This window comes from Haloferax sp. ATCC BAA-644, assembly GCF_000336975.1.
In the GTDB taxonomy this organism is placed as follows: Archaea; Halobacteriota; Halobacteria; order Halobacteriales; family Haloferacaceae; genus Haloferax; species Haloferax volcanii.
In genome coordinates, this window is sequence record NZ_AOLF01000021.1 from 1 (window position 1) to 115343 (window position 115343).

General features: G+C 61.3%; 100 protein-coding genes, 1 tRNA gene and 2 pseudogenes (1 of these 103 running past the window's edge). 54 read left to right on the forward strand and 49 right to left on the reverse strand.

Going from position 1 to position 115343, the window contains the following annotated elements; genetic code table 11:
- Positions 1-261 precede the first annotated feature (261 nt).
- Genes aceB through C458_RS08840 form a run of 3 tightly spaced genes read right to left on the reverse strand, consistent with a single transcriptional unit; the run spans position 262 to position 2844 of the window.
- Entirely contained in the window at positions 262-1563 is a 1302-nt protein-coding gene (aceB, locus tag C458_RS08830) for a malate synthase AceB (RefSeq protein WP_008575032.1), read from the reverse strand.
- The gene (gene aceA / locus C458_RS08835) at positions 1556-2593 is read right to left on the reverse strand and encodes an isocitrate lyase (protein ID WP_008575034.1); all 1038 of its coding nucleotides are present in this window, start codon (positions 2591-2593) and stop codon (positions 1556-1558) included. Before aceA ends, aceB begins: the two co-directional genes overlap by 8 nt.
- Complete coding sequence (locus C458_RS08840; RefSeq protein ID WP_008575035.1) at positions 2590-2844, reverse strand: hypothetical protein; 255 nt, start codon at positions 2842-2844, stop codon at positions 2590-2592. The genes aceA and C458_RS08840 overlap by 4 nt, the downstream gene beginning before the upstream one ends.
- Positions 2845-3190: 346 nt before the next feature.
- Here C458_RS08840 and C458_RS08845 point away from each other — a divergent pair, with 346 nt between their 5' ends.
- From C458_RS08845 to C458_RS08880, 8 genes are all read left to right on the forward strand, one after another.
- A complete protein-coding gene (locus C458_RS08845) occupies positions 3191-4144 on the forward strand; it encodes an ABC transporter ATP-binding protein (protein WP_008575036.1) in 954 nt (317 codons plus the stop codon).
- Positions 4141-4917, forward strand: a complete 777-nt coding sequence (locus C458_RS08850; RefSeq protein WP_008575037.1) for an ABC transporter permease — start codon at positions 4141-4143, stop codon at positions 4915-4917. The genes C458_RS08845 and C458_RS08850 overlap by 4 nt, the downstream gene beginning before the upstream one ends.
- A gap of 132 nt (positions 4918-5049) precedes the next feature.
- Positions 5050-5949: a S49 family peptidase gene (locus C458_RS08855; protein WP_004062915.1), complete on the forward strand. Its 900-nt coding sequence runs from the start codon at positions 5050-5052 to the stop codon at positions 5947-5949.
- A complete protein-coding gene (locus C458_RS08860; RefSeq protein ID WP_008575038.1) occupies positions 5936-6967 on the forward strand; it encodes a DUF4350 domain-containing protein in 1032 nt (343 codons plus the stop codon). The genes C458_RS08855 and C458_RS08860 overlap by 14 nt, the downstream gene beginning before the upstream one ends.
- A gap of 214 nt (positions 6968-7181) precedes the next feature.
- A complete protein-coding gene (trmY, locus tag C458_RS08865; protein ID WP_008575039.1) occupies positions 7182-7778 on the forward strand; it encodes a tRNA (pseudouridine(54)-N(1))-methyltransferase TrmY in 597 nt (198 codons plus the stop codon).
- An 84-nt stretch (positions 7779-7862) separates the two neighbouring features.
- Positions 7863-7935: transfer RNA gene (locus tag C458_RS08870), tRNA-Pro, on the forward strand.
- A 515-nt stretch (positions 7936-8450) separates the two neighbouring features.
- Complete coding sequence (locus tag C458_RS08875; protein WP_008575041.1) at positions 8451-9692, forward strand: ABC transporter substrate-binding protein; 1242 nt, start codon at positions 8451-8453, stop codon at positions 9690-9692.
- A 106-nt stretch (positions 9693-9798) separates the two neighbouring features.
- Positions 9799-12129 carry a hypothetical protein gene (locus C458_RS08880; protein WP_008575042.1) on the forward strand — a complete coding sequence of 777 codons (2331 nt, stop codon included), beginning with the start codon at positions 9799-9801 and terminating at the stop codon, positions 12127-12129.
- A 107-nt stretch (positions 12130-12236) separates the two neighbouring features.
- Here C458_RS08880 and C458_RS08885 read toward each other — a convergent pair whose 3' ends face one another.
- Entirely contained in the window at positions 12237-12431 is a 195-nt protein-coding gene (locus C458_RS08885) for a cold-shock protein (protein ID WP_004041873.1), read from the reverse strand.
- Between the two features lie 252 nt (positions 12432-12683).
- On the opposite strand from C458_RS08885, the gene C458_RS08890 reads away from it, so the two are divergent.
- The gene (locus C458_RS08890; RefSeq protein ID WP_008575043.1) at positions 12684-13301 is read left to right on the forward strand and encodes a bifunctional 2-polyprenyl-6-hydroxyphenol methylase/3-demethylubiquinol 3-O-methyltransferase UbiG; all 618 of its coding nucleotides are present in this window, start codon (positions 12684-12686) and stop codon (positions 13299-13301) included.
- 30 nt (positions 13302-13331) lie between these two features.
- On the opposite strand, the gene C458_RS08895 is transcribed toward C458_RS08890, so the two are convergent.
- Positions 13332-14048 (reverse strand): hypothetical protein, encoded by a 717-nt coding sequence (locus C458_RS08895; RefSeq protein WP_008575044.1) that lies wholly within the window; start codon positions 14046-14048, stop codon positions 13332-13334.
- A gap of 119 nt (positions 14049-14167) precedes the next feature.
- Between C458_RS08895 and C458_RS08900 the strand changes: the two genes are divergently transcribed.
- From C458_RS08900 to C458_RS08910, 3 genes are all read left to right on the forward strand, one after another.
- On the forward strand, positions 14168-14899 hold the full coding sequence (locus C458_RS08900; protein ID WP_008575046.1) for a hypothetical protein: 732 nt from the start codon (positions 14168-14170) through the stop codon (positions 14897-14899).
- A gap of 45 nt (positions 14900-14944) precedes the next feature.
- Complete coding sequence (locus C458_RS08905; RefSeq protein ID WP_008575048.1) at positions 14945-15493, forward strand: NUDIX domain-containing protein; 549 nt, start codon at positions 14945-14947, stop codon at positions 15491-15493.
- A 91-nt stretch (positions 15494-15584) separates the two neighbouring features.
- The gene (locus C458_RS08910) at positions 15585-16358 is read left to right on the forward strand and encodes a CPBP family intramembrane glutamic endopeptidase (protein ID WP_008575049.1); all 774 of its coding nucleotides are present in this window, start codon (positions 15585-15587) and stop codon (positions 16356-16358) included.
- A gap of 119 nt (positions 16359-16477) precedes the next feature.
- Here C458_RS08910 and C458_RS08915 read toward each other — a convergent pair whose 3' ends face one another.
- A complete protein-coding gene (locus tag C458_RS08915; RefSeq protein ID WP_008575051.1) occupies positions 16478-17986 on the reverse strand; it encodes a methyl-accepting chemotaxis protein in 1509 nt (502 codons plus the stop codon).
- Positions 17983-18264, reverse strand: a complete 282-nt coding sequence (locus C458_RS08920) for a hypothetical protein (protein ID WP_008575053.1) — start codon at positions 18262-18264, stop codon at positions 17983-17985. Before C458_RS08920 ends, C458_RS08915 begins: the two co-directional genes overlap by 4 nt.
- 188 nt (positions 18265-18452) lie before the next feature.
- Here C458_RS08920 and tgtA point away from each other — a divergent pair, with 188 nt between their 5' ends.
- The 3 genes from tgtA to C458_RS08935 all read left to right on the forward strand — a co-directional run bounded on the left by tgtA (position 18453) and on the right by C458_RS08935 (position 20804).
- Positions 18453-20021, forward strand: coding sequence for a tRNA guanosine(15) transglycosylase TgtA (gene tgtA, locus C458_RS08925; RefSeq protein ID WP_008575055.1), 1569 nt, complete (start codon positions 18453-18455; stop codon positions 20019-20021).
- Positions 20022-20143: 122 nt separating this feature from the next.
- Positions 20144-20419 (forward strand): winged helix-turn-helix domain-containing protein, encoded by a 276-nt coding sequence (locus C458_RS08930; RefSeq protein ID WP_004041883.1) that lies wholly within the window; start codon positions 20144-20146, stop codon positions 20417-20419.
- A gap of 79 nt (positions 20420-20498) precedes the next feature.
- Positions 20499-20804: a hypothetical protein gene (locus C458_RS08935; protein ID WP_008577910.1), complete on the forward strand. Its 306-nt coding sequence runs from the start codon at positions 20499-20501 to the stop codon at positions 20802-20804.
- A gap of 51 nt (positions 20805-20855) precedes the next feature.
- On the opposite strand, the gene epsC is transcribed toward C458_RS08935, so the two are convergent.
- Positions 20856-21719: a serine O-acetyltransferase EpsC gene (gene epsC, locus C458_RS08940; RefSeq protein ID WP_008575060.1), complete on the reverse strand. Its 864-nt coding sequence runs from the start codon at positions 21717-21719 to the stop codon at positions 20856-20858.
- A gap of 276 nt (positions 21720-21995) precedes the next feature.
- On the opposite strand from epsC, the gene C458_RS08945 reads away from it, so the two are divergent.
- A complete protein-coding gene (locus tag C458_RS08945; protein ID WP_008575062.1) occupies positions 21996-23999 on the forward strand; it encodes a PGF-CTERM sorting domain-containing protein in 2004 nt (667 codons plus the stop codon).
- Positions 24000-24270: 271 nt separating this feature from the next.
- Complete coding sequence (locus tag C458_RS08950) at positions 24271-24771, forward strand: hypothetical protein (protein ID WP_008575063.1); 501 nt, start codon at positions 24271-24273, stop codon at positions 24769-24771.
- 151 nt (positions 24772-24922) lie between these two features.
- Here the strand turns inward: C458_RS08950 and C458_RS08955 are convergent, their stop codons facing one another.
- Entirely contained in the window at positions 24923-25384 is a 462-nt protein-coding gene (locus C458_RS08955; RefSeq protein ID WP_008575066.1) for a hypothetical protein, read from the reverse strand.
- A 131-nt stretch (positions 25385-25515) separates the two neighbouring features.
- On the opposite strand from C458_RS08955, the gene C458_RS08960 reads away from it, so the two are divergent.
- The 5 genes from C458_RS08960 to C458_RS08980 all read left to right on the forward strand — a co-directional run bounded on the left by C458_RS08960 (position 25516) and on the right by C458_RS08980 (position 29244).
- A complete protein-coding gene (locus tag C458_RS08960) occupies positions 25516-25869 on the forward strand; it encodes a hypothetical protein (protein WP_008575067.1) in 354 nt (117 codons plus the stop codon).
- Between the two features lie 120 nt (positions 25870-25989).
- Positions 25990-27747 (forward strand): archaeosine synthase, encoded by a 1758-nt coding sequence (arcS, locus tag C458_RS08965; protein ID WP_008575068.1) that lies wholly within the window; start codon positions 25990-25992, stop codon positions 27745-27747.
- A gap of 241 nt (positions 27748-27988) precedes the next feature.
- Complete coding sequence (locus C458_RS08970) at positions 27989-28258, forward strand: hypothetical protein (protein ID WP_008575069.1); 270 nt, start codon at positions 27989-27991, stop codon at positions 28256-28258.
- 102 nt (positions 28259-28360) lie between these two features.
- Complete coding sequence (locus tag C458_RS08975) at positions 28361-28669, forward strand: hypothetical protein (protein WP_004041894.1); 309 nt, start codon at positions 28361-28363, stop codon at positions 28667-28669.
- Positions 28670-28854: 185 nt separating this feature from the next.
- A complete protein-coding gene (locus C458_RS08980) occupies positions 28855-29244 on the forward strand; it encodes a hypothetical protein (protein WP_008575070.1) in 390 nt (129 codons plus the stop codon).
- A 988-nt stretch (positions 29245-30232) separates the two neighbouring features.
- Here the strand turns inward: C458_RS08980 and C458_RS08985 are convergent.
- Together C458_RS08985 and C458_RS08990 are read right to left on the reverse strand one after the other, a co-directional pair.
- Positions 30233-30628, reverse strand: a complete 396-nt coding sequence (locus C458_RS08985; RefSeq protein ID WP_004041896.1) for a response regulator — start codon at positions 30626-30628, stop codon at positions 30233-30235.
- A gap of 127 nt (positions 30629-30755) precedes the next feature.
- Complete coding sequence (locus C458_RS08990; protein WP_049896240.1) at positions 30756-31940, reverse strand: tubulin/FtsZ family protein; 1185 nt, start codon at positions 31938-31940, stop codon at positions 30756-30758.
- A 123-nt stretch (positions 31941-32063) separates the two neighbouring features.
- Here C458_RS08990 and C458_RS08995 point away from each other — a divergent pair, with 123 nt between their 5' ends.
- Positions 32064-32561: a zinc finger domain-containing protein gene (locus C458_RS08995; protein WP_008575074.1), complete on the forward strand. Its 498-nt coding sequence runs from the start codon at positions 32064-32066 to the stop codon at positions 32559-32561.
- Between the two features lie 81 nt (positions 32562-32642).
- Here C458_RS08995 and C458_RS09000 read toward each other — a convergent pair whose 3' ends face one another.
- The 8 genes from C458_RS09000 to C458_RS09040 all read right to left on the reverse strand — a co-directional run bounded on the left by C458_RS09000 (position 32643) and on the right by C458_RS09040 (position 39926).
- A complete protein-coding gene (locus C458_RS09000) occupies positions 32643-33653 on the reverse strand; it encodes a cell division protein FtsA (protein ID WP_004062891.1) in 1011 nt (336 codons plus the stop codon).
- Positions 33654-33818: 165 nt separating this feature from the next.
- Positions 33819-34718: a hypothetical protein gene (locus C458_RS09005; RefSeq protein ID WP_008575076.1), complete on the reverse strand. Its 900-nt coding sequence runs from the start codon at positions 34716-34718 to the stop codon at positions 33819-33821.
- 97 nt (positions 34719-34815) lie between these two features.
- The gene (locus C458_RS09010; RefSeq protein WP_008575077.1) at positions 34816-36195 is read right to left on the reverse strand and encodes a pentapeptide repeat-containing protein; all 1380 of its coding nucleotides are present in this window, start codon (positions 36193-36195) and stop codon (positions 34816-34818) included.
- Positions 36196-36294: 99 nt separating this feature from the next.
- On the reverse strand, positions 36295-36654 hold the full coding sequence (locus tag C458_RS09015) for a hypothetical protein (protein WP_008575078.1): 360 nt from the start codon (positions 36652-36654) through the stop codon (positions 36295-36297).
- Positions 36655-36927: 273 nt separating this feature from the next.
- Positions 36928-37200, reverse strand: coding sequence for a PRC-barrel domain-containing protein (locus C458_RS09020; RefSeq protein ID WP_004041903.1), 273 nt, complete (start codon positions 37198-37200; stop codon positions 36928-36930).
- Positions 37201-37782: 582 nt separating this feature from the next.
- Positions 37783-38586: a DUF502 domain-containing protein gene (locus C458_RS09030; RefSeq protein ID WP_008575079.1), complete on the reverse strand. Its 804-nt coding sequence runs from the start codon at positions 38584-38586 to the stop codon at positions 37783-37785.
- Between the two features lie 262 nt (positions 38587-38848).
- Positions 38849-39049 carry a hypothetical protein gene (locus tag C458_RS09035; protein WP_008575080.1) on the reverse strand — a complete coding sequence of 67 codons (201 nt, stop codon included), beginning with the start codon at positions 39047-39049 and terminating at the stop codon, positions 38849-38851.
- A gap of 271 nt (positions 39050-39320) precedes the next feature.
- A complete protein-coding gene (locus tag C458_RS09040) occupies positions 39321-39926 on the reverse strand; it encodes a hypothetical protein (protein ID WP_008575081.1) in 606 nt (201 codons plus the stop codon).
- A 145-nt stretch (positions 39927-40071) separates the two neighbouring features.
- Here C458_RS09040 and C458_RS18445 point away from each other — a divergent pair, with 145 nt between their 5' ends.
- Entirely contained in the window at positions 40072-40233 is a 162-nt protein-coding gene (locus C458_RS18445; protein ID WP_192815243.1) for a hypothetical protein, read from the forward strand.
- 659 nt (positions 40234-40892) lie between these two features.
- Here the strand turns inward: C458_RS18445 and C458_RS09045 are convergent.
- Positions 40893-42131 carry a hypothetical protein gene (locus C458_RS09045; RefSeq protein WP_008575082.1) on the reverse strand — a complete coding sequence of 413 codons (1239 nt, stop codon included), beginning with the start codon at positions 42129-42131 and terminating at the stop codon, positions 40893-40895.
- Positions 42132-42317: 186 nt separating this feature from the next.
- On the opposite strand from C458_RS09045, the gene C458_RS09050 reads away from it, so the two are divergent.
- Together C458_RS09050 and C458_RS09055 are read left to right on the forward strand one after the other, a co-directional pair.
- Positions 42318-43511, forward strand: coding sequence for a PAS domain-containing protein (locus tag C458_RS09050; RefSeq protein WP_008575083.1), 1194 nt, complete (start codon positions 42318-42320; stop codon positions 43509-43511).
- A gap of 102 nt (positions 43512-43613) precedes the next feature.
- A complete protein-coding gene (locus C458_RS09055) occupies positions 43614-43793 on the forward strand; it encodes a hypothetical protein (RefSeq protein WP_008575085.1) in 180 nt (59 codons plus the stop codon).
- 30 nt (positions 43794-43823) lie between these two features.
- On the opposite strand, the gene C458_RS09060 is transcribed toward C458_RS09055, so the two are convergent.
- Positions 43824-44216, reverse strand: coding sequence for a DoxX family membrane protein (locus tag C458_RS09060; RefSeq protein WP_004041912.1), 393 nt, complete (start codon positions 44214-44216; stop codon positions 43824-43826).
- A gap of 189 nt (positions 44217-44405) precedes the next feature.
- Here C458_RS09060 and C458_RS09065 point away from each other — a divergent pair.
- A pseudogene (locus tag C458_RS09065) lies at positions 44406-46690 on the forward strand (PAS domain S-box protein).
- A 9-nt stretch (positions 46691-46699) separates the two neighbouring features.
- On the opposite strand, the gene lrp reads toward C458_RS09065, so the two are convergent.
- On the reverse strand, positions 46700-47161 hold the full coding sequence (gene lrp, locus C458_RS09070) for an HTH-type transcriptional regulator Lrp (RefSeq protein ID WP_004041915.1): 462 nt from the start codon (positions 47159-47161) through the stop codon (positions 46700-46702).
- Positions 47162-47427: 266 nt separating this feature from the next.
- Here lrp and C458_RS09075 point away from each other — a divergent pair, with 266 nt between their 5' ends.
- The 4 genes from C458_RS09075 to C458_RS09090 are packed head-to-tail and all read left to right on the forward strand — an operon-like array spanning position 47428 to position 52444.
- On the forward strand, positions 47428-48639 hold the full coding sequence (locus C458_RS09075; RefSeq protein ID WP_006601174.1) for a BMP family protein: 1212 nt from the start codon (positions 47428-47430) through the stop codon (positions 48637-48639).
- A 57-nt stretch (positions 48640-48696) separates the two neighbouring features.
- On the forward strand, positions 48697-50265 hold the full coding sequence (locus C458_RS09080) for an ABC transporter ATP-binding protein (RefSeq protein WP_008575086.1): 1569 nt from the start codon (positions 48697-48699) through the stop codon (positions 50263-50265).
- The gene (locus tag C458_RS09085; protein ID WP_008575087.1) at positions 50262-51392 is read left to right on the forward strand and encodes an ABC transporter permease; all 1131 of its coding nucleotides are present in this window, start codon (positions 50262-50264) and stop codon (positions 51390-51392) included. The genes C458_RS09080 and C458_RS09085 overlap by 4 nt, the downstream gene beginning before the upstream one ends.
- Complete coding sequence (locus tag C458_RS09090; protein WP_008575088.1) at positions 51389-52444, forward strand: ABC transporter permease; 1056 nt, start codon at positions 51389-51391, stop codon at positions 52442-52444. Before C458_RS09085 ends, C458_RS09090 begins: the two co-directional genes overlap by 4 nt.
- A 49-nt stretch (positions 52445-52493) precedes the next feature.
- On the opposite strand, the gene C458_RS09095 is transcribed toward C458_RS09090, so the two are convergent.
- Entirely contained in the window at positions 52494-53825 is a 1332-nt protein-coding gene (locus C458_RS09095; protein WP_008575091.1) for an IS200/IS605 family transposase, read from the reverse strand.
- Between the two features lie 53 nt (positions 53826-53878).
- On the opposite strand from C458_RS09095, the gene C458_RS18800 reads away from it, so the two are divergent.
- The 3 genes from C458_RS18800 to C458_RS09105 all read left to right on the forward strand — a co-directional run bounded on the left by C458_RS18800 (position 53879) and on the right by C458_RS09105 (position 55577).
- On the forward strand, positions 53879-54013 hold the full coding sequence (locus C458_RS18800; protein ID WP_007276028.1) for a hypothetical protein: 135 nt from the start codon (positions 53879-53881) through the stop codon (positions 54011-54013).
- Between the two features lie 187 nt (positions 54014-54200).
- Positions 54201-55319 (forward strand): TrmB family transcriptional regulator sugar-binding domain-containing protein, encoded by a 1119-nt coding sequence (locus C458_RS09100; RefSeq protein WP_008575095.1) that lies wholly within the window; start codon positions 54201-54203, stop codon positions 55317-55319.
- Positions 55320-55385: 66 nt separating this feature from the next.
- Positions 55386-55577, forward strand: coding sequence for a hypothetical protein (locus tag C458_RS09105; RefSeq protein WP_008575097.1), 192 nt, complete (start codon positions 55386-55388; stop codon positions 55575-55577).
- Between the two features lie 339 nt (positions 55578-55916).
- Here C458_RS09105 and C458_RS09110 read toward each other — a convergent pair whose 3' ends face one another.
- The 4 genes from C458_RS09110 to C458_RS09120 all read right to left on the reverse strand — a co-directional run bounded on the left by C458_RS09110 (position 55917) and on the right by C458_RS09120 (position 59148).
- The gene (locus C458_RS09110; protein WP_239638740.1) at positions 55917-56243 is read right to left on the reverse strand and encodes an SHOCT domain-containing protein; all 327 of its coding nucleotides are present in this window, start codon (positions 56241-56243) and stop codon (positions 55917-55919) included.
- A 147-nt stretch (positions 56244-56390) separates the two neighbouring features.
- Positions 56391-56567, reverse strand: a complete 177-nt coding sequence (locus C458_RS18450) for a hypothetical protein (protein WP_008575099.1) — start codon at positions 56565-56567, stop codon at positions 56391-56393.
- A 593-nt stretch (positions 56568-57160) separates the two neighbouring features.
- Positions 57161-58339 carry an ABC transporter substrate-binding protein gene (locus tag C458_RS09115; RefSeq protein WP_008575100.1) on the reverse strand — a complete coding sequence of 393 codons (1179 nt, stop codon included), beginning with the start codon at positions 58337-58339 and terminating at the stop codon, positions 57161-57163.
- A gap of 308 nt (positions 58340-58647) precedes the next feature.
- On the reverse strand, positions 58648-59148 hold the full coding sequence (locus C458_RS09120) for a hypothetical protein (RefSeq protein WP_239638741.1): 501 nt from the start codon (positions 59146-59148) through the stop codon (positions 58648-58650).
- A gap of 317 nt (positions 59149-59465) precedes the next feature.
- Between C458_RS09120 and C458_RS09125 the strand changes: the two genes are divergently transcribed.
- The 3 genes from C458_RS09125 (at position 59466) to C458_RS09130 (ending at position 64382) form a co-directional block, all read left to right on the forward strand.
- Complete coding sequence (locus C458_RS09125) at positions 59466-60473, forward strand: NAD-dependent epimerase/dehydratase family protein (protein ID WP_008575102.1); 1008 nt, start codon at positions 59466-59468, stop codon at positions 60471-60473.
- Between the two features lie 1535 nt (positions 60474-62008).
- Complete coding sequence (locus C458_RS17845) at positions 62009-62197, forward strand: hypothetical protein (protein ID WP_081603245.1); 189 nt, start codon at positions 62009-62011, stop codon at positions 62195-62197.
- A gap of 955 nt (positions 62198-63152) precedes the next feature.
- Positions 63153-64382, forward strand: coding sequence for an orc1/cdc6 family replication initiation protein (locus C458_RS09130; RefSeq protein WP_008575103.1), 1230 nt, complete (start codon positions 63153-63155; stop codon positions 64380-64382).
- Positions 64383-64927: 545 nt separating this feature from the next.
- Here C458_RS09130 and C458_RS09135 read toward each other — a convergent pair.
- Entirely contained in the window at positions 64928-65620 is a 693-nt protein-coding gene (locus C458_RS09135) for a glycosyltransferase (protein ID WP_333782712.1), read from the reverse strand.
- A 33-nt stretch (positions 65621-65653) separates the two neighbouring features.
- The gene (locus C458_RS09140; RefSeq protein ID WP_008575105.1) at positions 65654-66616 is read right to left on the reverse strand and encodes an endonuclease I-EndH; all 963 of its coding nucleotides are present in this window, start codon (positions 66614-66616) and stop codon (positions 65654-65656) included.
- 353 nt (positions 66617-66969) lie between these two features.
- On the opposite strand from C458_RS09140, the gene C458_RS18935 reads away from it, so the two are divergent.
- Positions 66970-67206, forward strand: a complete 237-nt coding sequence (locus C458_RS18935; RefSeq protein WP_049896691.1) for a hypothetical protein — start codon at positions 66970-66972, stop codon at positions 67204-67206.
- Positions 67207-67272: 66 nt separating this feature from the next.
- Entirely contained in the window at positions 67273-68409 is a 1137-nt protein-coding gene (locus C458_RS17855; RefSeq protein ID WP_081603246.1) for a glycosyltransferase family 4 protein, read from the forward strand.
- A 37-nt stretch (positions 68410-68446) separates the two neighbouring features.
- Here C458_RS17855 and C458_RS09145 read toward each other — a convergent pair whose 3' ends face one another.
- Positions 68447-69448 (reverse strand): UDP binding domain-containing protein, encoded by a 1002-nt coding sequence (locus tag C458_RS09145; RefSeq protein WP_008575108.1) that lies wholly within the window; start codon positions 69446-69448, stop codon positions 68447-68449.
- A gap of 87 nt (positions 69449-69535) precedes the next feature.
- A complete protein-coding gene (gene aglF, locus C458_RS09150) occupies positions 69536-70264 on the reverse strand; it encodes a UTP--glucose-1-phosphate uridylyltransferase AglF (RefSeq protein WP_049896693.1) in 729 nt (242 codons plus the stop codon).
- Positions 70265-70461: 197 nt separating this feature from the next.
- On the opposite strand from aglF, the gene C458_RS09155 reads away from it, so the two are divergent.
- Positions 70462-72072, forward strand: coding sequence for a lipopolysaccharide biosynthesis protein (locus tag C458_RS09155; RefSeq protein WP_239638742.1), 1611 nt, complete (start codon positions 70462-70464; stop codon positions 72070-72072).
- 158 nt (positions 72073-72230) lie between these two features.
- A complete protein-coding gene (locus C458_RS18110; protein ID WP_152418128.1) occupies positions 72231-73205 on the forward strand; it encodes a nitroreductase family protein in 975 nt (324 codons plus the stop codon).
- Here the strand turns inward: C458_RS18110 and C458_RS09160 are convergent.
- The 3 genes from C458_RS09160 to C458_RS18115 form a co-directional block, all read right to left on the reverse strand.
- A complete protein-coding gene (locus tag C458_RS09160) occupies positions 73200-74321 on the reverse strand; it encodes a polysaccharide pyruvyl transferase family protein (RefSeq protein ID WP_160162993.1) in 1122 nt (373 codons plus the stop codon). The two genes, C458_RS18110 and C458_RS09160, sit on opposite strands and share 6 nt — an antisense overlap.
- 359 nt (positions 74322-74680) lie before the next feature.
- Positions 74681-75862 (reverse strand): glycosyltransferase, encoded by a 1182-nt coding sequence (locus C458_RS09165; protein ID WP_239638743.1) that lies wholly within the window; start codon positions 75860-75862, stop codon positions 74681-74683.
- 243 nt (positions 75863-76105) lie between these two features.
- Positions 76106-77722, reverse strand: coding sequence for a hypothetical protein (locus tag C458_RS18115; RefSeq protein WP_152418130.1), 1617 nt, complete (start codon positions 77720-77722; stop codon positions 76106-76108).
- Positions 77723-77937: 215 nt separating this feature from the next.
- Between C458_RS18115 and C458_RS09170 the strand changes: the two genes are divergently transcribed.
- Positions 77938-78837 carry a glycosyltransferase family 2 protein gene (locus C458_RS09170; protein ID WP_008575116.1) on the forward strand — a complete coding sequence of 300 codons (900 nt, stop codon included), beginning with the start codon at positions 77938-77940 and terminating at the stop codon, positions 78835-78837.
- A gap of 41 nt (positions 78838-78878) precedes the next feature.
- A complete protein-coding gene (locus C458_RS17865; RefSeq protein ID WP_081603248.1) occupies positions 78879-80015 on the forward strand; it encodes a glycosyltransferase family 4 protein in 1137 nt (378 codons plus the stop codon).
- A 7-nt stretch (positions 80016-80022) separates the two neighbouring features.
- Here C458_RS17865 and C458_RS17870 read toward each other — a convergent pair whose 3' ends face one another.
- The 5 genes from C458_RS17870 to C458_RS09190 all read right to left on the reverse strand — a co-directional run bounded on the left by C458_RS17870 (position 80023) and on the right by C458_RS09190 (position 85420).
- Complete coding sequence (locus C458_RS17870) at positions 80023-81483, reverse strand: sulfatase (protein ID WP_008575118.1); 1461 nt, start codon at positions 81481-81483, stop codon at positions 80023-80025.
- Positions 81484-81659: 176 nt separating this feature from the next.
- Positions 81660-82901, reverse strand: coding sequence for a low-salt glycan biosynthesis hexosyltransferase Agl6 (gene agl6, locus C458_RS09180; RefSeq protein WP_008575119.1), 1242 nt, complete (start codon positions 82899-82901; stop codon positions 81660-81662).
- Between the two features lie 486 nt (positions 82902-83387).
- Complete coding sequence (locus C458_RS09185) at positions 83388-83825, reverse strand: type IV pilin (RefSeq protein ID WP_008575122.1); 438 nt, start codon at positions 83823-83825, stop codon at positions 83388-83390.
- Positions 83826-84481: 656 nt separating this feature from the next.
- Positions 84482-84643, reverse strand: a complete 162-nt coding sequence (locus C458_RS18455) for a hypothetical protein (protein ID WP_008575124.1) — start codon at positions 84641-84643, stop codon at positions 84482-84484.
- Between the two features lie 282 nt (positions 84644-84925).
- A complete protein-coding gene (locus C458_RS09190; RefSeq protein WP_239638744.1) occupies positions 84926-85420 on the reverse strand; it encodes a hypothetical protein in 495 nt (164 codons plus the stop codon).
- Between the two features lie 126 nt (positions 85421-85546).
- On the opposite strand from C458_RS09190, the gene C458_RS09195 reads away from it, so the two are divergent.
- Together C458_RS09195 and C458_RS09200 are read left to right on the forward strand one after the other, a co-directional pair.
- Complete coding sequence (locus tag C458_RS09195) at positions 85547-85831, forward strand: hypothetical protein (protein WP_008575127.1); 285 nt, start codon at positions 85547-85549, stop codon at positions 85829-85831.
- 394 nt (positions 85832-86225) lie between these two features.
- A complete protein-coding gene (locus tag C458_RS09200; RefSeq protein WP_008575129.1) occupies positions 86226-87200 on the forward strand; it encodes a CARDB domain-containing protein in 975 nt (324 codons plus the stop codon).
- Positions 87201-87345: 145 nt separating this feature from the next.
- Here C458_RS09200 and C458_RS18720 read toward each other — a convergent pair whose 3' ends face one another.
- From C458_RS18720 to C458_RS09225, 6 genes and pseudogenes are all read right to left on the reverse strand, one after another.
- Complete coding sequence (locus C458_RS18720; protein WP_239638756.1) at positions 87346-87663, reverse strand: TetR family transcriptional regulator C-terminal domain-containing protein; 318 nt, start codon at positions 87661-87663, stop codon at positions 87346-87348.
- Positions 87664-87783: 120 nt separating this feature from the next.
- A pseudogene (locus C458_RS18725) lies at positions 87784-87966 on the reverse strand (TetR/AcrR family transcriptional regulator); the annotation flags it as partial.
- 109 nt (positions 87967-88075) lie between these two features.
- Positions 88076-89188, reverse strand: coding sequence for a tubulin-like protein CetZ6 (gene cetZ6 / locus C458_RS09210; RefSeq protein WP_008575132.1), 1113 nt, complete (start codon positions 89186-89188; stop codon positions 88076-88078).
- A gap of 121 nt (positions 89189-89309) precedes the next feature.
- Positions 89310-91829, reverse strand: a complete 2520-nt coding sequence (locus tag C458_RS09215) for an RND family transporter (RefSeq protein ID WP_008575134.1) — start codon at positions 91827-91829, stop codon at positions 89310-89312.
- A 3-nt stretch (positions 91830-91832) separates the two neighbouring features.
- Positions 91833-93401 carry a COG1361 S-layer family protein gene (locus tag C458_RS09220; protein ID WP_239638745.1) on the reverse strand — a complete coding sequence of 523 codons (1569 nt, stop codon included), beginning with the start codon at positions 93399-93401 and terminating at the stop codon, positions 91833-91835.
- A gap of 265 nt (positions 93402-93666) precedes the next feature.
- Positions 93667-94941: an RNA-guided endonuclease TnpB family protein gene (locus C458_RS09225; protein WP_008575138.1), complete on the reverse strand. Its 1275-nt coding sequence runs from the start codon at positions 94939-94941 to the stop codon at positions 93667-93669.
- A gap of 446 nt (positions 94942-95387) precedes the next feature.
- On the opposite strand from C458_RS09225, the gene C458_RS09230 reads away from it, so the two are divergent.
- Both C458_RS09230 and csg read left to right on the forward strand, forming a co-directional pair.
- Positions 95388-96920 carry a hypothetical protein gene (locus tag C458_RS09230; protein ID WP_008575140.1) on the forward strand — a complete coding sequence of 511 codons (1533 nt, stop codon included), beginning with the start codon at positions 95388-95390 and terminating at the stop codon, positions 96918-96920.
- Between the two features lie 457 nt (positions 96921-97377).
- Complete coding sequence (gene csg / locus C458_RS09235) at positions 97378-99861, forward strand: HVO_2072 family ArtA-dependent S-layer glycoprotein (RefSeq protein WP_081603249.1); 2484 nt, start codon at positions 97378-97380, stop codon at positions 99859-99861.
- Positions 99862-100776: 915 nt separating this feature from the next.
- On the opposite strand, the gene C458_RS18730 is transcribed toward csg, so the two are convergent.
- The gene (locus C458_RS18730; RefSeq protein WP_239640279.1) at positions 100777-100983 is read right to left on the reverse strand and encodes a TrmB family transcriptional regulator; all 207 of its coding nucleotides are present in this window, start codon (positions 100981-100983) and stop codon (positions 100777-100779) included.
- 674 nt (positions 100984-101657) lie between these two features.
- On the opposite strand from C458_RS18730, the gene C458_RS09245 reads away from it, so the two are divergent.
- A complete protein-coding gene (locus tag C458_RS09245; RefSeq protein ID WP_049896696.1) occupies positions 101658-103235 on the forward strand; it encodes a hypothetical protein in 1578 nt (525 codons plus the stop codon).
- 307 nt (positions 103236-103542) lie between these two features.
- On the opposite strand, the gene C458_RS18250 is transcribed toward C458_RS09245, so the two are convergent.
- Positions 103543-103716, reverse strand: a complete 174-nt coding sequence (locus C458_RS18250) for a hypothetical protein (protein ID WP_160162994.1) — start codon at positions 103714-103716, stop codon at positions 103543-103545.
- A gap of 103 nt (positions 103717-103819) precedes the next feature.
- Between C458_RS18250 and C458_RS09250 the strand changes: the two genes are divergently transcribed.
- Both C458_RS09250 and C458_RS09255 read left to right on the forward strand, forming a co-directional pair.
- Positions 103820-104923 carry a PH domain-containing protein gene (locus C458_RS09250; protein WP_008575148.1) on the forward strand — a complete coding sequence of 368 codons (1104 nt, stop codon included), beginning with the start codon at positions 103820-103822 and terminating at the stop codon, positions 104921-104923.
- A gap of 3 nt (positions 104924-104926) precedes the next feature.
- Complete coding sequence (locus tag C458_RS09255; protein WP_008575150.1) at positions 104927-105787, forward strand: PH domain-containing protein; 861 nt, start codon at positions 104927-104929, stop codon at positions 105785-105787.
- Between the two features lie 72 nt (positions 105788-105859).
- Here the strand turns inward: C458_RS09255 and C458_RS09260 are convergent, their stop codons facing one another.
- Together C458_RS09260 and C458_RS09265 are read right to left on the reverse strand one after the other, a co-directional pair.
- Positions 105860-108118 (reverse strand): RND family transporter, encoded by a 2259-nt coding sequence (locus tag C458_RS09260; protein WP_008575152.1) that lies wholly within the window; start codon positions 108116-108118, stop codon positions 105860-105862.
- A 28-nt stretch (positions 108119-108146) separates the two neighbouring features.
- Complete coding sequence (locus C458_RS09265; protein WP_008575153.1) at positions 108147-109703, reverse strand: COG1361 S-layer family protein; 1557 nt, start codon at positions 109701-109703, stop codon at positions 108147-108149.
- A gap of 390 nt (positions 109704-110093) precedes the next feature.
- On the opposite strand from C458_RS09265, the gene C458_RS09270 reads away from it, so the two are divergent.
- The 4 genes from C458_RS09270 to C458_RS09285 all read left to right on the forward strand — a co-directional run.
- Complete coding sequence (locus tag C458_RS09270) at positions 110094-113156, forward strand: right-handed parallel beta-helix repeat-containing protein (RefSeq protein ID WP_008575155.1); 3063 nt, start codon at positions 110094-110096, stop codon at positions 113154-113156.
- Between the two features lie 290 nt (positions 113157-113446).
- Positions 113447-114604, forward strand: a complete 1158-nt coding sequence (locus C458_RS09275; protein ID WP_008575156.1) for a hypothetical protein — start codon at positions 113447-113449, stop codon at positions 114602-114604.
- 1 nt (position 114605) lies between these two features.
- Positions 114606-115283 carry an ABC transporter ATP-binding protein gene (locus C458_RS09280; protein ID WP_008575157.1) on the forward strand — a complete coding sequence of 226 codons (678 nt, stop codon included), beginning with the start codon at positions 114606-114608 and terminating at the stop codon, positions 115281-115283.
- Positions 115280-115343 carry the 5' portion of an ABC transporter permease gene (locus C458_RS09285; RefSeq protein WP_008575158.1) on the forward strand. The gene runs 1079 nt beyond the window's last position, so the window shows 64 of its 1143 coding nt (coding positions 1-64); it begins with the start codon at positions 115280-115282; its stop codon lies off the right edge, out of view. Before C458_RS09280 ends, C458_RS09285 begins: the two co-directional genes overlap by 4 nt.

Below are 115343 nucleotides of genomic sequence, written 5' to 3' on the forward strand. Positions count from 1 at the left end.
GTCGCTCTCCGACGCGGGCGTCGCCGGGGTGTTCGAGGAATCGTTCACACGCGTCGAGTCGCGCGCGCGGACCTTGAGGCTAGCGTCGATAGGAGGCCTGTCGAGTCGAAGCGGACCGCGCGAGACTGCCGAAAAAAGCGCGACGCGCCGCCCCCACGGTTCGGGCGAGCGCGTCGCAGAGCTACGAAGCCGGACGCCGTCGTGTGACCAAGCCGGACGCGGGGGCGACGGCGGACCCCTGTGGCGGACCGCCTTCCGCGCTTACAGCCCCACCTCCATCGCGCGCTCGACGACGCCCGCGCCGTAGCGCTCTTCCAACTCCTCGTGTTGGTCCGGACGGTGTTCGTACACGTCTTGGAACAGGCTGATGGGCGTCATCGCGGCCTGATAGGTCGCCTCGTCCCACATGCGGTCCTTGGCGATGTCGATTTCGGTGCCGCCGATACGGAGCGTCGCGGACTGCGTCATGGCGATAGCGCCGCGGCCGGCCTCCTTGGCCGCCTCGAACTCCTCCATGGAGTCGACGATGTCGTCCATGCTCGGGACGTACGAGGTCAGGCCCAGCAGTTCCTCGCGGAGTTCGTCCGCGGTGAGTTCCCGCGTGTCGCCGCCGACCCGGAGTTCGTAGCCGCCGTCGGCGGGTTCGAGCGAGAGGCGGTCGCCGTCGTACGCCTCGGCCCCGTCCTCGGACGCGAGTTCGATTTCCTCGCCGTCCACGTCGAGGAGCCAACTGCCGGTCTTCGGGGGAAGTGGCGAGGTGTTCGCTTCGACGACCTGTCCGGGCGTGAGCGACCAGATGCCGAGCATCCCCTTCGCCTGATTGTCGGTCATGCGCTCGCGGTAGCCCTCCACGTCGCGGATGTCGTCGTAGGGGCCGTCGACGGCGATACAACCGGCGGCGCTCGCCCCGCGGGAGGTGTTGTGTCGAAGCTCCGGCCACGCCGGGAGTTCGCCCGTCGGCGTCATGGCGCGCATGTCCTTCGTGTAGTCGACCTCGCCGTCGACGAGGAGGAACAGCCGTTCGAGGTTGTTCGTCGGCTTGCCCATCTCGTCGCGGAGGTCGCCCATGGCGAGTTCGGCCTCGCCGCTCTCGATGATAACCGACATGGCGAGGCTCCCCTCGTCGAGTCCGTGCTCGTTCTCGACGATGGTGAAGAACTCGTCGGCCTTCTTCCAGTCGTCGATGCCGCCGACCTCGGGGATGACGAAGCCGTCGATGTGCTCGACCGCCCCCCGCTCGGGGTCGGTGATGTCGAGCATGTGCTGGAAGCCCTGATACCGGGTCTCGGGGCTGTCGCGGTGCCAGACCATCCGGGGGTGAATCTCGCCGGGGAAGTCGGCCCCGTGTTCGGAGATGACTTCGATGATGTTCTCGGCCCCCTCGTCGCGCATCGACGGCGCGGTGGCGTCCTCGTTGTCGGGGACCCACACGTCGGGCGCTTGCATCCCGCGGAGGCCGGCCGCCCGGCGGAGCATCTTCGCGGAGTCGTCCTCGCCCTCGACGGCCGTCGGCGAGGTGAAGAACGTCCGCACGAACTCCCGGTCGTGTCGGCGCTCAGTCATCGTCGTTGCTCGTGATGGGGTCGGCCTGCTCCTCGCTGAACCCTTCGGACTCCTCGATGCGGCGGCGCGCCTCGGGGTCGAACTGCGTCTCGATGTCCTGGTACCGCGAGACGAACGACAGTTCGTGGTGGCTCTCGGTCGGGTGGTCGAGGTAGCGCTGTTCGAGGTCGAACTGGCCTTCCTCGTCCCGTTCGGCGAGCTTCTTGAAGTCCTCGTAGACGGCGTGCGCGCCCGAGTGGAGGCCGAACAGGGGGATGAAGATGTACTTGTAGCCGAGGTCGCCCAACTCCTGGAACGTCAGCGGGTCCTCCTCTTCGGACCACGCGAACGACGAGGAGTAGTTGAACGCGAGCTTCAGGTCCGGGTGCGTCTCGTGAATCTCCTCGGCGTAGGCGACGGCGTCCTCGCGCGAGGGGTTCGGCATCTCGGGCCAGACGATGTCGACGCCGGCGTCGGCGTAGATGCGGCCGCGCTCGACGTGCTCGTCCCAGTCGCCGTTCGAGGAGCCGTAGGCGTCGGTGCGGGCGATGACGACCGTGTCCTCCGACTGCTTGGCGTCGACGGCGGCCTCGAAGCGAGCCTTGGCCTTCTCGCGGGAGACGATCTGCTTGCCCGCGATGTGGCCGCAGCGCTTGGGCGTCGTCTGGTCTTCGATGTGGACGGCGGCGACGCCGGCCTTCTCGTACTCGCGGACGGCGCGGCGGACGTTGTGGATGCCGCCGTAGCCCGTGTCACAGTCAGCGATGACCGGCAGGTTCGTCGCCTCGACCATGCGCTTTGCGTTCTCGACCATCTCGGTCATCGTGACCATCTCCAAGTCCGGGAAGCCGAACTGCCCGAGGACCGTCGAGTAGCCGGACATGTAGGCGGCGTCGTGGCCCGTCATCTCGGCGAGGCGGGCGTCGAGCGCGTGGTACATGCCGGGGGCGAACACGAAGTCCTGCGTGTTCAGCATCTCCCGCAGTTCGCGGGCCTTCTGGTTGTCAACATCCTGTGCGAAGACGTCGCTGTCGAGTTCGGTCGGGTTCATTGGGTGTCGGTGGGCTGCATCGTTCGCTCGATGCGGTTCAGTTGGGCGCGGAGCGCGGCGAGTTCGCGCCGAATCGTCGTCATCTCGTCGTCCTCGCCCGGTTGTCGGATGAAGGGGACGAGCGGCGCGTCCATGTTCTCCTCGTTGTTGGGGTAGCGCCGCGCGGCGCGAGGGCGAGTCGTCGTCGAGCGAGCGGTGGTCGGCGTGCGGGTCGTCGTGTCGGTTCGGGTCGTGTTGTCGCGGTTTGTCATCGGTTACGTCGGTGGGGTCGGCGGTCGGTAGCGGTCGGTTCGAGTCGCGGTCGTCGAGCGGTCGGACGCGTGGTGTGCTGCGGATACTACCATCGGATGTCTCCTCACCCGGTTCGACTGCCGAGGAGTACTAATAGTTAATGATTGATAATGATAATATTAGTTAATGACTTAGTTCTGTACGGATGGATATTAGGCCCTAATTTGACACATGGTGACACACCCTCGCCCTCGCAGAGGATTCGAGCGTCGTCGGCTTCCCACGGCGACCGTCGTGCCACGGCGTGACGGGGCGTTCCGCGGACACTACGCTTAATCGCGTCCACGCCCGACGACGCACCAGCGAATGGCATCCGCGATTGAGATACGCGACTTGACGAAGTCCTACGGCGACGTCCGCGCCCTCGACGGCGTCGACCTCGACGTTCCGGAGGGGTCGTTCTTCGGGCTGTTGGGGCCGAACGGGGCGGGGAAGACGACGTTCATCAACATCCTCGTCGGCCTCGTCCGCAAGACCGGCGGCGAGGCGAGCGTCTTCGGCTACGACGTCGAAGACGACTACCGCGAGGCCCGCGACCGAATCGGCCTCGCGCCACAGGAGTTCAACGTGGACCGCTTTTTCCCCATCCGGGAGGTGCTCGAACACAAGGCGGGCTACCACGGGGTTCCGCACGACGAGGCCGCGGCGCGCGCCGACGAGGTGCTCAAGCGCGTCGGCATCTACGACAAGCGCGACACCCGGTTCGACTGGCTCTCCGGCGGGATGAAACGCCGCTTCATGCTCGCGCGGGCGCTCATCACCGACCCCGACCTGCTCATCCTCGACGAGCCGACCGCCGGGGTCGACGTGCAACTGCGCCACGAACTCTGGGAGACCATCGTCGACCTCAACGACAGCGGGACGACCATCCTCCTTACGACCCACTACATCGAGGAGGCCGAACGCCTCTGCGACGAGGTCGCCATCCTCGACTCCGGCTCCGTCATCGAGGTCGCAAGCCCCGAGGAACTGATGGACCGCGGCACCGACGACATCGTCGTCCAACTCCGCGATCCGCCGACGGCGGTCCCCGACTTCGCGGCCGACGACGACCGCGTCGAGGCCGTCGAACTGGACGGAACTCGCCTCGTCGTGACGGCCCAGCAGGGCGGCCTCGTCGCCCCCGACGTGGTGCAGGCGCTCGACAGGCAGGGCCACGAAATCGTCGACCTCGAAATCTCGCGCACGTCGCTCGAAGAGGTGTTCGTCGAGATGACGAGACAGGGCGAGGGCCGCGCCACCGCGGAGGTCGAGCAGTGAGCCTCACGAGCCTCGACGTGACCGGCTTTTACGCCCTGCTCCGCCGCGAGGTCCTCCGGTTCGTCCGCCGCCCGCGCAACACGTTCGTCCCGCCGTTTATCACGAACGTGCTGTACTTCTCCGTGTTCGGCGTCATCCTCGGCGAGCGCATCAACGAAATCGCGGGCGTCCCGTACATCCTGTTTATCCTCCCCGGTCTCATCGTCCTCGGGGCCGTCTCGAACGCCTTCGAGAATGCCTCGTTTTCCATCTTCCACGGCCGCTGGAATCGCTACATCGAGGAGGCGCTGACCTCGCCGCTGTCGTACACCTCGATGGTCGGCGCGTACGTCCTCTCCAGCGCGACCCGCGGGGTGCTCGTCGGCGCGCTCGTCGCGGTCATCGGCGCGTTCTTCACGTCCGTCGGCGTCGCCAAACCGTTCTATCTGGTCGCCTTTATGCTCATCATCACTCTGCTGTTCGCGGGTCTCGGCGTGGTCGGCGGCCTCTGGGCCGACGACTTCGACGACCTGACGATGATGAACCAGTTCATCCTCCGCCCACTGGTGTTCTTCGGCGGCGTCTTCTACTCGCTCAACGAGATTCCGGCGACCTTCCAGCAGGCGTCGCTGCTCAATCCGATGATATACATGGTCAACGGCGTCCGCTACGGCTTCCTCGGCGTCACCGAGGTGGACCCGAACCTGTCTCTCGGCGTGCTGACGGCGCTCACGCTCGCCGTCGTCGGCCTCAACGTCGTGCTGTTCCGGCGCGGCTACGGGCTGACCGACTGAGACTAACCGGCCGACGCTCGGGCGACGGCGAGCCCTCGGGCGATGCAGTTCCCCGCCGCCGTTATTGTCTGGTTGACTGTATTTTCTAATGACAAGTATTTTGAAACCGGCTCGAAAACTCACGGTCGACGTATGGTATCAAAACCCTCCTCCGCGGCGTCGACGCGGACCGTCTCGGTCCTCGCCATCGTCGCGGCCGTCCTGGTTGGAGCATTCCTCGCCCCCGTCGTCTACGACGCGGCCGCGCCCACCCCTGACAGGGTCGCGGTCATCTCGGTCGACGGGACCATCACCTCCCACACAGCTGACCAGCTGGAAGAGGACCTACAAGAAGCGCGAGAGAACGAATCGATAAAGGCGGTCGTCCTGCAGGTCGACAGCCCCGGCGGCTCCGCGGCCGCGTCCGAGCAGATGTATCTGGCGGTCAACCGGACCGCCCAAGAGATGCCCGTCGTTTCGAGCGTCGAAGGAACGGGCGCGTCGGGCGCGTACTACACGATGCTTCCCTCCGAGAGCATCTACGTGACGCCCTCCTCGGTCATCGGGAGCGTCGGCGTTCGCGGGTCGGCCCCCATCGGCGGCACGTCCAACGAAATCCGCACCGGACCGGACAAGGCGTCGATGACCGTCGACCAGCGCGAAGCCCAGATTGAGACGCTGAAACACGCCTTCGTCGGTAGCGTCATGGAGCACCGCGGCGACGAGCTCTCGCTGTCGCGCGAAGAGGTCGCCTACGCGAAGGTCTACACCGGCGCTCGCGCCACGCAGAACGGCTACGCCGACGACATCGGCACGCTCCAGACGGCCATCGACCGCGCCGCCTCCGAGGCCGGCCTCGAAAACTACGAGGTCGTCGAGAAGGAGCCGCCGACCCAGTCCGGCATCATCCTTCTCAGCTCGCAGGACGGCAACTCGACGGTCGTCGTCGAAGAGAGTCCCATGGGCTACGACGGCGTTCGCGCGCCGCAGTTCCTGATGGTGTACGGACAAGTGCAGTACGAAGACGAGGTGATCGGCAATGTCTCAGCGTAACCTACTCCGCGCGACGGCCGTCTTCGCGGTCGCGCTCGGCCTCATCTTGGTCGGGGCCGCGGTGGCACCCTACGCCGTCCAACTCGGCGGCAACGACTCGACAGACACCCAGAACGCCGCGAAACAGGCGTTCAACGCGGACGAACTCGTCGCCACGCCCGGCCCCGAATCGGGCGAGGTGACGATGGACTCCAACGCCGCGTCGAAGACCGTCCTCATCGACGTCGGCCACGGCAACGACGTGAGCGAGTCCGACGTGCAACCGCTCGTCGACGCCCTCGTCGCCAACGGCCACGAAGTTGAGTACCTCACCCGCGAGGACGCCCAGCGGAACTTCAACGCCTCGCTCCGCCGGGCCGACGCCTTCGTCGTCGTCAACCCCGAACAGCCGTACACCGGCGGCCAACTCGACGGCCTCCGGTCGTTCGAAGACGCCGGCGGCCGCGTCGCTCTCGTCGGGGACCCGCAGTCCGCGGGCACGACGAGCATCCTCGGCCTCGTCAGCGTCTCGGTGTCGTCCGGCCCCACCGGCGGCGACGCCGGACTGACCTCCGACTACGGGGTCTCGTTCGGCTCCACGTCGCTGTACAACATGCACGACTACTATCTCAACTACGAGAACGTCTACGCCACGCCGGAGGGCGACACCGCCCTGACCGAGGGCGTCGACGAAGTCGTGTTCCGCGACGCCGCGCCGCTTTCGATTTCGGCCGACAGCGTCTCGCCGGCGCTCGTCTCCGGCGGCGAGACCCGCGTCGAGTCGATTCGTAAGTCCGGTCCGTACACGGTCGCCGCCCAGAGCGAGACGGTCGTCGCCATCGGCGACGCCGACTTCCTCACGCCCGAGTCGGCCTACGAGGCCGACAACGAGGTGCTCGTCGGCAACCTCGCGGACTTCCTCGTCTCCGGCGACAAGGAGTCCGGTGCGCCCGCTCCGGCCACGCCCGAATCCGGCGGCGCACCCGGTCCGGCACCGGGCTCAGCACCCACCCAAGGAACCACGCCGACGCCGGCGTAACCGAGTCGCACCGACGCGACTGACACCACCCATCGACGACGCGACCGAAGCCGGACCCCCGGTTTCGACGCGTCCCGTTCGTTTCTTTCGAGGCTCAGTCCCCGCGCCTCCGAGCGGCGGCTCCCGGTCTCGTCAGGCGTCTTCGCCGCCGTCGCCTCTTGTCGCTCGCCCGCGAGTGGACACCGATAAGGCCCCCACGCGCCGAGTCGGACACATGCGCCAATTCATCGTCATCGGCCACGACGCGCCGACGACGCCCGGCTTCTCGCTCGACGACATCGCGGGCGGGGCCGGCCGACTCGACGTGCTCTGTCGCTGTGTCAACTCCGCGTTCTTCCTCTCGCACGACATCCGCGAGGACGTTCGGGTCCACCTCGTCCTCGGAAACGAGTACACCGTCCGATTCGAGGGGTCGGAACTCCGCCGACTCAACCCCGACGAGCGCTCCACCGCCGCCCTGATTCGCAAGGCGCTCGAAAAGCGCGAGGAGGCCATCGGCCACATGCCCGCCGAGTCGTCGCCGGGCGTCTCCATCCGCCGGATGGGTTTCGAGACGACGCTGGAGGAGGCCGCCAGCGACGCGACCGTGGTCGAACTCCACGAGGACGGCGACCCCGTGGTTCAGGTGGAACCGCCCGCAAACCCGCTTTTCGTCCTCTCGGACCACCACGACTTCACCGACGAGGAAGCCGAGTCGCTGGCGGCCGCCGCCGACGAGCGGGTCCGACTCGGCCCCGAAATCCTCCACGCCGACCACTCGATTACGGTGGCGCACAACTACCTCGACACGGCCGGGTATTCGCGGTACTGAGCCGGGGTCGACGGTGTGTCACGCCGTCTGACGGTGGCCCGCAATCACAACTGTTAAACGCGACGGTGGCTTGCCTCAAAATGCGGGCCGGTGGGGTAGCTTGGTATCCTTCGGCCTTCGGGTGGCCGTAACCTCAGTTCGAATCTGAGCCGGCCCATATTCTCCCCACCTTTCACGACCCACGAGCGACAGCGAGTGGTCTGAAAGGTGTGGGAGATTTCACTCGGTGAAGATTCGAATCAGGGAACGAACGAAGTGAGTGACCGTGGTTCACGCGAGCGCAGCGAGCGTGAAGAGGCGAGACGTAGTCTCGCTGGATTCGAATCTGGGCCGTTCCCGCGAACGAAGTGAGCGGGTGCTTGTGACGAGCGAAGCGAGTCACAGTGGCCCATTTCTACCCCTTTCAACGCCAACGAGCACCGCGTAGCGTGTGCGAGTCCCCCCGAAACGATTGTCTGGGCGACTGAAGATTCGAACGCCCGAGCGACAGCGAGGGAAGTTCGAATCGGAGTCGGGACACCGAAACACTTCGATGAGTTAGTCAGGGCTAACTCATTTGATGGGTACCGACGCGCCGCTGGGGCGACGAACGAGACGGCCAGTCACGCTCGTGAGGTCCCGCCGTCGTCCGAGAACCGAAGCAATTATCTATTTTAGGCAGGCCTAAAAACTATGGAGCACGACGAGACGCCACGGACGGGACTGACGCGGCGCGATTACGTGAAGTACGGCGGCGCGGCGGTCGGCGGCGGGCTGCTCGCCGGCTGTACCGGGGGAAGCGGTTCGGAATCGACGGCGGACGGCGTGACCGACGCCCCGACGCAGACCGCGACCGAAGCGGCCACCGAAACGAGGACCGAATCGCCCGCGGACGCGTCGTACTCGGTGACGATGTCGCCGGTCGGCACCGTCGAGTTCGACGAGCCGCCGCAGAGCATCTTCACGCGGCTTTCCCACCACGCGGGGATGGCGTTCGCGCTCGGCCGCGGCGACGATGTCAACGCGGTCAACGGGCCGGCGTACTACGACGCGACGTGGAAGCAGTTCACGGCGCGGCTCCCCGGCGTCGAAGTCGACTGGGCCGACCTGTACCCCTCGTGGGAGACGAGCAAGGAGAAGCTCTACGAACTCGACAGCGACGTGCATCTGGCCGACCCCGCGTCGGTCGTCCAACTCGAACAGTGGGACATGGGCGATATCGAGGAGGTCGCCGAGAACATCTCGCCGTGGTTCGGGAACTCGCTGAGCGCCCGTCACGCGTCGCCGACGGACGAGTGGACCGGCGACTACGAGTACTACACGCTGTGGGAGCAGTTCGAGAAGGTCGCGCAGGTGCTCAGAGAGGAGGAGCGCTACGAGGCGCTTGCGGCCGTCCACGACGACGTGCTCGCCACCGTCGAGGCGGGGCTGCCGCCGGAAGACGAGCGCCCGAGCGTCGTGTTGCTCACCGCGTCCGACATCGAGAATCAGGTCTGGGCGTACACGGTCGGCAACCCCGGCTTTATGACCTCGCACATCCGGCCGCTCGCACCGCACGACGCGTTCGAGGGCTCCATCGAGTCGGGGTCGACCGTCGACTTCGAGGCGCTGTTGGAGGCCGACCCCGACGTTCTGCTCTTCCTGAGCGGGATGCAGCCGAGCGTCAGCATGAACGACCTCCGGGCGACGCTCGAAGCCGACCCCGTCGCCGCGGAGATTTCGGCGGTCCAGAACGGTCGGGTCTACCCGCAGGGCGCGCGCTATCAGGGGCCGATTCTCAACCTCTTCCAGCTTGAGATGAGCGCCAAGCAGTTCTATCCCGAGGCGTTCGGGGAGTGGCCGACCTCGGACGGCGGCCCGTACCCCGCAATCCCGGAAGACGAACAGCTGTTCGACCGCCAGCACGTCGCCGACATCATCAACGGCGAGTTCTGAGCGGTCTCGCCGCCGCTTTTTCGGCCAGCGACCGGCCCCGACCCCGCCGGCACCCCCCGCCCGGCACAAGAGATTTGGTCCGTCCTCGACTCCACCGGCTAGACAGATGACGGACCGACCCACGGTCGATAGACGGGCGTTCCTCGCCGCGCTCGGGAGCGCCGGCGTCGGGTCGCTCGCCGGCTGTTCGGCCCTCGGCGGCGACGCGACCGAAACCACCAGCACCGCCGCTCCGACCGCGAGCGTCGATGACGACATCGCTCGCGACCTCGCCGCGCGGTTCGCGCCGACGCTCTATTTCGACGCCGCCGAGACGTGGTTCCCGACGGACCCGCGGTCGTACGCGAGCGACCGGGACGGCGAGACGGTCGTCGACGGCTTCGACGCGCTCGACGGCTACCACGCGACGCGGCGGGAGACCGGCGAGCGAGCGCCGGAGCCGACGGTGTTCTACAACGTGGTCGGCTACGAGGACTCGTCGCTGACGGCGGTGCAGTACTGGTTCTACTCGGTGTTCGACCAGTTCACGACGAACTTCCATTGGCACGACTGGGAGGTGTTGCACGTCTTCGTCGATACGGCGGACGACGAGCCGGTCCCCCAGCTGTACGTCGCGAGTTCGCACTCGCGGTCGGTGCCGAACAACGAGTTCCTCGACCCGGACCCGGCGCGCCCGCCGCGGGTGCTGTCGGAACTCGGGTCGCACTCCAGCGCGCTGTCGCTCAACGACCGCGCCGACCGGTTCCAGCGACTCCCGACCGGCGGGACGTTCGCGGACATCACGAACCGGGCGCTCGACCGCATCGAGGACGCCGCGGAGATACCCATCGCCTACGGGCTTCCGCGAGACGAGGGCGCGCGCCTGCCCTACGTCGTTCCGGAACTCGACGGTGCACCGGTGTACGAAGACGAGCGACTCCCGTCGGTCACTCGCGAGTCTCTGGTCAGCGAGGCGCTCACGGTGCGGTCGTTCGACGCGCTGTCGTCGCCGCCGACGGACCTCCCGGCGCGGGCGACGGGGCTGGTGTTCGCCCCCGAGACGGCGGACGCCGGTAGCGACGCGGGCGCGGACACGACCGCCGACGCGGACGCCGCCACCGACGCAGACATCGAGTACGCGCTCGTCCCCGCGGGCGAGGTCGAGCACATTACCGAGTTCACCGGGCCGCAACTGAGCTTCGAGTTCGCGGTCCCGGGCTTCGTCGAGGACGCGATTGCGAGCCACCTCACGACGACGAGCGCGCCGTGGAGTCAGCCGCGCTACGCCGACCCCGCGGCCGACATCACCGACCCGACCCACCGGAGCGAACTCGCGGACCGATACGACGCCGTCGACGACCCCTCGACGCTCAACACGCTGTTCGTCCGGGTGACGGAGGCCGTCACCGACGCGGACGCGCCGAACGGCGAGGGCGTGACGACCCGCGGGTCCGGCGTCGAGTCCGTCCTCCTCTTAGAGAGCGACCCGGAGGCCGCGCCGACGTTCGGCGGTCTCGGCGTCCTTCGGGACGTGCCCGCGGGCGAGCACCGACTCACGGTCAACGGCGCGGGGTCGGCACCACACAGCGAGACGGTTCGGGTCGGTGACGCGGGTTCCGGTTCTGCGTCCGCGTCGGAGCCCGAATCGTCATCCGGCGGCGGTAAGAGCGAAACAGTCGTCACGGCCGGCGTGGACGGCGAAATCCCGCTCGTCGCACGGGAGTCCGCGACGAAAGTCGAGGTCGACACCGACGGGACGGACCGCGACCTGACGGCGCTCGCGCTCGAAGACGATTTCGGCGGCCGACTGTACGACGCGCCGCTGTCCGGGCCGGACGCCGTCTACGTCCACCGCGGCGGCGCGTACACCGTTGAGGTCCGCGACAGCGACGACGAACTCGGCGCGTTCCGGGTGACTCCCGACCCCGACCCCGACCCCGGCCCTGACTCGGATGGGCCGGATGCGGATTCGAACAGCGACCCCGCGCCCGCGTCGATTCCGAGCGTCCGCATCGACGAACCCCGAACCGGGAAAGCGTCGCTTGCGACATTCCTCGCGGACATCTCCGCGGAGACGGCCGCGGCGGTGGCGGCGGCCGACGGTGGGGGCGACGACAGCGACAGCGACGATTCGGACGACTCGGCGGACACGACCACCTCGGACGGGGCGACCCGAACGCCGACGGGCGGCGGGCAGGCGAACGCGGTTCGTGGGCTGGCGCAGGCGCTCGAATCGGTCGCGGAGGCCGCGCGCCGGGCCGCCGAACGCGCCGAGTCGGGCGACCGCGGGCGGGCGGACGAGAGTCTCGACACCGTCGCCGCGCGACTCGAACGCGTGGCCGAGCGGTTGGCCGAGGCTCGCGGGGAGCTTCCGGGGTCGCTCTCGCGGGCGACGGACCGCCGGCTCGAACAGGCGCGCCGTCGCTCCGAGCAGGCCCGCGCGGCCGACACGCTCTGAGTGGCTCGGGTCCGTGGTTACCTGACCGCGAACGCGTCGCTCGCCGGTCGAATATACGCAAAATGTGAGTTATCGTTCTGCCGCGAAACGCGGCGTACTAAATTAGTTTAAAGGCGCGTGAGGTTCGTCGCGCGGGGGCCCTTGGGGGCCTGCTCGATGTCGAACTCCACATCCGTGCCTTCTTCGAGGTCCGGGCCGCCGATGTCTTCCATGTGGAAGAACACGTCGTCGTCAGCATCGTCCGTCGAAATGAAACCGTAGCCGCCAGTGTCGTTGAAGAAATCAACGTTTCCTTTCGCCATTGCTTTTGAACACACACGCCCTTTACGGATAAGACTTGTGAGGGTCGTGTTGTCACGGGGTTATTTTATTGAATACTTTTCTGAATCATCGAAGTTTGTAGACGAATGTTCTGATACGTCGATTCTGGACGCGCTCGCCTAGTGGTTCGACGGCGATTCCGCGGTAAGCTGTGGTATCGGCAGTTCCGCTCGTCGAATCCGGCGGGTCGCGGCCGACGAGGCTTTACGCGTGGCCGGACGGTCTCCGACACCGTGGATGCTAACGACGTTCGTCGGAAGTGGGCAGACCGGTCGGGAGAGTTCTCGCCGGAGTACTACGCGTACTACGGGCCGAACGAGACGAGCGAGGCGATTCGGCGGGTGTTCGACGAGCGACTCGACGCCTCGGCGTCGATTCTCGAACTCGGTTGCGGACCCGGCCGACACCTCTCGCACCTCCGCGAACACGGCTTCGAGAACCTCCACGGCGTCGACATCAACCCCGACTGTTTCGAGGTGATGGCCGACGCCTACCCCGACCTCGACGACTGCGGGACGTTCCACGCCGCCGCCATCGAGGCGGTCGTCGAGGAGTTCTCTCCGGGGCAGTTCGACGCCGTCTACTCCGTCGAGACGCTCCAGCACGTCCACCCCGACGACGCGTGGGTGTTCGAGGCGGTCGCTCGGAGCGCGAGCGACTACGTCGTCACCGTCGAAAACGAGGGCGACCGGTCGGTGCCGCCCGAGGACCGCGGCGTCAACGACGAGGAGTACGACTTCCCGCTGTACTACCGCGACTGGGCGGCCGTGTTCGAGCCGTTCGGGTTCGAACAGGTCGCCTGCGAACACGGCGACCGCGACACCCGCCGCGTGTTCCGCCGGGTCGACTGAGCCCGCGAGCGCGGCCGCCCCGCGTTCACCTCAGAAGCCCCCGTAGCGGAGGTACACCATGTCAGCGATGAGGACGAGTTGGAACACACCCTGCACGCCGCCGAGCATGGCGTTCTGTTTTCCGATGGCGGAGATGACGCCCGGGTCCGGGTCCTCGGAGGTCATCTCGAAGTACATCCGTATCTCGCCGGGCATCAGGAAGCCGAAGCCCTGCACCGAGAGAATCGTGACGACCACGAGCGCGACGACGATGGCCGGGGTCGTCATCTGAAAGTCGCCGATGGTGGTCGCGACCCACGCGAGCGACCCGACGGTGGCGACGGCGAAGACGACCTGCCAGCGCCGGTCGCGCCACGCGTTCAGGCGGCGACCGAGCAGGAGGCAAATCGGAATCAGGTTCGCGGCGGTGAACAGCGCGAGCCACGGTTCGGCGTGGGGAAACACGCCGAGTCGCTGGGCGAGCGTGATGCCGCCCGCGATGGTGACGAGCGCCATCGACGGGAGGAAAAACGAGGTCTTCGGCGTGAGGCGCTCGAACACCGCGGCGCTCTGTTCGTCGCTCAGGCCGCCGATGACCGGTCCGAGAATCGCCCCCATGAACAGGTCGGTGCCCGTCCACAGCAGGCCCGCCATGACGTGGACGAACGTGTGTTGCTGGAGCGATCCGAGCGTGACCGCGTACGCGAGCGCGACCACCGAGACGGCGACGATGCCGCCCGCAAAGGCCGGGTTCGCCCGTCGTGCCATGCCCCCGATTGTCCCACCAATCGTTGTCGTCTGCTGACTCATCACATTCGAGACGTGAACTATCGGGGATAAAACCGGCGACGGACGCACTTATCCCCTCCAATCACCACCTTCCGACCATGACTGACGCCCTCTCGTTCGATATCGCGAGCGTCGACGATGTCGCGGCCAACCGCGACGAGGTCGTCGCCGCGGTCGAGGCCCACGCGGGCACCATCGCGCGCGAACTCGCCATCCTCCAGGGCGGCGACTACGGCCAAGAGACGTTTAAGACGCGCCGCGGGACGTGGACGCTCAAGTACGAGGCGGGCGCGCTCCAGTACCTCCGGTTCAAGGGGAAGTCGGGCGGCGAGACGTACGTCGTCTCGACCAAACAGCCGCCGGAGCCGAAGGCGCTGGCGACGGCGATGGAGGACTACCCCGCGTTCGTGGAGGCGTACAACGACCACGTCGAGTCGCTCGACGGCGTCCTCGACGACGTGCCGACGGCGTTCCCCGCGGTGACGACGACCGAGGAAATCGTCGCACAGCGGGACCAACTCGTCTCGACCATCCGCGAGGTGGCCGACACCATGGCGGGCGAACTCAACCGCTTCGACGGCGAGTACGGCACCTTCACCCAGCGGATCGGCGGCACGCGCTGGGAGCTGAAGTGGGACGGCCCGCGGGCGTCGTACCTCCGCGTCGGCGGCGAGGGCGGCATCTACCTGCTGTCGCAGTACGAACCGCCCGCCGCGCCCGACGTGCGCGAACTCGCCGGCGACTTCGCCGCGTTCGTGGAGGCGTACAACGACTACGTCGACGACCTCGAAGCCGACCTCGCGACCGTCTCGCTCGACGACGCGGGGTAGCGGGGCACCGCGACGCTTTTGGAAACGCCGCCGGCACGTGAAGCCATGAGCGACGACGACCTCGCGTGGGAGACCACCGACACGCGCATCGACTACTCGTGTCCCGGCTTCGACGTCCGCATGGACGACGTTCGGCTCCCCGACGGGACCGAGACGGACTTCCACTACGTCGACGAGCCGGCGGCGGTCGTCGTCGTCCCCTTCACGCCCGACGGCGACGTGGTCGTCATCGACGAGTGGCGACAGGCCGTCGGCCGGACGAACCGCGGCCTCCCCGCCGGCGGCACCGAACCGGACGACGACGACTACGCCGCGGCCGCCCGGCGCGAACTCGCGGAAGAGACCGGCCACGAGGCCGAGACGGTCGAACCGCTCGTGACCGTCGAGCCGGCCAACGGCATCGCCAACTCCGTCCACCACTACTTCGTCGCGCGCGGATGCGAGCCGAGCGCCGACCAGAACCTCGACTTCAACGAGAGCATTCGCCCGACGACGGTCGAGTACGACGACCTCAAGCGGGCCGCCCTCGCGGGCGAGGTGCGCGACGCGCGGACGGTCCTCGGCGTGCTCTACTACGAACTCGCCGGCGAGTAGCGCACCCGGTCACTCGCGCGCCCGCGTTCACCCCTCGAACCCCGTTCCGAGGCGAGAAGGATTTTGACGCCGGCGCTCCAACCGGTCGCCTGTGTCTACTACGACGCGTTTCCCCGACCTCGCTCGGTCCTTCCTCGCAGCTATCGCCCTCGGCGGCGGCGGTCTCGTCGTCGGCACGATACTCGTCTTTATCACGCAGTTCGCGGCGGCGAGCGCGGGCGTCGAACTGACGCCCCTCGCGCTCGTCGTCACGTCGCTCATCCTCTTGCAGGGCATCGCCTTCGGCGGGGTCGCCCTCGTCTACACCAGATACCGCGGCCTCGACCGCTCGTACTTCGGCGTCTCGATGCCGTCGCTCCGCGACCTCGTCGCGGTCGTCCTCGGCTACGTGACCGCGCTCGTCGCGGCGTTCGTCGGCGCGTTCCTCGTCTCGACGTTCGGCGTCCAAGCGGGGTCGAACCAGGTGACCGAAATCGCCGCGCAGGACCCCGAAGTGCTGTTGCTCCTCGTCCCGGCGTCGTTCCTCCTCATCGGCCCCGGCGAGGAACTGCTGTTCCGCGGGGTCGTCCAGAACCGCATCCGCGAGTCGTTCGGGCCGGTTCCGGGCATCGCCCTCGCCAGCGCCATCTTCGCCGCGATTCACTACGTCGCGCTCACCGGCGGCGCGGGCGGCCGCCTCGTCACCATCGGCATCCTGTTCCTCCCGAGCGTCGTCTTCGGCACGGCGTACGAACTGACCGACAACATCGCCGTCCCGGCGCTCATCCACGGCGCGTACAACGCGACGCTGTTCTCGCTCGCGTACCTCGTGTTCAAGCTCACCGAGATGAGCCCCGGCGGGGTTCCGACCGAACTGCTGCTCTGAGCGTTAGGACTCGTCGGTCGGACTCGTCGGCGGGTCCCACCTCGGGCGTTCAATGGCTCGAAAAAAGTCGGTGGCGCTCGCCCGTGCGCCGGTCGTCGGTCTCGTCGGTCAGCTCGAGCTCAGTCGTCGCCGCCGTCGGCCCGCATCGCTCGGTTCGGGGCCGAAGCCGCGGGCGTCGCCGTCTCGCCGCCCGGTGCGCCGCCCGTCGCGTGCCCGGACTCGAACTGCGAGACGAGCGATTTGAGCTGTTGTGCGCGCTCCGAGAGCGACGAGGACGACGCCGCAATCTGCTGGGTCGCGGCGGTCTGTTCCTCGGCGGCGGCCGAGACGTTCTGCGCCTCGGACGCCGTCCGGTCGCTGAGGTTCGTTATCTCGTCCATCATCGTGACGACCTCTTGGGTCGACTGCGCCTGCTCGTCGGTGGCGCTGCTGATGGACTGGATGGAGTCGTTGCTGTCTTCGATTTTGTGGACGATTTCCTCGAGCACCTCGACCGTCTCGCCGACGGTCTCGCGGCTGGCTTCGACCTCGTCTTGCGTCTCGAAGGTGTCTTCGGCGACGTTCTCGGTCGACTGCTCGATGTCGCGGATGAGCGAATCGACCTCTTGGGTCGCCTCGGCGGTCTCCTCCGCGAGCGTCTTCACCTCGCTGGCGACGACGGCGAAGCCCTCGCCCGCGTCGCCCGCGCCCGCCGCCTCGATAGAGGCGTTGAGCGCGAGGATACTCGTCTTCTCCGCGATGTCGTCGATGAGGTCGACGACCTCGCTGATCTGCGTGACCGACTGCTGGAGTTCCTCGACCTCGGAGACGGTCTCGGTCGACCGCGACTCCAACTGCTCCATCTTCTCGATGGTCGAACTGGCGGCCTTCTGGCTCTCTTTGGCGCGCCCGACGGTCTGTTGGGACTGTCGCGCGATTTCCTCGGACGAGGAGGCGATTTCCTCGATGGTCGCAGAGAGGTTGCTCAGTTCGGACTCCGCGGCGTTGAGGTTCCGGTGTTGCGTCTCGTTGCCCGCCGAAATCTCCTCGATGCTGTTGGCCACGTCCGTGCTCGTGGTCTTCACGGCGTCCGCGCTCGCGGTGACTTCGGAGCTCTTGTCGTCGACCTGCTCTGCGAACGTCTGGATTCGGACGATGACCGAGTCGATGGCGTCTAACATCTCGTTGAAGCCCAGTCCGATGCGGCGCATCGCGTCGTTCTGACTCTCGGCGTCGACGCGGACGGTGAGGTCGCCGTCGGCGGCCTTCTGCATCGCGTCGCCGTACGTCTCAGCTTGTTGTTCGAGGTCCGTCGTGAGCGCGTCGAGTTCGCGCCGCCGTTCGTCGGCGTCGTCGACGAGTTCCTTCATGTCCGCGACGATGGCGAGCGTCGCGGTGCCGCCGATGGCGAAGACGGCGACCGTGGCGGTCATGAGCGGCGAGGTCACGAGGTTGAATACCTCGGTGTAGATGCCGAGCTTTTCCATCGTGAGGCTAATCATCCACAGAATCGCCAGCACGGAAGCGAACGCGTACGTCAGCCAGAACGACGACTCGGCGTCGGTGTCGCGGTAGTTGAGCCACGCCAGCCCCGCCGCGCCGATGAACCCGAGGGTCCCGATAGCGTCGAACAACGCGTCGATTATCACGAGGCGTCACCGCCCTTGATGACGTTTTTCCGACGGAGGTACGCCGCCGCGAAGAAGGTGACTCCCGCGAGGCCGATGCCGAACGCGTGCTCGACGAAGTTGAGCACCGACCCGAGGAACAGCGCCTCGAGGTTCGTCGCGACCATCCCGACCACGAGCAGGACGTACCCCGCGGCGAACAGTTTGGTCTCCTCTCTGTACTGCGTGATAACCGGTATCAGCCCGACGAGGGCGACGGCGAGCGCGGTTACTTCGAGTGGTGATAAATCGGCTAACATCTATCTTCTCGGTTGAATCAATCTCTTTGTAAACTGTTCGCCCAAAAAATCACGTTTGATATCTCTCCTGTCTATTTTTCTAGAATATTTCGATGAATAAACCGTTATGTCGTCGTGCGTCTATTTTTCTCCCCGGCGACCGGCCTGCGAACGCAACTCTTACCGCCGCCCTCGGGAAACGACAGTCCATGCGCGACCATTTCGAACTCCGCGACGGGGACCTCGCCGGGCGCATCGGCCGGCTTTCGGTCCCGCGTGCGGGGGTCACCGTCGAGACGCCGGCGCTCCTGCCGGTCGTCAACCCCAACATCGACACGATTTCGCCCGCGCGACTGGAGTCCGAGTTCGGCGCGGACATTCTCATCACCAACTCCTACATCATCAAGACGAACGAGCACCTCCGCGAGGAGGCGCTGGACGTGGGGCTCCACGAGATGCTGGACTTCCACGGAGCCATCATGACCGACTCGGGGTCGTTCCAGCTCGCCGAGTACGGCGAAATCGACACGACGACCGAGGAGATTCTCCAGTTCCAACGCGACATCGGCACCGACATCGCCACCCCGGTCGACATCCCGACGCCGCCGGACGTGGCCCGCGAGCAGGCCGAAACGGACCTCGAAATCACCAGACAGGCCCTCGCTGACGCCGAGGCGGCCGACACGGGCGAGATGCTCGTCAACGCCCCCGTTCAGGGGTCGACCTATCCGGACCTCCGCGAGGCGGCCGGCCGCCACGCCGACGCGACCGACCTCGACGTGTTCCCCGTGGGCGCGGTCGTGCCGATGATGAACGCCTACCGCTACGACGACATGGTCGACGCCGTCGCGGCCGCCAAGCGCGGCCTCGGCGTCGACGCCCCGGTCCACCTGTTCGGCGCGGGCCACCCGATGATGCTCGCGCTCGCCGTCGCGCTCGGCTGCGACCTGTTCGACTCCGCCGCCTACGCCCTCTACGCCCGCGACGGGCGGTATCTTACGGTTCGCGGGACCGAACACCTCGAAGACCTCGACTACCTCCCGTGTACCTGTCCCGTCTGCACGGAGTACTCGCCGGACGACCTCCGCGAGAAAGGGTCGAAACGACAGGAACAGCTGCTCGCCGAGCACAACCTCCACGTCACGTTCGCGGAACTCCGCCGCATCAAGCAGGCCATCCGCGACGGCGACCTGATGGAACTCGTCGAGGAGCGCGCCCGCTCGCACCCGGCGATGCTCGACGGCTATCGCGCGCTTCTCGACCACGTCGACCAACTCGAACGCGAGGACCCCGCCTCGAAGGGCGCGTTCTTCTACGCCTCCAACGAGAGCGCCCACCGCCCCGAAGTCGCTCGCCACCACGACCGCATGGACCGCCTGACCGCCGAGGGCCACGTCCTCCTCACCGAGGGCGGCGTCCCCTCCGGCGACGACTTCGACGCGACGTGGCGGGTCGTCCCGCCGTTCGGCCCGTTCCCGCGGTCGCTCTCCGAGACGTACCCGCTCACCGCCGAGGTCCCCGAGCGCCTCGACCGCGACGCCTACGAGCAGGCCGCCCGCGGCGTCTCGCGACTGGTCGAGGAGAACCCCGACGCGGCGTTCACGCTGGCGCACGACGACTGGCCCGAGTCGGCGCTCGCCCGCGTGCCCGAGCCGGTCGAGTTGGAGTCGCTGTCGGCGGTTTCGGAGCGATTGGGCGACGAGGCATCAGCCGAGCGCGACGACGAGCGCCTCGAGGACGACGAGGGCGACGACGCTTCGGCGTCGACTGACGAGTAGCCGCGTCGGTCGCGCCGGCCGCATCGGTTGCCTGTGGTCGCGTCGGTTTCGTCGGCTCGGTCGGTCGCGTCCGTGTCTGTCGGTCGATGCTCTTAGGTTCACCCGACGTATCAACGAACACGATGGAGGCTGTCCTCTGGTACGTGCTCACGGGAACCCGCGGGGGCGAAAACCGTGTGCGTATTCTCAAGACCGTAGAGGAGCAGCCGCGAAACGCCAACCAACTGGCCGAGACGCTCGACCTCGACTACAAGACCGTCCGACACCACCTCGACGTGCTCATGGACAACGACGTGGTCCAGCGAAGCGGCGACGACTACGGCGCGGTCTACCTCCCGTCGCCGCGGTGTCGCGCCAACTGGGAGACCGTCGAGACCATCGTCGAGCGGATGGACTGAGCATGCGGGCCACGGACGCGGTGATTATGGAAAGATTTGGGAAAGCGTATATCAGGATGACGGGGAAAGGAGAGAACGAATGAGTATCTGGGTGGACGTCGCGACGGTCTCCTCGGGCGTCAACGTCGTCGTGCTTCTCGCACTGTCGGCGGTGTGGGCCCGAAACTACCTGACCTTCAGGTCCAAACACGCCGTCGGTCTCCTCGTGTTCGGCGTGTTCCTCCTCGCCGAGAACGCGCTGGCGTTCTACATGTACATCCTCGACCCGACGCTCTCGGGGTGGTTCAGCACCGACGTGCCCGTCATCGCCTGGCGACTGATGATGCTGTTGCACGTCTTCGAGACGGTCGGGCTCGCGTTCCTCGCGTGGATCACGTTCGACTGAGGCCTCGCACTCCCGGTTGCTTTCCTTCTCGCCGCCGCCTGCTCCGCCCGCTCAGTCGCGGTGTTTCCGCTCGTGAGTCGGGTGTTCCGAGATGTAGACGCTCGTGTGGTCCGGCACGTCTTCTGTGACCCACGAGTTCGCGCCGATGCTCACGTGGTCGCCGACGGAGACCGCGCCGAGCACTTTGGTCCCCGCGCCGATGACGACGCTGTCACCGATGTCCGGGTGGCGTTTGTACCCCTTCTTGAGCGAGTGTTCGTCGTCTTCGTCCTCCTCGAAGTGGAGCGCACCGAGCGTCACGTCCTGATAGATGCGCGCCCACTCGCCGATGGTCGTCGTCTCGCCGATGACGACGCCGGTGCCGTGGTCGATGAAGAAGTAGTCGCCGATGGTCGCGCCGGGGTGGATGTCGATGCCCGACTCCATCTTCGCGTACTCGGTGAGTTCGCGGGCGTACGCGGGCGCGCCGGCCTCGTAGAAGGCGTGTGCGACGCGGTGGACGACAATCGCCTGTACGCCCGGATACGACCGGATGAGTTCGACGTAGCTGCGCGCGGCGGGGTCGCCTTTGTACGCCGCCTCCACGTCTTTCTTCAGCCGCTCGCGGATATCGGGGAGTCGCCTGACGACTTCGTCCACGATGGGCGCGGGGTCCTCGTCTATGTAGGGGTCGATACCGGAGTAACAGAGCGCGCCGAAGTTGGCGACGCCGTCGCGGAGGAGTTCCTCGTCTGCGACCCACGGCCCCGCGTTCCAACACCGGGGAAACAGGAGGCGCTTGATGAGGTCGACGTCCGCTCGCAGGTGGTTCCGGCGCGGGAACGAAAGCGACGTGTCCGTGGGGAAGGGGTCGTCGTCGGCGCGGTAGGACGCCGCGAGCCCGAGATGCGCGTCGCCCGTGTAGCTGTAAGACATCCGATAGCGATAGTTGGTGGACGAGCGGTATTTAACCCCGTCTCATCGGGCCCGATTCGCCGCCTTCGAGTCGCGGATCGTGTGTTCGAACCGGCGCTCGACAGCTGGCGCGTTCGCTCTGCCGACCCGGCGTGAGCCAACCGCCTCAAAAGGCTTCTGGCCGCCGAAATCGGGCGACTGGGGACACATCGGGGAGAGATTTGGGTGACAGTTCGGAAAACCTTCTTTTAAATATTCGTCCCCCTCTGAGACATGCGACGCACACTCGCAGTGTTGATGACACTCGTCGTGGTCGTCGGGGGCATCCCGGCGGCCGCAGCGGCACAACAGGAGACCACGGCCGTCTCCTTCGAGAACCAAGCGACAGGCGGCACGACGGTGACGGTCGACTCCGTCACGCTCCCCGAGGGCGGCTTCGTGACGATTCACGACGCCTCCGTCACGGACGGCAACGTCCTCGGGAGCGTTGTCGGGTCGTCGGCGTACCTCGACGCCGGCACCCACGAGGACGTGACCGTCCGCCTCGACGACCCCGTCGACGAATCCGGCACGTTCGTCGCCATGCCCCACATGGACACCGACGGCGACCGCGTCTACTCGTTCGTCGCGGCCAACGGCGAGGTCGACGGCCCGTACACGGCCGACGGGAGCGCCGTCGTCGACACCGCGACGGTCAACGCGAGCGCGACCGTCTCGATGTCCGACCAGCCCACGACCGGCGACTCGGTCGTGGTCGACCGGGTCGAACTCTCGCAGGGCGGCTTCGTGACGATTCACGACGCGACCGTCACCGAGGGCGCGGTGTTCGAGAGCATCCGCGGCACCTCCGCGTACCTGCCCGCCGGCGTCCACGAGAACGTCCGCGTCGAACTGGACGCGCCCGTGACCGAGAACACGACGCTCGTCCCGATGGCGCACATGGACACCGACGGCGACGAGACCTACACCTTCCCCGAGTCGGAGGGCGAGACCGACGGCCCGTACACCGCTGACGGCAGCCCCGTCGTCGACACCGCGATGGCGATGCCGTCGGACACCGCGAGCGTGAACTACACCGCACAGGCCACCGGCGGCTACTCCGTCGTCGTCGACTCGGCGTACCTGCCCGACGGCGGCTTCGTGACGGTCCACGACGGCACCGTCACCGAAGGCGCGGTGTTCGAGAGCGTCCGCGGCACCTCCGGGTATCTCGGCCCCGGCCTGCACCGCGACGTGCGGGTCACGCTCGATTCGCCGCTGAACGAGACGACGACCGTCGTCCCGATGGCGCACATGGACACCGACGGCAACGAGACGTACACCTTCCCCGAGTCGGAGGGCGAGGCCGACGGCCCGTACACCGCTGACGGGAGCGCCGTCGTCGACAGCGGCGAGGCGACCGTCTCAGCCAGCGTCGACTACACGATGAAATCGTCTGACGGCGCGACCGTCGTGGTCGACCGGGTCGAACTCTCCGAGGGCGGCTTCGTGACGATTCACGACCCGTCGCTGTCGGGCGGCGCGGTGTTCGACAGCGTGGTCGGCACGTCGATGTACCTGCCCGCCGGCGTCCACGAGGACGTGGCTGTCACCCTCGACGAGCCGATTCGCTCCTCGCAGGCGCTCACCCCCATGGCGCACATGGACAGTAACGGCAACGAGGTCTACGACTTCGTGACCAGCGAGGGCGACGCTGACGGCCCGTACACGGCTGACGGCGGCGCGGTCGTCGCCAGCGCCCACACCTCGGTCAACGCGGTCGTGACCGCGATGGACCAGTCCGGCGACGGCGCGACCGTCACCGTCGAGTCCGTCACGCTCCACGACGGCGGCTTCGTGACGGTCCACGACGCGACGGTCACGGAAGGACAGGTCTTCGAGAGCGTCCGCGGCACTTCGATGTACCTCGAACCCGGCACCCACGAGAACGTCGAAATCAGCCTCGACGCGCCGCTCGAGGAGTCCGGCACCGTCGTCCCGATGGCGCACATGGACACCAACGGCAACGAGGCCTACGACTTCGTGACCGGTGAGGGCGAAAACGACGGGCCCTACGTGGCCGCCGGCGGCGCGGTCCTCACGACGGCCGACTACACGGTCGAAGGCACGATGACGGAGACGACGACCGACGAACCGACCGAGACGATGACCGAGGAGATGACCGACGACCCCGCGACCGAGATGGCCGACGAGTCGATGGAGACGACGACCGAGTCCTCGACCGACGCGCCCGGCTTCGGCCTCGTCGTGGCCCTCGTCGCGCTCGTCGCGGCGGCGCTCGTCGCCGCCCGGCGTCGGTAACCCCGCTGACGACGCACCGGCCCACCACCACACAGAGGCACCCTTTTTCGTACGCCGCGCGGGTCACAAGCCACCCCCGCGCGGCACGCGCCCCGCTTCGGGGTTATTTTGCGCTGTCACACGTCAGAGAGCGTCCGCGTTCTGTCTAGCTAACAGACAGCTCTCCCCTTGTCTGCAAGACAGCCGCTGTGTTCTGGTGAGCCTCATTCAACTACGTCGGTTCGTCGTTGCACCCCAAAACGCATACGAGACGAAGAGCGAAATTACGTCGATGCGACTGCCCTCCCGCAGAGTCGTTCTCGCCGGTCTCTTGACCGGTCTCGTGCTGGCCGCCGGTTGTACGTCACCGCTCTCCGACGATGAGTCACAGATTCTCATCGAGAACGAACGAGAATCAAGCTACTCGGTCACGGTCTTCCAAAGGGCCCACGAGACTCCCGAGAACCTTCGCTTCGACGTTACCACGGGGGACGGTCGCCAGAAACTCGTTCGGGGAGCGGAACTACGGACCGAGGCGAACTACACCAACGTCACTCTCCACGACCCGGTCCGTTCGGACCGTGTGCCGACCGTTCCGAATGGCAACAGTACGGTGTTTGTCGACGATTGGAACGAAAGCCAGACGACTGTTTACGTGGTCGAAACACACCAAAACGAACTGTTGGTGGTTCACGTCATGCAGTGTGGTCTCGACATGGCACTCACGTTCACGGCCACGCCGGACGGGGAGTTTAGAACCACTTCGCGCTGCGTTCAGGATGTCCACGGGTGATTACCACGCGCAAGTCCCGATTGCTTGACTGGCCCCGACTGCATACACACTGTATTGGCCGCACAGCGTCCGGTCACGTTATCTTCTGAGGTTTCAACAGATCCTCCGATTTCGCTACGCAATCAGTAACCGGTGAGTTCACTAGCACCGACTACTCCGACGAACGCATCCGCGCCGCGTAGTCCCACGTATGTACTCGCGCGGGACGAATCCGAATCACGACCTCGTCGCGGTCGGGCGAGAGCAACCGCTCGGCCAATTCCGAGTCGGTGTCGCCGAGGTAGCGCGTGATGAGTCGCCGCAGGACCGCCTTTTCGGCGTCGGGTTCGACGGTCGCGGTTCCCCGGCCGCGGACGCCCCGGTACGGCGGGTCGTTCGTCGAGATTTCGAACGCCACGTCGTCGCGGGCGCGGAGGAATCGCACCACGTCGGCGTCGGCCGAAGTGGCACACCGGAGTTCGGTCGCCTCGGGGTCCCACTCGTACCACAGCGAGAGCATCCAGAGGTCGTCCGCCGGGGTGTGACACGAGAGCCGGACCGGGACGGTCGCGTCGGCGAGGAAATCGTCGACGCGGTCCCGCGACCACGGGCCGGTTGGGTCGGAGGCGTTCATAGTGGCTGTTCGGGCGGGACGGGCTAAACTCGGTAGGCTCGGTGGAAGTAGAGCGGCCGAACGATGGGCTCGGTCGCCGGCGGGTTCGCCGTGCCACCAGACATACCAGTGTCTGGATACAAGGGCCCGTGATGACGGACACAGACCTCGGCACGGCGGTAATCGTCTACGACGACCCCGACGAGGGAACCGTCGAGAAACGCGTCGAAAACGAGAACATCGCCTACTTTCAGGACCACTGGATCGTCAAACTCGACGAGGACGCCGGCGGCAACGACGTCGTCCGCCGGATTCCGATTCAGCGAGTCCACTACGTCGAGCGCTCCGTCGAGGAGTTCGAGGCGGAGGTCAAGACGCTCCGAAACCAGGTCGAGTCGTTCGCGAAGAACCTGCAGTCGTCCCTCTTAGGCGGCGGTGACGACGCCGACACGCGAACGGAAGACCCCCAGCGCATCGAAGTCGAAGACGGTCGGTCGAGCGAATAACTCCCTTCCCCTCCGCTGTTTTTCGCGTGACTCGCCGTGTACGAAGACGCCCGGCGTCCCGTCCGACTCGGCGCGCCCGCAGAAGACAAGTTAATTGCCTGTCGGGGGCCGAAAGCGGGTATGACCGACTACTTCGAGGTTCACGCCCGCGACGGCGCCGCCCGAATCGGGGAGTTGCGGCTCTCCGACTCGGTGACGACGCCGGCGGTCGTGGACGACGTGCTCGCGGACGCCGGCAGTCTCTGGGCGGCCGAGCGCGAACTCCCCGACGGCTCCGACGACGCGCTGACCGTGCTCCCCCACCGCTCGCTCCCCGCCGGGAGCGCCGACGAGGTGCGCGAGTCGTTTTCGGTGGCCTACCCCGACGTGGACTTCCCCTCGGCCGCCGTCGTCACCGCCGACACGGCCGACGATTTCGGCGCTGACGCCTACATCCTCTCCGACGCGCAGGGCTTCGACGGCCACGCGCGCGCCTTCCGCGACAACGTCATCGAGGCGAAGGAGAACCTCCCCGCCGACACGGCCCTCATGCTCTCGGGCGTCGCCACGCCCCGGAACGTCTCGCTTCTCGTCTACGTCGGCGTCGACCTCGTCGACGAGACACTCGCCCGCGCCCGCGGACTGGAGGGCTTCTACCTCACGAGCGACGGCGAGTACTTCCTCGAAGACCTCGACGAACTCCCCTGCGCCTGCGAGGCCTGCCGCAAACCGGCCTCCGAGTTCACCCGCGCCGACGCGGCCGACCACAACGCCAACGCCCTGCGCGCCGAGCTCGCGCGGGTCCGCCGCCGCGTTCGCGACGGTCGGCTCCGGGACTACGTGGAGGGACAGGCGCGCCACGACCAGTGGCTGACCGCCCTGTTCCGCCGGTTCGACCAGCAGTACAGCTTCATGGAACAGCGGGTTCCCGTCATCCGCGACTCGGAACTCACCGCGGCGTCCGAGGAGTCAATCGACCGCGTGGAGATTCAGCGGTTCGCTGACCGCGTGACCAAGCGCTACCGCAACCGCTTCGACAACCCGCTCGTGCTCCTGCCGTGTTCGGCCAAAAAGCCCTACAGCGAGTCACAGAGCCACCGACAGTTCCAGGAGGCCGTCCAGTACCGCGCGCACATGGTGTCGATGACCTCGCCCATCGGCGTCGTCCCGCAGGAACTCGAACTCACCTACCCCGCCCAGCACTACGACTCGGTCGTCACGGGCGACTGGTCGGAAGACGAGAAGTCGTTCGTCGCCGAGGTGCTCCGGCGCTATCTGGAGCGCAACGACTACCCGCGAATCATCGCGCACGTCCCGCCGGGCGCGTACACGGACATCGTCGAGCGCGTCGCCGGCGACTTAGACCTCGACGTGGAGTTCACCGTTTCCGAACACCCGACGACGACGGAGTCCATCGGCAACCTGATGCGGACGCTCGACGGCGAACCCAAGTTCACCCGCGAGGAGCGCGAGCACAACGTCGTGAAGGCCCTCGCGGACTACCAACTCGGTCCGGACGCGGGCGACGCGCTCTTTTCGGACGTGGCGTTGGAGATGACGAGTCGGTACCCTAAACTTCAGGTGTGGAACGACGCGGGCGTGCAGTTGGCGACGATGGTCCCGCAGTACGGCGTGCTCTCCTTTACGCTCGAAGGTGCGAGGGTGTGGCGCGACAGCGACGCGCCGACGAAGACGGTCGAAATCGACGGGTTCGTCCCGCACGGGTCGGTCCTCGCGCCGGGCGTCGTGGACGCCGACGCGGACATCCGCCCGGGCGACGAGGTCGTCGTCGAGGGGCCGAAGGCGTTCGCCATCGGTCGCGCGGAGATGGGCGGCCGCGAACTGGTCGAGTCCACGCGCGGCATCGGCGTCGAAATCCGCCACGTCGAAGAGCGGTAATTCGGCCCCGGTTTGGGCGAGCGGTCTCCGACTCGACCGAACTCGACCCGACCGGACCCAAAACCGTCTGACACGCCGAGGCGATTCTCAAAAACCACACTTTCCTGATATTTTTATTCTGATGGTTAATCAGCCTTTGAACGCCGCTAAATGGGCCGTTACTCGGTTTTCTATGCACCGGTCTATGGCGGAAATATCATGCCACTACAACTTTAAGTAGCATCACGGCACAAGGTGGGCAATGATGGCAGAACGACAGGAGGGAGAACGACCGGAGTTCGACGAGCTCCCCGATGAGGGGGCGGTAGACTGGATGATTACCCATGCGCTGTTGGCGGCGAGCGATTCGACCTCGCGGGCCTTAGAATCGCATCTGTTGCAGTCGCAGTACCACGGTGACGCCGGTTTCGACGCGGAGGTGACGGCGCGTCACATCGACGACGCAATCGACCGACACACGCGAATTCTCGAGGATTTACGCCTCGCGCGCGACGCGCTCGACCACCGGTAACTCGACCCGAGACCGCCGCGTTGTTGTTCCTCGCCGCGCGAACCTGACCGGACGCCCTCCCACATAAGTTGTTTATTTAACAGCGGCTACGAACAACCGTGTATGAAGTTGGCCGTCCCAACTGACTTCGACATCCTCGAAGCGCTTTCAGATCGGAGGCGAAACACCGCCGTGAACCTCTCGTATATCCTCGATAAGAACCGCTCGTACATCAACACGCGACTGCCGATTCTCGCGGACTACGGCCTGTTGGCGCGAGTCGGGCCCGCGCCGAACTCCGGGCTGTACGAAATCACCGACAAGGGGCTGGTCGTCCTCGACAACCGCGACCAGTACCGAGCCGACGGCGTCGACTTCGACGCGCTCGTCGAGTCCGAACTCAGGGCGCGGACCGACGAGGCGAACGCCTAACAGGGAGCGACGCGCCGCAACCGAAGGTCGGGACGGCCTTCGGAGGCACCCCGGCGCGCTGTTCCTCGCGCGGAGTGGCAACGCCGCTCAGCCCCGCGTTGCCGACGGGGCCGTGGCGTCGGGAGTCACCGCGCTGTGCTGCGACCGTCGCCGCCTTTTTGCCGCTTTGCCGCCCAGTTCGAGGTATGGCTATCGAACCACTCTCGCTCGGCGTTCCGAAGCCCATCATCGACTCGCTGCCGGAGGCGGACGGCACGGCGGCACAGGACATGCAGCGCGCCGTCGAGGGACTCGAAACGCGACTGAACCGCGCAATCGAGGGCGCCGACACGGAATCCGAGGCCGCCGGCTACGTCGTCGACGCGCTCGAACGGCTGGAAGGCCACTATGAGCGCTACGACGAGTTCATCCCCGAACTCCGCGCGTGGGGGCAGTCGCCCATCTACGCCATCGCGTGGCGGAACCTCCAAGCGGACCTCATTCTCCAAATCGAGGAGTACGACTGGCTGAAACCCCACATCGACCGCGAACGGAACCTCAGACTGGTCGAAGACGGCATCAGGTACGGCAAGTAGGTACGTCGCCCGCGGCGTCGACTGGGATGCCGTGTCCGGAGCGAACGCTTGTTCAGTCCCATCAGATATGTGAGAAAAATACACTAACGTGGTTAATCCCACAACACATGGAGTTTATTTACTTAATCTAAATACTTGTATTCTAATTAGAATGGTAGATTACATTCTATTATGGCCATACGAATCGAATAGTGTCGTGAATATCGGAAGATAAAAACTTCATCTCGATATTCTTGACTTGACTCCAGTTCTTCGATAGTATTGTCTATTTAAAACACTACTATACTCCGCAATTCGCCCTCTCACCCGTGTTCTCCCGTTCGGCGGCGGTTCGGATATCTCGCACGACCACCGCGAGTCGGCACCCCCTCTCGTCTCTGCTTACTCTGTGGCAAACCGGCCGGTTTGGTGTCGACCGACGCCGGCGGTGGCGGCGGGCTCGACCCGACCCGTCCGAGTGATTCATATGACAGCTATCCGGGACGGCTTCCGTGGATTCGAAGCACCTCGTTCGCGCCCGTCCGTTCGACGTCACCGACGCTCTCTGGAGAGACACAACAGCACAGTCGCTGGAGAGAGTCAGTAGTCGCGCCCCGTAAAGGGGTGACCGAACCTAATGGGGAAGGGGGGAAGGGGGGATGAGTTCGGTCATGTGGATGCGTCCGAGGGGTTACTCTGTACGGTGTTGCATCCAATTGAGTACAACCACTTCGGATATATAAATCATTCTGATTGTCAGCCCAGAGGACAGTATTGGGATTGGTGTAATAGATGTAATAGTGTTATACACGATGAAACGGCCATGGCACTCGGTGGCGTAGCCCCCGATACGGCGGAATCTTCTTCCACCCATCGTATTAACGACACCTTCGACCGGGCCACCGCTCACGTCGACCGCGTCGAAGAGCTCCTGTGGGAGTGCGTTCGCGGCGTCCCTTCGAGTTCCCGACGACCGACGACTGACCGCGGTTCGCCGGACTGGGGTTCGCTACGCTGCCTGCTTCTCTAACCACTCGCTCGCGTCGACGACGAGGTCGGACAGCGCCTCCTCGACGGACTCGTCGCCCGCGAGGCCGACGCTCCAGGTGACCTGCGACTGTATCGCTTGCAGGCTGAGCATCGTGTTTTGGACCCGCGACGCCAGCACCACCGGCACTGTCGCGTCGAACCGACGGATACCTTTGACCGCTTCGATGCCCTCGAACGCCGGCGGGGCGTGGAGGCAGATAACCAGATGCACCGGTCTCTCGGTCAATCGCTCGAACAACTCCCGACTCGACCCTACGAACTCGACGTTCACGTCGCGCTCTCTCGCCCCCAACCCCTCGGGCTGTGGGCCGTAGGCGAGAATGCGCGGCGTCGCCGCTATGCTAGTCTCGGACACGCATTCGACTGTTCGTCGAGAGGGTATTTGACAGTTTCTCCGACCCGAGTCCACGCCGGACGCCGACGGCGGTCGCACTCGGCGTCGGACCGCGGGACCGGCGGGGGCTATCGTCGAGGCGGTCGGGTCAGAACAGCGAGTCGAGGCGGTCGTCGACGACGGCCTCCGTTCCGTCCTCGCGGTCGGCGGCGTCGCTCGCGCTCCGTTCGCGGCGGTTCTGCTCGGCCTCGACGGCGGTCGACCGAATCTCGGCCACGCGGTCGCTCCGCGACACGTCGCCGAGGAGGACGAGCACGCCGACGTGGTTCGACTCCGACAGCGGGTAGTCGCCCCCGCGGACCTCCATGCTCCCGGTCTGTTCTTCGACCCACGTCCGACTCCGCTCGACGGCCTTCCGGTTGAGCCACTCGGGCGGGCCGCTGACGACGACCAGCCCGCGGGAGGCGGAGTCGACGTCGCACGGGAGGGTGAGCTGTCCGAGCACCGCCTTCCGCGTCTGGGTCGTGATGCGGTTGATGGAGTCGAGTTCGTCCGTCGACGACGAATCCCCGCCCAAGAGCCCCTTGATGCTGAACCCGCCGCCGCCGTCGCTCTCGGGGAGTTCGCTCGCCGCGTAGCCGATCGTCGAGATGCCGCCGCCGCGGAGGGTGTTGATGACCTCCGAAGAGTCGACGACGCTCTCGGCGACCGTCCCCGACTCGGCCACTTCGCCCGAGGCGAAGAGGATGCCGAGGCGTCGCACGAGCTCCTCGTTCATCGTGTCGTGGGCCTGTGCGACGTCCTCGCCGCTTTCGGCCCACGCCCCGTTGTCGAACGCGAAGACGTGGTCGGTCACGTCTACGAACGCCCTGAGCGACCGCGCGGCGTTGCGCGAGTACAGCGCGCCCTCGTCGGCGGCGGGGAGGATGCCGACGCCGTAGATGGGCTGTTCGTAGATGCGGTTGAGATGCTTTGCGAGCACGGGGGCCGCGCCGCTGCCCGTCCCGCCGCCGAGACCCGCGAAGATGAGAAACGCGTCGGCCGTGGAGGTCGGCGCGCCGTCGGTGCCCCGCAGAAGCTGTCGGCTGTCGCGCTCGGCGAGTTCGGCGGCGAGTTCGTTGTCCGCGCCGACGCCGTGACCGCTCACCTCGTCCGCGCCGAAGAGAATGCGGTTTTCCTCGGGAACGAGGTCGAGGCCGCGGAGGTCCGCCGACGCGGTGTTGTACGCGACCGCGTCGACGACGTAATCGGCGTTCGTGCGCTGTTCGTACCGGAGGAGGGCGTCGAGGACGTTCCCACCCGCTTGTCCCATTCCGAAGCAAAGGACCTTCATCGTCTCTCTTTGACACGTCATCAGTGGTGAATCTTCTGTTAGTTACCTGCCACACCGAGTCGAACGCGCCGCCGGGGACGGGGTAGTTCTATACGACCCGGGCGAGAATCGTCGGCAAACTGCATGACTTGTCCGCGGTGTTCACAGCCACTCTCGACGCTCTCGTTCGACGGTCGCGCGGCGCGCTACTGCGAGCGCTGCGGCTTCGTCGGCGTCGAGACCGTCCACGAGCGCGACGCGCCGAGCCGAGAGTCGTGGGACGACGCCATCGCTCGCTTCCACGAGCGGGCGCTCCGCGAGGCGCGCGAGCGGGACGACGGCGCGGGCGGTACCGGCGGAGCCGACAGCGGCGAGGCAACCGACGGCGACACCGCGGTCGAAGCCGAGCGCAACGGGGCCGGCGCGGAGGACGATGAGACGCCCCCGGCGGACGATGCGACCGACACGGCGGACGACGCCGAAGCCGAACACGGGTGCGGCGACACGACTGAAGACGTGGCTGCTGCCGGTGACGACGAGGGCGACGACGAAGCCACCGACCGCGAGCCCAGTGACTCGCAACTGAAAAACGGGGAGGACGGCGACCGCGGGGACCGCGCTGACCGCGCGGGCGACGAGTGACGCGCGCTTGCGCGTCGCCGGCGGCGCGTCGACCTCGGTCGTGACGTACTGTCCGGCCGGTGTGTCAGCTCGGGCCGGCGCTCAGTTCGATTCCGGCGCGGCTTCAGCTTCCGGTTCGGGGTCGGAGGCGCTCCCGTCGGATTCCTCTTCGGAGCGGGCGGCGACGAGCGACCCGCGGGCGACGCTGTACAGGGGGCGGTCGATGCTCCGGACCTCGTTGACCGAGAACGGAATCGTCGAGTCTTCGAGGTGGTGTTCGAACAGCTCCTCGAAGCCCTCGGGGCTGGAGGTGCCGCCGGTGACGACGACGGGCACGTCGAGGCCCTCCTCGATGTCTTCCTCGTCGACCTCGCGCTCGATGTTCTCGATGACGTAGTCGAGGAGGTTCTCGTAGTAAATCGACAGCGCGCCCTCGACGCCGCCGACGTCCGTGCGGAAGTCGAGCTGGAAGTCGTCTTCCTTGATGGACGTGACCTTGTCGACGGCCGTCCCGGTGGCCTGGGCGGTCTGCTGGTCGATCCAGTCGCCGCCGCGGGCGATGGAGAACTGCATGACCGGCACCGCGTAGTACGCCAGGCAGATGTTCGTCATGCCCGCGCCGAACGAGACGCCGAGGCCGGTGAAGTTGTTGTCGGCGAGTTCGCTGTAAATGACCGCCATCCCCTCGTTGATGGGTTCGGGGTCGTAGCCCATGTCGCCGAGCATCGATTCGAGCGTCTTGTCGTGATACAGCGTCGAGAGGTCCGAGTCGATGGGGTCCGCCGGACTCGAATAGAACAGGCGCTCGTTCGGCCGGGAGGGCGAGCCGACGACCTGCTCGATGATGAGCTTGATCATCGGAATCGCGGAGGACTCCTCGCTGGAGAGGATGCCGTGTTGCATCGGCCGTCGCGTCTCCTTGCCGAAGATGTTCGCGAAGTTGAGCGCGTCGTCGCCGACGACGTACACCTTGTCGTCCTTGCGGATGTGGAGCACGTCGCTGCGCGAGAGCATCTGCTCCGCCATGTCGCTGTAGTCGATTTCGACGAACGAGTTGCGCTGCTGGACAAATACGGTCTCACTCCCATCCTGACTCGCGGACAGGATGTTCATGGTTCCTACGTCAAGGCCTTTCGCCATACCTCACGCGTCGTAGGGCTGTCGCATAAATCTGTATGCGCGTTTGCGATTCGGTTCGGCCGGGACCGACGCCGAACCACCGTCGCGTCACTCCCTGACCGACGCCGCGTCAGTCCCCGCCCGCCGGCCCGCGACGGCTCAGGAGAACAGCCCGCGAATCCGGTCGACCAGCCCCTCGGCGTCCTCGCGTTCGGCCTCCGCCTGCTGTTGTTTCCGTAACTCGGCCAGCGCGGCGGTCTGGTCGTCCGTGCTGTCACCGACCGCCGTGTCCTTCTTCCCGCCGCGAAGCCCTTGAAGCCCCGCGACCGCGTCGTCGACGCCGCCACCGCGCGTCTCGGTCGCCTTCGCGTTCTCGAAGCTCGCGCGGTCCGCGTCGTCGACGGCGGAGGTGTCGAGCTTCAGGCGGGTGGTCTCGGTCTTGCGGACGCCGCCCCACGACAGTTCGGTGTTCGACAGCGCCTCGTCCATGTCGCGGCGAACCTGCGCGGAGACGGCCTCCTCGTCTTCCTCGTCGGTCGCGTCGGCTTCCGCGTCGCTCCCGGCCGCGGCGGGGGCGCTCGTCCTCGCGCGGGCGAGTTGGAAGCCGACGAGCGACGTGCCGCTCGCGGCGACGACCGCCACCGCGCCGAGCGAGTAGATACCGACGATGCGGCCGCTCCGGTCGGCGTTCGCGGCGACGTTCCAGTTGTGGGGATACGCGCCGACGAACTGGACGACGGCGACCGCACAGACGAGCAGTCCCGCGCCCGCGAGGAGCTTCGGAAACCGGTACTGCGAGGGGAGCAAGACCACGACCGAGGCGAGGAGGAGGGGAATCCCGAGCGCACCGGTGACGCCCGCGACCTCGCGGAGTTCGTACTTGAAGATGTTCTCGGGCGGGATGCCGCCGCTCCACACGACCGCCGCGAGCGCGACGGCGAGCAGTCCGATAGCCGTAAAGAACAGTGCGAAGCCCGCGTAGACGGTCGTCTCGTCGGGGTCGGCGTCGACGTACCGTCGGTAGAGGGCGATGAGGGTGTTCTGCCCGTCACTCGACATACCTCAGACCATTCCCCCGCGCGACATATAATGTTCGCCGGACTCGGGTCGAACCGCGGCCGGGCGTTCGACTCGACTCGCCCCGGCCCGACTCACGTCACGAGCCGCCGGCGGGCTCGACGGAGATGTCGTAGGCCGCGACCGTGTCGCCGAGGGCCGCCTCGGTGAGCGAGGGGTCCGCGTCGAACCGGGCGCTCGTGAATCGGGCGGGTCCGTGGACGACGGTGTCACCGAAGGCCGCGGCGTCGGTCACGTGCGTGTACGCGAAATCCAGTCGCCCCTCGATTTCGACGCCGAACGTGAGCGTCCCGACGGTACAGTCGGAGAAGTCAACGTCGCGTCCGACGCGGACGCCGGAGCAGAACAGCTCGTCACCGAAGCGCGCGTGGTCGCAGACGACGCTCCCGTCGACCGTGGTTTCGACCAGTCGAACGGGCGAGCCGGCCGAACAGACCGCGTCGGAGAGGTCGAACTCCCCGTCGACGGTCGCGTGGACGAACGACGCCGGTCCCGACTCGAACCGAGCGTTCCGGAAGCGGAGCGCTCGGCCTTCGACGGTCGCGTTGTCGAAGTAGACCGGCCCGTCGAACGCGCTGTGCGTGAAGTCGACGGGGCCGTCGCGGGCGGTCAGCCCCGCGCAGTCGACCCGGCCGCCGAAGGCGGCGGTCGTCGCGTCGATACCGCCGCCAACCGTGAGCCGAGTCGCGTTGAGTTCGCCGTCGACGACGACGTGTTCGAGCGAGAGTCCGCCCTCGACGGTCGCCGACGCGGCCACGACGCCCCCGCGGACGCGGCAGTGCGCCAGCGAGAGCCGGTGGTCGCACGCGGCGTTTCCGAGGTCGAGGCGGCCGCCCAGTCGAGTGTGGGAGAACCACGCCGGCCCGCCGAACCTCGATTTCGCGAGCGACACGTCGTCGTCGACGACGCCTTTCCTGAACGTCGCTCCGCCCTCGAAGCGCGCCTCGGTCGCCACGACGGACCCCGCACTGAAGCCGGTCGCGTCGAAGCGCTCGCCCAGCTCGGCCTCGCAGAGCACCCAGCGGTCACCGACTTGCAGGTGGCGACAGGTGACCGCCCCGGTGGCGTCGAAGCGCTGCATGCACACCGCGCCGCCGACCGAGACGCGGTCGAGTCGGAGCGCGCCGTCGAGCGTCGCATCCCGGAGGTCGATATCCGATTTCACCATCGCGCCGCGGAAGTCCAGCGGCGCGTCGGACGGGAGCGTCACCCCCGCGAGGTCGATGCGTTCGAACGTCGCGCCGACGAACGCCGAGGGTCGCCCGTCGTCGGTGACCGCCTCGCGGAGCGCCTCGGTGACGGCCGCGGGTCGCGTTTCTTCGACGGGGCGGTGGAACAGACAGCGGGCGGAGCCGTCGCTCGCGGGATGCGGACACCGCCACACCGACGACGACTCGTCGGCACCCGTCTCGTCGGCGGCGTCGAAGACGTGCTCGTAGGCACAGCGACTGTGTTCCACGTCACCTGACCGTTCATCGCCTTAACATAAATAGGTTGTCACTAAATCGGATGTCGTCGTCATTCTCCTCACTCCTCCCGTCTCGTCGCGTCGCTCGAATCAGTCCCCGGCGAGCGGTGCGCCGACTTCGGCGTCTCCGACGACGGCCGAAAACGTCGCCGCGAACTCGAAGTCGCGGGCGGGAAGCGTGACCAGTCGAACCGTCTCGCCGGTGCTGTCGTGGAAGCCGACGATGGTCCGCTCCGGTTCGAGTTCGACGGAACAGCCGGCGAAGACGGGGCGATTGAGCTGTATCGTCCGTACCTCCCGGACCTCCTCGGGGTTCGCCTGCTCGCCGTCGTGTCGAATCTGGACGAGTCGCGTCTCGGTCAGGAGCACCGTCATCTCCTCGTAGTGGCTCACCGACCGGAGCGTCTCGCGCTCGCCGACGAACTGATGAATCGACTCGTAGAGACTCATACGCCGCCTACTCGGTCCACTCGTATCAACGTATCTACAACAGTTTTCCGCGACCGCCTCGCGGCGTCCCCGCGGGCTGCGTGCTCACAGCCCGCGGTCGAATCGCCGGACCATCGACCGCCCGTCAGAGGCAACCGGGCGGGACGGATAGGCGTGATTGGGCAATCGTGCTGTCCACATCCTGACTCACTCGACTGCCCACCGTACGGTCGTCGTTCGGAGTATATCAACGTTGTCCGACGGAGCGGCCAGTCGAGAGCGAAGTCGCCGCGGTCAGTCGGCGGCTTCGAGCGCCGGGTCACCCGTCAGGACGACGATGTCGGCCATCCCCCGTATCCACTTGAACGGCACTCGGACGCCGCGCGGACCGACTTCCAACCCCTCCGGGGGGTCTTCGACGGAGACGAGAAGCGCGGTCACGCGGTCGGCGTCGAGGTCGACACAGAGGTCGACGGCCTCGCCCAATCGCTCGCCCGAGGCGGTGTACACGGGGCGGCCTTCGATACTCGGAATCGGTTCGATGCCCGTCGGTGACTGGGGGACCATACCTCCGGTATCGGACGTGTCAATAAAAAATACCTCGGTCGGCGCAGGCCGTGTCGGCTCCGCGGTTTCGACGCCTGCGGTGCGCTCGGTCCGGACGCGGTTTTCAGTTTCGGCGTGCGCCACCGTGACTGAAACGCCGTTTTCGGCGCTCGTGGCGGCGTGAACGTCGAATATACACAATTTCCGATACGTATTTAGGCTCACCTAACAGATATCTATCTGGTCAGGATAGCTGGGCCTCGGTGTTCCTTCCGTAGACCCACCACCACTACCGGGGCCTCTGGCCACATTCTGGTCTCCGAAGTCGCCCGCGAGCGCGCTTTTTTCGGGCATCTGTTGGCCGTCGCGGCGGCCGTCAGCGGTGCCGTCATCCGCTCGGGCTTCGTCGCTCTCGACTTCGTGCTCGACGCGGTCACCGTCGGGGCTATCTGGCCGCGGTCGGCGTGATGGTCGTCTGCGCGGTCGTCAGTTGGCCGACCGACCTCCTCGGTATCCCGTCGAGCGAGTTCGGAGGCAGCAGGCGGCAAACCGCCCGGAGCCGACCTCGGAAACGCGACTCGCCTCCGTCCGACTGCGCTGCGGTCAGTCGTCGTCTCGCTTCTCGTCGGTCGTAATCATCGACTCGCGGATGTCCTGTAACCGTTCGGTGCCGCGGAGTTCGGACATGTTCACGCCGAGGGCGTCCTCGTCCTCGTCGGTGGCGACGCCGCTCGTGAGGATGCTCCGGATGCCCTCCTCGACGGTCATGTCGATGTCGTACACGTCGTCGGCGGGGATGTAGGTGAGCAAGCCGCCGGTGACGGGGTTCGGTGCGAGCGGGAGGAACATCGAGACCATCTCCTTGTGGCCGGTCGACTGTTCGATGGTCGCTGGCGACCCCCCCGTCTGGAAGCCCAGCACGTACACGTCGTCGTCGAAACACTGGACGAGTTTCACGTCCTGGAACTCGTCTGCCCCCTCGTCGAGAACCACGTCACCCATGCGGCGGAAGCTCTTGTACACCGTGCCGACGCCCGGAATCGACGAGATTACGAGGTCGAACACGCCGATGATTTTCTCGCCGTACTGGTTACGACCGACGGTTCCCACGACTGCGACGATTGCGAAGAGGACCAACAGCGCGACCAACTCGGTGAAGAAGTCGACGACGAACGAGTAGACGCCGAGGTCGATGAGGAGGCTGATGAACTCGACGCTCTCGAAGCGGCTGATGACGCCCGCCCAGCGCAGGAGTTCGATGAACGGTTCGAGGGCGTTTCTGACGAAGTCGATACCGACGCGCAGGACGTACAGCGTAATGACGATGGGAATCATAATCGCCACGCCCGTCAGCAGGGTGTTGTACGCCCGTTCGTACAGCGACTGACCGGTTTCCTTAGCGCTCACGGCGAGTGTACCCGGCGAGCGCGGAGGGTCTGCGGAGGACACGCCCGGAGATTCCCGTGGGCGGTAAAAATAGTACTGGCAGTCGAACTGTCTGTGTTTCAGGCGCGTGTCGGCGCGGACGCTCTGCGAGCGTCCGGCGAGAAGCGAGTCCGGCGAGCGCGATGAAGACGGGGACCACAAGCGGGCCGAGAAGATGCGGGTACGGTAACCGTGAGCGACGACGGAAGGCGAGACGGCGGCCCGTGCCGTCCCGAACGCGGGGTCAGGAGACGACTTCGAACCGGCCGACCGAGAGGTCGACCGCGAGCTGTTCTCGCGGGTAGACGAACTCCTCGTCGTCGTACATCGTCCGGACGGTCTCGTCTTCGATCTCCACCACCGTCTGTTCCGTACACAGCGTCGAATGCCGGATGGTCGACCCCTCCGTGATTACGTGCGGGGCGACCTCGAGTGCTTGCGTCATCGTTTCACTAACGGGCGGTGGATAGTATAATTCTTTCGCAACTACCGGAATCTAGTATCCAAATGTAGCTATATAGTGGTATTGTCGGGTTGATTGTGCACTTTCTGATGCGGTCGCCTTCTCACCGATACGCGTCACTCTGACGGACTCGTAGTCGGATGATGACGGCAGTCGGGAGCGTCAGACGCGCCGCTATCGGGAGCGTCACCACTCGCGGACGGGACTCGCATGACTCGACTCGCACCGCGCCTCGGCGGTTCTCCCCGGCGCGCTACTCTCCGTCGAACGGGTCGCGCTCCGGGAGTTCGTCGTCGAGGACGGCCGCCACGGCGTCGACGAACGGCTCGTGGGCCGACAGCGCCTCGCGGAGCGCCTCGTAGTAGGCGACGGTGTCGCCCGCGAGGAACTGCGAGTCGACCCGCCAGAGCGTCCGCCCGGTACCGAACTCGCCGGTCGGGAGGTCGTCGTGTTCGTCGCGCGCCTCGTCGAGCGCCGCGACGAGTCGGTCACGGAGCGCCGCGTACGGCGAGTCGCCCGAGAAGTCGGCGTCGCCGTGGATACCGTCTTCGAGGTGGAGTTCGAGCCGGAACTGCCCGCGCTGGAGGGCGCGCGGCGTCGGGTAGTGCTCGAAGTGGAGGTCGTAGCCGCGGTCGCGGCCGCGGTCCCACGCCGCGGGCGTGACGCGACCCCACGGCTTGCCAGAGTCGAGGGCGTGCCACGCGTGGGTGCCCCCCGGGGGCGACGCGCGGAGGTAGTCGGCCCACTCGTACTGGAGGACCTCACGAGCGAGCTTCGCTACGGCGTCGCGGGTCGCATCGACCTGTAGCTCGTAGTCGAAATAGAAGCTCGTTTCGTCCGCGGTGTCCGGGCCGTTCATACCTCCCTGCTAGACGCCCACACGGATAAAGATTCGACACAGGCCCTCGAGGGCCCGTGTTCGTTCAGTTCTCGCGCCGTACTCGGCGTCCGACCCCGAACAGGAGCGCCGCGATGGCGACGTTCGTCGTTCTCGACGTAGCCCCGTGGCCGTCGCGAAGGCGGCGGTCACGTCCGGCGAGGCGGACGCGTTCGCCGCCGACTGGACGCTCGAATCGAGCGCGCTCGCGTCCGCCTCAGCCGCGACGCCCGCCGCACCGGTGGGGAGCGTCGCGGCCGTGAGATCTAACACCAGTAAAACGTTATAGTACGTCTGAAAACCGGTCGTGGTGTCGCGTGCGAAAACGGAATTACTCAAATCTGATGATTGCCCGAATATATCAGATATAGTGGGCTATTCGAAGCGGTAGCCGGCGACCAACTGAACCAGATGGTGCAGATGCCGGCGCTCGCCCGAGAACCCCCAAGAGACGCCCGGCGTCGAGTGTAGGGTGTCGCGCCGTCGGCGGGCGGTCAACGATGCTGGGCTTCATTCTCAGAACCCCGTCATTCCGCCACTTGACCGTGGAGACCCGCGAAGACGGACGGAGATGTTCCGTGACGACCGCTGGAACAGCGGCGGGAGATGGACGCTCTCGCAGGCCGTATCGGTCACACAAGCTGTCCGTGCGTGTCGTGTTTCGCGTTGTTCGAGTCGCGTACCGTTCGCATCGCATGCTGGTGGGTCCGGGCGGCACGCGGCCGGCTGTCGAACGTTCTGGCTGGCCCGGCCGGACGTGTCTCCCGGGTGCACTCACTGACATCGGTGAGCGCGTTTCCGGCCGAGTTGTGGCGGACACTACGGCCGAATACGCAGTAAATATAAGAAATCGATTATACTTTGAAATCAAAAACGTTTGGTCGGCGCTCGGGGTGGAAGGGCGTCTCTATCGGCGTCTCTCGTCGCGCCGGTGCACGTCCGGCCGAGTCACTCGGCGTCCCCATCGAGCGCGGCGCACACTCGGGTTCGAACGTCGGCGGGACTCGCCGCCGACGCGTCGCGCCGGGCCATCCGCCCGGTGACGAGGTCGAGGAGATCGAGCGCGGTCAGCGCCTCGCGGACCTCGGCGCGGTCGAGTCCGAGGCGACGCTCGACTTCGTACAGCGTCTTCGCACCCGCGACGGCCGCACACACGTCCGCCGTCGAGCAGTCGAGCGAGGACAGCGACGCGGGAAGCGACGGGAGGTCGGTCGCGGTCGGCGGCTCCTCGGTCGCCTCGCTCGTCTCCTCGGCGTCGCACGCGACCGACTCGGCGTCCGCGTCGGCGTCCGGGGCCGCGTTCGATTCCGATTCGGGAGCCGGTTCGGACTCGGTCGTGTCCTCCGCGTCGGCGACGCCCGGCTCCGAGTTCCGCGCCTCGTCCTCGCCGTTGCTCGTTCCGCTCGAAGACGCCCGTTCGGACGACGGGCCGTAGCTATCCGGTTCGTGAATCCCGCGTTGAATCATCTGGTTGCGGACGGTCTGTGGGGTCACGTCGACGCCGAGGGCGTCGGTCATCTCCTTGAACGTCCCGCAGGCCTCGTAGGCCTCCCGAAGCCGAACCGGGTCGTGATGGGCCGGTACCGTATCGTGTTCCGTCTTCGCGCCCGCGTCGGCGTCGGCGTCCGTCTCCGTCTCCGTCTTTCGGCTGGCGTCGGCGTCCGCCCCCGCGTCAGCCTCGACGGCGTCGCCCGCCGATTCCGCTGCGGTCCGGTCGTGCCCCGGCGTGTCGTCTCTCACCGTCGGGACCGCGGACTCCATCGTCGGCGGCGACGCGCCGGGGGTGACGGGTGGGTCGACCGACGAGTTGCGCGTCCCGGAGCCGTCGGTTCGGGCGACCGGCGACGCGGTCGGTTCGGGGTCGTCCTCGCCGGCGCGTCCGGACGACACCGGTTCCGGTTCCGGTTCCGGTTCGGCGGCTCCGCTCCCCGGGGGCGCGAGCGTCACGTCGAGTTCGAGTCGAAGCAGGCCGTCGGTAACCGCCGCCGCGGGCGACGACACCCGGAGTCGGTTCGGGTCCACCCCGCACTCGGATGCGAGGTCGTACTCGACGGTGACGGAGGCCGAGACACCCGCCGCAGTCGAATCGCCTCCGCTCGCCAGTTCAACCCCGGAAACCGCGCCCGTCGTCTCCGTCAGCTGTTCGAGAACCGCCGTGAGTTCTCGGACGTTTCTGACCACTTCCATATGTGAGTGTCAACTGTCCCACATCGCATATAATTTCTTGCCGCCCACATCATCTAGTAATATATATTCTATACAGGTGTCTATTCCCTCGGGTCCCGGTGTCGCGGGCGGTCTGTGGCCCGCCGTCGCCGCGTTCGGCCGCCGCCGTAGCTGTTTTTATCGTTGTGCCGTGATTCCACGGATGTAATGGACGTGTCTCCGCTCCACGGCATCGCTCCGTTCAGCACGGGACAGCGTGCGATGCGAATTCTGCTGGTCGACGATGACGAAGCGATGGTGGACCTGTCCGCGACCTTCCTCGAACGCGAACTCGACGATGCCGAGACGGAGACGTACACCGAGCCGGGGCCGGCGCTCGACGAACTCACAGACGGAGAGTACGACTGCGTCGTGAGCGACTACGACATGCCGGGGATGGACGGGCTCGAACTGCTGACGGCGGCGCGCGAGCGGTCCATCGAGATTCCCTTCGTCCTCTTTACCGGCAAGGGGAGCGAGGAGATTGCGAGCCGCGCCATCTCCGCCGGCGTCGACGAGTACCTCCAGAAGGGCGGTCCCGAGGAGTACCCGGTGTTGGCGAACAAGGTCTCGAACCTCGTCGAGAAGTACTGGGCCGAGACGCACATGCGACGCGGTTTTCTCGCCATCGAATCTGCCGAGGAGGGAATCGGCATCATCGACGACGACGGCGTCTACCAGTACCTCAACGAGGCGTACGCCGCGCTCTACAACCGCGACCGGTCCGAACTCATCGGCGAGCACTGGGACATCCTCTACCCGGCCGACGAGGCGCGACGCTTCCACGACGAAATCCTCCCGCAGCTCGAATCGGAGGGGTCGTGGCGGGGGCTTTCGACCGGTATCACCAAAGACGGCGAAGCCGTCCCCGAGCGCCTCGTGCTGACGCAGATGGACGACGGGGGCCACGTCTGCATCGTCCAAGAGCTCACCGAGGTCGACGCGCTGCGGGCGGAGGCCGAGCTGAAAGGCCGGGTGCTCGACGCCGTCGAAGTCGCCATCGTCGCCATCGACCCCTCGCGGCCCGACAACCCCATCGTCTATCTCAACGCGGCGTTCGAGACGCTCACGGGCTACGACGCCGAGTCGGTGACGGGGCGCAACTACCGGTTCCTCTGTGGGCCCGAGACGGACCCGGAGACGGTCGCCGAGGTTCGGCGGGCCGTCGACGCCGGCGAGTCGATTTCGACCGAGATTCGCAACTACGACGCCCACGGCGACCCCTTCGTGAGCCGCCTCGATATCCGTCCCGTCCGGGACGACAACGGTGCGCTCGACTGTTCGATCTGCTTTCATCGCCCGGCCGACCGCGACGGCGACGGCGACGGCGACGGCGACGCCGACGACGCGGGGTCGTCCTGACGCGGCGGCCGACGGCTGTCGGCACCCAGATACTGGAAACGGTGGGGTGTCCGTCCCCGGTGTGAGTAAGAACTATGCTCGCGGCGGGTATCAGCCGCGACCGTGTCGGCCCACGTTCGACTCTATCAGGTCCTCGCCCTCTCCGCGTTCGGCTTCGCGACGTACCGGTGGTTCGATGACTCGCCGCTCGTCGCGGCCGGCTGGACCGCCGTCGGGCTGTGGTATCTGTACGTGCTCCGGTTCGGACCAGACCGCATCGACGAGTATGCCGTGGACACGTAACAAAAAGACGGACCGGCTGCGTCCGGTCTGTTATTCGTCCGAAGCGCGCTTGAAGAACGCCAGCGCCGCGCCGAACAGCGTCAGGTTCTGGAGGAACGACGTGAGCTCCTCGTCGCGGGCGTCGTCGTCGACGGCCCAGAAGTCGTGCATCGTCGGCGTGACGCCGGCGAAGAACGCCGCGATGCTCGCGGAGGCGAGCCGGGGAAGCTTCCAGAACCCGACGCCGAGACTCCCGCCGAGAAGCAGGCCGGTCGCCGCGGGAACGAGTCGGTCCGCCTCGGGGACGCCTTTCGCCTCCGCGTAGGCGATGCGGCCGTCGAGGTCGGTCAGGTTGCGAATCGCCAGAATCGCGAGGCCGCTCGCGAAGAGGGCGCGGGCGAGCCGAGATGGCGTGCTGCGTTCGGATTCGTCGGTGTCTGTCATCACCGTTTGAAAGCGGATTGCTAATTATAAGCGCTCTGGTTACAGACCGCCCGGTATGCTTTTCATCGTTCGGCGCTCAGTCCGCCGACTTCGGCCGCTCTCGCGTCGCGGACACCGCGGGCGCGCACGGCTGCGTCGGCTTCGCCCGGCACCACCATTATGTTCTCTTGGCGTTATCTACCATCGCGTATGGACTCATCTCGTGACGCGCCGCGTTCACTCTCGAAACCGGCGTCTATCGCCGTTCTCTACGTCGGCGGCGGTTCCGACTTCGCGGCGCGCTTGGAACGCGAGCGCGAGCGCTTTACGGTCCATACCGAGTCGGACCCGCGGGCCGCACTCGACCGGGTTCGGGGCGGTGACGCGGCGTTCGACTGCGTCGTCTGCGACTACGACCTGCCCGCCCTCGGCGGCCTCGACGTGCTGGACCGCGTCCGCGCCGAGTTCCCCGAACTACCGTTTATCCTCGTTACCGAACAGAGCGACGACGAGGTCGCGAACGAGGCGATTTCGGCGGGCGCGACCGACCACTTTCGCAGGCGCGACGACGCGGCCCGACACCAACTCCTCGCCGCCCGCATCGAGAACGCCGCCGAGCGCGCCCGAACCTCGCGGGCGCTCGAATGGGGGCTCACGGCCGTCGAGACCGCGCGCGACGCCGTCTGCATCCTCGACGAAGACGGGACGGTCGAGTACGCGAACGCGGCCTCTGCGACGCTGTTGGGCTCCGACCGCGAGGGCCTCGTCGGTCGCAGGTGGGGGTCGTTCGTCCCCGACGACGAACTGCAACCGACCTGCGACGCGATACTGTCCGAAGCCCGCGAGGGGCGCTGGTCGGGCCGGTCGTCGCTCGTCNCGTCCCCGACGACGAACTGCAACCGACCTGCGACGCGATACTGTCCGAAGCCCGCGAGGGGCGCTGGTCGGGCCGGTCGTCGCTCGTCCGCGGGGACGGCGACCGCATCGAGGTGGAGCACACGCTCACGTCCACGAGCGACGGGGCGCTCGTCTGGACGGCGTCGCGCAGCGACACGCTCGAAGAGCGCCTGTCGCGTCGGGAGCGGGCGATGGACGAAGCGCCAATCGGCATCGTGCTCACCGACCCCAGCCAAACCGACAACCCCATCGTCTACGTCAACGACGAGTTCACCACCCTCACCGGGTACAGCCGCGACGAGGTCCTCGGGCGGAACTGTCGGTTCTTGCAGGGCGAAGCGACCGACGAGGACGCCGTCGCTGAACTGCGGGCGGCGGTCGACGAGCGCGAGGCCGTGACGACCGAGCTACTGAACTACCGCAAGGACGGCACCGAGTTCTGGAACCGCGTGCGCATCGCGCCCCTGTTCGACGACGACGGCGTAATCGACTTCTTCGTCGGCTTTCAGGACGACATCACGCCGCGGAAGACGTACGAGGAGCTCCTGCGGTCGAACACCGCGCGGCTCGAAGCCCTGTTCGAACACTCACCAGACCTCGTCGTCGTCCACACCGATGACGGCAGCATCCGAGACGTGAACCAACGGATGTGCGAGGAGTTGGGGTACAGCGAGGCGGAGCTCGTCGGCAAGACCGTCTGGGAGCTCGACCCCACGTCCGACCCGGAGCGGTCGCGGTCGTTCTGGGCCGGCCTGCCGCCGAACGAACCCACCCGGTTCGAAGGTGCGCTCGAACGCCGCGACGGCACGACGTTCCCGACCGAAGTGCATCTCATCGAGCTCAACGTCGACGGCGAGGACCTGTTCGTCGCGATGATTCGAGACATCAGCGAGCAGAAGCAACGGGAGGCCGAACTCGTCGAGCAAAACGAGCGACTCGACCGGTTTGCGAGCGTCGTGAGCCACGACCTCCGCAACCCGCTGCAAGTCGCGATGGGTCGGCTCGAACTGCTCGCAGACGACTGCGACAGCGACCACATCGACGATATCAGCCGGGCGCTGGACCGCATGGACGACCTCATCAGCGACCTGCTCGTCCTCGCCCACGACGGAAACGACGCCATGGATATCCAATCGGTCCCGCTGTCCGACCTCGCGCGGACGTGCTGGCGGAACGTGATGACCGGCGACGCCACGCTCACCGTCGAGACCGAACTGGTCCTCGACGCCAACCCCGAGCAACTCCAACAACTCCTCGAAAACCTGTTTCGGAACGCCGTGGAACACGGTTCCACGGGCAACCAGACTGCGTCTGGTGACGCCGTCGAGCACGGCTCGACGGGCAGCCGGACTCCGTCCGACGGCGGCGTGGCCGTCACCGTCGGTGAGACCGACCGCGGGTTCTACGTCGAAGACGACGGTGTGGGCATCGACCCGGCGGACCGCGACACCGTGTTCGAGGCGGGCTACACCACGTCGGCGCAGGGGACCGGCTTCGGCCTGAACATCGTCTCGCAGGTCGCGGCCGCACACGACTGGGAGGTGCGGGTCACGGAGGGCACCGAGGGCGGTGCGCGGTTCGAGTTCCGCGTCGAGTGAGCGACCGACTCAGGCGTCGTCGTCCCCGAGGTCGAACTGCTCGTTCTCGGAGACCGCGTTGAGGACAACGCTCGTGTTCGACTCGCGAATCGGTGCCTCGCTCAACAGCGCCTTGATTTGGCGGTTCATGTCGTCGGTGTTCTTGAACTTCCCGACCGCGAGCACGTCGTAGTCGCCGGTGACCTCGTACACCGAGACCATCTGCGGTTCGTCTGCGAGCAGTTCGGTGACTTCCGCGAGGGCGCTGCCCTCGACTTTGAGGTGCATGACCGCGGTCACGTCGTAGCCGAGCGCGTCGTAGTCGACGCGGGGCGTGTAGCCCTCGATGATGCCCTCGTCTTCGAGGTCTCGCAGGTGGTTCGAGACGGTCGTCACCGACACGTCGAGCTCTTCGGCGAGGCTCCGAAGGCTGCGTCGCCCGTCTTCGAGGAGTGCGTTGATGAGGTCGGAATCGAGGTTCTCGTAGGTCATCTCCGGAACTTTTGCGTGTGATTGTCATTAATCTCCCGGTCTAAATTGACGATTCGGTGAATCGCCGCCCAGTCGGGTACGGAAACAATAGGTCGAACGTGACGGTCGAATTGCGTTTGTCGTGCGCCCGCCTCGTCGCACCCGGCCGTTTTCGAGCGGACGTGCGATAAACGAATATCTCACACTTTCCTCTCACCCGTTCACAATACGAAAATAGCGAATAATTATTTATGTTACTCAGGACTGAGTGAGTCTGAGGAAACACAATGGCAGCAAGGGACACTGGAAACGGAGATGCGGCAGACGAGACGACTCGGGAGACACGACGCGGCATCGAGCGGCGCGACGTTCTCAAATCGGGAATCAGCCTCGCGGCGATAGCTGGGGTCGCGGGCTGTCTCGGGGGCGGGTCGGACGACGAGACCACCACGACGACCGCCGCGGATGACGGCGGCGGCGACTCGGAGACCACCGGCGAGACGACCGAAAGCGGCGGGTCGGAGGGCGAGACGACGAACGTCGCAATCGTCTCCAGTCCGGCCGGCTTCGGCGACCAAGCGTTCAACGACCTCGCGCTGCAAGGGCTTCAGACGGCGGCCGAGGAGTACGACATCGAGATTCAGCAGGTCGAGGAGACGAACCAGTCGAACTACCAGACGGTTCAGTCTCGACTCGCCGAGAGCACGAACCCCGACTACGACCTCGTCGTACTGGTCAGCTACAACCACACGCAGGCGCTCCAGACGAACGCCGAGGCGTACCCGGACCAGAACTGGATGTTGATTAACGACTCCATCGACCAGCCGAACGTCGCGGGGTACACGTGGGCGAACCACCAGATGTCGTTCCAGGCGGGCGTGCTGGCGGGGACGATGACGACCCGCGAACTCTCCTACGAGGGGAACTCGCTCGACCCGGACTCGTCGACCGTCGGGTTCGTCGGCGGCGTCGACGGCTCGCTCATCAACGCCTTCGAGCGCTCCTACCGGGCGGGCGTCGAGTGGGTCGACGAGAACCTCGACGTCACCGTCGGCTACATCGGGAACTACACCGACACCCAGACCGCGAACAACATCGCCACCTCGCAGTACGACGCCGGCGCGGACATCGTCTACCACGCCGCGGCGGCGGCGGGGCAGGGCGTGTTCCAAGCGGCCCAGGACGCAAATCGCTTCGCCATCGGCGTCGACGCGGACCAGTCGGTCACGCTCCCCGAGTACCAAGACGTCATCATGGGCTCTGCGGTGAAATACATCAACGAGGGGACCTACGAGGTCGCGGAGGCCACCGTGCAGGACAACTGGTCGGCGGTGCAGGGCTCGAACATCCTCGGTCTCGAAGAGGAGGCCGTCCGCGTCGTCTTAGGGCAGGCGGTCGGCGGCGAACTTCCGGACGTGGTCACGGAGAACCTCGAAGCGGCGAGAGAGGCCATCATCAACGGCGACGTCACCGTGCCGTGTAGCGCCAGCGGCTGCTAGCGACGCAGCCATGGCACCACCTCGCAGGCTTTTTCCAGATAGCGTAGACCCCAACCCATGACAGACACGACCGCACCAGCAGTTCAGCTCACGGACATCACGAAACGCTTCGGCGACGTCGTCGCCAACGACAGCGTCGACCTCACCCTCGACCGCGGGTCGATTCACGCCGTCATCGGTGAGAACGGCGCGGGCAAGACGACGCTGATGAACGTCCTGTACGGCCTGTACGACCCGAACGAGGGGACCATCGCCATCGACGGCGAACCCCGTTCGTTCGACTCGCCCAGAGACGCCATCGCGGCGGGCATCGGGATGATTCACCAGCACTTCCAGCTCGTCGACAACATGACAGTCCTCCAGAACATCGTGCTCGGTCACGAGCCCTCGACGCGGGGCCTCGTCGACGAGCAGGCGGCCCGCCGCCGCGTCACCGAAATCTGCGACACCTACGGCTTTTCCGTCGACGAGCATCTCGACACGCCAATCGAAGAGCTCGGACTCGGCATCCAACAGCACGTCGAAATCGTCAAGAGCCTCTATCGAGGTGCCGACACGCTCATCCTCGACGAGCCGACGGCCGTGTTGACGCCCCAAGAAGTCGAGGGGCTGTTCGACGTGATGGAGGCGCTCACCGCCGACGGGCGGTCGCTCATCTTCATCACCCACAAGCTGGACGAGGCGATGCACGCCGCCGACGACATCACCGTCCTCAGAGACGGGAGCGCCGTCGGGACGGTCGACGCGGCGGCGACCTCACAGAACGAACTCGCCCGCATGATGGTCGGCCGCGAGGTGCTGTTCGACGTCGACTCGCGGGGCGGACCCCCCGGCGAGGTCGCGCTCACCGTCGACGGCGTGACAGTCCGCGACGAGCGCGGGCTCGAACAGGTCCGCGACGTGAGCCTCTCGGTTCGCGAAGGGGAGATTCTCGGCATCGCCGGCGTCGAGGGCAACGGCCAACAGGAGCTCATCGAGGCCATCACCGGGATGCGAACCCCGGAGCGGGGCACGGTCTCGCTCCAAGGGCGCGACATCACCGAGCTGTCCCGTCGACGCCGCATCGAAGACGGCATCTCGTACGTCCCCGGCGACCGGCTCGAAGAAGGCCTCGTCCAGGACTACTCGCTCGTCAGAAACGCGCTTTTGAGCAACCAGACGATGGACGCCTTTTCGGACGGGCTCTTCCTCGACTGGGGGCGAATCGGTGACCACGCCGACGAGATAATCGACGCGTACGACGTGCGCCCGCGGAACCCCGAGGCGACCGCGAAATCGCTCTCCGGCGGCAACCAACAGAAGTTCATCGTCGGCCGCGAACTCGAACGCGACCCGTCGGTGCTCGTCGCGGCCCATCCGACCCGCGGCGTCGACATCGGCTCTATCGAGTTCATTCACCAGCGGTTCCAGGACATGCGGGCGGAGGGCGTCGCCATCCTCCTCGTCTCGTCGAAGCTCGACGAGGTTCAGAAGCTCTCTGACCGCACGGCAGTCATGTACGAGGGGTCGGTCGTCGACACCGTCGACCCCGACGACGTGACCGAAGAGGAACTCGGCCTGCTGATGGCCGGCCGGGCTCGGGACGGCACCGAACGCGCGGCTCGCGGCGCGGAGGGTGACGCGTGAGCGACGCTGCGACCGGCGTCCGGTCTCTCGCGGACCGCATCGCCGCCCGGATGCTCGACGCCTCGGTGCTCGAACGCGTCGTCATCGCGCTCGTCGCGACCGCGCTCGCGTTGCTCATCGGCGCGGTCATCGTCGCCGCCTCGGGGTACGACGCCGTCGAGTTCGTCTCGTCGCTCGTCTACGGCGCGGTCGGGAACGTCTCGAACCTCGCGTTCATGCTCCGGCAGTCGTCGATGCTGATTCTGACGGGCGTCGCGGTCGCGGTTGCGTTCCGCGCGGGCGTGTTCAACATCGGCGTGCAGGGCCAGTTCGTCGTCGGCGGCTTCGCGGCCACCCTCGGCATCCTGTTCGCCGCGCCGCTGCTCCCGAACTCGCCGGTCTCCGCGATTCCGCTGTTGGCGCTGGCCACGCTGTTGGCGCTGGCGGCCGGCGGCGCGTACGGGGCGCTCCCGGGCGTGATGAAGGCGTACGCCGGTGCGAACGAGGTCATCACGACCATCATGCTGAACTTCATCGCCTCGGGGGTCGTCTACTTCCTGCTCGACGCGTATCTCCGCCCGGAAGGGGCGGCCGCGCCGAACACCGAACAGTTCCCCGACTACGTCGGACTGCCCGGACTCGTCTTCGAGAGCCCGTCGTTTTCGATTCTCGGACTCGGCGTGGCGCTCCTGACGGTCGTCGTCGTCTATCTGGTGATGGACCGGACCGGTTTCGGCTACGACCTCGTCACGAGCGGCTACCAAGAGCCGGCGGCCAAATACTCCGGCGTCGATCCCAAGCGGATGATCGTCCGGACGATGACCATCTCCGGGATGATCGCCGGCCTCGCCGGCGCACTGTTTGCGATTATGATTCTCGGCTATTACAGCGACCCCAACACGTTCCCCACGTTCGGCTTCGACGCCATCGCCGTGAGCCTCCTCGCGGCGAACAACCCGCTCGGCGTGATTCCCGCCGGCCTGCTGTTCGGCGGCCTCGACGCCGGCGGCCAGTACATCGGCTTCACGCTCGACGTGCCGAGCGAACTCGTCGACGGCGTCATCGGCCTCATCGTCCTGTTCGTCGCCGCGCCGGAGCTGTTCCGCGCGGCGGGGCAGTACACCTCGCTCGGAGGTGACCGCGAATGAGCACCGCTCGCGCGCTTCTCGACGACCGCCGGACGCTATTGGGCGTCCTCGGCGCGCTCGTCGCCGTCATCGCGCTCCTGCTTTTCGTCGACCTCCCGGGGTCTGACCTCGTGACGGTCGGCGCGCTCGAACGCGCCTTGCAGGCGGCGACGCCCATCGCGCTCGCGGCCATCGGCGGCCTGTACGCCGAGAAAAGCGGCGTGTTCAACATCGGGCTGGAGGGGTTCATGATATTCGGCGCGCTCGTCGGTGCCGCGGTCGCGTGGCTCCTCGCCGGCGACGGGAGTATCACGCAGGCACACCTCTGGGTGGCCTTCGTCGCGGTCGCGGTCGTCTCCGGCGTGCTGGCGACGCTGTTTGCCGTCCTGTTGATTCGGTACGAGGCCAACCAAATCGTCGCCGGCCTCGCCGTCTGGTTCATCGGCCTCGGCTTCGGGCCGTTCGCCGCCACCGTGCTGTGGGGCGGCGTCTCCAGCCCCTCGCTGCCGAACGTCGACGCGGTGTCCGTGCCCGTCCTCGCAGAGATTCCGGTCCTCGGACGGCTGTTCTTCGACGCCTCGCCGCTGGTCTTGCTGACCATCGTGGTCGCCGTCGCGGCCTGGGTCGTCCTGTTTCGGACGCGCTACGGCTACTGGGTCCAGGCGGCCGGCGAGAACCCGGAGGCGCTCGACACCGCCGGCATCGACGTCAACCGCGTCCGCTACGCGACCGTCATCTTCTCCGGCGTCATGGCCGGCTTGGGCGGCGCGGTCCTGTCAATCGGCATCGGCAGCGGGTTCACCGGCACCGGCGTGACGATGGTCGACGGCCGCGGCTGGATTGCCATCGTCGCGTATCTCTTCGGCAACTACAACCCCCTCGGGACGTACGGCGCGTCGCTCCTGTTCGGGGCGATGGATATGCTCCAGATTCAACTGCAAACCATCGGCATCTCGCTGCCGGGGAGCATCACCGGACTGTTCCCCTACGTCGCCGTGCTCGTGGTCCTCGTCGGCGTCGGCTACACGCGCGTGCCGTCGGCGGTCGGCGAGTCCTACGACACCGAAGAATGACATCCTCCCCGGCGCGAACGCCGGGGTTTCCTCTCGCTGGGGGTATCGCTTACCGACCCACGGAGGCAACTTGCGGGTTCGTGCGCTCCTCGTTGGAACAAGAGCGTGGTGACTCTGACCAGTCGTGGTCGTTCCACTTGAGGCGCACGGGCCGTGCCATCGGCCGTGCTACGTCGGCCTGCCGTTGACGAGACACAGCGTGTCTCGTTCGCCAATCAAAACGTTCTGAGTTCTGATGACGTCTCAGGAACGTTTCGGACGCTGTGAGGTCTGCGTGGCCCTCGAAACCGCACGGGCACGTCAGCGTGTCGCGGTGGCGTGTCGTCCGATCTGTTGAACCGCAGTTCGGACACTCTTGAGAGGTCCATGCTTCCGAACGAACCTCCACCAAGATACCATACTCCTCGGCGGTACAGGCGAGTCGGTTGATGAACTGCTGGAACGCCCAAAAGTTGTGCGTCTTCGCGTTCGCTTCGACCGACCAATGCGTGTCGAGTACGTCTGTGAGTGCCCCGACGTACACCGTGGAGACGCCTTCGTCGTGCAACCGTTCTATGAGGTCACGTGCGAGTGCGTCTTGGGCGTGGTCGCGTCGGCGCGTCCGACGGCGGTACAACGAGCGTATCCGATGACTGCTGTACCTGCCGTCGTCCAAGAGCGATTGGAGACGAGCGATTTCTCGCGTCGTCTCGCGGAACCGCTCGAACAGGTCGCACCCCTCGTACAGCAGTTGCGTGCCGGTCGTGGTCGTGCAGGCGACGAGGTTGTTCGCACCAATATCCAGAGCGGCGGTTTCGTCCGCCAGTGGGTGTGCCAGCCGAGAATTGTCTACGGTGACTGGCTGAAAGGCCCTGAACGTCTGTGCAGTCTCGTCCCAGAACAACTCCAACCGGCCTTGCTTGTCGTACTCTTTCCAGTTGGGTTCGCCCCGAACTTCGAGCCGAAGCCTCTCGCGGTATCCAAGACCGTACTCCTCTTTCAGGTCTTGGCCGACGAGGATTTCGAGCCGGGAGTATTCGCCCCACTCGACAGAGTACGACGTGTTCCGAATGTACGTTCGGAGTTCGCGGCCGTCCTCGGCGTTGCCCCAGTATCCGGGCTTGCCGTTTGCTTCGCCCTTCTTTTGGAGCGCGAAGAACGACCGCCACGCTTCGCGGTTCTTCCGTTCGATTTGCTGAACGGTCGAAGCCCCGAGCGTGCCGCCGTAGCGCCCGCGATACTCGCTGATGTCCCATACGTCCGCGTCGGAGTCGGCGTAGTGTTCGCGGCGCTCGTAGTTGATCTCGTTCCAGAGAGCGGCAGAAGCGTCCAATAGGCGTCGAAGCAACACCTCGTCCGCGTCGGACAGAGGAACCACCTCGAAGGTGTTGGTCCGCTTCATCAACTTCTGGTTCGTGCGCCACATTGATAAACCAATGGTTAATCAATGGTGACATGGCAACGACGGTTCAAATCGAGATAGAGGATGACGAACAGTACGAGCGGTTACGGGCGATTAAGCGGCACAACGGGCTGACGTGGAAGGGGATGTTGCTCCACGCGGCGGAGAACTTGGATACCCCGGACTGAGCATTGTCGGCGGTTGTGTCCCTGTTGTCGGATTCACGCCCGCCGTGAACGGCGGGACTCTCTCCTTGATTCAGGTAGGGTAGCCCCCCTCGCGGGGCCGCCTTCGAACCGACGCCGCCGGCCGCGTCGCTCGTAGTCCTGTCGCCAACGAACAGTTCAATTATCGTTCGCCTCGAAAGGCGGGGTAGTGACCACCGATGAACCAACCGTCCGCGAACGGCTGAAAACGTTCGGCTTCTCCGACAAAGAGGCCGACACCTACATCGCGCTCTTGGGACAGGGCGAGGCCAAGGCGAGCGAACTCGCCCAGCGGGCCGGCGTGTCCAAGCGCTACGTCTACAACGTTCTCGGAAGCTTCGAGGACCGCGGGCTCGTCGAGGTCAACGACCACGAGACGCCGACGACGATTCGCGCCGTCGACCCCGCGGTCGTCATCAGACGGCTCTCCGACCAGCTGTCCTCGCTCGAAACGCAGCTCGAATCCATCCACAATCCCGACCCCGGCGAGGACCGACGCTACGAGGTCATCAAGTCAAAATCCACCGTGAAAAAGCGCATCGCGTCGCTGGTTCGACAGGCCGAAAACGAGGTCAACGTGTCGGTGCCGGCGTCGCTGCTGCCGGACCTCGCACCCGAGTTGGAGGCCGCCGTCGACCGGGGGGTGCTCACGCTCGTCCTCGCCAACGGCCACGGCGACGAGGCCGTCTCGGAGTCGACGCTGAAGGGACTCGGCAGCGTCGTCCGCTACTGGGCCGACGGCGGCCCGATGCTCGTTTGCGTCGACCGGCGACACGGGCTGTTCTCCCCGCCGGAGTTCGTCATGGGACGGGGGTCGGACCACCAGGCGATCAGCTTCACCGAAGACCGTCTCTCCCCCGCGCTCGTGGGGTCGTTTCTCGGTAACTACTGGCCGCTCGCCGAGGAGATTTACCTCCACGAACCGGACGAGCTTCCGGCGACGTACGACCGCTTCCGACACGCGATTTTCGCGGCGACCCGCTATCTGAAACGCGGCTACACGCTCGTCGCGGAAATCGAACTCAGACCGGCGGACTCGAACGAGGCGTTCGAAACCCGGTTCGGGACGATTACCGACGTCACCCAGGGGCTCGTGAAACCGACGACGAACTCGATTCCCATCGAGAACGCCTTCCTCATCGACGACGGCACCGAACAGTTGAGCGTCGGCGGCCCCGGCGCGATTGTCGAGCCCTACGAGGCCAGACGCGTGACGCTCGACGTCGTCGAATCGTCCGGCCAGTCGGTCCCGGAACTCATCGCCCGCTCTGACGCCCTCAACCGATGACGGTCGCCGTCCGCCGCTTGCCCCTCAGTACGTCGAATTCACAAGCGCTCTCCCCGAACTCCGCGCATGGTCTGTGACCCGTTTCTGAGCGTCGAGATGAAGACGACGCTCGCGTTCATGTTCCTCGGGCTCACGTCGTGGTACTTGGCGCAGCGATATCTGAACAACGGGTTCGTCGAACTCGTCGCGCTGTTCGGTGTGGGGGTCGTGCTTCCCACGCTGATCAACGAACTGCGTCAGCGGTCGCGGACGGAGTGAGTCGCGTCTGAAAACATCCGTATCATGATAAAAGACGCCTCAAATACGGACACGAACACCGATTCGTGAGCGTAACGCGATTAGCAGAAAGCCGATATATACATAGATAGGTGTCGGAAACGAACGCGTTGAATATCAACCAAACACCTAACGTATCGGTTCGAGTTGCAGAAAAAAGTCAGATATGGCATGCAGATTCGTCTATATAGATTCTACCCACAGTCGATAACGAATCGAACATGAATTCGAACAACCCGACTCACCGCTCTCGGCGTTTCGCCGCCGAGAAACTGTCTGTTCCCGGTGAGTTAAACGGTGGTTCTCTGCGTGCGTTGCGGTCTATCCCCACTCCAGATTCAACGTGGCCGCCCGGTTTGCGAACTCCTCGTCGTCGATTTCGCCGCGCGCGTACTGCGCCCGGAGGTCCCGCATGGCGCTGTCGGCTTCCTTCGGTGGCGTCGTCTCGGTACTCGCCGCCCGGACGCGACTGACGTACACGAGACTCACTCCCGCGAGTGCGAGAAGCAGGAGGACTCCGGCCGCGAGCCACCACAGCCCCATGCCGCCGGTGGCTGTCGCGCCCCCCGCGGCGACCCCGTGGCCGCCGTGGGGACCCATCGGTCCGTGTCCACCCCACTGGAGTACGACGGTCGCCATTTCGCTCATCTTTCTCACCTCTATGTAGTAGTTCACTCACGGACCGTATCAACTCACGCCGTGATTATCGCTCGCTGGGAACGCCCCTGTCCGGCCGTCCGAATCGCTATCGAACAGGCACCCTCCGTCGCGTCCTCTCGTTTCGTGCGCTGTGAATCAGCCGTCGACGACGTTCTCGAGGACGACCGCTCCGGCGAGGTACACCGGAAGCAGATACAGAATCGCCATCACGGGGAGCACGATGAACATCGGCGTGTGGCCGTCGCCCGTCTCGTACACCCGTGCGGCCAACAGAACGACTATCAATCCGAGGAACAGGTCCGTCCGGTCCATGTGCACCCGTGGGCGAGCAGTCTGTTAGTTGTGGTGTGTCCGGGACCGCCGTGTTCCGACTCACGAGAGACGCGTCGCCATTCGCGGTTCGTCGGGGCGCGAATTGAACGCCGAGTGACAACCTCGACGGCCGGCCCGCATTCGGTCGCGGGTTACCCGTAGGGAAGCCACGCGACCCGTGGGAATACCTCCTGAGAGTCCGATTTATACGAGACACGCGTCAAACCGCAAGTCCATACGTCGTTCGAGTGATGAGCGAGTCGCTATCGAGACGTTCGAATCTGCAGATATACACCGCCGAACAGGCAGATAGTCGATACAAGCAACAGACCGCCGCTCAGCACGTCTCGAAGGCCGCCAGACACGCCCGGGTCCGTCACCAGTCCGAAGGCACCTTCGAACACGACCGACTGACTGACCAGCGCCAACCCCCCAATCGAAATCAGTAGGTGTGGCACGCGTGCGCTCGCGTCTGTACCCATGTTTCGAGGGTCATCGGCGTCGCTCATGAACGCTGTGTCTTCTTTCGTCGTTTGGTGAATGCCTCCGTCGCGCAGTGTTACGACGAGGCTATCTACCACCCCGGCGTTCGACTACGGTTGCAAGTCCCCGTTGATGATGTCAGCCACGCGCTGTCGGTCGAACAGTCGCTCGGCTTCCGGAACGTCGGGATACGGGCCACCTTCGTAGGTCGGCCACGCGCCGAACTGCTCGGGATACAGCTGCTTGGCGATCATCTCCAACTGGAACAGGTTCATGAGCGGGCCGCCGTAGCGAACTCCAATCGGGAAGACGCGGTCGTTTGCGACCGCCGAGAGGCCCTGCGCAGTCGGCTCGTCGTACAGTTCCTGTTTGGTCGTCGTCCAGTCCGGGCCGAGGCCACCGTCGACGAGGATGACGTCCGGGTCGGCTTCGACGAGCGCTTCCATGTCGATTTGCGTCCCGCTCGGCACGGCGGCGAGCGCGTCTTCGGCGTCGAACACGCGCGTGTGGGCCCGGACCGTCCCGGGGCCGTTGAGTGGGTACACCCAGATACCGCCTCGCCACAGGAACCGCGCCGTCGACGGCCGCGCCTCCGTCTCTTCGAGGCCGGCCGTAATCGTCGATACGAGGTCGCTGTGGATCTCCGCCAGCGCCTCGTACCGCGCCCGTGCTTGGAACACCGCCGCCACCCGCTCGAAAATCTCCCAGAGCGTGTGATACCGGTACTGGTCAGCCCACCTCGCCGGCGGCTCGCTGTGGTTTCGGCTCAGCGAGTTCCCGAACCACGGGGCGACTTCCGTCCGAATCTCCGCAACGTCGTCGGGCTCCCACGCCTCCATCGTCGCCATCAACGCCGGGTCTTCGAGATGGATATCGCTGTCGAGCTCGTAGAGCTCCTCCTTGTCGGGATTCCAGGTATCAACCAGCCCAGACCAATCGACCGAGACGCCGGGGAGTCGCTCGAATAGCAGGTCGTACAACTGCCCGAACCCCTCCGGGTTGTACATCCCGTTGAGCGACTCGCCCCGCCCGAGTGCGACCGCCATATCTGCGTGGTGAAGCAGGACGGTAAACACGTTCTCCGGGGGCTCGGTGAACTCCACACGACCGGCCGGCGAGAGGGTGGCTGCGTAACGCTCGTCGTCCGTTGGTGTCGCCGTCGTGTTCGCTTCGGTTGTCGGTGGGTCGGACGCCGACTGTCCGCCACAGCCGGCGAGTGCGGCCGTCGCCGCCGCAGCCCCGTACTTCACGTAATCCCGTCGCGTGAGTCGTTTGTACTTGTTCACCATGGTTTTAGGCTAGCCTAAAAACAGATAACGGCTTCGATTTTTAGGCAAGCCAAAATATGGTGTGCTGTCGAAGTGTTTACTCTGGTTGGCCGGTGTCTCAGCATTCTGTGTGGGTTTGGTAGCGCCACGCTGTGGCACCGATACGGCTGTTATACCTCACGCCGGGCGACCGTTGGTTCCCTCAGTCGTCCCCCTCGAACGCGTCCCACGTCGCGTTCACACTCCGCTTCGGCGTGAACGACGCCGTGCAGCGATAGTCGCCTGCGGGGAGACGGTTACCCAGTCGAGACTGAATCCCAAGCGCGGAGCTACTCCGTTCGCCCGCCGATCTCTTCTATCGCCTTCGGCCGTAGAACCATTACGAGGCCCAGCATTGCGACAACAATCGCGCTGCCGATGTCTTCGCCAGTGAACACGGTGAGCTCTAAGCCGGCCATCAGTAGTGCGACGAAACAGAGGAGCGCACCGAACCATCTCGTCGACACCGAAATCCACGGTGAGACGATGAACGCAGTAGCGAGCACCCCCAACGCAGCAAACGCCGCGATAGTCCCGCGGTCAGCGAACGCGCTCGGCGCAACGAGCAGTGTGAGGCCAGCGACGAGTCCGCCAACGAACAACAACAGCACCCCACCGGCTTGCTCATCGAGCCGATGTGAGACGAACCGATAACCGAACAACAGCGCCAGTATCGTCACCCCACCGAACGCCCGAACCACATCGGCTGAAGTCGTCGCGTCGACGAGGTTCCGAAGCAGGAGTCCCACGAGAATGAGCGCAATCGCAATCGCTCCGGCGGTCTCTGCCAAATCGAAGTCCCAGCGTGTCCGTCCCACAGTCGAACGAGCGAGAGTGGATACTTAGTACCGGGAGTGTCGGCCCGCTGGCGTAGCTATGCGGATTTCACCGTCGTCCGGACCGGGCCGTACAGTTCACGGTGTACGCGACGTACGTCTGTCCTCGTGCAATCGGTCCGGCTCTCCTCGTGGAACCGTATCGCTCAAAGCGAGTAGTGCGGGCCGCGCGGTGACGCAACCGACCCAGCGCCGACGGACACGAGACGAACCCACGCAGATTGCACCACCGCGGGCGATACGTTCTTGTCACTCGGTGAGAGCTTCGATGTATGGACGGCAAACGAGTCCTCGTTACTGGCGGTGCCGGATTCATCGGTTCGAATCTCGCGAACCACCTCGCCGAAGACAACGACGTAATCGCGATCGACGACCTCTATCTCGGGACGCCCGACAACCTCGACGACGCCGTGAAGTTCCACGATATGAGCGTGCTCGACGACGACCTCCCGACCGAGGGCGTCGACGTGGTGTTCCACCTCGCGGCGCTGTCGTCGTACAAGATGCACGAAGAGAACCCGACGAAGGGTGCTCGCGTCAACATCGAAGGCTTCGTGAACACGGTCGAACAGGCCCGCAAGGACGGCTGCGACACCGTGGTGTACGCGACCACGTCGTCGATTTACGGGTCGCGGACCGAGCCCTCGCCCGAGGATATGCCCGTCGAATCCCGGACGGGCTACGAAGCGTCGAAGCTGGGCCGCGAACGCTACGCGGAGTACTTCCACCACCACTACGATATGCAGCTCGCGGGGATGCGGTTCTTCTCTGTGTACCAGGGCTTCGGCGGCGCGGAAGAACACAAAGGCGAGTTCGCCAACACGGTCGCGCAGTTCACCGACAAAATCGCGAACGGCGAGTCGCCGGAGCTGTTCGGTGACGGGTCGCAGACNAAAGGCGAGTTCGCCAACACGGTCGCGCAGTTCACCGACAAAATCGCGAACGGCGAGTCGCCGGAGCTGTTCGGTGACGGGTCGCAGACGCGTGACTTCACGCACGTCGACGATATCGTTCGCGGCATCGAACTCGCCGCCGACCACCGGCTGCAGGGCATCTACAACCTCGGGACCGCCGAGAGCTACTCGTTCAACGAGATGGTCGGGATGATTAACGACGTACTCGGGACGGACATCGAGCCTGAGTACGTGGAGAACCCCTTCGAGGTGTACGTCCACGACACGAAAGCCGACTACTCGAAGATACACGAGGCGACCGGGTGGGAGCCTCAGGTGTCGTTCGAGGAGGGCGTCGAGCGGGTCTGTGAGCCGTATCTAGAGTAGGTGATTTGACTGGAGGGAGAGTACAGTTCGTAGGCTTTCCACGTCGGTTCCTACTGTTTTTTGACGTAGATTTGAGCACACGAACTGGACTCTGCGCTTCTCGTGATGACGACTACGTATAGGTCTCGTCGGTCGTCGGACTGAAACTCAAGTGAGAGAGTGTATTTCGTATGCTATCGTCTGTGCTGTCTTGCGGTTTCAACCAAGAAAGAAAGCATACGAAACGTACTCTGACTCAGCCGTCTTCGGTCATCTCTGCTGAGTGAGAGAGTACATTTCGTATGCTTTCCACAGTGTGAAGCGTTCTACTACCGAACGGCGGCACATCTCGTTTGCTTTTCCCCAACTGCATTGGCTTCGATTGGTCGACGAGTCACCCATTCCGACATTACAAGAACAGATGAAGTCATGGGGGGAGGGGGTGCGACCTCCTCGATTGATTCTCGACTGCGGTGCTCACCACGTCTGGCTAGTTAGCGACGCTCTCCCACTCGTACTGCTCGGCGTGGTCCGTTTGACGACGCGAGTGCGACGATGCGATGGACACAACCACTAACTCAATTGACGTTCGATACTGCTAGCTGTGTCCCCGATCTCACTCCTGTGGTCTGGCGTGTCCCTCCAAACNGATGGACACAACCACTAACTCAATTGACGTTCGATACTGCTAGCTGTGTCCCCGATCTCACTCCTGTGGTCTGGCGTGTCCCTCCAAACACCTCCGTTCCGTGTCGGTGTGCGCGAAACGCATGTGACCGGGCTCGTGGTGCTCGTCGGCCTCATCTTCGGCGGGATGTATCTGTACACTCGCTGGCGTCGGTTTCTTCGGTAGACACAGCCACGACCGTGTCGCACCCTCCCGACGAACAATACTCACGTCGAACTGACGGCCGAGTCAGAGAGTACAGTTCGTATGCTTTCCTCAATATGAAGCGTTTGCTCTGTTGAAACCCTCCGAACCTGACAGTCGTCGTGTGCTGAATATAGAGGATGGGCCTGTCAAAAAAGAATATGAACTGACGGTTTCAATTGGAAAACATGAGCGATAGTGTGTTTGACTTCGGTCTTCTCCTGGTTGTATTCGGGGGTTTTCTAATGCTGGGTCGAGACCTATTCGCGGCGGATTCAAACGCATTTGGTCAAATTGGGCTCCTTATTATGATTCTCGGAGTAATCGTCGGTTTACTTGGCCTCGCTGGAAATCTGCCTTCATAAACGGGAAGGTGTGGGGTGTAGAAGCTGATGCGAGATACGCGCCCTGTATTCAGCACGACCGCTGAAACCTCACCAAGTTCTGTCAGAAGTCGCGTGGCACAGACAGAAGGCGTATGTTGCATCTCCATAGACGGGCGATTTTAGTATATTTGCTGAGATGTTGATGCGTGCGAGTAACCAGCTATACTGTCACAAGTTCGCAATTTGGGAAACTCAGAGAAGCATTCACTGAGCGATTTACCCCAGAAGAGTCCCACGTCGGAGAAGGATTCGCAGTGCTGATGATTGAGAAATATGAATTTTGGCGGACGAACTCGAATATGCAGGTCACCATAATTATTGAGTCTCTTTCTGAGAAGTCTTGTCTGGTGAAAATATTCGTAGGTGGTGGGGCCAGCGGGATATTTAATTGGACTTATGGGTCTGAAGAAAAGGTCCTCAGAAAGATCACCCAACGTATTGAGAAGGTGGTTGGTGAATTGGGGATGAAGATTGAACCCAGTCCATGACTAAATCGATACAGACAGCAACGCACTACTACCGATCATGATTGCTGGGGAGTAGTTGGCGACTCTCTTATTGTTCAAGCCTTCCACGACATTGACTGAGTACCCATCTCTCTGGCTACAGATCAGTCATTGACCGACTTGCGCTCTCTATTCAGCACGGCCTCAGCAAACTATCAGAACTGAGGGTTTCAACAGAGCCGAAGCGTTCTACGAGGGGGAGGCGGTGGAGTTTTGAATGTATCGCGTTGCACAGGTCACCGCATATGCGATGACGACATGACGGTTCCTCGGGGAGTACCGTTTCGAGTGTATCTCCACGACTTCGAGTGTATCTGCTCTCGTGTCCTTCGTATCGGCCTCAGAGTCTCTGTTGCCGATTTCGCGTGTACCACTTCCTGAGATCTAAACAGATGAAGTGGTGGGGGTCAGATTTTCGTCCCGGATTCTCAGAACGATTTCTTTGCAGTCTATTCTCTTCGTCTCCGACATGCGAACTGGTTCAGTTTACAGTTTGGTTGTCTCCCCCCATCGCTTCATGTGTTCTTGCGGTTCGTCTCTATCTACAGCAGCGCTGCACCATCACCGGGGTCTCCGTCTCGAACTGGCTTCGACTCGAAGATATTGGCATTTTGAACCCCTGTATGGCTGCTAAATAGATGAAGTGGCGGGGGTAGAACGATTACCAAATCCTCTCGGCTACCTGAACAGCCATGACCAACAATGTTGGAGACTCCCCCACCCCACCACTTCATCTGTTCTGATTATCTGCACTGTTTCTGTGTGGTTTGGGGGCTCCATAGTTCGGGTGGTCGCTGGCTCTTACATCATTGTCAATCGTAGACAAATCACACAGCATAGAACAGATGAAGTCACGGGGTTCTTCACTTATATGCTTGGGGAACAGATGAAACAGATGAACCGGTGGGCATATGTGGTATAGGGGTCTGCGATACATATGGGATCCTTCGAGTTCTCACAATCAAATCAGATCTTCAAAAATCGGGATGTGCTACGTGAGGATTATACCCCCGAAGAACTCGTCGGCCGGGATGAAGAACTGAGTGAGTATCACTCCGCCCTCCAGCCGGTAATCAACAACGAACTCCCGTCGAACATCTTTCTGTACGGCAAGTCCGGTGTCGGGAAAACAGCCGCAACACGATTCTTACTGGATCGGCTCCAAGACGCCGCTCGGTCGATTCACGACCTCGACTTGCACGCGGTACGGATCAACTGTGACGGACTCAACACGAGCTATCAAGTCGCTATAACAATCATTAACCGTCTGCGTAGTCCGGAAGATCAGATTCCCATGACTGGCTATCCACAGTCGAAGGTGTACCAGTTCCTGTGGGAAGAACTCGATCAGTACGGGACCATACTCATCATCCTCGACGAGGTCGACCACGTCAACGACGACTCACTTCTGTATCAGATTCCGCGCGCACGAGACAACGGTTACGTCACGTCAGCGAAGATCGGGCTGATCGGTATTTCGAACGATCTGTCGTACCGAGAAGGGCTTTCGGCAAAGGTCCAATCGAGTCTGTGCGAAAAAGAGGTCTATTTCCCACCGTACGATGCGGGAGAACTCCGTACAGTGCTCGAACAACGAACCCAAGTCGCCTTCCGTGATGACGCTCTCTCGGAGGACGTCATCCCGCTTTGTGCCGCCTATGGTGCGAAGGATTCGGGTGACGCTCGACAGGCGATTAATCTCCTGTTGGAGGCGGGGGATATCGCACGGAACGAGAACGCACCACAGGTAACGAAACCGCACGTCGACCAAGCCAAACGAAAGCTCGAATCCGACCAAATCACGACTGGGGTGTCGAAGCTCACAGAGCACGCCCGACTGACGCTGTACGCACTTACGACGTTCGCCGCAGACGGTGAGACACCAGTCACTTCACCGACAATCCGCGAACGCTACCTCGCACTCTGCAGTTCGAGTGGCATCGACCCGCTTTCACATCGGCAGATGCAAAGTCATCTCTCCGAGCTGAAGATGATGGGTGTCATTACGGGCACAGAGCGGAATCTGGGTCGTCGCGGCGGAAAGAAGGTGCTGTACGGACTCAACTACGACCTCGGGTTAATTACGGAAACCCTCGCCGACACAATCGATGAAATCGGCGTTCACCGCTCGATTCAATCGTTCGCCAAGAACTGCTCGGGGCAGTAGCCCACAGAACAGATGAAGTGATGGGGTGTGGGTGGTTACAGTTCTGTCTCTCGAAAAAACAGATGAAGTAGTGGGGCGACCCGGTCCTCAACCGCGGTCACACACGATGTCTGTCCTCAGACCCGAAATCGAGGCTGTTCGTTTCGTCCGCTGTTGCTATTGACGCCTGACTCCCATCGCCCCCGAGTGAGATGTCCACACGGATGTGTCTGACTCGGAAGCACGCGAAATGCCACTCTGTACCAGCTCGTCTCAGTCTCTCAGTGGATTCTATCTGCTGCTGAAAGACAGTACATCTTGTGTGCTTTTCCCCGACTGCATCGGCTTCGATTGGTCGACGAGTCACCCCATGCCGACATTGAAAGAACAGATGAAGTCATGGGGGGAGGGAGGATCGAATCGGACCGTTCTGTGTGGCTCATTCGACGGCGCGGTTACGGTGATACGACCGACACAATCAACTAACTAAATCGATGCTCGACACCGCTATTCGTGTCTCGCACTCTCCCTCATGGTCTGGCGTGTCGCTCGGTCCCCAACGAACATCACCACCCTCCGTTGATGGCGCGCTCGTACGCCGCCTCAGCTTGGCCGGCGACGCTATCCCAATCGTACTGGTCGGCGCGTTTGGTCGGTTCGGTCGGCGGCGTCTCCCCCGCGAGCGCTCGGGCGACCGACTCTGCGACTGAATCGACGGTCGGCTCGGCGAGATAGCCCGCGTCGCCGATGACTTCACTCGCCGCGGACTCGGGATGCTGGACGCCGATAACCGTACAGTCGGCGGCCATCGCTTCGGCGTAGGTGATGCCGAACCCCTCTCTCGTACTGGGCGAGGCGAACACGTCCGCGGCGCGCATCTGTCCCAACACGTCCTCGTACTCGTCGAGGAAGCCCAGCATACGCACGCGGTCGGCGTGGTCCAACGCGCTCGTCTGTCGTTCGAGGCGGTCGAACTCCGGGCCGTCACCGACGACGCCGAGGGTCACGTCGTCGTAGTCGTCGGCCACGCGGTCGAACGCGTCGAGGAGGATGGAGACGTTCTTGTCGGCGATGAGTCGCCCGGCGAACAGCACGTCGAACGAGTCGCCCTCGTCGGGCAGCGGCGCGTTTCGAATCTGGTCGACGTCGATGCCGTTCGGGACGACCTCGATTGTGTCCCTGTCGCGGCCGATGTCGGCGAGGCGGTCGGCGTTTTTGTGAACTCGCGGTGTTTCCACGCCGCCTGAACCGCCTCTCAGTAGTTGTCACACACTACTGTCAAAGAACCGTACTTATTCGTCTTTCACGGGGACAGGGAACTTGTAGTCGTACGCCATGAGCGTATTCGAGCGTCGGAGGTCGTCGAGGAACGTTCGTGCATCGTAGTCCCGAAGCCGAATGTACAGCCCGGACCCGTCCTCAATACCCTGCTGCCTGACTGCGTAGTTGTCGTAGCCCAGTCGGTCGACCTCTGACTGGAGGTGTTCGACGCACGACTCGGGGAAGCCGTGGGTCGCAAAGGATACACGAGGCGCGCCGCTCTCGCGGATTGAGCAGTTCCCATCACCCCAGTACCAATGCAGGAGTGCCGTCTTGTCGAGGTTGAAATCCTCCGGGACGATCTTTCGGTTGTTCTTTTCGTCCCTGATTTCGTACCACTCCTCGTACAATCGTTGGAGGTGCGGCTGCGGTCGTGACGAGACTATCCACGAGGTGTAGTCTTCGTCGGTAAATTGGTTCGGCCGGGTGAACGTGTTCGGCTGCGATTCCGGGAAGAATCCATCAGGAAGTTTCTCTATCAGCCGACGTGCGTGGCCTTCCGTCGTTGTCGAGAGCTGGAAGAAACACGACCCATCGTAGCGAGAGTGTAAGCACCCATCACCGAGTAATTCGCCTTGGATAACCGAAATCTGGGATGGACTCAGGCCAATATCGGTGGTTTTCGGGAGTGAGATGGGATCGGCACCTGCCTTTTCAAGATGGAACTGAATTGCTGTCGGTGATGTGTCGTACTGGTCCGCAAGCGACTGGAGGGACCGTCGACGCTCGTAGGCTTCGACCAGCTCAGCTCTTCGGTTCGCTAGCTGAGTGTACGCCGGACCACCATTTCGCATTGTGACATCGTGGTTGTGCAGGCGACTCTGAATCGGTCTCGTGGAGACGTCGAAGACCTCCGCAATCTCGCGTAACGACTGCCCAGACTCGTAGCGCTCGATAATCTCGTCGATTCGCTCGTCGAGCCACTCGTATCGCATCAATTAGAACCCCACCAAAAACGGCTGGCAGTCGTGGTCCTCGATGCGTTCTGGTAGTCCGACCGCACCGCAGACTGAACACTCGTCGAGTTCTACGTGGGGCTGGTCGTGCTGCTGTTCAACAGACTCTTGTCTATCTCTATCTGAGTTTGTCATGCTTCGTCTTGGGCGAAGCACGGGGCGGTGTCTCCAGCACCGTCCTCTCCTTTGAGGCGACCCGTGCTTCTCGATAGATGCTACACTCGGTAGCTATTTAGTAGTTTTGCTTAGCAAAATGTTTGGCAAACAGTTGGATTGAGTGCTGGGCGAATTGCTGAGAATTATGCTTACGGAGACAGAACAGCGTGTCATACATGGTTAACGAACGCTACGAACCGAACGAGCGGGAGGAAGTCGTTCTTGAGTTATTCAAGCAGGGGCGCGACTCGGGTGCGCCGTGGGGTCGTGTTAATCCGCTGTATCTACGGGAGCATTCGGATTTGGAAAAGGGCCAGGTCGAGTACGCGCTTCGAAATCTAACCAATGCTGGGTGGATTACGCAGTTGAATCGAGGTGGGTTGTATGAGTTGGTGGAGGATCCGCGGGAATAGATCAAAGAGATATTGCACCTTCTACAAGAAGATACTCTTTTGACGACCACAGTTGACCCAAATAGTATGACCCAAGCGTCGGGAAGACGGATACTTCTCTGTTCAGATTATGTCCCACCGAGTGATGGTGGTGTTGAGCAAGTAGTACAGAAGCTTGCGGTTCATCTTGTTAACGAAGGATTCGAAGTAGGTATATTCACACTTGACGACGGAACTCGAGAGTTCGACCTACAGAATCATCTTGGGATATCATTCTATACCTCTTCAGCGGTCGATTTGACGGACATCATTGGGCTCCAAAGTATGTTCTCTATATCAGCATTGGCCGATTTTAGACGTGTCATTCGAGAGTTTCAGCCAGATATTGTGCACGCACATAATCGCTTCTTCTATACGTCAATCCTAGCTAGTCTTCACTCACTTTTTTCAGACTATAGGTTTGTAACCACGCTCCATCTCGGAGATATTGGGATGATCTCTGGTATTGGTGGCGCTGCTGCCAAAGCCTTTGAACAAACAATCAGCCGGTTCGTTATTTCACGAAGTGACTGTGTAATTAGTGTTAGTGCTGCAGCAGAATCAATTGCGCAGTCCCTGGGTGCAAAACAAACGGCAGTAGTGCGTAATTCTGTTGATGTCAAAGACTTTTCACCAACGCCTCAGAGTGAAAAATCATTGCTGTATATTGGCAGGCTAGTACGGAACAACGGGATTCAGGATTTGCTGACTGCTCTCCCAGGGGTCCTTGATACACACCCCGATGCTGCGTTCCATATTGTTGGGAGTGGTCCATTAGAAGAAGACACTCAGAAATTTATTGAGTCGAATGGGATTTCTGACTCGGTTACTGTCCACGGTTATGTCGAGGATATCTCTGAGATGTATGATCGTGCAAGCGTGTTCTGTAGACCCTCATACTCCGAAGGTCTGCCATTGACCATGCTTGAGGCAATGGCCTCTGGAGTTCCACCTGTCGTCACAGCAATTGCAGGTGTTCCCGAAGTGGTTACTGACCGCGAAACGGGCATTCTACTGGAGCCTGGGAATCCAGACAAAGTAGAGCAGGCAATCTCCGAACTCTTTGAGGATTCAGAACTACGTAATCAACTCTCAGAGAATGCGCGGGAGTATGTGGTATCGAACCTAACATGGGAACAACGGACAAAAAAAGTGATTGAGGTCTATGAAAGAGTTCTCAAATAAGCAATAAAATACATATCTTATAGATGTGTTATTAATTTCACCAAGTCAATCCTTCGTACGTAAGGTCGGCTGATGCCTCGATAACGTGCCGACCGTCCACGACGACCTGTTGTTCCATCTGGTCAAATTCCTCGTCTAACACCTCAAACTCGTCCCAGTCAGTACACACAACGCAGGCGGACGCATCAGCAAGCACATCGACAGCGGAGTCCGCATACTCAATATCCGGGAAGTGTTCGCGCATGTTAGCCGTCGCGACAGGGCCGTACGCGGCGATCGATGCACCTCGGTCTTTGAGACCCTGAATCACCGAGATTGCTCGCGAGTTCCGAATGTCGTCCGTTCCAGGCTTGAACGCCAACCCGAGAACAGCGACCTTCTGGTCGGCTACATCGACATGCTGGTCGAGTAAGGACAACAGACGTTCGGGCTGGTTGTCGTTCACCTCGACTGCGGCCTCAAGAACAGCGGGTGTGTAGCCCTGCTGTTTGGCCGCGTGAATGATTGAATTGGTATCTTTCGGGAAACAACTACCACCCCATCCAAGTCCGCTTCTGAGGAACTCAGGATTCATCCCGATTCCCAACTGTTCGCCTTCGACCTTCCCACTCGCGTCTTCGAGTAGCGGCGTGATTATTTCCTCAGTCGTCCCTGGGACGACGGTACTCTTCACGACGACTGTGTGCCACTCGGACTTCTGTGCGAGCGTCTCACCGAGTTGTTCTGCGCCTACCTCCATGATTGAGAGATCGATTTCGCCATCGTCTTTCTGTGGCGTTGGGAGACAGAGAAAGGTAACGTCGGTCTCGAGTACTTCGGAGTAGTCCGTCGTCGCTCGCAGTCGACCCGTACCGTCTTCGCCTGCGTGCGTCGCGATTAGTTCGGGGAGACCATCCTCGTGAATCGGTGGTTCGCCGCGATTGATCGTATCGACGGTTTCGGTGTCGATATCGACGTTGACGACGGTGTGACCGAGGTCTGCGAAACACGCGGCGATTGTTGTTCCGACATAGCCGCTCCCGATGACAGAGAGCTCCATTACTCTCTGTGTCCCACGCAAGTCATATCAAATACTCGGATAAAACGGGGAGACAAATGCGACAGCCAGAAGTGAATCTGCTTTCGCTTACTGTGCTTCGGCCACTTCGCCAGTCAATCGCTCCTCTGCTTCGTCACGGTCTTCGGGGTAGCCGATGTCAAGCCGCCAGCCGTCGAGTCTGATTGCGTCGATTGTGCGTCCGCTGTGGATGAGCAGGTCGATCGCCTCACTAATTTCGTACTCATTGCGGTTCGACGGCTGCACGAGGTGACACGCGTGGAAGATTTCGGGCGTGAACGTGTAGAAGCCCGTCATCACTAAGTTGGACGGCGGGTCATCCGGTTTCTCGACGACGTCGGTGATCTCACCGTATTTGTTCGTGTCACAGACACCGTACCGGCTTGCCTTCTCCCACGGGACTTCTTCGACGAGGAACGCTGCGTCAGCACGCTGTTCCTGCTGACGGTTGACGACATCTGAAAGGTTGGCGTTGAAGATGTTGTCGCCAAGCATCAGCATGAAGTCGTCGTCGATGTGCTCTTCGACGGTTAGCAGCGCGTGTGCGAGCCCCTTCTGCTCTCGCTGGTGGGCGTACGTGATCGGGAGGTCCTGAAACTCGTCTCCGTAGTGTTCGATAATTCGCTCTTTCATGTAGCCGACGACGACAACGAGTTCGTCAGCACCGAGCTCGGCGAGTTGTTCGAAACAGTGGGTAAGGATCGGTTTATCGTTGACTTCGACCATTCCCTTCGGCTTGTCTTCAGTAAGTGGACGGAGTCGGGTCCCCTCACCACCGGCTAGGACGACTGCTTTCATAGTATGTGGTGTGTCGTTATCTTGTATAGTTCTTGTTACCATCTAATAGCAGTCATTAATCATTTGCGTTTCAAGGCCTTCTGTTGACCTCCAACAGTCCAGTCTCAATTGAATTTCAGATACCAGAAAAAGTACTAGGGGCAGCAGACACAACCTACTGTGGCATCCCACGGGAGGGGGTCTTGCCGACGTCAATTGTGACTAAACTCACCACATTTGAGACATTTCACTATATTTATTTAAGTATATCTACACCCCGAACTGAGCCGAAACGAGAATTATTTCACAATGAACAGAGAATGCAGGTATTAGTGATTAAAGTACTCCGAACTGTTTACGAACGTCTTACTGCAGGTGGCTCTACAGAGCAACAAGCAATCCAAAGTGGGATATGGGTAGCTGGAATTAACGTTGGCGACCGCGTCCTTCAGTTACTGAAGGTAGTCATTCTTGCTCGGTTGCTTTCACCGGCGGCATTTGGTCTCCTAGGGATTGCACTATTGGTTATTGCTGCTCTCCGTCAACTCTCGAAACTTGGATTTGATGAGGCATTAATACAACATGAAAATGAGAACGTTGACGCGTATCTAAATACAGCATGGGTAATGAAGATTGGTCGAGGGATAGCCATTGCCGCTATTGCAGTCATCGCTGCACCACACCTCGCTGATTTCTTTGGTGAACCACGAGCAGGGCCGCTTATTTCTGCTGTCGGTATTTGTCCGCTCATTTTGGGACTGCAGAATCCAGCAGTAGTCTATTTCCAAAAGGATCTTAATTTTCACCGAGAATTCGTGTATCAGGTCGGTGGTCGACTAGTCGACTTAATTGTCGCAATCGCCTTTGCGCTCGTGTTCCGCAGTGTATGGGCACTTGTGGCAGGGATTATCTCAATGAACCTTGTCAAATTCGCAATATCCTTTGTCATCCACGAGTATCGACCAAATGTCGAATTTGACTACTCCTACGCAAAAGAAATGTTTGGATATGGGAAATGGTTATTCGCATCGTCCATTTTAGTATTTCTCTACGGTCAGGGAGATGATGCCTTTGTAGGTTGGTTTTTCACTGCAACATCATTAGGATTCTACCAGATGGCATATCGTTTCTCAAATGCGCCGGCCACAGAGGTCACACATGTTATTTCGCGCGTTGCCTTTCCTGCGCTTTCTAAGGTTCAAAACGATGTAAGCCGTCTTCGGGAGGGATACTACCGCTCAGTAAAGGTATCAACTGTAGTTGCATTTCCAATGGCCGCCGGTATTGCGGTCGTTGCTCCACAGTTTGTTCACACAATTCTCGGTAGTCAATGGACCTCGATGGTTCCACTAATGCAGATCTTAGCTGTTTGGGGAGGGTTTCGTGCTTTTGGTGCCAATATTGGACCAGTATTCAAATCGGTAGGGAAGCCTAACGTAGAATTCTGGATTCAATTAATCAAAGTGGCCGTCATTGGTTTGTTAATTTACCCAACCGCAGAAATGTTTGGGGTAATCGGAGTAGCATTGGTAATTGTTGGTAGTTCCTTCATTACACATCCAATTGCAATTTATCTTGTCTTGTCAATAATTGAGGGTGACTTGTCAGAATTGCTGCAGCTAACTTTTTACCCATTAATCGGAAGTCTCGGAATGGCATCCGTAGTTTTAGCAATCGATAGTTTCGTTTTCACCAACAATGGCATAATTGAACTAGTCTCTTTGGTTATCATTGGTTCAATCACATACCCTGCATTAATGTTGATCATTGATAGAAGCACACCCTATGAGTTTACGAGTATCTATCATATGCTCCAGAATGCAGTTTAAAACAGGCTTCCAACATTAATAAATCTAGAGTTCAGGTAGTACTATATTGGCAGTCAGTACAAGTCATTCAAGAATATGTTACCTAGTCAAAACGGGGGTCCTCGGAACAGATCACAGGCAGCGAAAATATTATTTTTGTACTACGCTTTCTCTGAATCGTGTCAATAATTCGGCGTAGTGTCTCTGTATTCAAGGAAGAGGGTGCAGCTTCGCTTATTCGTAGGTCAGCAGAATTCATTTCAAAGAAATTAAGAGGAGAAAATTCGACTGCTGGCTCGTATCCACTAAACTCGTCTCAACTAGCCGATCTTAGTGACGCAGAGTTACTAAGTATAGTCCAGCATGAAGCACACCGTATCGAAAAAGCGGTATATAATGAGATATTATCTGATAAATTTGAGAAGTACTCAACAAAAAGCCAGCGGGTAGACAATTGTATTGAAATCTTAGTTAATGAGAGAGGGTTTGAGATAGGTAATCCGATTATTAGTTGGGCGATTGATATTCAAAAGATAATGGATGAAGAAAGCCCAACTTGGATATCTCGACGCTCATCCCAAACCCCTGAGATTCACCTTGATAACATGGTGAATTTCACAGATTTATTGAAATCTAGACGGAGTACTCGCACCTGGGCAGATAACCAGCCTTCTGAAAAGAGACTCCGTAAGATCGCGTACCAAATGATAGAAGGTGCAAAATGGGCGCCAAACTCAGGCAATAGACAAGCATGGAGATTTAAAATCATCATAGATGATGAAAAGAAAAAATTACTCGATGGAATAAAAGAAGAACATACGGTTTCAGCCCCGCTACTGATATTCGTAGGTATGGACACACGACTATACGGAGACGTTGCTGATTCCGAAACGTCCATCTACCTTGATGCGGGCGCTGCGATCATGCAAATGGTTTTGACCGCGCATAACGCTGGCCTTGGAACTTGCTGGAATCATTTTGGGAAAGACCTCATAAAAAGCCGTGAAAGCAACAAAGAGGACTATCAAAAGTTCACGAATAGGCTGGATATTCCTGACTATATTGAACCAATGGCCATCGTTTGTGTTGGTAAGCCCGAATTTATACCACCTATCCCAGAGAGATCTGATAACGAGAGATATATTATCTCATAGCGAATTTTTGTTTATCATTTCTGCTAATTCACTAAAGTATCTTTGTTGCCAGTCAAACTCATCTAACTCTTGACCAGCTGTTTCCTCAATAAGAGGTGGAGCAATGTCAGCGATATCAACGTATCGCACTTCATCATCATACATCTCGAACCACTTAGACGAAGACGAGATTTTGTGATCTACTGTATCAATAGCGATACAGGGGGTTCTCGTAATGACTGAGAATATCATTCCATGAAACCGATCAGTAATAACAAGCTCGTGTTTAGCGAACTCACTTAGGGTCTCAGAAAGGAACTTCTCGCGCTGGTTTTTTGGTATTTTCTCGTCAAGAGTTGTATCGAACTGAGTAGCATCATAATTTGCTTCGTGAATTGAACTCAGTATCTCATTTTTTTCTTTTGAAGAGACATCTGACTCACTATCCCTTCTTAAACATAATAGAACGCCAGACCGCTCAACAGCACTTTTGACGTAGTCCTCACGATCTAACATCAACGCGAAGTCAGGATAAACATCGTCTTGGACATCAAAATACTCCTGGACGTAATCGTGACTCACTAAGTCCCTAGCGATTATCGTCAGATCTTGGTGATTGTTGTAGATCTCCCGAGATTTGTTAAGTTCTCTACGACCACGGTCTGTATTGCTGAAAAAAACTGTTTGGGGGAGTTGAATAATAGGTGTGTCCTTGAAATTCTTAACAACTTCCCGTCTAGCCCCTTCTGACCAGAGACTACGGTCGTTCAGATTCCCACCACTATGGAGGAATATAAGATCATCATCGTTAATCAAAAATTTTAACGCAGAGATGTAATCTGTTGTTTGGTTTTTGTCTAATTCAATCACATTATACTCTGGGAAATATTCATCAAACCATTTCTTGATTCCCACGACTTGAGCATGGTCTCCAATATTGTCTAGATGTCCTGGTGGTGTTATTGTATATATAATGTTCTTTTCATTTTTCATGGACTTATTGTTGTATATAAATTGTGCATTCCTAAGAGGTCTGCCAAGTCCATGGACAGTATCTAACAAGGACTTTGCAGGAGCTTCAAATGGGGTACCACTAATCCATTTTTTTAGGCCTGTGAACATCGTGTGTCTCTCCATGTCAGTACGACTTAACATTTGTCCCATCAACGTACTTGTTAAAGGTTTAAAACCAAAACCTGAAGGGTTAAAACTTGTGTGAGTACGATAACAATCACCAGAAAAGACACATTATGCGCAATCACCGACAATGGTATCAGAACATGCTCCGAACAAAAATCGATGACTTCAGCAGGCCTGCTTATAGAATAATCCATCCGTATTTAATTTAGAATGTTCAATTGTGTCTGTAATAGCACAAGACTCAGATCAACCACCAATAGATTCACAGCAATACCATATTGGGGAGAACATAGTTTTAAACAGCAGTGTGGTAGATGATAAAAAATTTGAGTAGCACTACAAACACATGTGAGGTCTTATTTAGATTGAGATGCAAAAATTTCTTCTAATTGATCTACAGCAATTCGAATATCGAATTTCGTTTCAATTGTTTCCCGGGCATTTCTGGATAGCTCAGCTCTCCAACTTTGGTTTTCAAATAGGTCAGCAATAGCGTCGACAAGTGCTTCCGAGTCCCTTGGTTCCACTAAAATTCCATCATGGCCATCTGTGATCACTTCTGGAATTGCAGAGATTCTAGTTGAGACGCATGCTGTTTGCGTTGCCATTGCTTCCCGTAGTGCAACCGGTGTAATGTCGCGGTCCCCCTCAGCAGTAACAACACATGGGAGAAGAAACACTTCTGCTTCATGCAATTCGTTCATTAGTTTTTCATCTGACACATTGTTCAGGAATGTCACATGATCTTCAATCTCAAGTTTCCGAACAAGATCTCGAAGAAATTCCTCTCGCTCTCCAGAACCGATGATATGGTACTCAATATCGTATCCTTGGTGGACAAGCTGGGAAACAGCGTCAATAGCATATTCGTGTCCTTTTTTTTCTACTAACCGAGCAACAGTCAAGAGACGCCTTGATACACAATTCTTCGACGGCTTAAACTTCTCGACATTTGTAGTCGCTGGAACAACCGACATCGGCGTCTCTACTCCTAACTCTGTTCGCAGATAGCGTTTATTATACTCTGAAGGTAAAATGATGTGATTGAATCGCGAACAGATTCTTTTCAACCGTTGGAGACTTGGTGGTGAGAATACTTCAGAGGCATGTGCAGTCACAGTACAGGGCACTTCATGATATGCGGCAGCATGGGAGACCGCAAGACGGTCTGGTGTTGCAAAATGTGTGTGTATTAGATCTACACCACCAACCTCGTCGATCACTTCCGAGATCTGCTTCGCCAGATGTAGATTGAAAGCATGGTAAATAGGATTATCAATAAATGTAGACCGTTGTAGAAGTGTCGGGTTCAAAACCCGTTGTGAGAGTAGATCAAAGACTGACTTAAATGAGGGTTGGTCTGCATAATACGTCGGAATATCCATCTCATCAACTTCTTCATGAGTTACTTTTTCATCTGGTCTATTAATTGAAAACACAGACACATTGTGATTTCGATCATCAAGTTCGTATAGCTCATTTATCACAAAGCTCTCAGAAAGTTTTGGGAACTTGCTGACGACATAGAGTATATCCATGTTAGGTAGTACGTTAAAGCACACTTATTAGTTGTCAGTTTGTCGGTTACAAGTGCACCCCACCACCGTAATCAAAATAAGTCAAGGAGATCTAACAGAGTATCGGTGCATCACCATGTGTTTAGCACGAAACTCAGGTAAAAACCACCGATAACGATCACTTCAATCACATGGCTAGCATACTATCTGGAGGCGTTCGAATAAACTGAATAAATCGGAATTGTCGACGTCTTACTGTATGATCTATGGTGGAGATGATACCGATACACTCCCACTATCATATATTACATTTCTGTCGTTGACAAACATTGGTTTTTCCTCGTAGAACTGGTGAATCCACCCATAGAAGTACAAAGAAATATCACGCTTGACGACCGGTTCATTTTGTAAGTCGTCTGTCGTCCGGGGAACACGGAAAAGCCCGTATTCACCATGTCGCAATGATGTTTTAGACATTATAGTCACATCAGATAAACGGCCTGGCAATATAGAGAGGACATACTGACTATCTGCATAGACATGATCTGTTACAAACGACTCGATCCACATCTTAGATCCTGCTTCCTCCTCATCTAAATACCTTCTCGGGGTACGGGGATCATCGAGCACCAGTCCAGCTGTGAATGCTTGAGTGATAATTAGAATTATAATGAATCCGGTGGCCGCAGACTTCATTGACAAATTACCGCTGTAGAAGTAGGAAAGCGCACCAGCTATAACGGTTATGAGAAGTGGGGTCAAACTGCCTAAAACTCTGGTAACTGGAACCCAGGCAATAGCTGCAACAACAGCGATACCAATCGCCCCACCAACAAACCCTAGTGCAGATAACGTCCGGCGAGACCGCAATCGGTGAAATAGTACAATAGATGCGAGAGACGCTCCAATCACGAGAACTCTAACATTTGATACCGTGCTGAAAACAGAGAGAACCCCCAAATCAGGCACATCTCCTGCAACAGAGGTCACGAACCCAAAATCCTGTGCTACTGTGAAGACAGTTACAGCTCGGGATACGACATACCCAGTAAGGATAGTCTGTTGAACAGCTATTAGTGTGGCAACAATCGCAATCAAATTGATTGGGAGGTCGTCCCACACCAATTTTCGGTTAGATTGTACTGTTTGAAACACTAGTCTGAGCCCAACAATTCCAACGAGGGATCCAAGAAGCATTACAAGAGGGAGTTTGTGAATCGAACTCCAGAATATCAGAAAGATTAATAATAGAAAACCATATCTCAGATCTGATTGGCGGTCGTATTTAACAACAAGTCCAGCAGAGATGGCGATTGTTACCACATGAAGAGTCTGTGCGATTGGAACCATTGCGAACTTAAAACTAGATTGGCCAACTACAGCGAAGAAGATACCTAGAGTAACGGAAACTCGTCCTGGTGAGATTACTTGAGCGAAATACCCTACCGCCAATGGGAGTGAGATGAGAACCATGATTGCAAGAATAATCGGAACCCGAGATGGGTCATCAAAAATCAAAATTAGTTCGGATAGATAAATCGGAAATCCAGAAATTGATTCATAGAAACCAACGTAGATCATATCTGTTGATCCTGTTTCAACGATTTTCTGTGCTGCAATAAAAAACCAAGAAGGATCGCGACCAGTAAATGACGAAGGGAGCAACACAGCATGAACAATGAGAAGTACGCCCCCAAGCAACCCCCCAACAGACGCCGACCAACTGAATTCTGTTTTTATAAGTGCTGCAATATAGACGAGTCCAAACAATAGAAAGCCAACCGGAAGTAACGGCCACATACGCCCTGTATCATGAATAGCGGTTCCTGTTAAGGCAGGGATTATAAGAAGAAGAATGAAAAATGACTTCTGACGCTTCATTAGCGGTACTTCCTCCTCCGAATATTTAATTTCTTGGTAGCGGAGATCGAGGTAACGAGTGGTTCAGGTGCAACATGTGGAATCATAAAGAGGTTGTATTAAAATATTCCAAGTGTGTTGAATACCTAACTTAAAATGGAAATAAAACCTAGATCGAGGCAATTTGAGTTAGAGGGAAACAGTCATTTTTCTGCACTACATAGGAAAGAATCAGTATGTCTTCCCCGACAGTTAGTGTGATTATACCTACATATAACCGTCCCGAGAAATTATTGCGAGCAGTAAATAGTGTTCTAGAACAAACTTATCAGGACATAGAAATTATTGTCATCAACGATTTTCCCGAACAAGATGTTTCTGAAGTGCTTCCAGATTATGAATCTGTTCGGTGCATTCAGCATAAACAGAATCGAGGTGCACCAGTTGCCAGAAATAATGGTATTCAATCTTCAAACGGAGAGTTTATTGCACTACTTGATGATGATGATGCTTGGAAGCCCCAGAAACTTGAAAAACAAATTGAGTATATTAAATCGGCTAGTTCCTCTGTCGGTCTGGTGTATGCAGGCCGTGAAATAATCTATAGCGATGGTAAAAAAGATGTAGAGATTTCAAATAACGATGGTTGGGTTCACCAAGAACTCCTGAAAAAGAATTTTATCCCAAGTGAAACTCCTATTATTCGGGCAGAATGCTTTGATTGCGTAGGACTGTTCGATCCAGACCTACCTAGCTGTCAGGACTACGATTTATGGCTTCGAATCGCAAAAGAGTACAAAGTTGGTGTGCTTGAGCAACCGCTAGCAATCGCCTTCCGTGACCACGAAGATAGAATTAGTAACAATATGAATAAAAAATATACTGGACACAGAATGCTAATAAAAAAGCATAACGATGACTTCAAAATGAACCCCTCAGCACTATCGAAACATCATAGACAAATTGGGATCTTCGCAATGAGGTCTAATCGAGTCTCAGAAGCTCAATCATATCTACTATCTGTATTTACATCTAATCCGTCAGATGTTATACTTCTATTCTATATGGTTCTGAATTATGCTCCAGCAAGTGTTCAAGAGAAGTTCTTCTCTCTCAAAGAGAGTTTGTACCAGTAATAGCATTGCATTTATGATGTCATCAGATGTGGAATTAAGAAATGGATAGAGGAAAATCGCCAACGATTCTAATCCGGTCTTCCCGGTCACTTCATCAGCCTCCCGCCGGCGGTGCGGGCCGATTAATGTGCAACATTGCGAGAGCACTTTCCGAATCTAATTGGGAAGTCAACATTTTGTGTCCCCGCCCGAAAAAAGAGTACAAAGAGACTGTACTAGGAGACTACGCGAATTACCATACATTTCCATATACCAACCCAACGACGTCTGTTGGACGGTTAGCTGGATCTGTGAGAGGAATAAGGAGCTATCGATCAGTATCAAATACCGTTAAACCAGATATCATACTAGACGATATTTCGCACATTCCGTTCTACCCAGCTCATTTCTTTAATGGTGGTGCCACAAATTCCGTCTTCATGCATACTGCATTTTTCAATGAGGCTTGGAATTTCAATGGTTCTTTAAAAGGTACTGTAGTTAATCTGATTGATCGTCTGTTACCCTATATGGGCAACCCTGCTGTTATTTGTGCTAGTGAAAGTACAAAGATGCGGATTGCAGAACACACGCGCATAAACCATGGCTCAATTTTGAATCCGTGCATTGACATCTCACGGTATCCATACCAGTTTAATCCAGAGTCGAAAAGGATACTATATTTAGGCCGTTTAACTCCACGGAAAAATGTGAGTTGCTTAATTAAGGCTTGGGCCAAGATTGATCCAGAATTTACTGACTACACATTATCTATAGCAGGAACTGGAAGTCGTGAAGACTCATTAAGAGAATTGGCTAATCAACTTGATATTGACAACATTGAATTCCACGGATATGTTGATGAAAAAGAAAAGGAAAGACTATATCAAGATTCGCTTCTCTTTGTCGTCCCCTCTCTCATGGAAGGTTACATGACAACTGGGATAGAAGCGCTAGCGTCCGGGACACCCGTTGTCGGATCTAATACTCATGGGATTCGTGACTATATTGAGCATGAAGAAAATGGCTATCTGTTTGATATTGATGATGAGCGAGATTTAGCAGATATGTTGGAGAGAGCACTATCAGACCCTCACTCACTTCAGCGGTTGGCAGAGAACGGACGGAAGCTGGCGGAAAATCACCGATTTGAAATATTCAAACCAAAAGCGGATCGTATCTTTAGAGGTTTAGTATAGACTATAGCTAGATATAACCGAGATCCTCTAACCTCTTCTGCGTCGCATCATCAACGTCATTCATCTCTACTGTTTGTATAGACTCGAACGAGTCTTTCCAAGATTCAAGCTTATTCTTCAACTCTGTCACTACCTCATCATCATTAGATGCAATATCTCTACGTTCCTGCGGGTCTTTTGAAACACGATATAATTCTTGAGATCCGTCTGAGCCCTGAATGTACTTGTATTCGTTGGTCCGGATAGCTCGAAGTGAGCGATCAAATTTATCCATGAGATTATGGGGATCGCCTACTCGTTTTTCAATTGACTCTCGTGAAGGTTGTGGTGAAATATATTCACTTACCACGTAGTCCCTATCTGTTGTGAGTATCGATTTACCTTGAACTTGGTTACTGAACTCCTCATTCTTGATATTTAAGCCATCCAATAGCGTTGGTGCAATATCCGTGAGTTGAACGAGACTATCATTAACTCCTTGATCGGAAAATTGCCCCCCATGGACAACCAACGGCACATGTAGAAGCGAATCATACAAACAATATTGGTGATCCATCAAACCATGATCACCAATGTTCTCGCCGTGATCTCCAAGAATCACCATGATTGTGTCATCCCATTCGCCTTCTTTTTTAAGATGATCAACCAAGTCGCCAATCATAGCGTCAGTATATGCGATTTCGGCAGCATACAGGCAACGAAGTATTTCAAAATCATCCTCAGCCAATGATATCTGATCAGTCACGTATTCCCAAGCATTCTGAGGTACGCTCATTGCCTCTTTATATGAGACATTGTTTGGGAGAAATCGCTCAGCAATTTCTTTTGGAGGTGAATATTCTAAATGGGGTTCAAGATAATTTATAAACATGAAAAAGGGTTGGCTCGGGTTATGCGATGAGACCCAGTCTTTAACCCACTTATTTGTTCTTTTTGCACCGTCGTCATCAGAGTGGCCAAATCTAATCTTCGCATACAACGCATTAAGAAGATTTTTGCCAACGTTTCCTTTGAATATCTCTTTTGCCACCGCTTTCCACATATCTGTTCCCTCATTCATCAAGCCAGCTTTACCAAGATCCGTATCTGACTGAACATACTGCCATCCTTTGAAGAATTCATCAAATCCTCTACCGAATCCGAACGGCTCACTAATCCACGCATTATTCGAGGCCGCTACTGTATCATAACCTTCGGATGAGAACACTTCTGCAATCGTGGAGTTCGTCTCGGGAAGGTGTTTGGAACCAGCATGTGCCCCATGCTTGGACGGATACTCACCCGTAAACAGGGATCCATGAGAAGGTAACGTCCAGGGAGCAGCACTAAACGCATTAGTGAACTTTGTACCAGAATTAGCAATTGAATTGATTTCGGGAGCTATTTGCTCACCATCTTTTCCTTCAAATACGAAATCAGATCTCGCAGTATCCATTACTATCAAGATCACGTTGGGTTCTTTGCTCATCTTGGGGAGAATATGTTAGTAGTCAGTAATAGGTTTACGCATACTGTCGATTATCTTTGAGAAGGTGCATCCTATATCACCTCATTTTTTCTGTCCGACTTCCCAATAAGAAGATTAGATCAATTAAGAACTGAACGCCGCATCGGAGTACATCAACTCAGCGACAAATTCCAAATTTAGTTGGCCAAAGACCCCAACAAAAACGACCCAAAGACCATCTGCAACCCAATCACGACGGCCACGGTCGCCACAACATCAGCAACTGCGATAGGCAACGCACTGAACCCACTCGAAACCCACGTAACGGCCAGGTACCCACCGTAGGCCAGCCCACAGAGCAACACGACAGACCCAATCGTCGCCCCTCGTTCTAACGAAATCCGCTCCGTGAACCAGGTCGTAAACGGATCGCTAGCCCCCCGAACCGGATCAGACGACACCGTCGAGAAGGCCCCGAACAGCATCAACTGGAACCCGGCCAACGTCAACAGGCCGCCACCGATACCGGTGTGAATCCCGAACGACGCACTCCCAATCTCGATACCACTCCAAGCCAACACCAGCGCCAACACCCCAATCACCGAAAGCCCGAACCCGGGCGCCGAGAACAGATACCCCGGCGCATTGACCAACATAAATCGAACGTGTCGCCAGCCGTCGGGGAAGCTCTCCAGGTTCGCCTCGCCCTCGCGGGGATGGTAGGTAATCGGCTTCTCGGCGATCTCTAAATCCTTCGCGCCGGCTTCCATGATCATCTCCGAAGCGAACTCCATGCCCGTCGACGAGCAGTCCATGGTCTCCCAGGCGTCGCGACTGAACACGCGCATTCCCGAGTGCGCGTCGCTCACGCCAGCGCCGTAGAACACGTTCAGGAACTTCGTCAACAGCGGGTTCCCGACGTGTTCGTGCAGCGGCGGCATCGACCCGGGGAGGATTTCACCTTCCAGACGCGACCCCATGGCCATGTCGGCCTCGCCGGAGCGAACCATGTTCAACAGCTTGGGAAGCTCCTCGAAGTCGTAGGTGCAGTCGGCGTCGCCCATGGCGATGTAGTCGCCGCGGACGCGCTCGAAGGCGTAGAGGTAGGCGTAGCCGTAGCCCTTGCCGTCGGGTTCGATGACAATCGCCCCATTCTCTGCCGCAATCTCGGGCGTGCGGTCGGTCGAGCTGTCCGCGACGACGACCTCGCCGTAAATCTGCATGTCTTCGAGGGCGGCTTTGACCCACTCGATACACTGGGCGATGCCACCTTCTTCGTTGAGGGTGGGCATCACGACCGAGAGGGGGGGTGCGATATCGCTGTCTGCGGACAGAAGTAGCTCGTCACCGCTGAGGTGGATGTCCGAGGCAGACTGCCCGTTCGTCGCTCCCTGCTGTGGAGCGTCTACGGGGGGTTCTGATTGGGATCTCGTGCTCATGTACTGGATTCCTCCGTGTCACTAGTGGGTGTGTCTGCGAGGGGCGGCAAGCGTACACACTCCGAGTTGACGCGTACTATCAGATAGACGAAAGCACACCTATAAAGAATTTGGCCTCTTACGACTTCCAGGATATCCTAGGACTTACGAGACCTCTATAGTGAGAGCCACGGACCGAAGAGTTCACCCGTGATACTCACCGATGTGTCCTCAAAAAATCTGTTTCTTCCCACGACCGTCCAGGACGGTTCGAGGATGGACACGCGCTGTGACGCCGAGGCTGAGCGGTCGCCGCGGCCGGACTCGCACCGAGTCGTCGGTGTGCGTCGAGTGCGGCACAACCGCCTGATGACGGCGTGTCGCTAGTGGTCTCCCGCGACGGACCGGTGCGTTTGGGACCACAGCACTAACGGACATATGGCTGTTTTATCTAGCTGCCGTTACTGCTCGTCGACGCGCTCGCACAAAAGTCGGTTAGTGGTTCGTTCAGCCGTTGTACGTCCAACTCTGGAGCGTCGAAGAGCTGGAACCGGAGTCGGAGGTCCAGACTACGCGGACCGTTTCGCCGGAGTCGAACGAGCTGTCGTTCGCAGTGACGGTAATCGAGCTCCCTGCGGTGATTTCGGTTGCTGAACCGTCGATGTCCGCCCAGGTGTCGCCGTCGTCACCCACGGGCCCCGAGATAGTGACGCTGTCTGCGTCAATCGAGGTTCCGCTTTCGTGAGTGATCGTGAGAGCACCCGAGGAGCTGTTGTAGTCGAAGTCGAAACTCGCTTGCGGCGACGTTTCGCTGACTTGGTCGCCGAGACCGAGGACGAACGTGCCGATGACGGCCGCGAGAATGACCGTAATCGCGACCATGAGAATCACGCCGATAACCGGTGAGACGGCGGAATCGTCGTTGAAGAGAGTTGTGAGTTGCATTGGAAGTTCCTGCGCCCGGACAGGGAGTGGTCGACGTGCGATGCCGACAGTGGAAGCGACGTTCGGCGCTCGTCGACGATGTACCCACCTGCGGGGCTTAGATAGCCATTCAAACGGCTTGCTATTAAAAGCAGATTGAGCAATCGTAACATAGCACGGGCGGTCTGCACCGGGGTCGTCGCGGGCCGGCCGGCGCGCGCAGTCGCCCGTCAACGTCAATCGGTGGCGGTCCATCCGTTGTCGCAGTCACCACGCACGCGACCGCATCGGCAACGAGCGAACACTGTGTGGAGACACTTCACGGCCAAAACTCTCAGACACAGATATATTATTTACCTCTGATAAATAAAATCGAACCCCAAATTAGATATCTAGATATATTCCAAAATATATATTTTAAATGCGGATACTTTCTGAAAAAGTACGTTATATGGAAAAATGTGCAGTTAAATTCTGATATCTGAACTCTTTTCCCCTGCCATCCTGCTGTGAATTATATCTGAGATTAAATTATATCCAAAATTAGTCTGGATATTTACTATTTTCACCACGGCCGACGTGCGACGCGAGATGACTCGTCGGTCGCCTAGCCAGTCGTCTCGGCGGGAGACCCACAACGCGCGGGACCGGCCCCGGTTGCGGTGGTGAGAAGGGCGTCAGTCGGCGTCGTTCTGTTCCGTTCGGTCAGCCACTCCGTCCCACGCACAGAGTTGCAGCGCGTTCCGGAGGTGGAAGTCTTTCTCGTCGGGATCGTCCGTTTCGAGCGCTTTGTGGAGGGGATCTTTGGTCTGCTCGACGAACCGGGACGGCCCACTCATCGCTGTGACGCCCCCATATCAGTTGTTCCCTGCCCAGGGACATCCCGAGTACCGCGACGTACCAAATTGTACAACCCAACCATCATGTCTAATAGCTAATCTAATCTAAAAAGTGTTTCTAGACCGTCTACCTCTTATGTGGTGTCTCCTCGGTGCGCCTTGATTCAAGCCGGGGCACTGATAATTCTGCGACACGAAGACGCGAAGACCTGACTCCCGGTCGGCTTGAGACAGTTGAGTTGAGATTCGGCCCGAGTTGGCCGAGGAAAACTGACCGTAGTACTAGTCCCGAGCGAACCCGACCTGGTAGTAATCGGGCGTTTCGGGGCAGTCTTTTTTCTTTCGCGTCCAGCGGTACGTGCTGTCCGTGTCGATGCTGTTGTCTCGCGTGTAGATTCGGAGCAGTTCCCCCTCGAGCGGGCCGCTCTCGTATTTGAAGTTCCACCACGGGAACGGGAGCGCGCCGCCTTTCCCGGGGGGGAACCGTCCGCCTTGGCCGTTACACCGGAACGGAAGCGAGTCATCGCGACAGGAGCCGTCGGGCGTCCGGTTGTCGCACGTTTCGGCTTCGAGAATGACGAACGACTCGTCCGGGTAGTACTCGTCTTCCTTGACGACCGCTTGGCCGCCTTTGCCGTTGGCGGCTGCTGTCCCCGCGGCGAGGAAGAGCGCCCCCGCACCGGCTGACGCTTGCAGCACCCGTCGGCGCGAGACCTCATCGGAGCCAGATGTCTCCCGGTCGGCCGCCGACGTATCCGGCGAATTTGACAGTGGCATCATACAGCCCACTCGGACGACGCTAATCAAGATTCCGTCAGACAGCTGTTCGCTGGCTGTCGTGTCGAGTCCGACGCCATATTTATAACGATTGTTGATGAATTACACGGTGGGGGATCGCAACAGATGTACAACCAGCACGGGGGAGTGCCTGACGACGAACAATCGACACAGCAAGTCATCCAACCGGCGGAGATTAACGCGGCTGAGCACTACATCTGTAGTCTCATCGGTCTCGTCACCGTGGTCGGTGTAGTCGTCCTCTTCACCCCGCTTTTGGTCGCACTCACGCGACCCTTCCAGCAACTGTCGGCTACCGCCTTCGTCTTCGTCCTCGCGACGGTCTGGTTGCTCGTCTGGCTGGGGACGGAACTGGTCTGGGAATGGCAAACCGGACGACTCTTTCCCTGAGCCGTTTTTCGGCTAACCTCTGTCGTGAGCGGCGGGAAAGCACGCCGACATCGGCTAATTGTCAACCATTCATTAAATCTACCGACCCTCGCCTCACCGAGTATTAGGCTGGCCTAAAAATCGATGGCTTTTTATTTATTTAGGCAAGCCTAAAGTCTGCATGACAGCGAAAATCGACCGCGAAACTGGCGGAATAGTTGGCTTAGTAATGCTTCTTTGTTTACTCACGGTCGGAAGTGTCGTGGGTGCTGCGGCAGCGGCACCCGCGCATACCGCCGTTACCGGAGTGAGTATATCCGAGGAGGACCCCGAAACCGGCGACCGTATTATAATCACACCGACAATTAGTCATTCTGGGTCGGGGAGCGGCAGCTTCGAAGTCACGGAGGTAACGGTGGAGGACAGTTCTGGAACGAAACATAGCGAAGCGAACCAAATCGGCGTGCTCGGCGCTGGCGACACCGCCGAAGTGCCGGTGAGCGCGCGCTTCGCCACCGCCGGCGATAAGCGACTGACCGTCCACGTCCGCGGCCGCTATTACGACTCCGACGGTGCGACCTCGGAAATCGTCCACCTCAAGCATCCGGTGTTCGTCACGGTCTCGGAACCGAGCACGTCGACGACGGTTCCGCCCCGCGTCCACATCGAGACGCACAACGCAGTCGCCGAGACTGACACTACCGTGACCGTCACGGTGTCGAACGGTGACGACGAGGCGCTGACGGACCTGTCGCTTCGACTCGACTCGATTGACGGCGAAATGCAGAGCCGGACCGCGATCACGCCGGTTCTCGCCGCCGAAAACTCGACGACCTACGAGTTCACGGTCGAACCGTCCGAGGCGGGCGAAACCGCGCTCAAGGCGACGCTCCGCTACAACGACGGCGAATCCGTCGAAGCGTTCGACGCCGTACAGGTCGAGTCGCTTCGGGACGACGTGTCGGTCTACGCGACCGCGTTCGAGGAAAACGAGACGGTCTCCGTTCGGTACCGCGTCACCAATCACGGGAACGCACCCATCGACAACGTCGTCATCTCGGGCGTGTCGGACGAGTCGCAACTGCCGACCACTACGCTCCAGTCGGTCGGTGCCGCGACCTCGGAGACGGTCGTCGTCGACGTGAACGAGCGTCCGTCGGACACCGCAACGGTCGCGGCGACCTACGACATCGGCGAGACGACTGGCCGGGCGACGCAGTCGGTGCAGTTCGATTCGTCGGCAAGCGCCTCGGGCACGAACGCGCTCACCGTGAACCTCGGTAGTGCGGACCCCTCGAACTCATCGACGTTCCTACTCAGCGGCTTCTTCGGTGGGCTCGTGGTGACCGCGCTGTTGTTCACTGGTCGCCGGTGGGTCCGAGACGACTGAGCGCTGTGCCCGTACACCCCCGTCGGTCGGTCCCCGCTGTCCCTCCCGTCGCCGTGAGACCCTTCTTGCCGACAGCAAGCACTCCCGACAGTCATTTTGCGTAACGTACTCGCACTAGTCGCCAGTACCGCGTGTGCTGTCGGACTCAGCGATAAATCCGATCAGCGAGGTGCTCTTGAATCTCGCTGTTCAGCTGTTCACCGTCGACCGAGCCGGTCGTCGCTTGCCGAAACAGCACCCCCGCCACGAACGTGATGATATGCTCGCTGGTCCGCTCGGGGTTCACCGGCTTGAACTCGCCCCGTTCGATGCCTTCTTCGATGGTCTCCGTGAGCCGCCGTTTGACCCTGGTCTCCGACTCGGTGAAAATCGAGCGGTAGTCCGGGTTCGAAGCCGACTGCGTTCGCAACTCGACGTACGTCTTCGCGAGCTGTGTCAGTTCGGCCTCTGGCTGGCAACTCACCGGCTGCGCCGCGACGAACAGGGTCAGAAACCGTTCGAGCTCTTCGCGCGGTGTCGTGTCCTCCTGTTCGAAGATTTTCGCGAGGAACCGTCGATGCACGACGTCTAAGAGTTCCGCCAGTAACGACTCTTTGTTGTCGTAGTAGTGGTAGATAACCGACTTGCTAATACCGACTCGGTCGGCGATTCGCGAGATGGAAATGCCGCTGTAACCGGACTCGAGTAATATCTGGTGGGTCGCTTCGAGGATCGCCTGTTGTGTCTGATGGCGATCGGAGTCTACTGAATCCGAGAAGTTCGTCATGAATTCTGAAATCGTCAGCCCGGAGGGTCTACCGTACGTAGTGTCGAAGCGTACTTAACGGTGTCTTTGGCTGGGGTCGACCGCCGTGTGCCGACCGCGCGTCTCTCCGTTACGCGTCGTCCGAAGCATCTGCGTCCGCAACGGCCTGGAGCGCGGTCAACTGTGCGGTCGGGTCGATTCCGCCGAGGAGGACTAACACGCTGAGTGCGTCCGCGTCCGGCCGCGGGTCGTCGCCGTTTCGAATCTCCAAACTCCCCGTCTGGTCTTCGATCCAGCCTTGGTTCTGGCTGATCGCGTCTCGGTTGAGCCACGCCGGCCGCCCGGTGATAACGAGCAAACCGCGCGACGCCGACCCGATATCACAGGAGATCGTCAGCTGTCCGCGGACGGCCTCTCGCGTCTGTGTCGTGATTCGGTTGAGCGATTCGATCTGGTCGACGGATTCGGTGTCGTCACCGACGAGTCGCTTGAGACGCCCCACCACGCTCGTATCGCGCGGCGGGAGCGGGCGCTCGGAATACCCCAGCGTTGCGAGTCCGCCACCCCGAAGCGTGTTCATAATTTCCGAGGCGTCGACGACGCTTGCGCCGACGTCGTCGGCGGTCGTGACCTCGCCCGCCGCGAAGAGCGTGCCGAGACGGCGTGCGAGCTCCGCGTTGAGCGTGTCGTACGCCTCGTCGGAGATCGGTTCGTCGTCGTCTTTGACCCACGACGCCGTGTCGAATCCGAAGACGTGGTCCGTGTTCGACACGAGCTGGCGGAGCGACCGCAACGTGTTCGACGCGCGCTGTTGGTCCGTCGTCGAGGTCGAAAAGACGGCGACCCCGTACACCGGCTGGTCGTACACCTCCGAGAGCCGCTCGGCGAGCACCGCGGCGGTCGGGCCGCCGGTCCCGCCGCCGAGACCGGCACAGACGACGAAGGCGTCACTCGCTGCAATCGGCGCGTCGTCGGTCGGTTCGAGGAGTTTTCGATGCTCGTCTGCGGCGGCGGCAGCGCCGCGCTCGGCGTCACCGTCGAAGCCCCGTCCGTTGGTTTCGGTCGCACCGAACAGCACGCGTGCGTCTTCGGGAATCAGCTCTAAGGCGTCGAGGTCGGCCGCGGTCGTATCGCAGGCGGCCGCGCCGCTGATGAAATCCGGCTTGCGCCGTCGCTCGTACTGTAACAGTTGTTCGACGACTCTCCCTCCTGCCTTCCCTGCTCCAAAGCAGAACACGTTCATGTTGTCTGCTCTGCGACGTACCGAGCGAAAAAAATCCCGGTCTCTCGCGGCTTCGCGCGACGCCCCGTTGGGACTCCGGGACGTGCCGGCGGTTCGGCTTTCAGCGTGAGCGTCGCCGGGGTTACACCGCACCGCCGGCGCCGTCCGGGCCGCTCGCCGCGTCGGTCGACTCGGCGTCCTCGCCGTGGACGAGTCGCGCCCAGACGACGAGTGCCGGCGGTAAGACGACGAGCGATGCCACGTACGAGTACAGAATCGAGACTCCGGTCAGGAGTCCGAACTGACCCAGAATCGGCGTAATCGCGATGACGAGCACGCCGATTCCGGTCACCGTCGTCAGCATGCTGCCGGTCAGCGCACCGCCGGTCCCGCGCACCGTGTCGGTCAGCGCGGCGAACACGTCGGTTCCCTCGTCGTACTCCTCGGCGAAGCGGTGGACGAGGTGTGCGGAGTAGTCGATGCCGAGACCGATACCGATCGATAGAATCGTCCCGGTCATCACGTTGAACGGGATGTCGAGATACCGCATCGTCGTGGCGATGGCGGCGACGGTCACGACGATCGGGACCAGATTCACCACGCCGAGCGAGGGCCGCCCTTCCAGCAGGGCGTAGATGAGGACCAGGAAGACCGCCGAGCCGGCGAGTGCGAGCACGAGGCTGATGAACGCCGACTGGGCGATGACGTCGGAGACGGCTTTCAGGATGACGACGTTCCCGGTGGCCGTCGCTTCCACGCGGTAGCGGTCCGCGACCGTACGCGTGTCTTCGGTCACGTCGGCCTGGCTGGCGTCGGATTCGACCGCGTACTCGACGCGCGCGGAAGTGTAATCGTCGGTGATGTAGTTGAGCGCCTGATCGCGGGCCGGCGACGCGAGGAGCGCGTCGTATATCTGCTTGAGGTTGTCGTCGGGGATGCCGTTCGCGTCGCGGTCGTTCCGCGCGACGAGCGCCGCGAACTCGGGGTCCCGCTCCGCGTAGCTCTGGATGACGGTGACGATGCTCGTCTCCCGCGCGTGGCCGTCGTCGACGACGAAGCTGTCGGGGGGGCTGTTCCCGGCCCGCCAGATGGATTCTAAGGTACCACCGTCCGTAAGCGACCCCTCGACGTACACCGTCGTGACGTCTTCCTCGCCGGTCTGGAAGTTGTCTTCGAGGAAGTTCGTCGTCTCGGTCACGGTGTAGTCACGCGGTTGTAGCTGTTGGGGGAACAGTTCGAGATACTCCGGGTTGTCCTCCGGCGGGAGGAACGAATCCTGCGTGAAGCGACTGTCGACGCCCGACCCGTAGTACCCCATCCACGCGGTACTCACGACCAGCAGGACGAGGAACGCCTTCGGGGCGAGGCGCGCGATGTGAATCCCGACCGGGAGAATCTTCCCGAGGACCGAGTCTTCCGCACCGAGTGGCTCGGACCCGAACTCGGGGAAGCCGACCCGCTCTCGGAGGCTGTCGAGATACACCTTCGCCGCCGGCAGGAAGATGCCGAAGATGAAGAAGGTAAACACGATGCCGACGGCCGCGACGATACCGAAGTCGCGGATGGGCCCGAGTTCGCTCGACGCGTTGGCCGCGAAGCCGATGACCGTCGTTCCCGTCACGATAGTGAACGCGACGAGAAGTTGGTCGGTCGCCGTCCGCATCGACTCGTGGATGCCGAAGCCCTCGGTCCGCTCTTCGCGGTAGCGATTGATGGCGTGAATCCCGAAGTCGATGCCGACCGCGAGGAGAAGCGGCGGCACCGCGATGAGCATCTGTGAGAACGCGATTCCGGCCAAGCCCATGAAGCCGAACGTCCAGAGGACGGCCATCGCCAGCGAGATGACCCCGATCAGGAGGTCGATTGGGTCGCGGTACGCGAACACCAAGAAAAACAGGATCAAGACGACCGCCGCCGGCACGACGAGTGCGAGCGAATCGCCGATGACCGAGGAGAACTCCTCGGAGAGGATTCCGCTGCCGAACACCCGAATATCCCCGCCGACGGAGCCGACGATGAACTCGGCGTGTCGTTGAATCTCCGTCAGCGGACTGTCGCCGCCCGTCCCGGCCGAGTCGGACACCTCCGTCGTGAGCGAGTGCGTGACGATGCCGATCGTCGCGGACGCCGATGCGGAACGCGCGTTGAAGTCCTCGCTCAGACTCGACCGAACCGACGGGTTTTGTTCGACGGCGACTTGGACTGCGCGGTCGATCTCCGTCGGCGTCGCCTGTTCGACGGCGTCGATCTCTTCCTCGATGGTTGTCGCCGAGGGGTCTATGGCTCTGGCGACGGCGCGGGCGACGCTCGTCGTCTGTACGACAGATAGCTCGGGATTGGCCTGCAACCGCTGTTGGGCCTCGAGCATCCGGAGTAGCTCGGGCTTCGACAGGACGTTCGACCCCGATTGGATGAGCTGTGTCGTACCGGTGTCTTCCTCGAACGTCACCCGCTCGAAGTTGTCGTTGACCTCTTCGAACGCTTGGTACGCGGCGACGTCTTCGGTAAACTGACTGGTTCCAGACGAGGTTCCAGACTGTCCGAGTCCGGCGGAAAACCCCGCCGAAAGCAGTAAGAAGACGAGGAGCACCGTCTTCGGCTGGTCGACTATCCAGCCGTCGACGACGTCGATGTAGTGCTGGTAATCGATCTGGAGGTCCATTAGTTACTCGTCCGTGTTGAAGCGCCGCCAGCCGAACACACCGAGCACGCCGATAACGATGACTGCACCGACGATCAGCCCGACCGGGAGGCCGCCGCCCTCTGACTCGATTACTTCGATGGGCGTGGTGTACGTCTGGGAGACTTCCGTGTCACCGTCCGGCATCTCGTACTGGAAGTCGAACGAGACCGGGTAGCGCTTCGGCAGCGCGTTGGCCCCGGCGCTCAGCGCAATCGTGAACTCTTCGGATTCGCCCGGCGGGAGTTCGCTGATGATTCCCTCGTCGTTGCCGCTACTGAGCGGGTCGCTGACGAACGCCTTCGCTTCGATGTTCGTGAGCGGCTCGTCGCCGTTGTTGGTGACCCGAACGCGGAGCGCTCTCTCACTGCCCGCTTCGATGGTGTTGTTGACGACTTCGACGACGAAGCGGTCCCGGTGCGGCGCGATTTCGGCGTTGGTCGTGAGACTGTCGCTGACCCGCGTGTTGCCGCGGTTGTTGCGGTACGCCACCGAGAGGTTGAGCTGTTGGACGTTCGCGTTCGCGGCGTCACTCACGCCGACCTCGTACGAGAAGTCGGCGCTGTCGCCGGGTTCGAGGTCCGGCAGCGCGTACTCGGACGATTCGACGTTGATGTTCGGGTTGCTCGAACTAAACCGGAGCACCGGGTCGTCGACGCGTTTCGGCCCGTCGTTGACGACCGTGCCCGAGACCGTTCCGTCCGCGCCGACGCGGAGGTTCGTGGTGACGTTTTCGAGGGAGAAGCTCTGTTCTTCGACGGGGGTGACGCCGACGTTCAACGTTCGCGACGTTCGAGCGATGCCGTCGGTATCGGTGTAGTCGACATCGAGGTTCACCGTGTAGCCGCGCACCGTCGCGTCTTCAGCGAGCGAAACCGTGTAGTTGACCGTCCGGCGTTCACCGACAGCCCAGCGACCGACTTGCGCGGTCGAACTCTCCGAGGCCGTCCCGAACACGAGTTCGTCGCTCCGGGAGGTCGCCGTCACGCTCGCATCGGTCGCGGCGCGGGTGCCGGTGTTCTCAATCGTCACCGAGAGGTCGCCGGTGTCTCCGACCTGTGCGGTCGTTTCCGTCTCGACGACTTCGAACCGTGGCTGGTCGCGCACGCGAACCGTCACGTAGTGGGTTCTCGTCCGCGTGTTGTCCGTGTACTCGGCGCCGGACGGGTCGTAATCGACGAGTCGGGTGTACGTGTACGACACCTCGACCGGGATTCGATACGTCCCGGGGGTCGCGTTCTCGGAGACCGTGATATCTATCGGCGAGAGGTCGACGGTCCCCGTCGGGACGTTTCCAGCGCCGATTGTGCCGGTGTTAATCTCGACCGGGGCGTCCCCCGGGCGTGCCTCGACCGTGACGCCGCGGGCCGTTGTCACGCGACTCTCGTATCGTTCCGGACCCGATTGGTCGATTTCGCCGTTGTTTCGGAGCGTGAGCCTGAGCTGGGACTGCGTTCCGGGCTCGAACTCACTCGTCGACGTGAAGACGTCGATGTCGGGAGAGCCGTACACTTGCCCCGAACTGGCAGTCTGGGCGACCGCCGGGGTAACCATCGAAGTAGTCAACACGAGAGCGAGACCGAGAGTCAAAAGCGTAGAACGGAGGGGGTCTCTGTGCATCAGTACGTCTCAGACGTGTGTATAAGAACGGTAGTTGAACAAGACTGCGCGCGCACCGATACCTGTGTATACATCTCTACTAACAGTAGCGACATACAACTAATATCTTTTGTGGATATCGGTCGGTGAATCAACATTGACATCCTCCCGCGCCTGAAGACGCGGTAATCCCACGGCAGCGCACCGCTGAGTTGGGATATTACGGTTCGTGGTTCACGATCTGTTCTCGTGGGGCGAAAACGCCCTCACTCCGGTCGAACAGGTGAACCGCTGGCTGTGCCAACCAGCCGTTATCCCTATCACCGCCATCCGTGGCGAGACTCGGGAGTACCTTTTGTCGAATATTCTCCGCACCGTTCACGTCCGCGTTCGCAACCGTATCACACTCCTCGCACACATACAAGCCACGTTCGACACGTTGGTTGTCATCGATGTGGCCGCACGCTGAACACGACTTCGACGTATCGCGTTCCGACACCAACTCCACGTTGATGCCTTCGGCTTCCGCTTTGTAGTCGAGAAGCGTCGTGAAGCGGTCGAACGCCCACCCGTGTAAGTCGAGATTGCCGTGGTCGCCCCAATTCCGAGAGTCGTCGTTCTCGTCATCTTCTCGAATGCCGCCGAGGTCGCCAACGACAAGCGTCCCAACACCTCGTTCAACGCACTCCTCAACAATCGCTTTCGAGAGTACGTGCAAGAAGTGTGTCCGGCGACCAGTTCGCTTCCAGTCAAGACGAGTCGCCTCACGGGACGAGGAATCGTCGCACTTGGCTTTCTTCTTCGTGAAGTAGTATTCGTCCTCTTTGAGTGCGCCACCGGGATACAACACAGATTCCCCGCCGAACGAGACGGCGGCGACGTTGCAAATCCCGAGGTCAACACCAGCCACCTCCTCACCCGGCGATTCCGGATCGATAGTGGTTCGACAGACGAATTGTAACCGCCACTCGTCGCGCTTGTAGACAGCACGAACCTGTTGAATGTCCCACTCGGTCAACTCAACATCCGGGCGAGTCTGGTACTCGCACAGAATGAAGTCTGAACGATGTTCTTTCAGGTTACGGCCTTTCGAGAGGCGAACGCGGGTGAACTGTGCGTCGTGCTTGAAGCCAGCCGCTTTGAACGACACGGTTGAACGCGGGTGGGAGTCTCCGTTTTTGCGGTAGCCGGGCGGTCGGGCACGGTCGTCGCCGTTCCGACGCTTTCCGAACCAGCCGTTGAACGCTTCAGCGAGTTCTTCGAGAACGCGCTGACTGGATTGAGAATGCAAGTCCGTGTAGCGTTCGTGGCTTTTGAGTTCGGCTTTGAGTTCCCCGTCATCGGGAATCTCGTCCGTTTCGTCCCACTGTTCTTGTGTGTAGTAGCGACCGACGTTCCAGAGTTTTGAGGCGGCCCATCCGAGTTGGTCGAGATCGTCACGAACCTGTTGCTGGTTCGTAATTGTGGCCTCGAAGGTTCGGATGGTTCGACTCATTTTTGGCTTCATAACTGGTTATGAATGCCGTTTTCTTAATAATGTCGGTTGGCGTCGAATATCCAGCCTTGCTATCGACGGTGGGTTGTGTAGGGGTTGTCAGATTCATCCTGACCCTAAAGGGTCAGGTATTCTCCTCGATTCTGTATAAACCCCCGAATGACGGGGGTAGCGAACGTCAAAAGAGGGTATTCGGGACCGACATACGCTCTGGACGTTGCGTGACATCCCTTTGCTCGAAGCGACGGACACGCTACCTGGTGCAGTTCGCCCCCCGTGTTAGCGTCACATCGAGAGTTCACCGAAAACCGGACGCACAACGGACCTGCAAGCGCGCTAAGGCGTTTGTGGACGGTGACTGTGACAGAAAGTACTTACTACCGGACCAGATAGTCAGGGGTATGAGTCCACGGACCCGCTCGATACGAACATTCTCTGTTATTCTCTTGTTGGTTCTCGGGTTGACGGCGATTCCCAGCGGCGCAATCGCTGTCGATTCTGACGAATCGGCGGCTGAATCGGTACGGTTCGCGGACGTCCAACGGGTCGAACAGCAGGGTGACTTCGTAAAGCGCACGCTGGTTCTCAACAACACCGACGAGGCCAGACTCCAAATCTCAGCTGCGGAAGGCGATTTCTCGACGACCGTCTTAGCGACTGACGGCTCCGGCGACGGCAGTGTCACCGTGGTGTTCGACACGCGGCAAGCGGATGATCCCGACGCCGCATTCCGGGCGGCGGACGCGAACGACACCGTCTCGGTCCTCACGCGGTCGAGCGAGACCGGCGAGACGACACTCTCGGCAGGTCGGTACAACGTGATTGCCTCTGCCGGCCACACTCGGATTGCGGACCGGCTCTGGATCGAACCTCCTTCGGTTCGTGGGAGTGCGGTGTGTTCAGTACCAGCCGCCCAGCAGCCCAGCCACATCGACTGTGCCGACAGATCACGCGAGACTGGGTCCCCTTCCGTCGTTGCAGTCGGTGACGATGCAGTCGTGCAGTACCGTGTGAGTGGACTCGAAAGCGCCGTTCAGCGGCCCGCCCCCGGCACGCAACCGGTGTTCGCACGCAACGCGTCCACGGGCGCGCACACGACACACGTTGCACAGTGGTCGCCAGAGACCGACGCTCGCACGAGCCAAACGCTTCGAATTAACTACCGCGGGGGTCCGTCTCCCTCGCTGCACAGCTCACGGCTGGTCGACCATATCGGGATTGATACGGATGCCGACGGTGAGATCGACCGGTCGCTCAGAACCGCAGTCAACCGGTATCAGGTCACGTCCACCGGCGGGCTCACAGTCGCGTTCGACGAACCGATATCAGTCGCACACAACGAGACGCTGCTGTTCGAATACCACGTCGTCAACCCCCGTACGGAAGGTGTGAGCGACGCCTCGGTGTCGTTCGGAGGCGAGACCGTCCACAGTAGTCTCGAATACGCACCGAATGGTCTCGGTAACGTGGGCCCCGGCGTCGACCTCCGGGTTGAGAGCTCCGAGATGGATCTCATCTCCCCACAGACGGTGTTCGATGTCGCATACGATGCGGAGACCGACAGCCTCAACGTCGTCGCTGACTCCGCCCGCTTGGAAACCGGGACGTACAACGTGACGGTCGCAATCGACAGCGAGATCCACGCCGACGGCGAGCAGGTCGTACTGACTGAAGCGTTCACGGTCGCCGAACCGTCGGTGGATAACCTCTCGGCCACCATGTCCGACACGAAGCTTAACGTCTCGGCACGGACCAATCTCGCCCCACAGACCAAGATGGATATCGATCTCACGATGTCGCAGGAAGGAACCACGTATTTCTCGCGGTGCCTGACGACGGTCGGCAAGAACGGCGTCGTCACTTGTAGCTTCGCTCCGCCAGGAACCGGCTCTGCGAACGTCTCGATTAGCTACAACGACACGGTCGTCGCGGGACCGGAAGAAATCGAAATCGAGTCGAACGTGACCACTCGCGGGTGACGCCTTCCACGCGGTACTGCGTCGGCTCTCGGCTGAAGCTGTGGTCTGTCCGCGGATTCTCGGTCTGACTCGTCTCGGCGGTCGTGGTCTCTTTTCTTGCGTCTCGTGGACTTGGCGAGGATGAGGCTGCCGTCGTCGTCACGACCGCCCTTATCGTGTCGTTGTCGGTGGTCGGATTGGTCCGATGCTCGGTGGCGGTCGTTTTCTTGGTGGTCTGCTCCGAGAGTGTTGGCTGGAACCGTTCGCTGATTCCAACGGTATTGTTGCGTGCGGGCGGGCCCGCGTTCGGACGCCAAGTGGGAGACGGGAACGGGGACAGCGACCGAACATGCAATAGAAACAGAAAGCATTTACCAAGGCCGCTTATATCGTTCTACCGTACCCCTGCCCATCCCCCGCTAGTAGGGATCCGCGTTATCGCGAACTGCGCGGAAAATACTGGCGCTACAAGTACACTATGACAAAGCTCAAAGATCAAACGCGTGCGATACTTCTCGCCACGCTGATGGTAACTTCCGTCTTTGCGGGAGCCATCGCGTTCACGGGAAGTGCCGCCGCGGAGCGTGGAAATCTCGACGCTGACAACGAATCGTTCAACAAGACAATCGAATCCGGCGACCGCGTCTTCCTCGGTGAGGAGATTAACACCGACGCCGGTCTCGGTGCCAACGAACCGCTTCTGACGGGTGTCGCGGGCAACGCGGAAGGTATCTCGCTCGACCTTACGTCGCCCATCCCGCAGAGTTCGGAGGACCAGCCGCTTGGCACGTACGACGTTGACGGCTCTGGCTCCGCCACGACCCCCAACGTCACGCTGCTGTCGCCGCGCATCACTGACAGCGAAATCCTGACGTCCTCCGGTGGCGACGTCACCGGCTCCGCTATCAGCTCCGGCGACGCTGGTAACCTCTACGTCAACGCTGACTACAACTACGAGTCGGCCGAGAAGGTCGAAGTGACCGTCGAAGACCCGAGCGGAACGGACATCACCAACGAGGTCCTGAACGGCACGGACACCTTCGTTGACGACGGCTCGATTGACGGCACCTCGTCGACCGGCGGTGGCGTCGGCATCGACATGTCCGGCCAGGACGCTGGCGAGTACACGATCATCCTCGAAGGCGCTGAAGACCTCGACTTCGGTGACGCTTCCGAGACGATGACCCTCACGATCTCGTCGCAGGACGAGGTCGGCATCGAACTCGACAGCGAATCCGTGACGCAGGGTACTGACGTTCAGTACACCGTCACGAACGGCATCGACGGCAACCTGCACGTTGTCGCTATCGACCTCTCCGACCTCCGGAACGACGTCACGACGGAACAGGCCAAGGCGGTCTTCCGTAACATCGGCGACACCTCGGAAGTCGGCATCGCGAACGACAGCGCTACGAACGCGAGCGGCTCCGCCACGGGCCCGACCGTTGAGACCGCTGACATCGCGTACGCAGTCGTCGAAATCGACGGTGCGAGCGCCGTTGGCGGCGTTGAAACGCAGTACCTCGACGACAGCGACGTCGACATCGAAGTCTACGACGCTGGCGTGAGCGCGACTGCAGCAGTTGACCAGGACTCGACGAACGACATCACGCTCACCGTCGAAGAAGGCGGTACGACGCTTTCGAGCCCGACCGGTCAGTACGTCGTTGGCTCGGAAGTCGACATTAACGGTACGGCTACCAGCTCCGACAGCGTCGCAATCTACGTCCGCGACGATGGCGACTGGCAGCTCCTCGAAGTCGGTGGCGACAACGAAATTAACGTCGACTCCGACGACACGTTCGAAGAGGAAGACGTTGCGCTCTCGAACCTCGCCGGCGACGGTAGCAGCATCCTGTCGCTGACGGGTACCTACCGCATCGGTGTCATCGACGCGTCGGACGCTGACGTTGGCGGCGACGGTACCGTCGACGACTCGCTTACGACGTCCGAATTCACCAGCGGTGTGAGCAGCAGTAACTCGCTCCGTGTGGTCGACCAGGCCCTTACGGGTCAGTTCACCACGATCAACGGCCAGGTCGCTCCTGTCGACTCCGGCACGGTTGACATCAACGGTACCGCCTCCGGTGCCGACTCCGTCCTCGTCATCTTCGTCGACGAGCGCGGTAACGTCGAATACCAGTCCGTGAGCGTTGACAGCGACGGTACCTACGACGAGGACGACATCACTGTCGGCCTCACGCAGGGCCAGGTCACCGCCCACATCCTCTCGGTCGGTCGCGACGGCGCCGTCGGTGACGGTTCCCTGCCGTCCGGCCCGAGCTCGGCCGCAGACCTCGACGACCTGACGGGCTACCTCGACCAGCTCGACAGCAACAACAACAACGGTGAGCAGGTCAACGAGCTCATCGCCTCCGAAACGGTTGACGAGACGGCGAGCGACGACCTGATCGTCACCGAGACGTTCCGTCTGGCCGAGTCCTCGACGTCCATCGACTCGATCTACCCGGACGCCGCTGAAGCGGCTGGCATCAACCCGGTCGCAACCGGTGAAACGATGGTCATCGCTGGCTCGACGAACCTCAAGCCGGACGACAACACCATCAGCATCGAAGTGACGAGTGAAGACGGCACGTCCGTCGCACTCGAAGACACTGACGAGTGGAACAACGACGGCCAGTGGATGGTCGAAATTGACACCACTGACTTCGAGACGGGTACGTTCACCGTGGAAGCCGACGACGGCGACAACACGGACACCGTGAACGTCGAAGTCGTCTCCGAGCGTGAGGACACCACGACGTCCTCCGACAACGCGACGGACACGACGACGACCACGGACGAACCCACGGAAACCACGACGACCGCAGAGCCGACTGAGACCACCACCGAGTCTGAGGAGACGACCACCACGTCCTCCAACACGCCCGGCTTCGGTATCGCAGTCGCTCTCGTCGCACTCGTCGGCGCGGCACTTCTCGCCCTCCGCCGCGAGAACTAACGCCGCCGTCCCTCCTCGTCACTCCGACGAGGATGTGACGACAACAGACGAGTAATCGCCGGACTCGTTCCGGTCTTTTATTTTCTTTCCCCTACTCCACTGAGAGACATCTCCGAGAGACCGGCGTCGCTCCGCACGGAACTCAGCGATCGCCGGTGTGCAGACTCAGAGTCGTGCCGAGTGAGACGACTCGTTGCGGCTTCCGGTGGAACGGGGGTGAATCCGGACGCCTGTTCGACCCGGTTCCGTAAAACGCGTCGTACGACAGGAAGCCGTCGACTCAGAGTTCCCCGACCGGTAGCCAGAACGCAGAGGACGTACGGCACTCGAAAACAGCGCAGCGCCGGCCGTGCAAAGCAGGCCGTCTCACTCGGTGACAGGGAGGCTACTCGTGAGGAGCTGTAAGAACGCCTCGGCAAACGTCGTGTTTGCGCTCCAAATCGCGATTTCGGGGGCTGACCGATTGCTGCGGACGCTCAGCAGGAAACTATCCGAATCAACGAGTAGCAACCGGACCGCGTGCTCACTTTTGGACTGTTGTGGCGGGACCGACACGCTGGACACACACTCGGTCTCCCTCAACGGCTCTGCGATCTCTTGGCCGTTATTCTGGAGCAGGAGTACTGGGACCTCCCGAGAACAGCACGACCGGACCGAACTCAGGAGTTCGGCATCCGGATGCGCGAGGTCCTTGGAACCGTAGATCACTCGCGTGTCGGCCTCGTCGATGAGTTGACTGGCCCGGCCGATAATCGCCGGAGTACCCGTAATGGTCCACACGTCTTCGCTCTGTTCAGCCGACGGTGCTGTCTGCCGCTCGAGCGTCTCAAGCCGGTCGAACGCCGTGTCGCGCTTGGACTCGAACTCGCGGCTGAGTTGAGACTCGACCTCGGACAGCGAGATAGGTTGGAAGACCTATGGGTTGGCCCGTTGAACGCTGATGAACCCTCGCGATTGTAGCTCTTTGGCCGTCGTGTACACCTGTGATCGAGGCACGTCCGACGTCTTTGCGACCTCACGCGCCGTCCCTTCCCCGAGTTCGATAAGTGCAGTAAACACGCGGGCCTCATATGTAGATAGACCGAGTTCGATGAGTGCATCAATCGCTTCGCTGTTATCCATGGGTAGACTACCTCTCGGTGACTGGTAGCGGTTTGGGTACTTGTCTCCGGTGGTTCAATCTTTCGCCGGACGGGCTCTCACGAGGGCAGCGGAGAGGTGGAGCCGTGGTTGCCAACTCGCCGGACGTGGTGCGGTGAACGTCTATACACCAAGCGCGGCGAACGGCTTCCGCGCTACGACCGTGTGCGAACACACCCGCTTGGGTTTCCACACGCGATTCTCGAACCCACCAAGTCGCACGAGCCATCTGTATATCCCGGCACCGACCGCGGAGAGCGACCCCCGTCGGGGTGAGCGAAGTCGGGCGGGTAGGTAACCGAGATAGGGGTGCCTGAGATGTGAGTTGAGACCGAAATAGATTAGTATCGATGGCTTTGATGAAAAGAAAGGTTGGCGCTAAGCCAGCCTCTGTATGGGCAGTCATCAGTTTCGACCCGACCAGGTGTGTTAGTGGCCGGTTGTTCGATGACTGTATATGCGGGTAATCGTGTAGATTTGCGTACTCGCAACGACAGGCCAGTAACATTCCATCTCGGACAGGTGGCTCCCGACTTCGGGACCGTCTTGGCCCGCGCTCTTGGAGTCACCTCTGTTGGTCCCCCTCTGAATTTCAACGATGATAGCTGGGTGTGTAGATTTATCTTCGAAACGCTCGCTGGCTAGTGTATTCGAACATGGACTCCAAGCACGTGGGTTGGGCGGCCGCAGCTCTCCTGGTACTCTCTTTTACTGCCGGGGTAAGCGCCGCAGCGGAGCCACCAACGACAACTGGAGACGCAGCTATCGACGTCTCCGACACACACCGGCAGGTCGGGCAGAACAATTCGACTGACCTCTCAGAGCCGAACCTGACGCTGGTCATCGACAACCGAACTATTGCCGATGGTGACACGATTACGACCGACGATAACCCCACACTCACAGTCCGAGCAAACGGTTCGGCACCAATCGACTTGCTGGTCGTCCGCGTCGATGGAGACAGCAGACGGATATATACGCCGAACAGCACCGCGGTCCACGAAACGGCGACGCTTGATGTGAACGCCGGTGAGCACGCGCTGGAGGTACTCGTCCAGTCGAACGGGCGGACCACCGCCCACCGGGCGACGATAATCGAGGATTCGGTCGCTCCGGCGATAGTGTTCTCGTCGCCGTTCCGGACGGGCAACACCAGTATCTACGACCGCCCCGAGAACAACTACACGATCAATCGGTCGCAAATCCAACTCGATGGGACGCTTCACGACCACTCTGATGTCGAGCAGGTGACCATCGAGCTACGCTATCACGGACAGGGTATCGATGCTCCCTGGGGGTTCCGAAAACGCATCGTGATCGACGACCCGAACACGTCGATTTCCAAATCACTTCGGCTGGGGCCGTTCAACGAGCAAGTGGGTGCCGGCCAAAACAGCCTCAAAATCACGGCGCTCGATTCGCGCGGCCATCGCCGTCACTACAATGTCAACCTCTACGTTGAGGACGAGGACCCACCGTCGATCGAGATACTCGACCAGCGTCTGATCAACACGCGCTCGGCAGTTCGGTTGACGATTCGGGTGACGGATCAGGTCGGCATCCGCTCGGTCGGTGTTCGTCGAGGGTCGGCCGACGGGTCGGGGTTGAACTACGAGATTCAGCCGAAGCCAGTCGGGGCACGTCCTATCGAGCACACGTTCACGAAGACGATTCCGCTCGCAGGGGACAGCCGAAACATCACCATCGTTGCGGATGACGGCACCGAGAACGCGACGAAACGCGAAATTGAGGTGGACCACACGCAGCTCGTGCGACCGGCGATTGAGGTCCGACCAGATACGCTTCGGGTCAGCGATAACCGCGTCCACGTCGAAGGCCGCGTGTACGATGGCCGCGTGACCAGCGTCTACGCCGAGACGGTCGGCCCCACTGGCAACACCATCGACCTCGCTCAGATATACGGTGGGGGTGTGACCAGCGCCGTTACGATCAACGAGACGCTCCAACTGGATAGCTATCCGGCACGCGTCCGGGTCCGCGCAACCGACTCGACCGGGAGAGAACACATCGAATCGGTCCAAGTCGCACAGCCAAATGCGACGGCCGACCCGGAGACCGCGTCGACGACGACCCCGGATAGCACGGTGCGGACGAACACGCCGTTACCCGGTGTCCCGTCGGAGTCTTCGTCGCAGGGGCTTCTCGGAACACTCGTTGAGGCGGTCAGAAACTTGGTCTCAACAACTGCCACCGGTGAGCCCCTCGGGGTGTAACTGCACGGGGAACGCCGAGGGCTGGGCCCGTCGTCCGTTCGATATTCGTCCACCGCCCCGCGAGCGGTCGTTCGAGGTGGAGTGCTGATTCGTTCAGTAGTGCCAAATCTATTATACATCCTCGTTTTGAATATGTCCACCACATGCCCTCCGACACGGAGCCGCCGCGGACCGTACTCATGCTACTGTGTCTCGTTGCGGTCGGTGTGGGACTGACACCACTTGCGACCGCAAGCATGGGTGTCGCCTCCGACAACGATGCAGAACCGACACCGCCGGATGCAGACGTTCCGGACCATACGGCGGCTCAAGCCCAACTGTCGTCGACCACGGACACGGCGACCGAGACAGCGAACACGACGACCACGCCCACGACCACAACCACAGCGACATCGACACCGTCACAGACACCAAACACGACGGCCACCGCCACGCAAACTCCCACGCGGACGGCGTCTTCAACACCAAACACGACAGCCACCGCTACACGGACTACTGCTCCGGGAACGGCCGACGCGCCACAGGGGCTTACCGTTGCAGGGCTTTCGGCACCGGAACGACTTCGACCGACGGAACCGTACACCGTGACCGCGACGGTCCGCAATCCCGCTAACGAGACGCGCTCGGAGCGGATTGAATACGTCTTTTCCGGGTCGACGATCACAAACCGAACGGTTCGGTTGGCCGGTGGTGCGTCGCGCGAGGTCCAGTTCGAACTGACGGCGAGCGGGCGGTTGACCGGCACGGAGACGGTTTCGACGGGGACGTACGTCCACGGCGTTCGTAACGCGTCGGGAGCGGGTATCCCGCGCTACCTGCGTGTGACACCCGATGTCGACCTCGCGGTTGAAGCGTTTCAAGCGCCTGCGACGGCACCCAGCGACCGCGAATTTGTCGTCCTAGCGACCGTCTCGAACCCGGCCGGGACAACGATCACGCGTGATGTCGCCTATCGCTTCGCTGGAACGACGATCAGCGAGAAAACCATCACCGTCGGGAGCGGCGAGCAACGGCAGGTCGCATTCGCAGTCACGACCGAGCGGATCGAGGCCGCAGATAGCCTCATCCAGCGGGGTCGGACCTACGACCACAGTATCGAGACCGCTGGTGGGGCAACCGTCAGCGATGCGATTCGACTGCGAAGCGAACCGAGTGCACGCGCGGCGGCGCTCACGACACGGGACGTGCAACTCCCGAGCGACCTTCGGGAAGATACCCGATACGCGGTCGCGGTTACGGTCAGGAACGTCGGAACAACTGCTTTCGACGGGCAGTTCGTCTACCGCCTCAACGGAACCGCCGTTGCGACGCAGAGTCGTAACATCCCGTCTGGCCAACAGCGGACCATCAGCTTCGAAATCGCCTACGCCGATATCGAGCGGGCGGCTCAGCCCCTTTCGACGCGCACGTCGACCCAGTCACTCACCGTGGGGAACGCGTCGCTGGCCAGCGAGGATGTTACGGTCCACGGACGCATCGAGGATACGCACACAGAGTCTCCGACACCTCGACAGGCGGCCAACTTTACCAACGACTCGGCGGGAGACCCCGAAGCGTCTCGTGCGACGTGCGAACGAGGATTTTTCAGTCGATGTGGCGAAAAAACTATTGACCAGATGACACTGACGCTTATCGGCACCCTCAGCTCTGTCGTCGCGATTCTCTACGAAATGCTCTCGGGGACCTAACCAATGGCGCGAGGTCTCCCTGCGCTCTGGAGTTCGGTTTTCGGGCTCCCGCTCGTCGCCGCCGGGGCGTATCTGTCCGGATTCGTCGCGGAGCTATCGGGCGGCTCACCGACCCAGTCATCACCGACCGCTGGGCTCATCATCGCCGTCTTCGGGCTGTTCATCCTCGCGATGGGATGGTACGTGCATTTCGTGACGGCTCCGGAAACCCCCCAGATGCGAGCCGACGAGCACCTCGTCGAGACACGGAATCCCGCACAACGAAGCGCGCTCGCGGAAGCCGCGCTCGCCGTGCCCCTCCTCTCCCTTGGAGGGTATCTGCTGTATTTCACGCACCGCCCGCTGTACCAGCCGACGATTGCGTTCGGAGGCGGCCTGTTTTTGTTCTCCAGAGGAATCTATCGCTACTGGCAGAACACGCTTACCACCTACTCCTTGACGAATCAACGCGTAATCGAAGAGTATCGCTTTATCTCGTTGTTGCGAAACGAGGTGCCGCTTGAGAAGGCTCGTGGCGTCGAGGAGACCCGTTCGGCGTGGGATTCACTGTTCGGGCTGGGAAACGTCAGGATTCGGTCCGGGGCAAGCGGCGGTCTCACGGTTGCCGTCGAGCAAGTGTACGACCCCGACGACTTTGCCGGACAGGTCCGGCAGGAACTCTCCTCGGGAAGCGAGCAGACAGCGGCCGCTCAGGAGCCAACGGCTGAGGCGCGTGCTGACGGTGTGGCTCCGCCCTCGGCTGACGCGGGGGCAGAACGGGAGCGGTCCGTGGACGCAACCGAACCGGCCACAGGTGACACGACCGACAGCGAATCAGAGGCGGTATCGACGGACCCGAAACCCGATACGGACGAAACCGCGTGATGTCCGTCGGAAGCATCCGTCGCGGACTGCGTTGAGCAGTTCGGGTGGAGGAGAGGGGGCGGGAAGGGTGTGTTACGAGGACGAGGACCGGCTGGCGGCCACGCGCTCGGCAATCGAGTCCAAGAGGACGAGTGTCGGCGGGAGCGTCGCCAACGACGCGATGAGCGTCAGGAACACGACGCCGACGGTCAGGAAGCCGAACCCGCTGAGAATCGGGAACGGCGACAACACCAGCGCCGAAAAGCCGAACACGGTCGTCATTCCCGACACGCTAATGGCCTTTCCGACCCGAGTGGCCGCGGTCTGAACGGCATCGAGTCGACTGACGCCCGCCTGCTGTTTCTCTTGGTAGTATCGGTCCATCACGATGATGGTGTACTCCGCACCGATCCCGACTGTCATCGCCCCGAGACTCGCACCGAGTGGCGAAACCGGGATATCCAGCAGATACATGTAGATGTTCTGCCAGCCGATGACGAACACCATCGGGATGAGCGGCGCAACAGCCTTCACCAGATTGCGGTAGTACACGAGGAGCAGGACGAACACGAACAGGACGCCCAGTCCGGTCGTCACGTTCCGTGAGTTGATCTGCTCCACGATAGAGGGGGTCGCAATCGCGGCGGTCCCCGTGATTTCCGCCGTCACTCCGGGTGGGGGGCTACTGTACGCGATTGACTCGCGCGTGTTCTCCAGGAACGAGAGGGCCTGCTGAGTGGTCATATCCTGTGCGGAGTAGACCATGATGTGCGCACGCCCGTCGTTGTAATACTGGAGTTTCTGTCTCTCGGGGACGGTTTCGAGCACGCGCTTGACGCCGCTCTCAGTTTGGGGGAGTTGGCCCCCGTTGTACTGTTTAACCAGCGTCGCTGGCGAATCGACGCCTTGTACCAGCGGGGTCTGTGTCGCGATGTGCTCGAAGTCGAGCATCCACTGCAATGTTGCCGGATGTTTGAGATTCGTCCCGGTCACGAGCACGTCGTAACTCGTGCTCGAACCGCCGCCGGCAACAGAGCGGAACTGCTGGAGGTCGGTGTAGGCGGGGAGGTCCTGCGGGATGAACCCTTCCGTGTCCGCGAGCGTGTCGAGCGACCCGCCGGCCTGAAAGCCTACGAGAGCAATCAGCAGCGCGATGCTGAGGACGAGCACCGGATGACTCGCGAGTATCCGCGCCGAACGACCGAGCAGTTCCCCGACGAGGCCGACGCGATCCGAGTCGCCTCGGTCTTGGGACTGCGTCGTCGTGGGCGTTGTCGGGGCGTCGTCTTCGTCCGGCGTCTCGTCTTCGGCGTCGCCCCGCCGGCGAACCCAGAGGGTGAGAAGCGGGAGGAGAACGAGTATCCCCGCGATGAAGGTGAGAAGCACGCCGAAGATCGAGGTCTGGGCGAACCAGATAATCGACGGCGACGACGTCGACACCCACGTCGCTCCGAACCCCAACGCGGCGGCGAGCATAGCGACGAAGACCGGTGGACCGATTCCGCCAAGCGCTTGCGGAAGCGCTTCGCGCGGCGGATGGTTTTCGAGTTCTTCCTCGTACCGCTCGTGGAACTGCACGGAGTAGTCGATCCCCAGTCCGATCAAAATCGGGAAGACCGCGCTGGTCATCGTCGAATTGGGGACACCGGCGTATCCAATCGCTCCGAACGTGTAGATGACGCCGACGAAGACGGCGACAATCGGGAGGAGACGAAGGCGGACGCCGCGGAACAGGAAGAACAGCGCCACGACCATGAGCCCGATTGCGAGGCCGAGTAACTGCTGGGTGCTCTGCTGAATGAGCGTCGAGAGCTGTGCAGAGAACGCGGCACTGCCGGTGACGGTTACTGTCGTCCCGGAGGGGAACTCCGCCCAGTCAGTCGCTTCAACGGCCTGCGTGTAGATGGGGCGTTCCTCCGTCTGAGAGAGCCCCGTATCGAAGACGATCTGGACGACCGTGTAGTCCGGTGACCCGATAACGCTTCGAATTTTCGCCTCCGAATCGGGGATTCGGCCGTACTCCTGACGGACCTGATCGGCCGGACTCGTTACGGTATGGACGTTCGCCTTCGTCGACATCTGCTGGTCGACGCGGTCAATCGCGTGGAGCGTCTGCGGCTCCGTAATATCTCCCCGTACGAGAACGGCAATGCTGCCCCGGTCAAACGACTCCGTAAACGCGTCGAACGTTGGGTTGTCCGCAACGAATGCAGCGTCGCCAGTAACGCTGGTGATCTGCGCAGCACCGCCGAACGCGGTGAAGATAAGCAGGACTGCGAGGAGCAGCACTGCGACCGGTCGCTGTTGGACCTGTCTTCCGACCGCGCTGAACAGCTGGCGTAGCTTATCCATGGTTACTCCTTGTCCCGTCCATGGTCCGTCATCGACGGCGGTAGATGACGGCTATCGCTCCGATTCCGAGGAGTGCGACGACTCCGAGGACCGACATCGGAACCGGGAGTCCACCGCTCGACGGGGAGAGCGAAATGCCGACCGGCAGGCCGTCAGTGTATCTCGTGTCGCCGTCAGCCTCGTCGTACCGGACCTCGACCGAGGCGTCGTAGGCCTTGACAACCGCACTCGACCCGGCGCTGACGGTGAACGTCGCCGTTTTGGTTTCTCCCGGCTGCATCTCCCCGAGATACGCGCCGTCGTCGGACGTCGAAATCGGGTCGCTCACGAAGAGCTTGGCGTTCGTCGCCGACACCGGCTCTTCGCCGTTGTACTGCACCGTGACGTCCACCGTGTCGGTCGCGCCCGGCGAGACGCTCGTGTTGACGCCGACGACCGTGAACGGGTCCTGTTCGGGTTCGATCGCTATCGACTTCCGAATCGGCGACGTCGTTCTCACGTCACCGTCTTGGTTCTCGTATTCGACGACGAACGGGAACGTGTTCGTCCCCGGTTCAGCGCCCGCCGGAATCGAGACGGTAAACGAGACCGGCTTCGACTCGCCGGGGGCGAGGTCTCCGATAGCGGACTCGCCGTTCGTCGGCGTTACGAGCGCCGTGTCACCGATTTGGACTGCGAGGTTGTTCGCGGTGCCGCTGCCCGTGTTGACGACCTGTGCGTTGATTTTCGCTTCACCTTCGTCGACCCTGAATCGCTCCGTCTCGATGTCGCGTATCTCGAAGCTTCGTTCGGGGTTCACCGCGATGCCGGTCGTCAGCGTGTCCGACGTTTCGGTGACGCCGTTCTGGTTCTGGTACGACACGGCCAGGTTGACGGGGTACTCACCCGCCTGGGTCTCCGCCGCCGCACCGACCTGGACCGAGAGGTTCGTCCGCTCGCCCGGTTCGAGGGTCGGGACGTACAGGCTCGTCGACGACTGCGGGTTCTGCATCGTGCCGAAGAAAATCGTCGGCGACTGCGTCGTGAGTTGGACCGACGACGACGTTGCGGTTCGCGTGCCCGTGTTTTCGAGCGCGAACGAGAGCTGGCCGGTGTCGCCGGCGAATACGGCGTTGTTACCTTCGCTCACGACCTCGAACTGCGGGCGGTCTTCGACTTCGACCGTCACCGACTTCTCTCTCGTGACGGTCCGCCATGTGTATTCCGGCCCGTCGACGCTGCCGTAGGTGACCATCCGGACGTACTTGTACTGCACCTCGACGGGTATCTCGTAGGTGCCCGGCTCGGCGTTGCCGAGTTCGATGTTGAAATCAAACCGGGCGGTCCCCGAGTCGGGGATGGAGCCCGCCGTAACGGTTCCCGTCTTCACATCGATGGGTGCATCGATCTGTTCTTCGAGAATTTCCATCTCCACGCTCTGTGCGGTCTGGACTTCCTGTTCGTACTGTGCCGGCCCACCCTGTTCGAGCCGACCGTTGTTGCTTGCGACAACCGACAGCGTCGCGGCCTCGCTCGACCGGTAGGTGTTATCCGACACGCTGAGCGAGAGCTCCGGGTTACCGTACACCGAACTCTCGGCCGACACGGGGACTGCGGCAATCGACGTTACGACTAGTACACAGAGGAGTATCGCTGATTTGTTCCGAACCATCGTATGATCTTGTTAGGTATCTAACTGGCCGTTCGGAGGGTGACTTCCCGAGTCTTCGTCCGCTCCGATATCCGAGTTCACACCTGTGACGTGATTGGTTGAGGTGTAAAACTCTATCGAACGGTCGTTCTATCAAAATGATTCTATATTGGGACAGCCAGCAGCAGGCCAAGGCGTCCCCTGTCGAACCAGTGACGTGTAAATTAACGAAGGCGAAAACTAAATCCGTATCCTGACGTATCAAGGTGTAAGACAAACGTGGTGGGTAACAAACTGATTTCGTGGGCGGTGGTGCTCGTTGTCGTCTGTACGCTTTTTACACCCGTGTCGAGTGCCCCGGCCGCGGCAGCGCCGCCTGCGGTCACGTTCGTCGAGACGCCCATCCAGTCGGACACGACGTGGACCGCGGATGAGGGTCCGTATCGACTCATCCGGAGCGTCGCTATCGAGCCCGGTGCGACGCTCACGATTCGCCCCGGCACGGAAGTGCAACTGGCGGAGGGGGTTTCACTCACCGTCCGGGGCTCGTTGCGAGCCGCGGGCACTGCCGAACGGCCGGTTCGAATCACGCAGAGCGCGGCGTCGGGGCGGAATCTCAGATGGGGGACGATTCGCTACAACGGCACCGACTCGTCGACGCTCTCGCTTCGACACACGACGCTCCACGGCGGTCACAGCGGGATTACGACGACGAGCGGAGCCGGCTCCGTCACAATCGTCGACTCGCGCCTGGAGAACTTCTCCGTGGCGGGTATCTCCGTCAACGGCACGGCGATGCCCCCGGTCGAACTCGCGCGGTCGACGCTGACCGACATCGGCGGCCACGCCGTCCGCGCGAGCCCCTCAATCGGGGCCGTCGAGGAGGTCGAACTGAACACGACGGACCGACGACGGAACCAGACGGCGCGGCACACGCTCGGACTCGCCCCCGGCGTCGGCGTCTCGATGGAGACGATTCGGCTCCGCTATCCCACCGAGCGGTCGGTACGCGGCGTCGACGCCGAGACGCTCGACCGAATCGGCCTCGACACCGACAACGATGGAGACATCGACCGGTCGCTCGACGACGAGGTTTCGGACGTCTCGGTCAGCGGGCGTCACGTCGAGATTTCGCTGTCGCGGTCGGTGTACGTGTCGAGTCGGGACCGGCTCATCGTCGAGTACGGCGGGGTCGTGAACCCACGGACCCGGGGCGTGTACCCCGTCGGCGTCAGCGTGCTCGAACACCGGACGCCGCAGCTATCGGACGGTGTCCACGCGATGTACGTCGTCGGCGGGGAGACGACGCCGTTCGCGTACACGCGGCCGACCGACCTCACACGCGTCCGAGGCATCACCGTCCGTCAGTCCGTGTTCGACGGGATTGATGGTGCGGGAGTGTTCGCCGCCGCGGATATCGTCACCGGCGTCAGAATCAGCGAGAGTCGGTTCACCGACGTACGGGGTGACGGTGTGGCGATACGGGCCGCCCAAAGTGAAAGCAGTTTCCGCGACAATCGCCTGCGCGCCGGCGATGCGGGAATTCACGTCGAAACCCGAACGCAGACGACGCTGGTCGCGAGCGAAAATCGGATTTCGGAGTCGGAAACCGGGATTCGCGTTCGACAGTCCGAGCGGCGCGTCCGCGGCGTCACACGGGTGACGCTCCGCGGAAACGAGTTGGTCGCCAACGACCGCAACGGACTCGAAATCCAGTCCGAAACGAGCGAGGGCGAACTGCTGCTCGCGAACAACACGATGAGCGAAAACGGGGACGACGGGGTCGCGCTCTCGAACTGGGCCATCAAGGACAGCCGCGTCAGCGGCAACCAACTGTTCGACAACGGCGACGACGGCATCGCAATCGACAGCCACGTGGTGCGGAACCTCACGCTGTCCCGGAACCGAATCGCGGACAACGGCGGCGGCGGACTCGACGTGTCCGTCCGCGCGTTGGTTCGAGATGTCGCTGCGACCAACAACACGATCTCCGACAACCGGGGCCACGCGCTCGCGGTGCGCTCCGACCTGCTCGTCCATCGCGTTGCTGTCGCGGGGAACGACCTCACCAACAACGGCGGCGCTGGGCTCCTCGTTTCGACCCCGCTCACGCACAACGGGCGGCTCAGCGTGACGGACAACGTGCTCGTTGCGAACGGTTACGGACTCGTGGCTCGCGGGACGCTGAATGCGACGGTGCAGCGCAACGACATCGTGTTCAACACGAACTCGCACGTCCGACCCCCACCGCTTCCCGGCGTCGACCCCGGCACGGGAGTCTACATCGCGGAAGGGCCGCGCGGTGCGGTCCTCGACCAGAGCGACCCGGACGCCCCGTTTGCTGAGCTCGTTGCGAACCCGCAACTCCGGCAACAGATCGAGATTACGCGGCTCTGGGGCGATACGGTCGCCGTCCTTCGCACCGACGGGGTGAGCCACGTCCGCTCGACGACTGAGGGTGCGGTCGATATCCGCCGCGTCGACGGCACGCTCCCGACGGGTGTCGAACTCTCGTACGCCAACGCGACCCCCGACCGCTTCCGGGTCGCCGACAACGACATCTACGGCCACGACACCGGGATGGAGATAAATATCACGCAGCTCGTCACGGCGAACACGACGGCACGAATCGTCACCGACTCGATACAGACGGTCAACGCGGAGTCGAACTACTGGGGTGCCGCGAGCGGACCCTACCACGCGTCCATCCTGCCGGAAGGCGAGGGCGACGAGGTCACGATTACCAACGGCTGGGTCGACTTCATTCCGGTCGCGGACGCTCCGACCGGCCAGCAGTACCGACGGCCGACTCCCCGCCTCGACGCGCCGTCGGCGGCCGAGCCGGGCAGTCGAATCGACGTTTCGGGGGCCGATAGCACAGCCGGGACCGGGTCGGTCACCACGTATCATTTCGTCGTTAACGGGACGAACCACACGACGCGGGACAGCGCCGGCCTCCGCCTCCAGATGCCGAACGAGACGCTCTCGGTCTCGCTCGCCGTCGAAGACGACCTCGGAATCGACAGCAACGCCTCCGCAACGGCGCGCGTCCGGGCGGCGTCATCCGGCGACGCGGCGGTGAGCGCTCCGGGGAGTCCGACTGTCGCGTCCGGCCCCGAACAGGGGGTGTCGTCCGGGGCTGGACTCCGTTCTGCGTGGGGTCTCCTCGGCGGTGGCTGCCTCCTGGTTGCGCTCTTCTTCGGCGGCTACGGGATGGTTCGGACGGTCCGAAACCAGTCGGTTCCGATGCGCGGGGTGTTCGTGCAGGCGCTCGCGGCGTTCGGCGTTCTGGTCTGGCTCGTCGCCGGCTTCGTCGGCTCGACGCGGCTCGTCCTCGCCGGCGGTGCCGCCGGGGTCGTTTGGGTCGGGCTCACCCTCGTCGCGTACCTTCTCGCCACTCGCCTCTGAGGCGTCGTCGAGACCGACACACGGGTGTCAACCCTGTTCGACTGCGGCGGTACGTATGACGGATTTGGGTCTAAGTAGTGGAAAAACTCATTTATTCTTGGCTCAGTGAACTGTCCTGTGGAAATGGAGCAATCCAACCTGACAGTCCCACTGACCTACCGGCCCTCCCAGAAGCAGACACCGATTACACGACCGGTTCGGATTCGAGAACGAACCGACTGCGGCAGTGTATCGAGTGTGACATCCGGGGCCGACGTATGACAGCTAAACGCGGCGCTCGACTCGCTGTCGTGGCGACAGTCGCGCTGGTTGCCGTTACGAGCGTACTCGTCGCGAGCCTCCCGGCGGTGAGCGCACAGTCGGGCCAAATCGTGGTCAACTCGACGACGGTCGAGCCGCGCGAGCCGTACGTCGGTGAATCGGTCACGGTCAGGGCGACCGTTTCGAACTTCGAGAGTAGCTCCGGCGGCGTCGACCTTAGAGAGGTCACGCTCCGGTCGGGCGGCGGCATCGTCGCTGAAGCGAACAACCTCGGAACGCTCGGACCGGGTGGGTCCGTCGACGTGCCACTGTCCACCACGTTCTCGAGCGCAGGGGAAAAACAGCTCAAAGTCCACGTCTCCGGCCGCCACGAAAACGGGAACGTCATCAACGTCGAGTACCCGGTCATCGTGACGGTCGAAGAACGAGACGTGCGGGCCGGCCTCTCGGTGGGCGAACAGACGAACGACACCGTCAACGTGGAGTTGACCAACTACGGGAATACGAACCTCTCGAACGTCGAAATCACCGCGTCAGTAAACGGTTCCCAGATTGCCCAGCGGTACACCGCGAATCTCGACCCGGACACGAACCGCTCTGTCGTGTTCGACACCGCCGATATGAGCGACCGGGTCGTGTTGTTCACTGCGACGTACGCCGTCGACGGAGAGACGTTCACGACCACGCTGTCGGAGGAGATAGACGACGACTCCGTCCCCGGAGAGATTCAACTGACGAGCATCGAGACCACGCGAAGCGCCGGCTCCGTGACGATACAAGGCGACGCCGCGAACGTCGGGAACACGGACGCGAGCTCGGTCTTGCTGACTGTCGAGGAGACGGCAAACGTCACCCACGGTTCGCCGTCCGGCGGCTACTTCGTCGGGCGCGTGGAGGCGAGCGAGTTCGCCACGTTCGACGTGACCGCGGAGCTCAGCGGCGAGCCGACGACCGTTCCCATCGAGGTGTCCTACATCGTCGACGGCGACCGCGTGACGACGACACAGGAGGTGCCACTCGATTCCAGTGGTGCCGCGCCTGTCGCCGCCGGTCCCCAGTCCGAGCAGGGTCCGGGCTCCAATGAGTCATCGTCAGGCGGTTCCCAGCTTCCGTTACCCGTTATCGGGGGCGTGCTGGTGGTCGTCGTGCTCGGTGGGGTCGGCATCTATCGCTGGCGCCAGCACTAGCATGAGTGTCATTGAACTCGCTGACGTCGTGAAACGGTATCAGAACGGCGAGGAGGTCATCGCCGCGCTCGACCACGTCGACTTTCGCGCCGACCGCGGTGAGATGGTGACCATCATCGGCCCGTCTGGGTCCGGGAAAAGTACCATGCTGAACATGATCGGGCTGCTCGACACGCCGACAGAGGGGACGGTCCATCTCGACGGCCGTAACGTGACCGACTTCTCTGAGGACGAACTGACAGAAGAGCGTCGGTCCGGTATCGGGTTCGTGTTTCAGGACTTCCACCTGCTGCCGATGCTGACCGCGACCGAGAACGTCGAACTCCCCTCGATGTGGGACACCTCGGTCGACCGGCACGACCGCGCCGAGGACCTCCTCCAGCGGGTGGGGCTCGGTGACCGACTCAATCACACTCCCGACCAGCTCTCGGGCGGGCAGCGACAGCGCGTCGCCATCGCGCGGGCGCTCATCAACGAGCCGGATATCCTCCTCGCCGACGAGCCGACGGGGAACCTCGACCAAGACACCGGCGAGACGATTCTGACCGAGCTGACTCGGTTGAAAGAAGACGAGAACGTTGCGATTGTCGCGGTCACCCACGACGAACAGATGCTCGAATACACCGACAGCACCGTCCGACTCGTCGACGGCGTCGTGACGGAGGTCTCCGGACGATGAGCGTCGTCGATTTCCTCTGGCGCTTCCCCAGCGTCCAGATGGCGTGGCGGAACCTCGGCC

Bases quoted from the DNA above. Each gene is read 5' to 3' on its own strand.
- C458_RS08900 (WP_008575046.1), top strand. From the start codon at position 14,168: ATGACTGACGCCCTCTCGTTCGATATCGCGAGCGTCGACGATGTCGCG.
- C458_RS09280 (WP_008575157.1), top strand. From the start codon at position 114,606: ATGAGTGTCATTGAACTCGCTGACGTCGTGAAACGGTATCAGAACGGC.
- lrp (WP_004041915.1), bottom strand. From the start codon at position 47,161: ATGACCTACGAGAACCTCGATTCCGACCTCATCAACGCACTCCTCGAA.
- C458_RS08975 (WP_004041894.1), top strand. From the start codon at position 28,361: ATGAAGTTGGCCGTCCCAACTGACTTCGACATCCTCGAAGCGCTTTCA.
- C458_RS18800 (WP_007276028.1), top strand. From the start codon at position 53,879: ATGGCAACGACGGTTCAAATCGAGATAGAGGATGACGAACAGTACGAG.
- C458_RS09260 (WP_008575152.1), bottom strand. From the start codon at position 108,118: ATGGATAAGCTACGCCAGCTGTTCAGCGCGGTCGGAAGACAGGTCCAA.
- C458_RS08920 (WP_008575053.1), bottom strand. From the start codon at position 18,264: ATGTTAGCCGATTTATCACCACTCGAAGTAACCGCGCTCGCCGTCGCC.
- C458_RS18115 (WP_152418130.1), bottom strand. From the start codon at position 77,722: ATGAAGCGTCAGAAGTCATTTTTCATTCTTCTTCTTATAATCCCTGCC.
- C458_RS09060 (WP_004041912.1), bottom strand. From the start codon at position 44,216: ATGACAGACACCGACGAATCCGAACGCAGCACGCCATCTCGGCTCGCC.
- tgtA (WP_008575055.1), top strand. From the start codon at position 18,453: ATGCGCGACCATTTCGAACTCCGCGACGGGGACCTCGCCGGGCGCATC.
- C458_RS08930 (WP_004041883.1), top strand. From the start codon at position 20,144: ATGGAGGCTGTCCTCTGGTACGTGCTCACGGGAACCCGCGGGGGCGAA.
- C458_RS09245 (WP_049896696.1), top strand. From the start codon at position 101,658: ATGGACTCCAAGCACGTGGGTTGGGCGGCCGCAGCTCTCCTGGTACTC.
- C458_RS09005 (WP_008575076.1), bottom strand. From the start codon at position 34,718: ATGTCGAGTGACGGGCAGAACACCCTCATCGCCCTCTACCGACGGTAC.
- C458_RS09090 (WP_008575088.1), top strand. From the start codon at position 51,389: ATGAGCACCGCTCGCGCGCTTCTCGACGACCGCCGGACGCTATTGGGC.
- C458_RS08955 (WP_008575066.1), bottom strand. From the start codon at position 25,384: ATGAACGCCTCCGACCCAACCGGCCCGTGGTCGCGGGACCGCGTCGAC.
- epsC (WP_008575060.1), bottom strand. From the start codon at position 21,719: ATGTCTTACAGCTACACGGGCGACGCGCATCTCGGGCTCGCGGCGTCC.
- C458_RS09105 (WP_008575097.1), top strand. From the start codon at position 55,386: ATGGTCTGTGACCCGTTTCTGAGCGTCGAGATGAAGACGACGCTCGCG.
- C458_RS09215 (WP_008575134.1), bottom strand. From the start codon at position 91,829: ATGGACCTCCAGATCGATTACCAGCACTACATCGACGTCGTCGACGGC.
- C458_RS08840 (WP_008575035.1), bottom strand. From the start codon at position 2,844: ATGACAAACCGCGACAACACGACCCGAACCGACACGACGACCCGCACG.
- C458_RS08880 (WP_008575042.1), top strand. From the start codon at position 9,799: ATGACGGACCGACCCACGGTCGATAGACGGGCGTTCCTCGCCGCGCTC.
- cetZ6 (WP_008575132.1), bottom strand. From the start codon at position 89,188: ATGAACGTGTTCTGCTTTGGAGCAGGGAAGGCAGGAGGGAGAGTCGTC.
- C458_RS08905 (WP_008575048.1), top strand. From the start codon at position 14,945: ATGAGCGACGACGACCTCGCGTGGGAGACCACCGACACGCGCATCGAC.
- arcS (WP_008575068.1), top strand. From the start codon at position 25,990: ATGACCGACTACTTCGAGGTTCACGCCCGCGACGGCGCCGCCCGAATC.
- C458_RS09000 (WP_004062891.1), bottom strand. From the start codon at position 33,653: ATGAACATCCTGTCCGCGAGTCAGGATGGGAGTGAGACCGTATTTGTC.
- aglF (WP_049896693.1), bottom strand. From the start codon at position 70,264: ATGAAAGCAGTCGTCCTAGCCGGTGGTGAGGGGACCCGACTCCGTCCA.
- C458_RS09035 (WP_008575080.1), bottom strand. From the start codon at position 39,049: ATGACGCAAGCACTCGAGGTCGCCCCGCACGTAATCACGGAGGGGTCG.
- C458_RS09015 (WP_008575078.1), bottom strand. From the start codon at position 36,654: ATGAGTCTCTACGAGTCGATTCATCAGTTCGTCGGCGAGCGCGAGACG.
- C458_RS17845 (WP_081603245.1), top strand. From the start codon at position 62,009: ATGCAGGTCACCATAATTATTGAGTCTCTTTCTGAGAAGTCTTGTCTG.
- C458_RS09095 (WP_008575091.1), bottom strand. From the start codon at position 53,825: ATGAAGCGGACCAACACCTTCGAGGTGGTTCCTCTGTCCGACGCGGAC.
- C458_RS08875 (WP_008575041.1), top strand. From the start codon at position 8,451: ATGGAGCACGACGAGACGCCACGGACGGGACTGACGCGGCGCGATTAC.
- C458_RS08885 (WP_004041873.1), bottom strand. From the start codon at position 12,431: ATGGCGAAAGGAAACGTTGATTTCTTCAACGACACTGGCGGCTACGGT.
- C458_RS09140 (WP_008575105.1), bottom strand. From the start codon at position 66,616: ATGCGATACGAGTGGCTCGACGAGCGAATCGACGAGATTATCGAGCGC.
- C458_RS09185 (WP_008575122.1), bottom strand. From the start codon at position 83,825: ATGCAACTCACAACTCTCTTCAACGACGATTCCGCCGTCTCACCGGTT.
- C458_RS08855 (WP_004062915.1), top strand. From the start codon at position 5,050: ATGGTATCAAAACCCTCCTCCGCGGCGTCGACGCGGACCGTCTCGGTC.
- C458_RS18455 (WP_008575124.1), bottom strand. From the start codon at position 84,643: ATGAGTGGGCCGTCCCGGTTCGTCGAGCAGACCAAAGATCCCCTCCAC.
- C458_RS08950 (WP_008575063.1), top strand. From the start codon at position 24,271: ATGCGACTGCCCTCCCGCAGAGTCGTTCTCGCCGGTCTCTTGACCGGT.
- C458_RS09110 (WP_239638740.1), bottom strand. From the start codon at position 56,243: ATGAGCGAAATGGCGACCGTCGTACTCCAGTGGGGTGGACACGGACCG.
- C458_RS17865 (WP_081603248.1), top strand. From the start codon at position 78,879: ATGGATAGAGGAAAATCGCCAACGATTCTAATCCGGTCTTCCCGGTCA.
- C458_RS09160 (WP_160162993.1), bottom strand. From the start codon at position 74,321: ATGGAGAGACACACGATGTTCACAGGCCTAAAAAAATGGATTAGTGGT.
- C458_RS18935 (WP_049896691.1), top strand. From the start codon at position 66,970: ATGGTTAACGAACGCTACGAACCGAACGAGCGGGAGGAAGTCGTTCTT.
- aceB (WP_008575032.1), bottom strand. From the start codon at position 1,563: ATGACTGAGCGCCGACACGACCGGGAGTTCGTGCGGACGTTCTTCACC.
- C458_RS09165 (WP_239638743.1), bottom strand. From the start codon at position 75,862: ATGGATATACTCTATGTCGTCAGCAAGTTCCCAAAACTTTCTGAGAGC.
- C458_RS09080 (WP_008575086.1), top strand. From the start codon at position 48,697: ATGACAGACACGACCGCACCAGCAGTTCAGCTCACGGACATCACGAAA.
- C458_RS18730 (WP_239640279.1), bottom strand. From the start codon at position 100,983: ATGGATAACAGCGAAGCGATTGATGCACTCATCGAACTCGGTCTATCT.
- trmY (WP_008575039.1), top strand. From the start codon at position 7,182: ATGCGCCAATTCATCGTCATCGGCCACGACGCGCCGACGACGCCCGGC.
- C458_RS08980 (WP_008575070.1), top strand. From the start codon at position 28,855: ATGGCTATCGAACCACTCTCGCTCGGCGTTCCGAAGCCCATCATCGAC.
- C458_RS09170 (WP_008575116.1), top strand. From the start codon at position 77,938: ATGTCTTCCCCGACAGTTAGTGTGATTATACCTACATATAACCGTCCC.
- C458_RS09050 (WP_008575083.1), top strand. From the start codon at position 42,318: ATGGACGTGTCTCCGCTCCACGGCATCGCTCCGTTCAGCACGGGACAG.
- C458_RS08845 (WP_008575036.1), top strand. From the start codon at position 3,191: ATGGCATCCGCGATTGAGATACGCGACTTGACGAAGTCCTACGGCGAC.
- C458_RS09040 (WP_008575081.1), bottom strand. From the start codon at position 39,926: ATGAACGGCCCGGACACCGCGGACGAAACGAGCTTCTATTTCGACTAC.
- C458_RS18450 (WP_008575099.1), bottom strand. From the start codon at position 56,567: ATGGACCGGACGGACCTGTTCCTCGGATTGATAGTCGTTCTGTTGGCC.
- C458_RS08960 (WP_008575067.1), top strand. From the start codon at position 25,516: ATGACGGACACAGACCTCGGCACGGCGGTAATCGTCTACGACGACCCC.
- C458_RS08945 (WP_008575062.1), top strand. From the start codon at position 21,996: ATGACACTCGTCGTGGTCGTCGGGGGCATCCCGGCGGCCGCAGCGGCA.
- C458_RS09115 (WP_008575100.1), bottom strand. From the start codon at position 58,339: ATGGTGAACAAGTACAAACGACTCACGCGACGGGATTACGTGAAGTAC.
- C458_RS08935 (WP_008577910.1), top strand. From the start codon at position 20,499: ATGAGTATCTGGGTGGACGTCGCGACGGTCTCCTCGGGCGTCAACGTC.
- csg (WP_081603249.1), top strand. From the start codon at position 97,378: ATGACAAAGCTCAAAGATCAAACGCGTGCGATACTTCTCGCCACGCTG.
- C458_RS09045 (WP_008575082.1), bottom strand. From the start codon at position 42,131: ATGGAAGTGGTCAGAAACGTCCGAGAACTCACGGCGGTTCTCGAACAG.
- C458_RS09190 (WP_239638744.1), bottom strand. From the start codon at position 85,420: ATGCCACTGTCAAATTCGCCGGATACGTCGGCGGCCGACCGGGAGACA.
- C458_RS09255 (WP_008575150.1), top strand. From the start codon at position 104,927: ATGGCGCGAGGTCTCCCTGCGCTCTGGAGTTCGGTTTTCGGGCTCCCG.
- C458_RS09130 (WP_008575103.1), top strand. From the start codon at position 63,153: ATGGGATCCTTCGAGTTCTCACAATCAAATCAGATCTTCAAAAATCGG.
- C458_RS08995 (WP_008575074.1), top strand. From the start codon at position 32,064: ATGACTTGTCCGCGGTGTTCACAGCCACTCTCGACGCTCTCGTTCGAC.
- aceA (WP_008575034.1), bottom strand. From the start codon at position 2,593: ATGAACCCGACCGAACTCGACAGCGACGTCTTCGCACAGGATGTTGAC.
- C458_RS08970 (WP_008575069.1), top strand. From the start codon at position 27,989: ATGATGGCAGAACGACAGGAGGGAGAACGACCGGAGTTCGACGAGCTC.
- C458_RS08860 (WP_008575038.1), top strand. From the start codon at position 5,936: ATGTCTCAGCGTAACCTACTCCGCGCGACGGCCGTCTTCGCGGTCGCG.
- C458_RS09220 (WP_239638745.1), bottom strand. From the start codon at position 93,401: ATGGTTACCCCGGCGGTCGCCCAGACTGCCAGTTCGGGGCAAGTGTAC.
- C458_RS09020 (WP_004041903.1), bottom strand. From the start codon at position 37,200: ATGGTCCCCCAGTCACCGACGGGCATCGAACCGATTCCGAGTATCGAA.
- C458_RS09075 (WP_006601174.1), top strand. From the start codon at position 47,428: ATGGCAGCAAGGGACACTGGAAACGGAGATGCGGCAGACGAGACGACT.
- C458_RS09225 (WP_008575138.1), bottom strand. From the start codon at position 94,941: ATGAGTCGAACCATCCGAACCTTCGAGGCCACAATTACGAACCAGCAA.
- C458_RS09145 (WP_008575108.1), bottom strand. From the start codon at position 69,448: ATGGAGCTCTCTGTCATCGGGAGCGGCTATGTCGGAACAACAATCGCC.
- agl6 (WP_008575119.1), bottom strand. From the start codon at position 82,901: ATGAGCACGAGATCCCAATCAGAACCCCCCGTAGACGCTCCACAGCAG.
- C458_RS09195 (WP_008575127.1), top strand. From the start codon at position 85,547: ATGTACAACCAGCACGGGGGAGTGCCTGACGACGAACAATCGACACAG.
- C458_RS08895 (WP_008575044.1), bottom strand. From the start codon at position 14,048: ATGGCACGACGGGCGAACCCGGCCTTTGCGGGCGGCATCGTCGCCGTC.
- C458_RS17870 (WP_008575118.1), bottom strand. From the start codon at position 81,483: ATGAGCAAAGAACCCAACGTGATCTTGATAGTAATGGATACTGCGAGA.
- C458_RS08990 (WP_049896240.1), bottom strand. From the start codon at position 31,940: ATGAAGGTCCTTTGCTTCGGAATGGGACAAGCGGGTGGGAACGTCCTC.
- C458_RS17855 (WP_081603246.1), top strand. From the start codon at position 67,273: ATGACCCAAGCGTCGGGAAGACGGATACTTCTCTGTTCAGATTATGTC.